Below are 90050 nucleotides of genomic sequence, written 5' to 3'. Positions count from 1 at the left end.
GCTTCGATGGCAGACAGCTTGAACTGCTTGGAATACTTGGTCATGTAAAACACCCCGGTGTTGGATGGGTGTCCAACATCCGGGGCGCAGTTCAGTTCGCTGTGGGAGCAACGGTCCAAGCCTCCCACAGGTATGTCGCCGCTTTCTATGTCGTTGTTGGCCTGTAGGAGCGGATTTATCCGCGATCCGGGGCGCAAGCCCCGGCCATGCACCGCGGTGGATCCATCGCGGATAAATCCGCTCCTACCTCCAATCGGCCACGATCCCATGCTCGAGCGCGAATGGCTGGGCAGCCAGCGTGCGCCGCTGATACTTCACCGCCTGCTCATCCTCGGCCAGCCACAGCATCACCGCCGCCGGCACTTCCGGCGGTGCGCTACCGGCGCGCAAGGCAATCACACCCTGCTCGCCAATGGTCGCCTTCAGCGCTTCGGTGGTCACCACCCCAGGGTTCAGCGTATAAGCCCGAATCCCGCGCTCACCCAGCTCCACTGAAAGCATGCCTGACAACCGCGACACCGCCGCCTTGCCAGCGCCATACGCATAACCCCAACCGCCCTGGTCAGCAGCCACTGGCGGATCGCTCTCGCCCGCGCCCGAGGTGACATTGATCACCACCCCAGCGCCCTGCCCCAACATGCGCTCCACCACCGCCCGGGTCAGCAGGAACGGGGTGAGGATGTAACCCTTGAACATCCGCTCCAGGGTGTCCGGCTGCAGGGCCATGAATGTCGCATTGAGGTCGCTGCCCTGGTAGATCGCATTGTTCACCAGCACATCGATGCGCCCGAACTCGGCCAGCACCGTCGCGCAGGCCTCCTCGGCCGTGCTGCTGTCGAGCAGGTCCATCGGCACCACCAGCACCCGCGCGCCCAGCGTGCGAATGGCCTCGGCGGTCGCCGTGAGGCTGCCCGACAGCGGCGCGCCGCTGGCCTGGCGCAAGGCATGGGGATGCTGTTCGCCTTCTTCCACGGTACGTGCACTGATCGCCACGTCATAGCCGGCCCGGGCGAACGCCAGGGCCGCCGCGCGGCCGATGCCCCGGCTGGCGCCGGTAATGAATGCCACTTTGTTCATGCCAGATCCTTGTCAGAAGCGTGGCGCACGCACCATGGCGTCCATACCACCGTCGATGAATACCACGCTGCCGTGGATGAAAGCCGCCTGTCCGGACTGCAGGAACGCCACCAGCGCGGCGATTTCCTCTGGATGGCCGGAACGCCCCAGCGGCGCGACGAAATCGCGCACCGCCTGACCGAAGCGGGCGTCGTCCAGCGAGGCCTGGTGCAGCGGCGTCTGGACCGCGCCGGGCGCCACCACGTTCAGGCGGATACCGCGCTGCGCCCAGGCCGGTGCCAGGCGCCGGGCCTGATGGGTCACCGCGTACTTGGAGCAGGCGTAGGCGATATGCGGCTGGCCCAGGTCGTTGGCCAACTGCAGTGCCTTGGCCTCGTTGCCCTCCAGCATCGCTGCCGTCATCGCCTGCTGCTCGGCACCGGGCTGGGTCGCCGCCACCGAGCCGATCACCAGGGCCGCCGGGGCCTGGCCACGGGCCAAGGCATCCTGCAGACCGTCGAGCAACTGACTGACGCCGAAGTAGTTGACCGCCAGGATCAACCCGCACGACGGCGCGGTAACGCCAACCCCGGCACAACACACCAGCCCGTCGAGCACGCCGCCACTGCGTTCGAGCACCTGGGCGATGGCCGCCTCGCGCCCGTGGGCGGTGGACAGGTCGGCGATCACCTCGGCGTCGCTGCGATCGATACCGATTACCTCATGCCCCGCCGCACGCAAGGCGGCACTGACCGCCGCGCCAATGCCCGAGGCACTGCCACTGATAGCTGTAACAGACATAGTGAATCTCCATGATGGGTCCGGCGAGTATCGGCAGGACCGGTACGCGCCGGCATCGTCCTGGCGGACTAAATCCGGCGCGCGGGGGCCGGGCTCAAGCCCGTCGGGGAATGGCCACCGCCAGTTGCGGTGGCGGCACTTTCAGCCGGTCGATGGCCTTGAGCGCCACCTTCGGCTTGCCCAACGCCACCACACTGTTGAGGAGGATGCGCACCAGCTCGGTCTGGCGCCGCACACCGGTCTTGGAGAAGATCGAGCGCAGGTGTGCCCGGGCCGTGTTGCGGCGAATGTTCAGCACCTCGGCGGCCTCTTCCAGGGACAGGCCGTTGGCCAGTTCCATGGCCAGCGCGGTTTCCGCCCGGGTCAGGTTGAACAGCTGCTTGGTCACCACTTCGCTGGCCAGCGACTTGCTGGCCGCATCGCGGATGTACACCAGCGCCGCCGGCTTGCCCTTCTCTTCGGCCCAGTCCAGTGATGGAATCGACTCCACCACCAGCCCCAGGTTGACCAGCCCCGAAGGCCGGGTCACCGACATCGCTTCGGCGCTCTTGGGCGCATCCGGCGAGAACGCGGCGCGAATCAGGCGCTGCAGTTCGCGGTTGTCGCTCGGGTAGGTCGCCTCCAGGCGCCCGCCCACCAGTTTCAGGCCGTCGCTGGTGGCGAGAATTTCCTGGGCCACCGGGTTGACCCGCAGCACGCTGCCACTTTCGTCCAGCACCAGCGTGGCCACCGAAAGCCGGCTGATCGCCTGGGAATACAACTCGCTGAGCGACTCGCTGCGGTCCAGCAGGTTGTGCACCTGCAGGGCCCGGCGCAGGTGCGGCAGGAACATGCCGCACAGGGTCCGCTCATCGGCCGAGAAGTTCGGCGCATGTTTGGGCCGGGTAATGCGAAAACGCAACTTGCCGCCATCGGGGGTGGAGATGTCGGCGCCCATCACGTGGTATACCCCTTGCGGGCCGCAGAACATCTTGAAGTAGGCGCTGTGCTCCCATTCGGTCGAGGTCATGATGTCGTCGACGGTGAACACGTGGTCGAGCGGCTGGTTGGCAAACGGCGTATTGGTCTGCGGGTAGGTCATGTAGCTGACATCGCCCGCCCCTTCGATATCGCCCGAGATGATCATCACGCCCATGTCGGGCTGGTCGGGCACGCGCAGGATCAAGGTGGCGTAGTTGGCCCCGTAGAGGGTCCGGAAGCTGGTCAGCGCCCGGGCCATCAGTTTGGGATCCAGGGCGCCCTGGTAGACCTCGCCGACCAATCGGTCATAGGCAGCCAGGTCGAGGCCGAGAGCGGCAAGTGCATCATGGGTCAAGACTGCTTTGTCCACAGTGTTCTCCTCGCTCGGGTAAGGCTGAGCCTCCCCTTGTTATTTTTATAATTTCGGCGTGGGGCCAGTGGCCCCTTCGCTGCAACACTCGCGCGCCACAGTCTCGCTGGCGGCCCCCGGTGGCGACAATAGGTGCAACCGGGTTTATTTTTTTGGTTACTGGATGCGTCAGCGCGGCTGGCCGCTCAGCACCGCTCCCGCTGCCGCCTGTCGCGCCACCAACGGCCGGCCCCGGTTGAACCAGGCCGCCAGCGCCGGCAACAGGAAGATCGCCCCCAGCACGTTGACCAGGAACATGAACGACAGCAGCACGCCCATGTCGGCCTGGAACTTCAGCGGCGCAAACGCCCAGGTGCACACCCCGATCGACATGGTCAGGGCGGTGAATACCGCAGCCGTGCCGCGCTGGCACATGGCCCGGTAGAAGGCCTCGCGCAGGTCTTTGCCTGCGGCCATCTCGTGCTGGATACGCTCGTACAGGTAAATGCCGTAGTCCACCCCCACCCCTACCCCCAGCGCCATCACCGGCAGGGTGGCGACCTTCAGGCCGATGCCCAGCATCGCCATGAGCGCGTTGCACAGGATCGCGACGATCGCCAGCGGCACCAGGATGCACAGCACCGCGCGCAGCGAAAAGAACGTCAGCCAGCAGAACAGCGCCACCGAACCGAACAACGCCGCCAGCATGATCACCTCGGCGCGCTTGACCGCTTCGTTGGAGGCGGCCATCACGCCGACGTTGCCCCCGGCCAGCAGCAGCTCGACCTTCGGCGTGCGCACCTCGTCGATGATGCGCCGCGCCTCGCCGATCGCATGGCTGACGGTGGCGCCTTCATGGTCGGTGAGAAACACCAGGATCTGCATCTGCTGACAACCCTCGGTGACCAGGCCGTCGTCGGGCATGTAGGCCCGGGCGCCCTGGCTCAGGCCGCGGGCGGAACCGGGAATGGCCGCCCAGCGTGGGTTGCCTTCGTTGTTGCCGGCGATCACCCGCTTGCCCATGCCGGCCACGCTCTGCACCGACTGCACGCCGCTGACCGCACGCATGCGAAAATCGAAGGCCTCCACCGCGCGCATCACTTCCGGTGACAGGCAGCCTTCCTCGATGCCTTTCACCTCGACGAACACCGACATCACGTCCAGGCCGATCGAGTAGCTGCCGATGATGCGCGCATTGTCCTGGTTGTAGCGCGAATCGGCGCGCAGCTCCGGTGCGCCGGCGCCAATATCGCCCACGGCCAGCTCCCGCGCCTTCCACGCACCCGCCACCAGCAGCGCCAGGCTCAGCCCGAACACCACCAGCGCAGGGCCAGGTTCCGCCAACGCCGACAGCCGCCACCAGAGGCGATGGCGCCCGCCCTGGGCGGCCTGGGCCTGGCGCAGCGCGCCCGGTTCCAGGCGCAGCCAGGACAGGATGATCGGCAGCATCAGCTTGTTGGTGACGATCATCAGCATCACCCCGATGCAGGCGGTGACCCCCAGCTCATGCACGATGGGGATGTCGATGAGCATGATCACGGCGAATCCCAGGGCGTTCATCAGCAGTGCCAGCGAGCCCGGGATGAAGATCTTGCAGAACGCCGAACGCGCGGCCTCCAGCGAACTGGCGCCGGCCACCACGTCCTGCTTCCAGGCGTTGGTCATCTGTACTGCGTGCGACACCCCAATGGAGAAGATCAGGAAAGGCACCAGGATCGACATCGGATCGATGCCCAACCCCAGCAGCGGCAGCAGCCCCAGCAACCACACCACCGGCAGCAGCGCCACCACCAGCGCGACCAGGGTCAGGCGCCACGAGCGGGCATACAGCAACAGCAGCAGCGCGGTGATGACAAAGGCAATCACAAAGAAGCCGATCACCGTGTTCAACCCTTCGACCACATCGCCGACCAGCTTGGCGAAACCGACGATGTTGATCTCGATATGTTCGTTGGCGTACTTGTGGCGGAGCGCTTCCAGGCGTTCGGCCACCTCGGCGTAGTCCACCGCCTTGCCGGTCTGTGGGTCGATGTCCTGCAGGTCAGCCCGCACCATCGCCGATTTCAGGTCGTTGGCCACCAGCCGGCCGATCTGCCCGGACGCGGCGGCATTGCTGCGCACCTGGGCCAGGTCGGCGTCGCTGCCGCTGAAGCGCGGCGGCACCACCACGTCACCATAGAAGCCCTGCTCGGTGATCTCGATGTAGCGCACGTTGGCGGTGAACAGCGAGGTGACGCTGGCGCGGTTGACCCCGGAGATGAAGAACACGTCGTCGGTGACCTTGCGCAGGGTATCGAGGAACTCCGGGTTGTACAGGTCGCCCTCGCCTTTCCAGCGCACGCTGACCAGGAAGCGGTTGGCGCCGGTGAAGTACTGGCTGAAGCGCAGGAAGTTGACCATGTACGCATGGCGCACCGGGATCTGCTTGTTGAAGCCCGGGTCCAGCTGGGTGTGCGTGGCGCTGTAGCCCAGGCCCAGGGTCAACAGCACGAACAACAGCAACCAGCCCTTGCGTCCTTTCATCAAACCGTTGGAGGTCGCTTCGACGCAACGCGCCACGCGGGTCTGTGCCTTACTCATCGTTCGTCCCTCATTTGCCCAGCGTGGCAAGGTTGCCCGCGGATTCAACGAAAACCCCTTGCTCACCGCCCAGCAACAGGCGTGAACCCACCATGGCCGCCGACGTCAGGGTGCCGTGCCCGCTGATGCGGCTGACGCTGGCCAGCTCGCCACGGGCATCCAGGCGCACCACTGAGCTGCCGGCGCCGACCAGCACCAGCCCGCCGCCCGGCAGCCGGGCATGGCCGTACAACGGCAGCGCATTGCCGACCTCGACCTGACGCCAGTGCTCGCCGAAATCGTGGCTGACGAACACATGCCCACGCATGCCGTAGGTCACCCAGTCGCTGGCGCTCAGGCGCACCACGCCGAACAGCGAACCACTGTAGAAGGCCGGCAGGGTCTGCCAGTGCTCACCGGCATCGCGGCTGCGCAGCACCAGGCCCTGCTCGCCGACCAGCATGCGCCGGCCATCGGCGCCGCCATCCATGCCGTTGAGGTGGGCACTGTCGATGTCCAACGCCAGCGCCTGCCAGGTCTGTCCGGCATCGATGGACTGGTAGAACTTGCCGAAGCTGCCGAACGCCAGCACCCGCTCGCCACCGGCGGCCCAGACGCCCAACAGGGGCTCGCCGAGGCTGTCGTCGTGGCGCACTTCGCGCCAATGCTGGCCGGCGTCTTCGGAGCGCAGGATCCAACCGTCGTGGCCGACCGCCAGCAGGCGCTGGTCGTCCAGGGCCACCAGCGCGGTCAGGGCGACCTGGCGCTGGGGTTGAACCTGGGCTTGTTGCCAGCTGGCGCCCTGGTCGTCGCTGAGCAGGATGCTGCCACGCTCGCCGACGGCCAGCACACGGCGGCCGACATCGAGCAAGGCGTTGATCTGTACCCGGTCGGCGCGCAGCGGCTCATCGTTGGGCACGGGCTCGGGGCGTGGGAGGAAGGTGTAGGTGATGGTCAGGCCGACGAACAGGCAGACCAGATAGCCAATCAGCGAGCGCATGGGCAACGCTCCTTGGGGTGACACGCGAACAAAGCAGCCATGGAGCCATTCCTCTTGTTCTTGTCAGGCGCCGGACCTGCGGGTGGAGCCGCAGGGGCAATGGGATAGTCGGCTGGGGCGCGGAACGAAACATCGTCCAAATGGCTTAAGAATCGGTGGCCGGCCGGATGGGGGATGGCAGGTCTGGCCCTATCGCCGGCAAGCCGGCTCCCACAGGTAGTGCGCCGTTCTCAAGTGCGGTGGGGTTCCTGTGGGAGCCGGCTTGCCGGCGATAGGGCCCTGAAGGATCAGCGCTGGTACAAGATCACCAGATCGTTGATCACCGAAGGTCGCTCCTGCCCGACCACATGGGTGTTGATCTCCAGGGTCAACTGAGTCCCCCGCTCACGCACCTCCACCGCCTTGACCCGTGCCCGGGCATGAATCCGCGCGCCCGCCGGCACCGGCGCCGGGAAGCGCAGGCGGTCGGAGCCATAGTTGATCTGCGTGGTGAACCCGGTGATCTCGAAGCCCAAACCCAGCTTCAGCCGCGACTGCAGCACCTGCACCAGCGCACCGTGGGCGATGGTGCCGCCAAACGGGCTGCTGCGCCGGGCACGCTCGGGGTCGGTGTGGATCCAGTAGTCGTCGCCGGACAGCTGCGCGAAGGCATCGATCAGCGCCTGGTCCACCAGCAGGCTGTTGCTCCAGGCACTGAACTGCTCGCTGACCAGCGCCTTCAAGCCCGCTTCGTCGTTGCAGTCGACCTGCACACCGGGCGCCGCCTCGGGCGCGGCCGGTGGCGTGGCGTCGGCGCTGGCCCATGCCTCCAGGCGCTCGACGTCCTGCTCCAGGCCGGTAAAGCGCAACAGCCGATTGCCCTTGCCGTCGACCTGGGCGAACACCGGCTGCAGCGGCATGCCGATGCGAATCTGCGCCTCGTCCAGCCCCACCAGGGTGGTGTTGATCCGCACCCCTTCGGCCAGTTCCACCACCGCCAGCTTCTGCGGCATCTCGTCGGCGAAGTCCGGCAAGGTCGGGATGCGGGTCAAGGTGAAGCTGTACAAGCTTGCCTGGCCTGTCACTTCGCGCCAGGCCGGGTCCTGCGCCAGGCACGCTGGGCAGTGCCGGCGCGGGTAGAACAGCCACTGCTGGCAGGCGCCGCACTGCTGGATCAGCAGGCGGCGGGCCTTCAGGCCCTCCCAGAAGGGTGCGGAAATCTCCGTGGCCACAGGCATCGGTTTGTTGTTGGACATGCTGGTTATGCTCCCTGAAGGATCAATGCGCCCTGCTCGCTCATCACGCCACCGGTCCCGGAGACGTACACGCTGTCGCAGCGTTGCAGCTGGCGCTCGCCGGCCGCCCCGGCAATCTGCGTGACCGCCTCGATGACCTGCGACATGCCGCCCGCAGAGCCGGCCTGGCCAAAGCTGAGCTGGCCGCCGTGGGTGTTCATGGGGAAATCGCCGCGCCAGGTCAGGTCGTGCTCGCGCACGAACGCCATGCCCTCGCCTTTGCCGCAGAAGCCGGCGTCTTCGAGGGTGAGCAAGGCGGTGATGGTGTAGCAGTCGTAGATTTGCGCGGCGTCGACGTCGGTCGGTTTCAGCCCGGCCATGGCGAAGGCGCGTTGCGAGGCCGGGCCGATCGGCGTGTGCAGCATGTCCTGGGCGTAGGACGGCGACTTGAAGGCCAGGTGCTCGCCGAAGCCGGTGACGAACGCCGGGCGTTTGCGGGCCTTGGCCGCCAGCTCCTTGGACGCGACGATCATCGCCGCACCGCCGGCCACCGGCATGACGATCTCCAGCACATGCAACGGGTCGGCGACCATGCGGCTATCCAGCACCTGCTCGATGCACAGCGGCTGGCCGAAGAACATCGCCTGCGGGTTGGCCTGGGCATTGGTGCGCTGGTCCACGGCGATCTTGGCCATCGCCCGGGGGTCGTAGCCATACTGCGCGGCGTAGCGCTGGGCGATCATGGCGTAGCCGGTGTTCTGGCCCATGTGCCCGTAAGGCAGGTCGAACTCCGCCTCCGGCGCACCGAACGCCGTGCTGTGGCCACCAAAACGCATGGCCCGGGCCATCCAGCCGGCGTCTTCGTCCGGCCCCAGCGGGGCCATGCGCGCCGGCAGCACGCACAGTACCGCCTGGCACAGCCCCAGCTCGATGGCGGCGGCGGCGCGCCAGACCATGCCCACCGAGGTGCAGCCGCCGAGGTCGACCACTTCGGCGAAGTTCAGCCGCAGCCCCAGGTATTCGGCGGCCATGGCCGGCACGAACACCGAGGCCTCGTGGAACTGTGGGCCATTGATCACCAGGCCGTCGAGGTCCGACGCTTGCAGGCCGGCATCGCGCAGGGCCTGGGCGGCCAGGTCGGCGACCTGTTCGAGGTGGAACATCCGAGGTGCCGTCGCGTACTTTTCCGGCTTGTACTGCGCGGTACCCACAATTGCTGCGTGGCCTTTGAGCCCCATAGTGCCTCCATGCCGGGGCCCACGGGCCTCGGCGTTGTCCAGGTGGTCGGTCAGAAGGTGTACTTCATCGAGAAGGTGGCGTAGTCGCGGTCTGCATACGGCCGCTTGATCGGGTCGGGCGAGCCCAGGTAGCCGACGTAGGTAAGGCCGACTTCCAGGTTGCCGAGGTACTTGAAGGTGGTGCCTACGCTGAGGCGGCGGTCGCCCTGCACGCCGGCGATGCTGCCGGACATGGGTGTCGAGCCGCTGAACACGTTGGAGAAGCGCACTGGCACCTCCAGATCCCAGCCTTGGAAAACCCCCGGATAACTGAACGATGCGCCCAGGGTGTAGGCGCTGGCGTCGCGGCTTCTCCAGCCCGATGCGGTCTTGTAGGTGTAGTCATCGGAAGCTCCGACCAAAGGGCGCAGGCTGGGCAGCAGGGCCACGCCTTGCAGGTTGCTGGCGGCAGAGGTGGCGTCGACGCTGTCCACCCGCACATGGATGATCTCGCCGGTCAGGGTGGTCTGGCTGGCCCATGGCCGGTCGCCCAGCACGCGCATGGCCGAGAGTTGAATCTGCTGGCCCTTGCCCTTGGCCGGGGTTGGCCCAAGGCCGGTGCTGACCAGCACGGGCGCGCCGTCGCGGTACGACCACTCGGCACCGATCTGGGTTTCGCCGAGCTTGGTCGAGGCGCTGATGCCGGTGAGCTTGATGTCTTCGAAGTACTTCACTCGGTAGCCATTGGCGACAAAGGCCGACAGGCCGCCGCCGACCGGCACCGGGTCGTAGCCGACCAGCGCGGTGGCCGGGTTCTTGTCGTGGTAGTTGACGTGAAACAGCGACAACTCCAGCGCCGGTACCGGTCGGTAGCGCACCTGTAGCCCCCACTGGCCGCTGTCGCGGGGCTCGTCGGTGCCGCGGTAGGGCACGTTGCCCGTTGGCGTGATGAGGAACTCGCGGCCTGGGCCGATCACGTCGGTGCCGGAAAAGTAACTGCCCACCGGGGCCAGTTCGGTGCCCTTCCACTCGTACTGCACGTAGCCGCCAAAGGTGAACTGCGGGTTGATCCGGTACGACGCCGACACCTGCCCCACCGGCAGCAGCACTTCCTTGACCTCGACCCCAGGCTGGTTGGCCTTGACCGCATCGGACGGGTTCTGCACGCCGTTGACGCCGGGGTAGTACAGGCTCTCGCCCCAGGACTCGATATGACGCCCGGCCTTGACGTCGAGCATCGTGTCGTTGTCGAAGCGCCAGCCACCGAACACGTAGGCATCCAGCAGGCGGGTACGGCCACCGCTGTAGTACCGCGCATCGCTGGTGAACGCGTCGTTGTCGCCGTCCTTGTTGACCGTGGCCGGCGAGTCGTTGTCGTTCTTGCGGTGGTACACGTCGTCGTAGAAGGTACTGGCGCGCACCACGGCGCCATAGTTGTCCATGCGCAGGATCATCTCGCCCAGGGCGCCGACCCGGTTGGTGGTCAGGCTGCCCTCGTTGAAGTTGCGGTTGGCATCGTCGGCGTTGACCGTGAGCAGGCGGTCGCTGGGCTTGCCCAGGCGCACGCCGATGCCGTAGCTGGTGGTCACCGACCAGTCGATGGTCGCGCCGTTGTCGAACTCCAGGGTTTCCCCGGACCAGGCCGGCGCCGGCGCCAGCACGATCGCCGCCGTCAGGCTGGCAAGCTGGACGCTGCGACAGGCAAGGGCAGTGCCGTTATTGTTGTTCTTGTCGATCACACGGGCTCTCCTGTTAGGCAACCGGCTGGCTGCCTGGAATGGTCAACGTTGCCGTCGGGCCGACCGCCGCTTCGGCGGCGGGCGCCAGCGGGGCGCGCCGGTAGCGGTAATGCGCGTGGTGCAGTTCGCGCACCAGCCGCCCTTCGGCCATGAGGTAGTTGGCATGGGCCAACGTTTCGCCAAGGGCCATCAGCTCGTCGAAACGACCGGACAGCCTGGGGAACAGCTCGGCCATCAGCTCGCACGCCGTGCGTGGCGTCTTGCAGCTGGCCAGCAAACGGTCCAGCTGGGCCTGGTGGTGGGCCTGCAACTGGTCAATGCGCGCATGCAGGTTGAAGAACGGCCGCTCGTGGGCCGGCAGCACCAGCACGCTGTCGGGCAGGCTGCGCAGGTGTTCGAGCGAGGTCAGCCATTCGCGCAGCGGGTCGGCCTCGGGCTCGGTGGCGTGCACGCCCACGGTCGGGGTGATGCGCGGCAGCACCTGGTCGCCGGCGAGCAGCAGGCTGCCGTCCTCGGCGTACAGGCAGGCATGCTCGGGCGAATGGCCACGGCCGACCACCACGCGCCATTGGCGGCTGCCGATGCGTACACGGTCAGCGTCCTGCAGGCGCCGGTAACTGTTGAAATGCAGGGGGCGGAAATGGCCGTTCTGGATCAGTTGGTACAGCTCGCCCGCCTGCGCCTCGTCCATGCCCGCCTTGCAGTGGAAGTCGAGGAAATCCCAACCCGCGGCCTGCTCGGCCGGCACGCTGACGTACAGCGAACGGTATTCGGCGGCGGTCATGTACACCGGGCAGCGAAAGCGCTCGGCCAGCCAGCCGGCCACGCCGGCATGGTCGGCGTGGTAATGGGTGCAGATCACCGCCAGCAGCGGCTGGCCGGCGAACACCTGGGTGAACACCTGCTCCCAGACCTCACGGGTCTGCGCGGTGTTCATGCCGGTGTCCACCACCACCCAGCCGTGGTCATGGCGCAGCAGGTAGAGGTTGATGTGGTCCAGGCGAAACGGCAGCGGCATGCGCAACCACCACACGCCCTCGGCCACTTCGCGCACCTGACCGCTGTCCGGCACCTGCGGCCAGGGGTAACGCAGGCCGCCGTGCAGTTCATGGCCGTTGCCGTCGAGGTCAGCCATGCCGGCTACCCTCGAATGCGGGCAGGCCGACTTGTTCGAGCAGCTGCGGCGAATAAGGCTGGTAGCTCTGGCTGCGCTCGTCGCGGATGAACAGCGGGTCGGGACAGGCGTTGGGGCAGTAGCCCTGGCGCTGCAGGTCGACCTTGCGCAGCTTGAAGGTGCTGGTCAGGTCCGCCGAGGCGCTTACCCGCACGAACATGGGCGCGGCGTAACGTGGCAGGCGCGCTTCGGTCAGGCGGTACAAGGCCTGCGGGTCGAAGGCCTGGCCCGCTTGCATCAGCACCGCCGCCATGCCTGCCCTGCCCTCGTGTTGCGGCACCTGCACGCCGTAGATGTTGATCAGCTCCAGGCCCGGCAGGTCGCTCAGGGCATCGGCCACTTCCTGGGTCGAGACGTTTTCGCTTTTCCAGCGGAAGGTGTCGCCGATGCGGTCGACGAAGTAGCAGTAGCCATCGGCGTCCTGGCGCAGCAGATCGCCCGAGCTCCACCAGGCATCGCCCTCGCGCAGCACGTTGCGGCGGATCTTGCTCTCGGTGGCCGTGGCGCAGGTGTAGCCTTCGAAGCGGCCGCCACCGATGTCCGGGTGGTCGACGATAAAGCCCATGGCTTCGCCCACTTCGCCCACCTCGCACAGCTGGTAGAAGCCGTTTTCATCGCGCGGGTGGCAGTCGTTTTCCACGTCGAAGCGCACCAGGCGCAGGTTGGTGCGGTTCCAGTCCGGCACCCGGCCGCAGGCGCCCAGGTAGTTGTCGACGTTGATCAGGTTGGTGTTGGCTTCGGTCGCGCCCCACCCCTCGAACACCTGGATCGGCCCGAACCGTTCGACCCAGCGCTGCCACGACTCGCTCGACAGGCCGGCGCCAAGCATGCAGCGCAGGGTATGTTCACGCTCCCCGGCTACGGCCGGCCGGTTGAGCAGGTAGCGGCAGATTTCGCCGATGTACTGGAACACGCTGATGCGATGGCGCGCCACATCGGCCCAGAACTCGCGCACGCTGAACTTGCGGCGCACCACGATACTCGCGCCGGCACGCAGCGCGGTGGAGGTGACCGAGGTGGCGGCCGCGCCGTGGTACAGCGGCAGGCAGCAATAGAACACATCGTCGACGCCGGCGTTGAGTGTCACCTCCATCACATCCCCCGACGACAGCCAGCGCATGTGGCTGTATCGCGCGGCCTTGGGCAGGCCGGTGGTGCCCGAGGTGAAGATCAGCAAGGTCGGCGCCTGGGCTTCGAGCCCGGCACGGTGCGCCTTGGGGAACGGCGTGTCGGGCGCAGCGGCCATGGCCGTGGCGAACTGGTGGTCGACGCCTGCCGGCAGCGCACCCGTCCAACGGTTTTCGGCATCGTCGATCAGCCACATGGGCAGGGCCGGCAACCCTTCGGTCGCCTGCAGGTTGCCCAGGCATTCTTCGCCGACCACCAGCGCCTTGGCACCGGTAGTGTCCAGGGCATGCAGCAGGGGTTTGCCGGTTACCTGGGTATTGACGAACGCCACCACCACCCCGAGCTTGACCAGACCGAACCAGCAGCTGAAGAAGGCCGGACGGTTCTCCATCATCAACGCGCAGACGTCGCCGGCACGCAGGCCGGCGGTGAAGGCGGCATGGGCTACCCGGTCGGCCTGACGGTTCACCTCGGCGTAGCTCAAGGTCTGCTCGCCGTAGATCAGGAACGGCCGTTGGCCATGGCGCGCCGCTTGTGCTTCCAGGCGGTCGGCCAGGGTGTAGTGGTCGCGCGGCTTGATTTGGCCGCTGGCTTCGGCGCGCAGGTCAAGCAGCGCCTGGGTCTGTTCGCGGCTCACGGGGGGCTGCGGCAGGTTGGGCAAGGTGTGCGGCAGGTTCATGGCGCCACCTCCAGGGTTTGCTGCCAGCTGGGGTAGTCGCTGTAGCCACGGGCACCTGGGGTGTACAGGGTCTTGCGGTCGAACGCGGCCAGCGGCCTGTGCTGGCGCAGGCGCTCGACCAGGTCGGGGTTGGCGATGAAGTGGCGGCCGAACGAAACCGCCGCGCCCTCGCCCGCCGTCAGCGCGGCGCGGGCCGAATCGGCGTCGAAACCGTCGTTGAGGATCAGGGCCTGCGGGCCGTGCTGGCGGGCCAGGGCGAAGGCATCCAGGTCGGCCAAGGGCGAGCGCATGATGTGCAGGTAGGCCAGGCCCAGTGGCGACACAGCCTGGCACAGCGCGGTGGTGGTCTGCACAGGCTCGTGGTCGTCGATGTCGTTGTACGGGTTGCCGGGGCACAGGCGCAGGCCGACCCGGCCTGCACCGATGGCAGCGGCCATGGCTTCGAGCACTTCCTTGGCGAAGCGCACCCGGTGCTGCGCGCTGCCGCCATAGGCATCGGTGCGCTGGTTGCTGCCGGCGGCCATGAATTGCATGGGCAGGTAGCCGCTGGTGCAGTGCAGTTCGACGCCGTCGAAACCGGCTTCGCGGGCGTTCAATGCGGCTTGGCGGTAGTCGCCGATCACTTCGGCGATGCCTTCCAGGGTCAGGGCCTGGGGCACATCGGCGTCGACCAGCCCGGCGGCATCGCTGAACAGCTGCACACGGGCAGGCAACGACGACGGCGCCACCGTCGCCGCGCCCTGCGGCTTGTTGTGGTGACTGGCGGCGCGCCCCACGTGCATCAGCTGCAGGACGATGCGCCCGCCTTGCTCGTGCACGGCGCGGGTCACCTGCTGCCAGGCGGCGATCTGTTCGCGGCTGTAGATGGCCGGGGTACGGCAGTAGCCCAGGCCGCTGGCCGAGGGTGCCGTGCCTTCGGCGACGATCAGCCCGGCGCTGGCGCGCTGGCGGTAGTAGTCGACCATTTCGCTGCCCGGCACGGCGCGCCCATCGGCGCGGCTGCGGGTCATCGGGGCCATGACGATGCGGTTGGCCAGTTGCAGTTCGCCCAGGCGCACAGGCTCGAACAAGATGTCCATCTCAGCTCCTTCAGCTCTTGTTGTTTCCGGCTCGCGGGGAGCACGAAACACCGGATATGGGCTGAATGATTCACCGCGGGCAGGAGCGAAACATCGTCCGTCGAGACTAGTTTCGCGCGCTTGTCCCAGGGCCCGGCGATACCTGCAGGTACAGCGCAAATTTGGTCTGAACAGACGATGAATTGACGGCAGAATGGGGCGAGCATCATGCGCACCTAAAACAAGAAGCGGAGCTGTGCAGTGAACCCATCCCCTCCTGTGACCTGGCGTACTCACTACGCCTTGCTGGTGCTGGCCAGCATCTACGTCTTCAACTACATCGACCGCCAGTTGATGGCGATCCTGATCGAGCCGGTGAAGCAAGAATTCGGCATCTCCGATACCGGCATCGGCCTGCTCTCCGGGGTGACCTTCGCCGTGTTCTACACGGTGTTCGGCCTGCCGCTGGGGCGCCTGTCGGACCGCATCGGGCGCAAGCCGGTGATTGCCTTCAGCTGCATGGCCTGGAGCCTGATGACCATGCTCTGCGGCATGGCCGGCAGCTTCTTCACCCTGGTGCTGGCGCGGATCGGCGTGGCCATTGGTGAGGCTGGCGGCACTGCGCCGTCGGTGGCGATGGTCTCCGACCTGTACCCGGCACATCGGCGCTCGACGGCGTTGGCGGTGCTGATGCTCGGCTCCAGCCTGGGGGCCATCGTCGGCCTGGGGTTAGGCGGCTGGATTGCCCAGCACCACGGCTGGCGCTATGCGTTCCTGCTGATTGGCGCGCCCGGCATCCTGCTGGGCCTGTTGCTGTTGCTCACGGTGCGGTCGCCAGCACCGTCGCGGGTTCGGCAAGCGGCCGAGGGGCCACAGGAGGGTTGGCTGCGTACACTGGCCGAGCTGCTGCGCATGCCCTCGTTCCTGTGGCTGGTGCTGACTGGCGGGGCTGCGGCCATCGCCGGGTATGCCATCGGTACCTGGAGCCCGAGCTTCCTGATTCGCTCGCACGGGCTGAACATGCAACAGGCCGGTTTTCTGGTCGGTGTGGTCGGCGGTACGGGTTCGACCATTGGCACGCTGGTGTGCGGCATGCTCACCGACCGCCTGGCCCGGCGTGACGTGGGCTGGCAGATTGGCGTGCCGTTGCTGGGCACGCTGTTGAGCATTCCGTTTGCCCTGGCCTACTTCCTCTGGCCCCAGGGCGTGGCGTTTCATATCGGCGATACGCCGGTGCCGCAGGCGTTTCTGTTCTATAGCGCGTTCGGGTTCTTTGGCGTGTGGTGGGCGACGCCTTGCCTGGGCGCGATCACTCACCTGTTCCCGGCCCATCGGCTGGCCCAGGCCACGGCGATTTTCGTCATGGCCATGACCTTGCTGGGGGTCGGCGTCGGGCCCTTGCTGATCGGCATGCTCAGTGATGTGTTCGTGCCGAGCCTGCAGGGTGAGTCGCTGCGTTATGCGTTGGCGGCATCGGTGGTGTTGCTGGTGTTGGCGGCGGGGTTCCTGGCGATGGCCTTGCCGCGCTATCGGGCGCGGATGAAGGGGGGGGCCGGTGGCGCGGCAACCGTGGGGGCTGTGGCGGTCTGATCAGACATTGGGGCCGCTTTGCGGCCCTTTCGGCGCGGTTTGTCGTACACCTCACACTTCAATCCCTGCACAGAACTCTGTGGGAGCGGGCTTGCCCCGCGAAGCTGGCAACTCGCTGTATGGCACCGGCTTCGCCGGTGTTCGCGGGACAAGCCCGCTCCCACATAGTCTGCTTTTGCCTGTGCTGGCCTCATCGCCGGCAAGCCGGCTCCCACAGAGATTGCGCAAGGCCTGAGTGGCGCGCTGTTCCTGTGGCAGCGATCTCTACTACACCTCCCACTTATAGACCTGCACAGAACCTGTGGGAGCCGGCTTGCCGGCGATGGGCTGCGCAGCAGCCCCAAACAAAAAGGGCCTGGCGGTCACCCGCCAGGCCCCTGCAAACGCCCTGCCCGCTTAGCGCCCGATCGCGCGCGCCGCATCCGCGGTGTACATGTCCGGGGTGAACTTGCTCTCGTTGAGAATCGGCCCCTTCTTCGCTTCGTTGGTCATCCCGTAGCCGGTGTACTGGCCCGAGTTCAGGTCCATGAAGAACTGCGAACCCGCCTGCCAGCCGCTCATGTCCGGGTGGTAGTAGTAGTTGACCATCGCATGCTTCCACAACTGCCCACGGGCATCGTAGTTGTCGGCCATCACCGCGTTCCAGGTGTCCTCATCGATGAACAGCACACGCTTGCCGTACACATGGCGGTAGCCTTCCTTCAGGTCCGCTTCCACCACCCACACCCGCCGCAACTCGTAGCGCATGAACTCCGGGTTGGGATGGTTGGGGGTGAGCAGCTGGGCATACTTGATGGTGCCGGCATTGGCCTTGAAGGCATTCGCCGGGCTGTAGATTTCACGCTTGCCGATCAGCTTCCAGGTGTAGCGCTCGGGCGCGCCGTTGAACAAGCGGTCCTCGTCCACCGTCATGGTGCCGTTGGTGCCGATCATCGGTTGGTCGTAGCCGTAGCCCGGCATCTGCCGCACGCGACGGGTCGAGGGGCTGTACGCCCAGGCCTGGCGCGCGGAGGTGACGAAGTTGTACGGCTCGTGGGCGATGCTGATCACGCCGTTGTCGCGGGCGGGCTTGAGCGTGGTGTTGTAGCTCATCGCCTGGATCATGTCCGAAGTCTTCGGCTCCACCGTCGGCGAGTTGGCCTGGGACAGGTTGCGGGCATGGGCGCGACCCCAGCCGATACTGCCGTTGGGCAGTACCGAGGCCAGGTCGGAAATCTTCTCTTCGGTGTAGGCGCGGGCCGGCAACTGGTGGTTCCACAGCACTTCCATGCCGTTCTTCGGAATCGGGAACGGCACCTGGCCCAGCCCCTCGACACCCAGCCCATCGTTCACCAGCTTGGCATTGAGGGCGTTGCTCATGACCCGCTGGCACACGTAGTCGGGGTAACGGAAGTCGCGGTGGCCTGGGTAGATGTTCATCTTGTAGCTGGTCGGGTACTTCTTCAGCAGCGCCTTCTGCCCCTCGGTCAGGTGCGCTGAGTACTGGTCCATGTTCTGCGCGGTGATCACCAGGATCGGCTTCTCGTCGGCATAAGGGTCCACCGGCTGGTCACCGGAGAACTTCACGTGGTTCCAGCCCGGCACCTGGCCCAGGTACTTGCCGGTGTAGGGCGGGATGGTGCCTTCGGCGTTGCCCGCCTGCTCGGCGCCGACACAGGTCAGGTCCTTGCCGAGCCTGGCGGCTTCCTCCGGGGCTACGGCGGCATAGGCGCTGGCAACCAGCCCCGTGTTCACGGTCAGAGCGGCCGCGAGCATCACACCTTTTGTTGTTTTCATGTCTTGCCTCCTTCGCTGATAAGGCTTCTGGTATGGCTTCATTGTTCTCGTTCCAGGCTCGCCGGCATCGTCCGGAGAGACTAAGAATCACTCGACGCGCAGGCTGGCCTTGAGGGCGGCCTTGAGCACCTTGCCGGTGGCATTGCGCGGCAGTGGATGGGCCACGCGAAACACCTGGGCGGGCACCTTGTAGGCCGCCAGCCGCGCGGCGATGTAGCTGCGCACCTGCTCGTCGCTTGGCAGTACGCCAGGGCTGCCGTGGATCGCCAGCGCCACCACTTCACCCAGCGCCGGGTCCTCCAGGGCAAAGGCGGCCGCCTCTTGCACGCCGACCATGTCGCTGACGCAGGTTTCGATTTCAGCCGCGGAAATCTTCTCGCCGCCGCGGTTGATCAGGTCCTTCACCCGGCCGCTGATGCACAGGAACCCTTGTTCGTCGAGGTAGCCGAGGTCGCCGGTATCGAGCCAACCTTCGCGCAGGCTTTGGGCAGTGGCGCCCGGCTGCTGCCAGTAGCCTTCCATCAGCGTCGGCGAACGCAGCCAGATCAGCCCTTCGGTACCCGGCGGATGGGGCTGCAGCGGGTCATCGCCAATGCCTACATCGACAATCGGCAACGGCCATCCGGCGCTGGCCGGGCGGTACTCGAACGGGTCACCGCCGATGGCCGCGCCAATGCCGTTGCTCTCGGTCAGGCCGTAGCCGCTGCCACCGATCACCTCAGGCTTGCGGGCCAGCATCTCGGCCAACAGGCCCGCGGACGAAGCGCCGCCACCCAGGCCCAGGCCGAACAGGCTGGCGGTGTCGTCAGTGCCATAGCGCGGGGAAGCCAGCAGTTGCTGCATCATCACCGGCGCACCGTTGAACTGCGTGCAGCACTCGTCGCGGATCAGGTCCAAGGCCTGGCTGGCGTCCCACTTGTACATCAGCAGCAGGCGCCGGCCGGGGCGAAAGGCCGAGAGAAACTGCGCATGCAGCCCACTGACATGGAACAAAGGCACTGCCATCAGCGAGGTCGGCGCGTAGCCACTGGCGAGCAGGCCGCCCACACGCTGGGGCGAACTCATGGCGCAGAACGCGCCCTGGAACTCCAGGGCGGTCAAGGCCTGGCACACGGCCCGGTGGCTGGACAACACGCCCTTGGCCCGGCTGGTGGTGCCCGAGGTATAGAGGATCAGCGCCGGGGCCTCGGGGGCGAGGTCGGGCGGCTGGTGTGCCAGCGGCGCGGCCGCCAGCAGCGCTTCGTAGCGCAGGCAGCGCTCCGCCAGCGCCGCCTCCGGGGCAAGGCCGACGACAATGCAGGTGCGGTCCCCCGCCGCGAGGTCGGCCTGCAATACCGAAAGGCGTGCCTCGTCGCAGATCAGCAGGCGTGCGCCGCTGTCCTCGACGCCATGCAGCAGCTCGTCACGCAAGCCCCAGCTGTTGAGCGGCACGCACACCGCCCCGCAGCGCTGGATGGCCGCGAACGCCACCAGCCAGGCAGGCTGATTGCGCATGGCGATCACCACTCGGTCGCCGGGGCATACACCCAAGGGCCCGGCCAGTTGCCCAGCCAATCGGTCGACCGCCTCGAAGAAGGCGGCGAAGGTCAGCCGCTGCTGCTGCCAGACGACAAACTCCTTGTCGCCATGCACGCGGCCGGCGTCGATCACCTGTACCAGGTTGCGCGCGGCGTGGCGGAAATACCGCGGGCTGCCATCGACCGGGGTCATCACTTCAAAAGGCGAGCCAGGCGCTGTCAACTGCTGCCAGGCCTGTCGCCACTGTTCAATGCTCATCAGGGCTCTCCAACGAAGGGCTCAGGCGCAGGCCTGGTCGAGTTCCGCGTAGCGCTCGCAATGAAAATCACGGTCACCCAGGCAGGCTTGCGCCACCCGCACGCGTTTCAGGTAAAGGCCGACGTCCAGCTCGTCGGTCACGCCGATGCCGCCGTGCATCTGCACCGCTTCGTTGGCTACCTTCAGCGCGGTGTCGCCGGCTTTCCACTTGGCCAGGCTGACCAGACGGCCGCGCCGGGCGGCATCCAGCTCGCCGTCATCCAGTGCGGCCAGGCCGGCCATCACCGCGCTGCGGGCCAGCGCCAGGTCCACGTACAGTTGTGCGGCGCGGTGCTGCAGGGTCTGGAACGAACCGATCGGCACGTCGAACTGCACGCGGGTCTTGAGGTAGTCGAGGGTGGTCTGGAACAACTGCTGCGCGGCGCCCAGCAGCTCCGCCGCCAGGCAGGCGCGGCCACGGTCCAGCGCGGCGTCCAGTACCGCCCAGCCTTCGCCCAGGCGGCCCAGCAATGCCTCGCGCCCAACGCGCACCTGTTCAAGGCGCAAGCGCCCGCAGTTGCGCGAATCGATCAACGGCAGCGGGCTGCAATTCACGCCGGGCGCGTCGGCCGGCACCAGGAACAGGCTGATACCCTGCACTTCGCCTGGCTGGCCGGCAGTACGCGCCGCCACCACGTAGGCATCGGCGCCGACGCCGTCGACCACCCAGAACTTTTCACCCTGCAGGCAGAAGCCCTCGCCGTCGGCCACGGCCGCCAGGGCGATGTCGCGTGGCTGATGGCGGGCCCGTTCGTCCACCGCCAGGGCCAGGCGCCGTTCGCCAGCGATCAACGCCTGCAGCCAGTCGTCCTGTTGCTGCGCCGAACCCGCCAGGTGCAGCAACGAGCCGGCCAGCACCACGCTCGACAGCAAGGGCGTCGGCGCCAGGTTGTGGCCAATGGCCTCGAACACCGGGCCCAGGCCCATGCAGCCAAAGTCCAGCCCGCCCACCTGCTCGGGGAACGGGATCGCGCTCCAGCCCAGCGCCACCGCCTGCTGCCATACCTGGGCATCGAAACCGTCCGGCGCGCCTTGATCGCGCAGGCGGCGCTGCGCCGTCACCGGGCTGCGGGCGGCCAGGAAATCCTGGGCGCTGTCGGCCAGCAGGCGCTGTTCCTCGCTGTAACGAAGGTTCATGCTTGCACTCCTTTCTTGCCGTCGGGCAGGCCAAGCACGCGCTTGGCAATGACATTGAGCTGCACTTCCGAAGCGCCGCCGGAGATGGTCAGGGCGTAGCTGTTCAGCCAGGCGCGGGTCACCGCCAGTTCGCGCTCGCCGAACGCCTCGTGCTGCCAGCCCAGGGCATGGCCGCCCAAGGCATCGAGCAGCACTTCGAACTTGTCGCGTTCCTGCTCGGTGTGCACCAGCTTCATGATCGCCATCAGGCCGCTGATGTCATCGCCACAACGCCCCTCCTCGGCCATGCGCTGCACCGTCAGGGCGTAGGCGTGCTCGTCCATGGCGCAGGCCACGGCGCGCGCCTGCAAGGCCAGCTCGCCCTGGCTGCGCGGGCGCGGCAGGTATTCACGCAGCAGGGCCAGCAGGTCGAAGTGCGAAGGCAGGCTGAATTCGCCGAACTTAGACATCGCCTTGCGCTCGTGCTGGAGCAGGTACTTGCCCAGGTTCCAGCCGCCGTTGAGCGGGCCGATCAGGTTGCTTTTCGGCACCTTCACCGCGTCGAAGAACACCTGGCAGAACGCCGACTTGCCGCTGATCAGGTCGATCGGCACGGCTTTCACGCCGGGGCTGCGCATGTCCAGCACGATCAGGCTGATGCCTTCGTGCTTCGGCGCCTGGAAGTCGGTGCGCACCAGGGCGTACATCCAGTCGGACTTGTCGCCGTAGGAGGTCCAGATCTTGCTGCCATCGACCACGAAGTGGTCACCGCCATCACGCGCCGCCATCTTCAGGCTGGCAAGGTCGGAGCCTGCATTGGGCTCGGAGAAACCCTGGCACCAGCGCACTTCGCCGCGGGCCATGGGCGGCAGCAGGCTGAGCTTCTGTTCTTCGCTGGCGTAGGCCAGCAGTACCGGCCCGAGCATCCAGATGCCCAGGTTGATCTGCGGCGGTCGGCAGCGCAGGCGGCGCATTTCGCTCTCCAGTACCGCTACCTGCTCGGCCGACAGGCCGGCACCGCCGTAGGCTTCGGGCCATTCGGGGCAGAACCAGCGCTTGTCGCGCATGCGCTCGAACCACAGGCGCGCGTCGTCGTTGGGAAACTGCGGCTGGCTGGCGCCCCACACCACATCGCCTTCGCCCATGGCCACACGCATCGACTGCGGGCAGTTGGCTTCCAGCCAGGCACGGGTCTCGTGCCTGAATTGCTCGATCGTCGTCATCAGATGCAAACCTCGACCCTGCCCCGGCATACGCCGGAGGGGCCTGTTGTTGGAATGGCTGGGCGGCGCTGGGCCGCTCAGCGCTGGGCGCGCGGCATGCCCAGGCCGAACTGGGCGATCAGCTCGCGCTGGATTTCGTTGGTGCCGCCACCGAAGGTCACGGTGACCGAGGCGCGCAGCTCGTACTCCAGGTCGCCGTGCAGGGCCGCGGCGGCCGAACCGCTGCGAACCAGGCCGTTGGCCCCGACAATAGCCGACAGCCTGCGCAGGATCTCGATGGCCGATTCCGAGCCGTAGACCTTGGTGGTCGAACTCAGGGCCACGTCCATGTGCTCGCGCTCAAGGTTGGCGGCGATGCGCAGGTTGATCAGGCGCATGGCCTCCAGACGCGCGTAGCACTCGGCCAGGGCGCTGCGCACCCAGGCCTTGTCCATCGCCCGACGGCCCTGCTCGTCACGGGCGCGCGCCCACAGGTAGACCCGGCGGAACAGCCCGACCACCTTGTCCGACCACGAGCCCAGCCCCAGGCGCTCGTGGTTCAGCTGGGCAGTGATCAGCTTCCAGCCACCGTGCAGCTCGCCGACCAGCATGTCGGTCGGCACCCTGACGTTGTCGTAGTAGGTGGCCGTGGTCGGGTTGCTGGTGGTGGGGATGACCGTGGTGGAGAACCCGGGCAGGCGGGTGTCGAGGATCAGGATCGACACGCCCTTGTGCCGGGCCTGGGTCGGGTCGGTGCGCGCCGCCAGCCAGATGAAGTCGGCCGACTCGGCGCCCGAGGTCCACAGCTTGTTGCCGTTGACCACGAAGGCATCGCCATCGAGCCGGGCGCTGGTGCGCAGCACCGCCAGGTCACTGCCGGCGTCAGGCTCGGAGTAGCCGATGGCGAACATGATTTCGCCGGCGGCGATACCCGGCAGAAAGCGCGCCTTCTGCGCGGCGCTGCCGTGCTCCATCAAGGCCGGGCCGACCGTGCTGATGGTCACGAACGGCAACGGCGCGCCGGCGATGTTGGCCTCTTCGAAGAAGATCAACTGCTCGGTGGCGGCATAGCCCTGGCCGCCATGGGCTTTCGGCCAGCCGACCGCGAGCCAGCCGTCGCGGCCCATCTGGCGCACCGTCTGGCGATACAGCTCGCCGCCTTCCTGACCGCGCAGCTGCTCGCGCAGTTCGGGGGTCATCAAGGCCTGGAAGTAGTCCCGCACTTTGTGGCGCAGGGCGTGTTGCTCGGGGGTGAGATCGACGAACATGCTGCGCTCCTCAGGCCGTGCCCAGAATCAGGCCGCTGGTGGGGACACCGGTGCCGGCGGTCACCAGCACGTTCTCCACGTCCGCCACCTGGTTGACCGCCGTGCCACGCACCTGGCGCACTGCCTCGGCGATGCCGTTCATGCCGTGGATATAGGCCTCGCCCAACTGCCCGCCATGGGTGTTGATCGGCAACTTGCCGCCCCGGGCATGGTGCCCGGCACGGATGAAGTCCTTGGCCTCGCCACGCCGGGCAAAGCCGAACTCCTCCAGCTGTGGCAGCACGAAGGGGGTGAAGTGGTCGTAGATCACCGCCGTCTGCAGGGCGTCCGGGCCCAGGCCCGACTGGCGATACAGCTCCTTGGCCACCACGCCCATCTCGGGCAGGCCGGTGATGTCGTCACGGTAGAACGAGGTCATGCTCTGCTGGCCGCTGCTGATGCCCTGGGAGCCGGCCTTGATGGTCACCGGCTTCTGCCGCAGGTCGCGGGCGCGCTCGGCCGAGGTGATGACCATGGCCACCGCGCCATCGGACTCCTGGCAGCAGTCGAGCAGGTGCAGCGGCTCGCAGATCCAGCGCGAGGCCTGGTGCTCTTCCAGGGTAATCGGCTTGCCGTGGAAGAACGCCTTGGGGTTGCTGGCGGCAAAGTCGCGCGCGGCCACGGCGACCCGGCCGAAGTCCTCGGAGGTGGCGCCATAGGTGTGCATGTAGCGCTGGGCGAACATCCCCACCCAGGCCGCCGGGGTGTGAAACCCGTGGGGCATGTACCAGCCGTAGTTGACGTTGTCGAAGATCGGCGTGGTGGCGAAGCCATAGCTGCCACTGCCGAAGCGGTACCAGGAGCGTTCGTTCATGGCCCGGTAGACCACCACCACCTTGGCCACGCCGGTGGCCACGGCCATCGCCGCATGCATCACGGGTGCGCAGGCCGCGCCGCCGCCGTGGGGCACCTGGGAGAAGAACTTCACGTCCTTGCAGCCCAGCAGGCGGGCGATTTCGTATTCCGGCACCTTGTCCACCGAATACGAACTGAAGCCCTCGACTTCGGAGGGATCGATGCCGGCGTCGCGCAGCGCCTCCAGGGTGGCTTCCAGGGCCAGGCGCAGTTCGGTGCGCCCGGAGTTCTTGGAAAATTCGGTCGCGCCCAGCCCGACAATGGCGGCGCGCCCGGAAATCGACAGGTTGCTCATGCTGCCTCCGGTAGTCATGGCAGCACCAGCGCGACCGTGCCGGTCACGTGGTTGCCCATGGAATTCTTGCCGCTCAGGGTCACTTCGACTTCGCGGGTCTCGACGTCGTGGCGGGTCACGCTGCCACTGAAGGTCATGCAGTCGCCCGGGTAGTTGGGCACGCCCAGCTTGATCTTCAGCGAGGTGAAGCGCGCCAGCGGCCCGGCCCAGGCTTCGACGAAGCGTTGCACCAGGCCATTGGTGGTGAGGATGTTCATGAACACATGGGGCGAGCCCAGTTCACGGGCGGCGTCCAGGTCGTGGTGGCCAGGGAAGTAGTCGCGGGTGGCGATCGCACCGCCGGCGATCAGCGCCACGGTAATCGGCACCTCAAGCGTCGGCAGGGTTTCGCCGGGGCGCACGTCTTCAAAGCGCTTGGTGTTCTTCGAGGTCATATTTCCATCCCAGCTTGTCGTTGTCGCTCAGCCAGTCGCCGAGCCGTTCCAGGCAGGCCGCCGCACCGCCCAAGGCAATGCCCAGGGCGCGGCTCCAGTAGAGAAAGCGGTGAATCGGGTAGCTCAGGTCGACGCCAATGCCGCCATGCACGTGTTGGGCGACGTGGCCGATCCGGTGCCCGGCCTCGCAGGCCAGGTAGGCCGTGGCCAGCGCCTCGGAAGGCGCCGGCAGGCCGGCATCGAGGCGGTAGCACAGCTGCCACAGCGTGCTGCGCAGGGTTTCCAGGGCGATATGGGCGTCGGCCATGCTCATCTGCACGGCCTGGAAACTGCCGATGCGCCGGTCGAATTGCTGGCGCTCGCCGACATAGTCCACGGTGCGGCGAATGTGCTCGGCGCTGACGCCCAGCTGCAGCGCCGCCAGGGCGGCGATGGCGCGTGGCTCCAGCCAGGCCAGGGCGGGCGCTGGCAGCACCCGGTCGGCGCTGACCCGTAGGCCTTCGACCAGCACGTCGGTGATCGCCTCGCCGTGGCTCAGCACCCCGGCCACCCGGCGTACCGCCGGGGCGTCAAGGTCAAGCAACAGCAGCCGCACCTGGTCTTCCACCCGCACCGGCACCAGTGCCGCCTGTGCCTGGCCGCCGAGGGCCAGTGCGGCCACCTGGCCATTGACCTGCCAGCCTTCGGCACAGGCAATGGCCTGCAGCTCGATGCCATGGGCGGCGCTCAGGCTGTCGAGCGACAGGCTCAGCAGCGCTTCGCCGCGGGCAGCGCGGGCCGCCAGTTGCGCCGCATCGCCCAGGGCGAAGTGGGCCAGGGTCGCGGCCGCCAGCTGGTGGCGCCACAGGGGCACCTGGGCCAGGCTGCGGCCCTGGGCCTGCAACACCAGCATCAGTTCGGTCATGCCCAGGCCGCTGCCGCCTTGGCCTTCGGGAATGGCCAGGGCGTGCAGGCCGGTTTCCAGGCACAGCGCCCAGAGGGGCGCCATCAGCGCTTCGCCGCTGTTGTCCCACTGGCGCAGGTAGTCGTCGTGGCAGTTGTCGCTGAACAGGCTGTCGGCCATCTGCTCGATGGCCCGCTGGTCTTCGCTCAATTGAAAATCCATGCTGGCGCCCTCCTACTCGACCACAGGCCGGAACAACGGCAGGGTGAGTTGTTCGTCAAAGGTTTCGAACGCCACCTGCAGGCGCTGGCCGATCTGCAACTGCTCGCGCTGCACGCCGCTGAGGCCGGCGATCAGGCGCACGCCCTCCTCCAGCTCGATCAGGCCGATGGGGTTGGGGTGGTCGAACGGTGCGACCTCGGGGTAGTGCATGACCACGAACGAATACAGGCTGCCGCGCCCGCTGGCCTGGACGGTGTCCCACTCGAAGCTGTGACACTGCATGCACACCGGCGCCGGGGGGTGGCGCAAGGTGGCGCAGGCGCTGCAGCGCTGGATCAGCAGCCGGCCTTCGGCGCAGCCTTCCCAGAAGAAGCGGGTGTCGTCGCTGACCCCGGGCATCGGCCGTTTGGCCTTGACCGGCGCGGCCTCAGGCTGCGCCGCCGGTTGCGCCTGGGCCGGACGGAACTTGAATACCCGGAACAGCAACTCGCCCACCGGTTCGTCGCCCTCGGGCTTCTCGACGAAGTGACTCATCACCAGGGTGACGAAGAAGCCGGTGCCCAGGGCGGTGGTTTTCTCCTCGCCGACCGCGTCCAGGCGGGTGGTGTAGTACAGGCGTTCGCCCAGGTGCAGCGGGCGGGTGAAGCTGAGCTCGGAGTTCACCGCCACCACCGAGGCGTAGCCGTATTCCTCGATCAGCTTGAGCACTTCGTAGGGGTTCTGGTCGGTGGAGCCTGGCGGGTAGTTGTTGGCGTGCAGCCCCTCCATGGTCCACACCTGGAGCATGGCCGGCGGGGCGACCAGCGCTTCGAACGGGCTGCCCTGGGCGAACGCGGGGTCAGTGTAGAGCGGGTTGTCGACGCCCATGATCTCGCACCACTGGCGGATCATCGGGGCGTTGACCGCGTCCCAGGCATACACCCGGCCATATTGGCGGCCCACGAGGGCGCGCACACGGGAAAGCAATTGTGGATCAGCCAAAGTCGTCTCCTGCTGCGTGAGGGCGGCGACCGGATACGGCCACCGCCGGGTGGTCGATCAAGTGGGTAGGACTTGCGCCGCGCTCAGAAACGCCGGGCGCTCGCCGCCGCCGTGCAGCAGCAGGTTGCAGCCGCTGGCGTAGCTGGCCAGGGGCGAGGCGATGTACAGGCAGGCATTGGCGATATCGCTGGCATCGGCCATGCGCCCGGCCGGGATGCCGGCGCTGACGGCGGCAATGCCCTGCTCGCTGCCGTAGTGCAGGTGAGCCTGGTCGGTCAAGACCAGCCCCGGGCTCACCGCCACCACGCGCACTTTGGGCGCCCACTCCACCGCCAGGGACTGCACCAGGGCCAGCACCCCGGCCTTGGCCGCGCCGTAGGCGGCGGTGCCTGGCGATGCACGCAGGGCGCTGATGCTGCCGATGAAGACGATGCAGCCCCCTTGCGGCTGGGCCTGCATCAGCCGGTTGGCATGCTGCGCGGCATTGAGCGGGGCGAGCAGGTTCAGCCGCAGGATGCTCTCGTGAAAGCGTGGCGAGGCCGTGGCGGCGACTGCCGAGGGGCTGCCACCGGCATTGTTGACCAGTACGTCGAGGCGGCCGAAGTCACGCTCGAGGGTGTCGAACAGCCCCTGCAGCGAATCGCCGTCACGCACGTCGCAGGGGATGAACACCGCGCTGCGCCCGTCAACGCTCGGCAGCTGTTCCGGCGCACTGCGGGCACAGACGATGACCTGCGCCCCGGCGGCCAGGAACCCTTGGGCGATGCCTGCGCCGATGCCTTTGCTGCCACCGGTGACGAGCACCACCTTGCCACTGAAATCAAGCCCCATTGCATGCTCCTTGGATTGCTGTCTGGGTCGACTCTAGAGGCTATGGGTGGGCCGTTCTTCGTCTGAACGGACGATGAATGGGCCAAGGCTGAACGGGACACTGGCCGTTACCGAGGCCCTTTTGCCCGCGAGGAATGCCATGCCTGACACCCCTGCTCCACCGGTCCTGCTCGAACGCCCGTTGCCCGGCGTGGCGCTGCTGCGGCTCAACCGCCCGCACGCCACCAATGCCTTGAGCCTGGAGCTGCAGGCCCTGCTTTCTCGCTATTTCAGCGAACTCGGTGGCGACCCTGAGGTGCGCTGCATCTTGCTGACCGGTGGCGACAAGGTGTTCGCCGCCGGGGGTGATATCAGCAGCATGGCCGGGGTCGGCCCGATCGATATCTACCAACGGCACACCGAGCGCTTGTGGGCGCCGATCCAGCATTGCCCGAAGCCGGTGATCGCCGCCGTGTGCGGCTATGCCTATGGCGGCGGCTGTGAGCTGGCGATGCTGGCCGACCTGATCGTCGCCGGCCGGGGGGCGCGCTTCTGTCAGCCGGAGATCCGCATCGGCATCATGCCGGGCATTGGCGGCACGCAACGGCTGGTGCGCGCGGTGGGCAAGGTCAAGGCCATGCGCATGGCGCTGACCGGGCAGCCGATCAGTGCCGAGCAAGCCTGGGTCGCCGGGCTGGTCAGCGATTTGGTTGAAGATGACCAGGTACAGGCCCAGGCGCTGGAGTTGGCGCGGGTGATCGCGGCGATGCCGGCGTTGGCGGCGGAGCAGATCAAGGAGGTGATCCTGGCGGGGATGGATGCACCGCTGGAGGCCGGGTTGGCGCTGGAGCGCAAGGCCAATGCGTTGCTGTTTGCCTCGAAGGATCAGAAGGAAGGGATGCAGGCGTTCATCGAGAAGCGGGCGCCGCGGTTCGAGGGGAATTAGGCTTTATGGCACGGGCTGCGCCCGTGATCGCCGGCAAGCCGGCTCCCACAGGAATCGCATCAGCTTTTAGAAGTTGAGCAAGGCAGTGGCTCCCACTGGTAAAGCACAGACCTTGAATACTGTGCTGTACCTGTGGGAGCCGGCTTGCCGGCGATGGGGCCGCGTGGCCTGGACCGTCATTACCAACAAAGAATCAGAAGGAGCTGCTGAAGTCTCTGGGTCTTACTCAAGGAAGATCTGCCGTGGCAACTGGAACCCCCGCAGTCCGAGCAAGGCCAACGGCCCTCCCCCCAGTTCAGTGCGCAGGTGCCAGGTCAGGCCAATGCCATCCGGCGCTTTCAACACCACGCGCATTTGGCTGCCGCCGTCGTTCAAGTGGGTAACCTTGGCCTGTTCGAGCAGCCGGATCAGCCCCCAGGTGCCCTGGAGGTCGGCGAACAAACGCTCCCCCGTGTGCACGCTGGTCCAGGTCAGGCTGACGCCGGGGTAGTCGTTTTGCCCAGGCCAGCGGAACTGCTGCCAGCGCTCGCGCTGATTGAAGTAATGATGCTTTTCGCCATTGAGGATGAAGGTGGTCTGCACCACATCGCGCACCGGCTTGCCGCGCAACTCGAAGCTCATGCCCATGCCGCCGTCGGTGTAGAGCACATCCGCCAACGCGCTGAGCTGGTTGATCGCGGCGAGGAAGCGAGGATTGAGGCGAAGGCCCTGGCTGTGGCGTGGGTCCGCCACCCAACGGCTGCCCTCCTTGCGCAGCAACCCGGCCAGTTGCTCACGGACGAACTGCTCGATGCGCCCCGAGTCGGCGCGGATCATCTGCCCCAGCATGGGCAGCGACGCATCACTGGACGTGGTGGCGAACGGGTAGCGGCCGGCGAAGGCGCCGTTCCATTCATTGACGATGGCACGCTCCCAGTTGCGATTCAGCCCTGCGGCCGACGGCTGCAGGACGCGTTGCCAGGCCTGGTCCAAGGGCTGCACGAACAGCGCTTGGGCCGCCCCGCCCCATTCGGCGCCCAGGCTTGCCGCGATCAGTTGGCCGTAGGACTGGGTCTCGGTCAGGTCGATACGCTTGCCCTGGAACACCGCCTGGGCCAGGGCTTGGGTCATGGCCTGCGGGTCGGGCGCCTGGGTCACTTGCTGCAGCTTCAAGCGCACGCTGGTCACGCGGGTGAGGAAGGCCTGCAGGCTCAGGTTGTCATCGAAGCGCTGCCCTTCAGGACCTTTGCCCAACAGCGCCAGCAGCGGTCCGAAGGTACTGTCCAACGGGCCGTTCAGGCCTTGGGGCAGTTGCTCGATCACCGCCGGCTTGTCCTGGCCGATCAGGTTTTTTGCCGATTTGAGCAACGAGTCAGCCAGCGCCTGGCCACGGATGCCGGCCTGGCCCTGATAGGCCAGCGTGTTCATCAGGGCGATCAAGGGCGACTGGCGGACATCACTCATCAGGGTCAGCTGGGCGATGACTTCTTCCAGGCTGTCGCCCTGCTGCCAGCGCAGGCTGTTGAGGAAGGCCAGCCAGGCGCTGCTGTAGTCCTGGAAGTAGCGCGCGGTCAGGCGCTCGCGGAGCTGATCAGGGCTTAGCGCGGCGGTGAGGTTGTCCGGGTTGTCGCTCAAGACCCAGTCGATTTCTTCGCGGCGCGCCTTGGCGGCCTCCTCGATCGCGTCGCGCATGTGGCCTTCCCAGGCCTGGCGGGTGAACACGCCAGGGACGCTGGCCTGGGTGCTGAACAAGGCGTTGGCATCGGTGTCGCCGACCAGCTGTTGCAGGCCCTGCGCGGGGTAGTGGTTGGCTGCCGTTTCCAGCGCGCGCTGGTAGAGGCTGCTTTCGGCATTGCGCTGACCGAGTTGGCCGAGCAGCACCTGACGGGCCTGGGCGATGAGCTTGGCATCGGCCTTGATGGCCCAGTCGGGGTTGGCGGGTAACTGCTCGGCGAAGAACGTCCACAGCGTGGGCTCGGTGGCGCCCAGCGTTTGCACCAGAAATGGCGCCTCGGCTTTTTCGGGGCGGGCCAGCATGAGGTAGGCCTTGAGCTGGTTGTAGGCTTCCCGGGTCCGCTTGCTGCGCTCAGGACTGTTTGGGGGCAGGTTGACCAGGGCATTGAGTTGGGCTTGCAGCACGGACGCTGCCGGATCGCGCAACAGTCGGTTGTTGGCGCCCACATAGTGCGGCCACAGGGCATCGCGTAGCGCCTCGCTGCGATCCAGGCCGAAGCGCTGGTACCAGGGGGCGCCGTGCTCGGTGCGGTAGTCCAGGCGCGATAACTCGCGGACCAGTTCAGTCAAGGCGACCCGTGAATCGGGGGCTTCAGCCGGTTGCTGCAGCGTCGCCAATGCTGCCTCTACCCGGCCGACTTCGGCGCGGTTGCTGGCAAAGGAAAGCAGCAGGCCGGCGCCCCACACTGCGGCGAAGCTCAGGGCGGCAACGTAACCCATCCGGCTAGCACTCCAGCCCAGGCGCTGCGGATTGGCCGAGCTGTCGCCCAACACGCCAAACCAGACCGGCGCGGGTAGCCAGTGGTGGGCCGCGCTTGACGGGTCCCTTGCCGCCAGCGGCAAGCTGAACCACAACCCACGCAACGAAACGCCACGTCCCCCCTGTACCGCAGACATTGCGGCTCGCCAACGCGCACCGCCCTCGGTCCCAAAATCGCGCGATAAGCGCAGCAGGAAATCATGGCCGAGGTCGTTCTGAAGCTGCGCCAAACCCTGTTCACGCAACGGTTGCTGCAACCTTTGCAGCAGCGCATCCAGTTGCGTCGCCGTAAACCGCGCCGGCAGACTGCAGCCCACCGGTTGTACCTCGCGTGCGGATTGTGGCCAGGCACTTTCGCAGACCTGCCAGAGATGTAGCGGCAATTGCCAACGCACGTCCTTGGCGAGATTTTGCAAGCGGCGAGCGCCGCTGCTCATTGCCGTGACATCGCGGCTCTGTTCCTTGTTCAGCACCCAGACCACGCCGTCGAGTTCGCGCCAACGGCTCAGCCCACGCCACGGCGCGAGCAACGCCTGGTCAGCAAGCACGCTGCCGCCCCACAACAACACCGTATCGTGCCCCTCCAGCCAGCGCTGGTCGGCCAGGCCGGGAGCAATTGCCTCAATCTGTGCGGGCTCGCCCACGACCAACAGCAGGCGCACCTTCCGACGCCAAAAAAAACCGTGATCCGCTGTGAGATGCTCGATCAGCTCGGGGACATCGCGTGCCTGACGGCGAGGCACAGCTATATGTTCTTCTACCGGAGGAAAGACCTTATCGATCAGCCCTTGTTTCTGCTGGTGATGCCGTTTGAGTTGCACCAACATCTGCGCGGATAACCATACGACTGCACAACTGGCGCTTATCAGTACTAGCGCAAACAGCTTCTGGTGATTCTCCACTAGCCCGATGTTATCGCCATACCTCCACAGCGCCCAACCCAATGCAGCAACCAGGGCAAGTATCCAGATAGCCAAACCTGCACGGCGCCATGAGCGACTCGGTGTTCTCATGCTGACTCCCCTGCGGTGACGGTGCCAATCCAGCCTCGCGTCCCCTCTTGGGCCAGCACTAGCAGAGGTTGCCGCTGATGCCGAACCACTTCAACGCCGAGCGCCGCTACCAGCCAATGGCTGAAAGGCCCCGACAAACCGCACCAGCGCTCTTGAATCCACAGCGGTGGATTCAACGAGGCGCCATGAGCACGCCCTGCGGCGAACAGTTCTCCCGCCACTGGCTGCCAGGCCGCGCTATCCGCCAATAGGCCTGTCGCCTGGCAAGCATCCGTTTGGGTTTGAAAGAACAGTGACAACTCGCTCTCCAGCCTGTCGGTCTCCAACGGCATCGGGCGTAGCAAGCGCCCCTGCACTGGCAGACCGCGTGCCAACTGATCTGGGCACAACAGCAAAGCGGCCAAGCCGTCGGAATACGCAGTCCCGCCCTGTGTCTGCAGCACTAGGACCAACTCAATGGCAGCACTCGCGGTCTTCTGTATTTCATCTATCCACTTAAACGACAATTCAGCAGCTACAGTGAACGACGAAGGCGGCGGCCGGCCTATCGCGCTTGCCCAGTGCTGCTGCCAGGTACCACGAAGTGCTGCGTGCCGTTCGGGCTTTGCATCGCTCAATAGAGTGACCCTCAGCGCTTGTTCTGCAGGCAATGCCTTAAGGGACGGCACCAACGCCGATAGCAGTAGCTCCAACCCTGCCAGCGCCGGCTCCTGCTGTTGCGCCAAAGCTGCGATGCGCCGGGCCTCCCCAGCACGGCTTGGCAAGTCGACGGGACCTTCTGCCAACACCCTGGCGGACACCTGGTCAGGTAGCAGTACACAACAGGCCTGTACCGCGAGATGACGATGTGCCCACTGCTGCCAGGCATGCTGTGCGATCTGCCCTTGCTCTTCGAGGAACTGGTGATGGTTCACGGCACCGCCATATACATAGGCACGGGCAGCGAAGGCCAAGAGCCAAACGACCAGCGGAAAGCCAGCCAGCACCCAAACATTTGATGCCTGCAGCAACGGCAAGCGACCCGAGGCGTACAGCAAGAACAGCAGTACACCAGTCACCAGCGCCAAGCCTGCAGCCAGTAGCCAACGGCCCAGGGCTATCGGCGCTGGCGCTGGCGCGATTTCAGGTGTGTGTCGGTCCCAACCCATGGCTTATCCCACCCCACATTCAGAGGTGCTGGATAACACCCGGCAACCGCATTCGCTGCGGCAGCCGTCGACCACTAGCGCGCGACCGTTCTCGGACCAATGCTCGCTGCCCTCGACGATGGGATTATTTCCGTGGCCGGGTATGGGGCAACTGACCTCATCGCCCACCAACGCGACTGGTTTGCCATTCACTATCATCGTGGACGAAGCCGAGATTACGCTTCCGTCATGGGTCGTGCGGTCACCCAATAGAACAAATGCTTGGAACATTTCATGCGGCTCCAATATTCAAATTTTTGGCCAATACGGACTGACAGCGTAAACATCAGAAAGCAACAAACTCATTTTTGCGACTCAGCAGCCAGGCGAATGGCTTGCAGCTTGCGAAAGCTTGGCTCGGATTGAATTTCTGGTGAACTGCTACCATCGGGATAGTAGAAAATAGTTTGATTACCCTCACGCTTTTCTCTCGACCCTATAGACCGGGCCACGAAACGGGAATACACAATAGGTTCAAAATAAACACGCCGCGCCTGCAAAGCCTGATACTTTACATACATAAAACCCTCCCCCTTCAAATTGACGCTTTTTTCATACCCCCCTATAAATTTTTCATGAATCCAAGGGTAAAATTCTTGCCTCAGAATCAAATCGCCTTCAACTTTTCTATCAGCTCCGCCTCGACCTGAGTCATTGCCATCGAAAATAACTACCACTCCACCGCCTACGCCGTAAACCACTCCATCGCCAAACTTTGTTGGGTTTTTATACATGACACCAAAGGTGACGTTGCTCAAGCGCCATTGGCAATCCCCACCACCGTCCACCGCTAACTTGGCTTCATACAGGTCGGTTTGCCCCTGACGCACCGGTTGTATATCAGTACGCTGGTACCCATCACGCTGGTAAGGCACTCCACTCGCTGTGTGATCAGTGAATGTGCACAACTTCGACCGATACATGACTTTCATCTCTTCTGCGATCAGCTCTTCAGGCACCTTAACGGTTACCACAATCTGATCCCCGCTCAGATCCGGCGCAAGCCTCCTATCGGTGGCACAGCCAGCAAGACTGAAGAACAGCACAAATAAACCAATAGCAGATGTGAGTTTCATTCTTGCGCCTCGGCAGCAAGACGAATGGCCTGTAGTTTGCGAAAGCTAGGCTGAATCTGACGCTCTGGCGAACTACTACCGTCGGGATAGTAGTAAATAGTTCGATGGCCTTCGCTCTTTACCTTTGGCCCCACAGAACGCGCCACAAATCCAGAATGAAGAACGGGTTCGAAATATACACTCCGCGCCATCAAAGCCTGGTACCTAACATATATATGACCATCCCCAGTCAAATTTACACTCTTTTTATGACCTCCAATAAAACGCTCGTGCACCCAAGGATAATAATCCTTTTTCAAGATCAAATCGCCCTCAACCTTTTTATACACACCAGCGCGACCTGGATTATTTTCATCAAACATAACAATTATACCTCCTCCCGCGCCGTAGACCACTCCATCACCAAACTGGGCAGGATCTTTATACATGACACCAAAGGTGACGTTGCTCAAGCGCCATTGACAAGCCCCGCCGCCGTCCACCGCCAAGTTGGCTTCATATAAATCAGTCTGCCCCATACGCACAGGCTGTATATCAGTTCGTTTGTACCCATCACGTAGATAAGGCACGCCACTCGCCGTATAGTCAGTAAACGTGCATAGTTTAGAGCGGTACATAACCTGCATTTCTTCTGCGATCAGCTCTTCAGGCACCTTAATGGTCACCGAAATCTGATCCCCGTTCAGATCCGGCGCAAGACCCCTATCGGTGGCACAGCCAGCAAGACTGAAAAACAGCACTAATAAACCAATAACAGGTGTGATTTTCATTCTTGCGCCTCGGCAGCAAGACGAATGACCTGTAACTTTCGAAAGTCTGGCTTGTCTTGAATCTCCGTGGAACTACTACCATCGGGGTAATAGAAAATAGTTTGATTTCCTTCGCGCTTTTCTTTCGGCTCGATAGAGCGGGTCATGAACCGGGAGTGGAGAATAGGCTCAAAATATATCCGACTCGCCTGGAGAGCTTGATACTTTTCATATATAGGCCCCTCCCCCGTCAAATTCACACTCTGCTTGTGACCCCCGATAAATCTTTCATTAACCCAAGGATAATAATCCCTCCTCAAGACCAAATCGCCTTCAACCTTTTTATACATACCAGCGCGCCCTGGATTATTTCCATCAAACATAACAACCACCCCTCCTCCGGCGCCATAATATATTCCATCACCAAAACTAGCAGGGTCTTTATAAATGACGCCAAAGGTGACATTACTCAGACGCCACTGACAAGCACCTCCGCCATCCAGCGCCAATATGGTTTCGTATAGATCGGTCTGCCCCCTACGCATAGGCTTTATATCAGTACGTTTGTACCCATCACGTTGATAAGGCACGCCACTCGCCGTGTGGTCAGTAAACGTGCATAGTTTAGAGCGGTACATGACCTGCATTTCTTCTGCGATCAGCTCTTCAGGCACCTTAACGATTACCGAAATCTGACCCCCAGCCAGATTCGGTACAAGGCTTCGATCGGCAGTGCAGCCATATATACTGAAAGATATGCATAAAAGCATAAAACTCTGTTTATTTAGCATTCCCTCCCCCTTTCGCGCTTATCTTTTAAGAGTACATTTTTTCATAGTAAATTTCGGGATTCGTGACAAGATCGAAACGTTGCAGAGCATCTTCCCCACCCTCAGCACTGCGTGTGACCTGCAAAGCCCGCTCTATACGATTGTGCATATCGAGGAATCTGCGATTACGGGATAACTCATCCGCAGGAATTCGCCCGCTGTTATCCTCCATTTGCTTTTCGAATTTTTTTCGCTGTAGCTGCCGCATTTGTACCCGATGCGGGTTGATCGACTCCAACAATTGGTTATGGAGATAGGGTTGATACTCTGACATGAAGTGATTGGTGATACTTATCCGCGCCCCCATCCGTGGGTTGCCATAGGGTTTGAAAAATCTATCCTTGCCGTCCCTATCCAGCGAGTTGATCAACCGTTTCTGGGCTTCCTCAGCCTGGGAACTGTCCGCCTCATCCAGGCTAGGCACCAGATAAAGCTTGGCTTTTTCTTGGAGCCGGTGGGAAATGGTCGTGTGGTAGGGCGCGCCCAGCCCTTCCTTGTTGAGATAGGCCGGATACTGCGAACCTCTGCGCTGGACATGCTGATCAGCCACATAAAACAACGCAATCTCACCGTGATGGCTAAAAGGATCACCGTGGCTGACCAACGCGCTGGCAGATAACTTCATTATCGACCAGGCAAACCCCAAGCTGGTGCCCAACGGCCCGTACAATTTATACAAGTGACTATCCAGATCGGCTTCCGGGGGGACGCGTGGAACAACGTCAGAGTCATTGACGTGGCGAAAATGAAGTAGCCCACTTAAGCTCTGAGCCGCTTTGAGTGTAAAAGTACGCGGCATCCCGTAAGTATGAAGTACAGGTTTTAGTTCTTTCAGCGAAGCCGCGTGAATCAACCCCAATGCACCACCCAAACTATGACCGCATATAAATAAGCTTCTATCTTTCGCACCTTCAGGAATAACCCCCCATAACTCCCTTGAATATATTTTCCTGGCCACCTCAAAACCATTGCGAAACCCCAGATGCACACGACCCTGCGTGGCCAAATCAGGGCAAGGCACGCTTGGTTCGCAGCTAGCAGCTGTCTGCGGTGGAACTGGCCGAAAGGCCAAGTCTGTAATTAAGTCGTCAACCCCATCTGTTTCCGTACCACGCCAAGCCACCAGTAACTGAGCTGCACTAATCGCGTAAAACAGCTGTGTGTGACCTTCCGGCGGTTCAGCTTGGCTAGTATCCAATAACTCAGACACGGTATAGCGATCACTGAAAGGAACGTCCGTCACCAAACATGGCCACGCCTGACCGTTGTCCCATACCCGTGGCGTACGTGATAAATCCGTACATTGCAGCTCAAAAAACTCCGCCACGGACCCTAATTCCAAAGCGGGTAACTTGCTATAAGACAAAATACTCATCAACCCTAAGTTGTAAGCATTCGCCAAGCTGTAATCACGCTGATGGTGAAGCACGAGAGACCAGGCACGTAACGGGCAAACCTCCAGCACATGACGGCGATTCAATCCCTCGTAATCGACGCTGAAGCCACCATAACTCGTATCCGGGAAGTGGTACGCAGGCGGCGAACTTGGATCCGTGAGCGGTGGGTCGAAGCTGGGCAGCTGATCGCACAGTTGCCCGATGCGCAGGTAGTGGTAGGCATGACCTGCAGCGTGCGCTTGCCGCTCGATCGGCGAAAACCCTGCGCGCTGCGGGCCATGCAGCGGTGTGCGGTCGCCAAATCCAGGTCGTGCTGGCTCGGGCCGTTCAGCACGAAGGCGGCGCGTCGACAGTTGCTCGGCCAACGGATCGGCTGCCAACTTCAGGCTGATGCGAATTGGGTGCAGTCCCTCCAGGCGAATCACACCCTGTGCATCGCTCGACCCGGTGTATAGCGGTGCGCATGCCGCGCGTGTGGCGTCGTTTTCGGCGCGATAGGGAATGTTCGCGAGCGGTTCACCCCGCTCGTCGAGCAACTGGAACTCAAGCCAGTGCGTTTTTTGCTTACCACAAATAACCACTTTGCTCGAACCGAGCGTATCCGTGCGATGGAGGAATTCATTCATCAGCTTGTCCCTATTCAGATGCGTTATTGTTTTTAAAGGCCTTACAAGGCCGGGCTGCTTGCTCGCGACTCATTGACGGTGACCTTTTATAAAACTCGAACTGCCCTCCCCTGCCCTCGCCAACACAAAACACAACGTTGTAAACATCATTTGACAGCGACGCGCTGTGCAACCTGAATGAATATGTTTTATCGACCTCTAGTATCAGGGGAGGCTTGTTCGATCCGTGCTTCATGAACTCATAGGCTTCTGGTACAACGCCATAGGCAAAGCATTCACCCCTTTTCAAAATCATTGGTGTAGCACCTCCCTTCAGTTTCAGGCTCCATACGCCTCCCTTTTCGGCGAAGCCTTCAGCCAATATCGCCCATCCCACCGCAAATGGCGCCTTCGCCTCCCTAGGCAAACAGATAGCTGGATAACCATTGACCGAAGTTAAATCGGCATATTCCACACGTCCCAAGGGGGTCGCATTTGCCACAGCCCCGAGAACGCCACAGCCAATGATCAACATTAAGAAATTTTTCATACGCATTCAGCACTCTCGAAGTTTCGATTTATCGACAAAACTCAGTAAAAGCTTTCAACCGTCGATGAAACAATGCGTTCACCTCCCTATTCGGGAGCGCTATTGCTTTCAGAGGCCTTACAAGGCATGCCAGCTTGCTCGCGGCTCGATGACGGTGACCTTTTATAAAACTCGAACTGCCCGGCCCTCCCCTCGCCAACACAAAACGCAACGGTGTAGACATCAGTAGACTGCAACGCACTATGCAACCTGAATGAATACGCTTTATTCACTTCCAACCTCAATGGACGCTCGTTCGCCCCATGCTTCATGAACTCATAGGCTTCCGGTGCAACGCCATAGGTAAAACAATCACCCGGTTTCAAAACCAATGGCGTAGCACCCTTCTTCAGTTTCAGGCTCCATACGCCTCCCTTTTCGGCGAAGCTTTCAGCCAATATCACCCATCCCACCGCGATTGGCGCCTCCGCCCGTCTAGGTAAACAGATGGCTGGCTGGCTATTGATAGAAGTTAAATCAGCGTGCTCCAGACGCCCCAAAGGGGTCGCATTTGCCACAGACCCGAGAACGCCACTGAAAATGATCAACGCTAAGAAACTCTGAATACGCACTAGGCCATCCTCCAAGCTTCGATTTATCGACAAATTTCAGGAAGCCTTTCAACCGCCTATGCATAATCCGCTCATAAAAGTGCCCCCTATTCAGACGCGCTATTGCTTCCAGAGGCCTTACAAGGCAGGGCTGCTTGCTCGCGACTCGATGACGGTGACCTTTTATAAAACTCGAACTGCCCGCTCCTACCCTCACCAATACAAAACACAACGTTGTAAACGTCCTTTGATTGCGACGCACTTTGCAACAAGAATGAATAGGTTTTGTTCGTTTCCAATACCACGGGATGCTCATTTCTTCCTAGCCTCACCAATTCATAGGCTGCTGGTACATCACCATAGGAAAAACATTCACCCGGATTCAAAACTACGGGCGTGGCCCCCTCCTTCAGTGACACCCCCCAAATGCCTGTATTTCGCGCGAAGCTTTCAGCCAATATTACCCATCCCACCGCGAAGGGCGCCTTCGCATGCCCTGGCAAACAGATGGCTGGCTGGCCATTGATCGAAGTTAAATCGGCATACTCCAAACGCCCCAAAGGGGTCGCATTAGCGATCGATCCGAGCATGCCACAACAGATGATAAATACTAAAAAGTTCTTCATATGCATACAGTCACCCAGGTAGATTTGATTTGTCGGCAGGATTCATCAAAAACTTTTCAACCGTCACCGCAAGTAGCTCCGGACTTTTTTTAGTATTATCCAAAGACCACACACCATTAGGCTCACCCAGCACGCAAATCATGTAGTAGTCAGATATTATTTCACCTTGCTGCTCCATGTTGTAATCAGACAAACTGCCACTCTCAGACAACTCATACTGATACGCCTTGGCGCCTTGGCTGGATACGGTTAGCCCATGCCGCTTTACCGCATACCCTAATTGGTACTGCCACACATGCGTCATTTCGTGAATGAACAGTGCCTTGTCTCGTAGTTTCGTCGTTGTAGAGAAATCATCCCTGTACAACTTAGTGCTTTCCGGAAAATACATTTTCCCATTGGGCGTCACGGCCGTGTTCTGCTGCCCCGCGAACACCCACCAGCCAGCGTGATAAACCCAGACCTTGGCGTAATCCACTGCATCTTTGAACAGCGTTCTGGCCATGGCGATTTCACCAGGTGTCAGTGGCCGCCTTTTACCTTTTGGCAGCGTAATATCCTGCGTGGAGTTGCCGACCTCCAGGTCATTGGTGACGATATCGCTATCGGTCAGGTCAACTACCGTCGGAACATCAATTTTTTGTGCCGCACAACAAATACCTTCAGCAAACGCTGGCGCAAACAGGGTCAACGCCTTGATCTGAGTCGGCTTATGGGTCGCGAAACGCTGGGTACGCCCTTGCGCATCCGTGGTACCGGAAAAGTCCCGTCCATCCGCCAGCGCAATCGAGTACTTGAGGTTGCTGGCCAACTCTCCATCCGGGCCAAGCAAACGCAACTGTTCGTCGTAGGCGAGAATCGCCTCGGGCAGTTCGATCTTCAGGTCACCCGGCACCAGCGTATTGATGCTCATGGTCCGGCCATCCTTGTCGGTTTGCCCCTCGAATACCTCACCCTCTACCGTAGTGATCTGGTAGCGGGTGAAGGGTAAAGGCGCCTGGGCTTCATCATTCAGGACGTACCTGCCCGCGTATCCAGACGGCAACGGTGTGACCGGGGTACTGAGACTGGCTGCCCCCTGTTTTTGCACATGAGCCGACTTGAGGTAGATATTGCCGGGGGCGCCCAGCTCGATTTCACCGTCCTTCAGTCGTATGTACGCACCGCCGCAGCTGAGCACCAACTCTTGCGGGGCACTGATTTCCACACGCCCTTCAACACTTTCTATTTTGATATCGGTCTTGGCCAGCGCATGAAGGTTGCTGCTCTGAGCCTGTAATTGCACCGGGCCTCGGGCGGACTTCAATTGCAGGGCACCCTTCTGTGCTAGCACGCTGACCCGGCCCTCTGCAGTTGCCGTGATATCGCCTCCTGCACTGATATCGGTATTGTGCGCAGCCATGATGCCGACGCTTTCGCTCCCCGATGACACACAGATGGCCGCAGAGCTGAGCAGACCGATGCCCGCAGGGGCATGAAGCATCACGCCTGACTGCGCCAGGCCATTCAATGCCTCGCGCAGACGTACCTGGCTGTCGGTATCGCTGGGCGTCGCCTCAGCAATCCGTGCCGCTTGGGCCAGGGAGCGGGCCAGGGACAGTGCGGCTTCGAGCTGATCGATCGCAGCGGCCATATCCAGTTGGCCACCCTGAGCCTTTACTTGCTCATCAGCGCTGATGAACAGCCCTTTCCCGCCTCGAATCGCGCCCCAGGCGTCTGTACGCAGCTCGAAGCCTTCACCGCGTTTTTGCTTAAGGTCATTAACCAAATGCCCCAAATTGAGCTGACTCTTGCCGCCATGCTCGGTACTGAGCTTGATGTGCTCCTGCCCACGGGTATCGTCCATGCGCAGCTTGTTGTTGGCCGGGGTGCGCAGCACGTTGCGCTTGTAGTTGCGCAGGTTGACGTGGTCCGGGTGCTGGCTGTCGTGCAGTGCATGGGCGATGTAGGGTCGGTCGGGGTCGCCCTGCTCGAACGCCACCGCCACTTCGGTGCCGCAGATCAGCGGCAGGTGCAGGCCGTGGGTGTCACCGGCATAGGGCCGGGCCAGGCGCAGCCAGGCACTCTCTTCGCCGGTATTCCAGTGGTCACGGTCGAAGAGGAAGTTGACCCGGTAACGGCCTTGCAGGTCGATGTGCCCGTAAGGATCGTTCTTGCGCGAACTGGTGACTCTGGCCGGCACGGTGCCGGCGATGTTCGGCTTAGGGGCAAGCTTGGGGCGAAAGCACACCGTCTCCGAATACGGGATGGCTTCGAAGGTGACTTCCAGGCTGCGATCACGTGCGGCTTCGATGACCAGGCCGGTAATCACCGCGCCTGTCTCGAAGGCCTGCGGTGCTCCCCCGGAGATATTCAGCACCTGCCCCGGCGCCAACGAGGGGCTGCTGCTGGCACCACTGAGCCGGGTCTGATCATTGAGGTACAGCTCGTGCCGCAAGCGGGCGTAGAAGTAACCGCTCTCACTGAGCAGGTCTTCGTGCTGATCGAGAGCGTCCCCCAGCGCCGCGTAGGGCTCGGCGTAGCGGTAGCTTTCACCGTAGGTGGTGGTGGCGCCTCGGCTATGGTCGACATCGGCATCCAGATAGGCCGCTGCATCACGGTGCTGATAAGCGCGGATATTGATGTGCTTTTCCACCACCTGGTGCCGGGTCTGCAATGCCCATACCGCATCCTTGCCGGTGCTGCTCAGGCCTGACTGTGGGCGGCAAGGCAACTCGAAGCCGAACTGGTACTTGCGCTGATCATCATGGAATTCGACCACCTCGATACCCAGCCGGTCATCGCTGGTGAAGCGGTACCAGATGCCGACCTCGGCGAGCAGGCGCGTGATGAACGCCAGGTCGCTCTCGCCGTACTGCATGACTTGCTCGCGCCGAGGGTATTCCCGTACCAGGTCGAAGAAGAAGTGCTGGCCTTCGAACTCATGGCGGCTGCGCAGGATGTGCTCGACGATTTCCGGTACCGACTGGTGCAGGTAGAGGCGGTACTGCTGGCCGCGATCGAGCAGGGCCAAACGCGGCTGCAGGGTGAGCTGATAACGGGCTTCATCCGGGGAGTCTGACAGTCGCCTGAAGCCGGTGATCGTCCCATACAGCGTACGCAAGGGTTTGACCGGAGGGAGGTTGAAGCCAGGCAGGTGCAGTGTCTGCGCTCGTTCATGCAGGCTGAAACTCGCGCGCCGGCCGAGCAGGCGTTCGGCGGCGATATCCTGCTCCGCAGACGTGAACTCCACGCTGTAGACAAAGGGTTCGCTCAACCACTCTTCACCTTTGAAGGTCAGGACGTCGAGTTTGGCGCCAACGCCCTCAACGTCCAGTTTGTGCCGGCTGTGATCAAAGAAGGGCTGCACCATTTTTGGAACTCCACTGCAGTGAAGTTCCGAACCTTGGCGCACAATTTCTGAGGGGGCCACCCTTCCGGGGGAATATAGACGCGTCCTACATTTGGCTGGAATTTATCCTACAAAACGCGCATTGCAGATGAGGCAAAACCCTGCACGGCCTACCATACAAGCTGACTTGCCAGCGATGACGCCGGTCAATCCCACAGATAGGCTCATCGCGAGCAAGCCCGCTCCTCGCGACTCATCCCTGGCCATGTACAGCGCTCTGCCTGCCACATCCTCCGACTGGCACATTCAGTTCATGGGAAGGAATGGATGCAGGCGTTTATCGAGAAGCGGGCGCCGCGGTTTGAGGGGAATTAGGCTGGGATCGGCGTTTTATGGCACGGGCTGCGCCCGTGATCGCCGGCAAGCCGGCTCCCACAGGAATCGCATCAGCTTTTAGAAGTTGAGCAAGGCAGTGGCTCCCACTGGTAAAGCACAGACCTTGAATACTGTGCTGTACCTGTGGGAGCCGGCTTGCCGGCGATGGGGCCGGAAGGGCTAGATCGACATCACCAGTTGCCCACTGTCGATGCGCAATTCCACCCCATTCACCGCCCGCGACTCGTCACTGGCCAGGTACAACACACTGCCCGCCACATCCTCCGGCAGGCACATGCGGTTCATCGGGTCACTGTCGATGGTCAGCCGCGCCGGGTCCAGACCTGCGGGGAAACCGCCACGGGTCATGTCGGTCAGCACCCCGTCCGGGTGCAGCGAGTTGCAGCGGATGCGGTACTTGCGGCGCCTGCAGAACGCCGCCACCGAGCGGGTCAGCGCCGCCACCGCGCCTTTCGAGGCGCTGTAGGCCAGGTAATCGTCCCGCCCGGCCAGCGCGGCCACCGAGGAGACGTTGATGATCGACCCGCCATGGCCCTTCATCAGGGCGATACCGGCGCGGCAACCGAGGAACACACTGGCGGCATTGACCCGCATGATCCGTTCCCAGTCCTGCAACTCGGTGTCTTCGATCGAGCCGGTCTGCAGCATCCCGGCATTGTTGAGCAGGATGTCCAGCCGGCCATGACGCTCGCCGAGGCTGTCCATCACCCGTTGCCAATCGGCCTCGCTGGAAGCGTCGTGGCGGATGAACCGGGCGGCGGCGCCCAGCTCTTGCGCCAGCGCCTCGCCGGCCTGGGTGTCGATATCGCTGATCAGCACCTGCGCCCCTTGCGCCACCAGCAACCGCGCACTCGCCGCGCCGATGCCCCGGGCCCCGCCAGTGACCAGGGCGACCTTGCCCTGGACACGTCCGTTCGCTTCACTCATGACGCCACCTCGCAGTCCACCGCCACACCTGCACCCTGCGCCACCGCAGCCCCGGCACGACGCCCGGAGAACACACAGTCGGCCAGGGACAGGCCGCTGATATAAAGATGTGAAGGAATGCCCACCGCCGTGCGACCTGCGGCGTACAGCCCGGCAATGGGCTGGCCGTTGCCCGTCAGCACCGCGCCCGTGCGTTCATCCACGCGCACGCCACCCAGGGTCAACGCGCCCAACGGGAAGATCGGGTTGCCCACGGAGATGTCACAGGCGTAGAAAGGCCCCTGCTCCAGCACCTGACGGCCATCCACCGATTTGCCGAACGGTTCCGGCGCCTGCCCGCTGGCCGCAGCGTTGTTCGCCAGTACCGCCTGACGCAGGGTTTCGGCCTGCATGCCAGTGGCCTGGGCAAGCTGCCCAAGGTGCCTGGCCTTGCGCGCGCCAAACAGCATCAACACCAGAGCAGGCAGCGCCTGGAACCACCAGTAGCCGCCGAACAGCGCCTCGCGCAGGGCTTTCTTGCGCAAGGGTGCATCGAGCACCAGCCAGGCCTTGCCGCCCTGCTCTTCCATCAACGGTTGGCCCAGGGTGGCGCCGTACACCTCCTCGTTGCAGAAGCGTGCGCCGTCACGGTTGACCACGATGCCCCGGTGCCAGCTGTACGGTGGGTTGATGAAGCGCCAGGCCGAGACCCGCGCCAACCGGTCGCTCGCCGCGCCCACGCTCAGTCCCAGGCGCAAGCCGCTGCCATCGCAGCCGGTGGCGCCGACCTTGAAATTGCGGCGGAACGCCGGGGCATGGTCCTTGACCAGTTCGCGGTTAAAGATGAACCCACCGGTGCTCAGGACCACGCCGTTGTTCGCCCGCACCAGGCATGGCCTGGCGTGCGCCTGTTCCAGCGCGCTCACGCGCAGGCGCAGGCGGTCGCAATAGCCTGGGGCGAAGTTCTGCAGGCGTTCGGCGCGTGCCGCCAGCCGTGCATGCTCGCGGGCGACCTTGCTGCCGGCCGGCAAGCGCCACAGTTCGGCGCCGAGTACGCGCCCGTCGCGGTCCATGACCAGGCGCCTGGCTGCCGCCTGCAGCAGCGGCCGCACACCGGCGCGCAAGCAGGCCGCCTGCAGGTGGCCATACAGCACCGCGCCGCACTGGCCCTTGCCGACCGTGCGGTGGCCACGTGGCGCCGGGGCCTGCTCGCCGGCATACGCAGGCACCAGCTCATTGCCTGAGTAATAAAGGAAGGCGCCATCCGGTGGATAGGACGTCTTGCCACCGGCGGGCATCTGGTGGGCGTAGGGCGCGCCGTGGCTTTCCAGCCATTGCAGGTTGGCGACGCTGTCGTTGCAAAAGCGCCGCAGCGTCTCGTCGCTGACCACGCCATGGGTTTCGTGCCTGAGGTAATCGAACATGGCTTGGGGGGTATCGTCGAAGCCGGCCGCGCGCTGCTGCCGGGTGCCGCCGCCGGCGTACACCACCCCGCCGCTCTTGGCGCTGGCGCCGCCCCCGGTAAAGCGGTCGGCGATCAGCACATCGGCACCGTCGGCGCGGGCCTGCAGGGCGGCACAGGCACCGGCGGCGCCCCAACCGATGACCAGCACATCGCAGCGATCCTGCCATTGCACGGCATCGACGTCGTCTACCCGCAGGGGCGCGAGGATGGGCGTGATACTGGTGTTCATCGGGCCTCCTGGCGCTGGGCGGCGAGGTGGTTGGCGGCAATGTAGGCAAAGGTCATCGCCGGGCCCAGGGTGCCGCCCGCGCCGGGGTAGCTGGTGCCCATCACCGAGGCGGAGCAGTTGCCGATGGCGTACAGGCCGGCGATGGCCGAGCCGTCCTCGCGCAGCACCTGGGCCTGGGCGTTGGTCAGCAGCCCGCCCTTGGTGCCGATGTCGCCGGCGTCCAGGCGCATGGCGTAGTACGGGCCTTTGCGCAGCGGTGCCAGGCACGGGTTGGGCTTGATGTTGCTGTCGCCGTAGTAGCGGTCGAAGACATTGCCGCCACGCCCGAAGTCCTTGTCGACGCCAGTGCGGGCGTACTCGTTGACCTTGGCCACGGTGCTGGCCAGGCCCTGCGGGTCGACGCCGATCTTCGTCGCCAACCCTTCAAGGGTCTCGGCCTTCCAGTACAGGGTGTCGCGCCAGGCTTCGCGCAGGCGGCTGTCGGGCATGACCTGGGCCGGCATCAAGGGGCCCATCGCATAGTTGAAGCGGAAATGCCCGTCGAAGATCACCCAGGCCGGCACCGAGCGCCCGCCACTGTGCGCGTTGTCGCGGTGCATGGCATCGACGAATTCCAGGTACGGCGCGGCTTCGTTGACGAAACGCAGGCCCTGGCCATTGACCACGATGGCGCCGGGGAAGGCGCGCTCGGCGAAGATGCCGCGGGGCTTTTCTTCACCCGGCACGGCAATGGTCGGCGCCCACCAGGCCCAGTCCATCAGCGCCGTTGCCGCCCCCTGGGCCAGGCCGGCCTGCAGGGCCGCGCCGGTGTTGTTGCCCGGTGGCGTGGCGCTCCAGGCCATCTGGGTCGGTTTCGGCAGGTACTGCTCGCGCAGGGCCTGGTTCTGTTCGAAGCCACCCGAGGCGAGGATCACCCCATGGCGGGCGCGCAGTTCCAGCTCACGCCCTTCGCGGCAGATGCGCACGCCGCCTACCCGCCCCTGCTCGACCAGCAATTCTCGAAAATCGCTGTTCAGCCACAGCGGCACGTTGCGGTCCATCAGCGAGCGGCGCAGCGAGCACACCAGCGAACTGCCCAGCGCCGCACGGCGGTCCACGCGGCTCTTGCGGCGCCATTTGAAGTCGAGCTTGTAGCGCAGCATCAGGCGCAGGATCAGCAGCCGCCAGCCAAAACCACGGGCCATGGCCTTGTGCGCATCACGGGCAGTCCAGGCGATGCGGCCCATGAGCAGGGTCGAGGGCGACGGTTTGCGCAGGTTGTCCAGCTCGGCACCGAGCAGGCTGCTGTCGAACAGTTCGGGGTCGAGGGTACGGCCACCCGCCAGGGCGCCAGGCAAGTGCGGGTAATAGTCGGGGTATTTCGCCGCCACCGCGTAACGTACCCGACTGGTGCGGGTCAGCGCCTCGATCATCTTCGGCGCGTGGTCCAGGTAGGCCTGCAGGCGGGCCGGCTCGACGTGCTCGCCGGCGGCGGCGGTCAGGTAGCGCTGGGCCTGCTCGGGGCTGTCGTTGCCGCCCTGGCGGGCGAAGTAGTGGTTGTTGGGGATCCAGATACCGCCGCCGGAAATCGCCGAAGTGCCGCCGAACTTGTCGCTTTTTTCCAGCACCAGCACGCTGAACCCCTGGTCGGCAAGGAACACCGCCGAGGTCATCGCACCGGCCCCCGAACCGACCACTATCACGTCGTACTGGGTTTGAGACTGATCTTGAGCCGTCATTGTTGTTGTGCCATCCGCTAAGGTCAGGGAGAGGCCGCCAACGCCGTTGCGGGGCCGTTGGCGGCGTGCATCCCATGATCGGCGCTGGCTGGCGCACACTCATCGTCAAAGCGGACTAGGCGCCCGTCCTGCTAAACCCTCGCGCGGCGCGCAGCCCAGGGCTGCGCCTGCTCCAGCTGGCTGGCCAGGCGCAACAGCACATCCTCGGCGCCGAGCCGGGCGGTGAACAGCATGCCCACCGGCAGGCCGTTGTCGCTCTGGCCCAACGGCAGGGAGATCGCCGGCTGACCACTGACGTTGGCCAGCACGGTGAACCCGGCGCTGCCCATGGCCCGCTGGGCGTAGGTGTCCCAGTGCTGGTCGAGGCTGAGCTGGCCGAGCGCCGGGGTGAGGTTGGCGGTGACTGGCGAGAGGATCACGTCGAAACGCTCGAACGGTCGCTCCATGGTCGCGCCGATGCGCTCGAAGCTCTGCCGTGCCTGGTACATGCTGACGCCGTTGGTGCCCTTGGCCCGCTCCAGCACCACCTGGGTGATCTGCTCCAGGTCCTGGGCCGTGGCGGCGCGCCCCAGGGCCTGCTCGCGTTCGTGCACCAGGTTGAGCAAGGCGGTGCCGATCACCGTGCCGTGGGCGCCGAACAGCTCACGCGGGTCAATGGCCAGTTGCAGCTCGTCGAGCTCATGGCCCAGGCCGACCAACTGCTTGATGGTCTGCTCCAGGGTCGCGGCCACGGCGGGATCCAGCGGCGCGCCGGTCAGCGACTGACGCACCACGGCGATGCGCAGCTTGCCCGGGTCGCGGCGCAGCTCTTCGCTGTAGGGGCGCGCCAGCGGCGCGCTCCAGTAGGCGCTGCCGGCCTCGTGGCCCTGGCCTGCATCGAGGAACAGCGCGGTATCGCGCACACTGCGCGACACCACGTTGCCGACGCTGGCGCCGAACCAGCCTTCGTAATGCGCCGGCCCGCTGGACGTGCGATAGCGGCTGGGCTTGAGCCCGACCAGGCCGCAGTAGGAGGCCGGGATACGGATCGAACCGCCGCCATCGGTGGCATGTGCCACCGGCACGATGCCGGCCGCCACCGCCGCTGCCGCGCCACCCGAAGAGCCGCCGGCGCTCATGGCCAGGTTCCAGGGGTTGCGGGTCTGGCCCCAGAGTAGCGACTCGGTGGTGGTGGTCAGGCCGAACTCCGGGCAGGTGGTCTTGCCGAACGGTACGGCGCCGGCCTGTTCATAGCGGCTGATCAGGGTGCTGGTGAAGCTGGCCGGCGGCGCATCGCGGAACAGCCGGCAGCCGTTGCTGGTGGACGTGCCCTGCAGGTAGGTGTTGAGGTCCTTGAGCAGGATCGGCACCCCGGCCAGTGCGCCCTGGGCGCCGGTGCCAGCGCTGCGGCGGCGGCCGAGCAAGGCCCGCGCATAGTCCTCGTGCAGCATGTTCACCGCTGCAACCTTGGGGTTGACCAGGGCGCAGCGGGCCAAGGCCGCGGCCAGCAGTTCCTCGCCACTGAGGCTGCCGGCGCGCACCGCCTCGGCCATGGCCCAGGCGTCCAGGTTTTGATAGTCGGCCGCCGACAGGCCGCTGTCGGCGGCGGTGGCGAAGCGTCCCAGCAGGCCTGCGCCGACGGCAACCGCGCCGGCCTTGAGGACGCTGCGTCGTGGCCAGGTGGCCGGGGCATCGTATGGAGTGGCTTGAGGATCGATCGGCATGAGGGTCTTGGCGTCCTGTTCGTTGTTGTTCTTGAGGCTCATCAGTCGGAGGTGACCTGGGCCAGCATGGCGGCGAGGTAGTGCTCGCCATAGGGCGGCAACAGGCCCCACTCGCGGCGCGGGTCATGGCCTGGGGCCTGGCACACCGTGCGCAGGTGGCTGAATTCGAGGAAGCCCTCGCGCCCGTGATAATGCCCCATGCCCGAGGCGCCGACACCCCCGAACGGGGCATCGTGCAGCGCAGCATGCAGCATCACGTCATTGAGCGTCACGCCCCCCGACAAGGTGCGGTCGAGGACCTGTTGCTGCTCCTGGCTGTCATCGCCGAAGTAGTACAGCGCCAGCGGTCGTGGGCGCGCGTTGATCTGCGTGATGACCGCTTCCACGGCGTCATAGGTGAGCACCACCACGGCGGGGCCGAAGATCTCGTCGTGCAGGATCTGCGCGTGCGCGGGTGGGTCGATCACCACCCGCAGCGGCCGGCGCCGGTCTTGGCCCTCGCTGGCCTCGGGCAGCGACTCGATGCGCGCACCCTGCTCCTGTGCGTCCTGCACCAGGGCTTCGACCCGCGCCAGGTGCTGCGCGTTGACCACCGCCACCACGTCCGGGTTGCCGCTGACCGTCGGGTTGAGCGCGCAGTACGCCGAGCGCAAGGCATCGAGGAAGCTTTCCAGCGAGGCCCGGGGCACATAGACCAGGTCGGGGTTGATGCAGATCTGCCCGCCATTGGTGGCCTTGGCCACGGCAATGCTGAACGCTGCCTTGTCCAGGTCAGCGCTGCGCGACAGCACGACCGGTGACTTGCCGCCCAGCTCCAGGGTCACCGGCACCAGGTTGCTGGCGGCATTGCGCATCACCGAGCGGCCGATGGCCGTGCCGCCGGTGAACACCAGGTGATCGAACGGCTGGGCGGTGAAGGCTTCGGCCAGGTCGGCGCCACCGGTGACCACCGCCACTTCCAGCGGGTCGAGGTGCTCGGCGCACAGCGCAGCGATCAGCGCTGCCGTGCGCGGCAGCACTTCGGACGGCTTGAGAATGGCCCGGTTGCCGGCGGCCAGGGCCGACGCCAGCGGGCTGAACAGGGTGTACAGCGGCGCATTCCAGGTGCCGATGATGCCGACCGAACCCTTGGGCTGGTAGCGGATCCAGGCTTTGGCGCCCAGCTGGTCGTAGGGAGCGAACACCGGCCGCGGCTCATCCGCCATCCACCCCTGCAGGTGGTCCCTGGCGTGCTTGAGGCTGGCCAGCGCGCCGAGGATGTCGTTCATCAGGGTAAAGCCGGCAGGTCGGCCGCCGAAGTCCTGGTCGATGGCGTCGGTCAGGCTTTCGTGGTGGCGCACCAGCAGATCGATCACCTGCTGGAGACGCTGGCGGCGGCGTTCGGCGGTGACGGCACCTGCCTTGTTGAAGGCGTCCTGCTGGCGTGACAGCAGGTCGCCGAGTGCCTGGATCGATGACAGAGCGGGTTGCATGCGTGTCTCCTCTGGCTGTTGGCTGCGCTCGCGGCGCTAGGCCCCACACTAGCCAGAGCAGCAGGGCCGGCGCCTCGTCCGATCGGACCAGAATCGAGCAAAAGCGTTAGTCCGTTGAGACGATGCCTGGGCAGGCGGGCCATCCAATACTGGCGGCAGGCAATCCAACCCATGAGGCCAGCCATGGCAACACAACATATCGGTTTCGACCCCCAGGCCTTCCGTGCGGCGCTCGGCACCTTCACCACCGGCGTCACCATCATCACCTCGCAAGCCGAAGACGGCTCGCCGGTCGGCATTACCGCCAACAGCTTCAACTCGGTGTCGCTCAATCCGCCGCTGGTGTTGTGGAGCCTGTCCAAGCAGGCGCGCAGCTTGCCGGCGTTCAGCAGCGGCAAGCACTGGAACGTGCACGTGCTGTCGATCGAGCAGGAGAAGTTGTCCGGGCGCTTCGCCACCCAGGGCGAAGACAAGTTCGCCGAAATCGCCCTGGACAACGGCATCAGCAATGCGCCGTTGCTGCAGGACTGCACGGCCCGTTTCCAGTGCCGCACGGCGTTCCAGTACGAAGGTGGCGACCATGTGATCTTCGTCGGCGAAGTGCTCGCCTTCGACCACAGCGACCGCGCGCCGCTGGCGTTCCAGAGCGGCCAGTACGCCCTGGCCACGCGCAAGCCGCGCAGCGAGCTGCGCCTGGCCACCACCCCGCCGCCACCGGAATGCAGCTACACCGAGGACCTGCTCGGCTACCTGCTTGGCCGTGGCCACTACCAGGTGCTGAACCTGCTGCGCCACCTGCTGTGCAACCAGCAGCTGGACGAACAGGCGTTCTTCGTGCTGGCGGTGCTGTCGATCCGCGACAACCTGAGCCTGCAAGAGATCAACACCTTCGTCAGCTACACCGGCCACGTGGTGACCCTGGCAGGCATGCGTTTCCTTGAACGGCAGGACTTGGTGGCCATCGAAGGCGAGGCCGCGCACCTGCGCTTCGTGCTCACCGCCAAAGGGCGCGAGATCTCGTTGCAACAGGTGGCCCTGGCCAAGGTGGTGGAAGAAGAACTTACCGCCAAGCTCGGCGAAGCCGATGCCCAGGCGCTCAAGGTGCTGCTCAAGCGCCTGATCGTGGTCAGCGACCCCGGCTTGCCGGACCTCTGGGCGCCGCGGTGAGCAGCGCCGTGCCCACCTTGCCGGCGGCAGCCGTCGGCTGGCGCGGCCATGGTCTGCTGATGCTGTTGGCGGCGGTGTTCGCCGACAACTTCGTCGGGCGGCAGATCCTGGCGGTGATGATCGAGCCGATCAAGGCCGAGTTCGGCGTGGGCGATACGGCGCTCGGGCTGATCTCGGGCCTGGCCTTCGCGGTGGTCTACGCGGTGCTCGGCCTGCCCGCTGGCAGGCTGGTGGACCGCCTGCCGCGCACCCGTGTGCTGGCCGTGGCCTGCCTGCTGTGGGCGCTGGCGACCATGGCTTGCGGGCTGGCCGGCAGTTTCCTGGTGTTGGCCCTGGCGCGCATGCTGGTGGCGGTGAGCGAGTCGCCGACCACCTCGGCGTCGCTGTCGCTGATCGCCGACCTCTACCCGCCGCAACGGCGCTCGTTCGCCATCAGTTGCTTCACGGCTGCGCCGACCTTTTCCTCGATCATCGGCCTGAGCATCGGCGCCTGGGTGGTCGAGCAGTACGGCTGGCGCACCGGCTTCATCGCCCTGGGCCTGCCGGCCCTGGTCTTCGCCGCGATCCTGGCGCTGCTGGTACGCGAGCCGCCGCGCGGGCGCTGGGACCTGGCACCCCACCCGGCCCCTGCAGCACGCCTCGGCCTTGGCGCCGAGGCTCGCCAATTGTGGGCCTTCGTGCCCTATCGGCAGCTGATCCTGGCCGGCGGCCTGACAACGCTGGGTTCCTATGCCGTGGCCATGTGGAACACCAGCTTCCTGGTGCGCTCCCATGGCCTGTCGCTGCAGGAGGCAGGGATGCTGGCGGGCGTGGTGTGCGGCACCTGCGCCGGCGTCGGCGGGCTGTTCAGCGGCTGGTTGAGCGACCGACTGGCGCGCAGGGGAGCCCACTGGCAGCTGTCGCTGCCGATCTTCGGTCACCTGGCGGCGATGTCGGCGCTGGCCACTTACCTGCTGTGGCCCAGCGACCTGCTGATGCACCTGGGGGCGCTGCCGGTGCCGGTGGCGATGCTCTGGTGCGCGCTGTACAGCTTCTTCGCGGTGTGGTGGGTGGCACCGTCGTACAACCTGGTCACGCAACTGGTTGCCTCCCAACGCCGCGGCACCGCGATGGCCCTGCAGACCATCGTCAGTACCCTGCTCGGAGTGGGCGTGGGGCCGCTGCTGACCGGCGTGCTCAGTGACCTGCTGCAGCCCTGGTACGGCCAACAGTCGCTGCGTTATGCGCTATTGCTGGTCAGCCTGCCGGTGCTGGGCGCCGTGCTGTTGCTGCTGCGCACCTCGCTGTACGACCGCAGGCACCGCCACCTCCAAGCCCTGCCAGCGGAGTGAAACGGGGTTAGCGCGGGCCGCCGCTTTCACTCACAAACGCCAGCATGCTCTGCGCGTCGCTGACCTCGAGCTTGCCGGGCGCATCCACGACGATGCGCTTGACCAGCCAGTCGTCGGCGAACAGGGCATAACGCTGGGAGCGTTTGCCCATGCCGCGGGCCGAGGCGTCCTGGGCAAGCCCCAGGGCGTCGGTCAGTTCGGCATTACCGTCCGATATCATGCTGACCGCACCTTGCTCGGCAAAGGTCTTGCCCCAGGCGTGCATGACGAAGGCATCGTTCACCGCCACGCAGATGATTTCATCGATACCGGCACCCGACAGCGCCTGCGCCGATGCCAGATAGCCCGGCACATGGCGCTCCGAGCAGGTCGGTGTGAAGGCCCCGGGCAGGCCGAAGATCACCACCTTTTTACCTGCACAGCGCTCGCGCAGTGAGAACGCCTGCGGGCCCAGCGGGCAACTGCCTTGGCCGTCGCTGTATTCATAGAGGGTTACGTCGGGCAACAGCTCACCGGTCTTGATCATTGCGGTCTCCTTGAAGTCGGGTCTGTAGGTACGCTCGCGGGATAGTACAACGTCTCTGGTATTCCGCACGTTACGTTGCGTATCGCTGCCAGATGCTATTCCACATACCATTGGTAACACTCCCCGATGATTGACGCCCGGCCCCCCTGTGAGAGCAACTGTCTTGCTCAGTTTCTAAAAGCTGGCGCGCTCCCACATGAATCATGCTGAGCCCTGCAATTGGGCTGTATTCTCGGGCGCTAGCAAGGCTAAATCCCGCCATGGTGTGCCCGTCCTGAGCATCGCATTGAGCCTTACGATGAAGATCCTCATGCAGGCCACGATAGCGACTTTGGCAAACTTTCCTCAGTCCACGCTCGCCGCGCCCTGCGAGCGTGGGCCTCAGGTGACGAAGACCAACGCGCCAGCTAGACTCGGAAGCTGAACATGACTTAACCACTTCGTTTGCCTGAAATGTTCGGCGGTCAACTTAGGCAACCGGTCTTTGGGAAACCGGCAGGAACCTATGACTGTGCAACCTCAGGTCAACTTGACCAACTGTGACCGCGAACCCATCCAGATTCCCGGCAGCATCCAGCCGCATGGCTGCCTGCTGGCCTGCAACGCATCCGTCAGTGTCGTCCTGCGCCACTCATTGAACGCCCCGGCCATGCTCGGCGTCACCGCCGAGCTCAACGGGCAGCGGCTCGAAGCGGTCCTCGGCGCCGAAGCCGCGCATACCCTGCGCAACGCCCTGGCACGCGTCAAAGAGGCGTCGCGCCCGGCACTGTCGTTCGGCGTGGTGATCGCCTCGGGGCAGGCGTTCGATGTGTCCGCGCACCTGTTCAAGGGCACGGTCATCCTCGAATTCGAACCTTCCGGCGCCAGCATCGCCGAGCCTGTGGAGCTGGTGCGCACGGTGATCGCCCAGCTGCGCGACATCGAGCGCTCCGACAAGCTGATCCTCGACACCGCCCGGCGCGTGCGCGCGCTGCTCGGCTACGACCGGGTGATGATCTACCAGCTCGGTGCCGACGGCGCCGGCAAGGTGGTGGCCGAGGCCAAGCGCAGCGGCCTTGAGAGCTTCCTCGGGCAATACTTCCCAGCCTCGGACATCCCGCAGCAAGCCCGTGCGCTGTACCTGCGCAACCCGGTGCGGATCATTTCCGATGCCAACTTCAAGAGCGTGCCCATTGAGCCGGTGCTGGATTTGTCTGGCGAGCCGCTGGACCTGTCGTACGCGCACCTGCGCAGCGTGTCGCCGATTCACTGCGAGTACCTGAGCAACATGGGCGTCGGTGCGTCCATGTCCATTTCGGTGATCGTCGACGGCGCCCTGTGGGGCCTGATTGCCTGCCACCATTACGCACCGCGCACCTTGGCCATGGGCCAACGGGTGGCAGCGGAAATGTTCGGCGAGTTCTTTTCCCTGCACCTGCAGACCCTGCGCGCCAAGCACACCCTGGAAGCCGCCGAACAGGCGCGACAGGTGCTGGACAACCTGCTGCTCGACGCGCACCGCACCGATGACCTTGAAGCGCTGCTGCGTTCGCGATTGTCGGTGTTCAAGGGCCTGATCCCTTGCGATGGCATCGGCATGGCGCTGCAAGGCCGCTGGTCCGCGGATGGCCTGACCCCGCCCAAGGCGGCGATTCCCGGCCTGCTCAGCTTCGCCGAGGGGGTCGCCGAGGGCCGCACCTGGGCGTCGAACTGCCTGTCGATGGCCCACCCGCCGGCCGAGGACTATGCCGTCGACGTCTCCGGCGTACTGATCGTGCCGATGTCGCAGCACCCCAGGGACTACCTGATGCTGTTTCGCAAGGAGGTGGTGGAAACCCTGGACTGGGCAGGCGACCCCAACAAGACTTACGAAAGCGGCCCGCTGGGCGAGCGCCTTACCCCGCGCAAGAGCTTCGCGGTGTGGAAGCAGACCGTGCACCAGCACGCCTTGCCGTGGAGCGAGCAGGACCGCCAGTTTGGCGAAGCGATCCGCGCCGCGATCGTCGAAGTCGCCCTGCACAACAGCGAGCTGCTGGCCGACGAGCGCTCCAAGGCCGACGTGCGCCAGCGCATGCTCAACGAAGAACTCAACCACCGGGTGAAGAACATTCTGTCGCTGATCGGTGCGCTGGTGGCCCACCCCACCTCGGAAAACCAGACCCTCAACGACTATGTGGCCACCCTCAAAGGCCGTATCCAGGCACTGTCTCTGGCCCATGATCAGGTCGTGCGCGGTGACGGTGGCGGGCGTTTCGCGGCGCTGCTGGAAGCCGAGCTGTCGCCCTACCGGACCTCGGCCGATGCCCTGGAACTGCGCGGTCCCGGCCTGCTCCTCGATGCCCGCGCCTTTTCGGTGCTGGCCCTGGTGCTGCACGAGCTGGCCACCAATGCGGCCAAGTACGGCGCGCTGTCGCGGGCCGGCGGCAGGCTGTCGGTCACCTGGACCGTGGATGCCGGCGGCGCCTGCGAGATCATCTGGTGCGAACGCGGCGGCCCCACCGTGCGCCCGCCGACCCGCACGGGGTTCGGCTCGGTGCTGATCGAGCGCAGCCTTCCGTTCGACCTTGGCGGCAGCAGTAACCTTGAATACCGGCCAGAAGGCCTGTATGGCGTGTTCAGGATCCCGGCCAGGCACCTGACCCTGGTCGATGACTCCAGCCACGACAGCCCATCGGCCCCAGCGCCTGTGGTGCTGCCAGACTGCGCAGCCCTGGTCGATGCCTGCGTGCTGATCCTCGAGGACCAACTGGTGATTGCCGTCGGCCTCGAGCAGATCCTTGCCGATGCGCAGGTCCAGGACGTCATCACCGCCAGCTCCGAAGCCGAGGCGCTCGAGCTCCTGGCCACGCAAAGGCCGGATGTGGCGGTACTGGACATCAACCTCGGCAGCGGTACCTCCATTGCCGTCGCCGAAGCGCTCATCCGTCTTGGCATTCCGTTCCTGTTCGCCACCGGCTACGGCGACAGCGTCAGCATTCCGACCCACCTGAAGCAGGCGCCCGTGGTGCGCAAGCCCTATGACGCGGCGTCGATTCTGTCGAACCTGGAGATCCTGCTGGGCTAGGCAGTCCCTATGGGAGCCGGCTGGCCGGCTCCCATAGGAATTGCGTCAACTTTTAGGCATTGCGTAAGGCAGTTGCTCCCACAGCTACCGCGCAGCATGCGAAACCGGGCTCCCCCCAAAGGGTGATTTCGAGCGCCCCTGGAGTGTGGGAGCATTCCCCAGCCCCACCCCGACCCTGTCCCTGATCGAACTCCCAAGACCAGTAGCGAGCCCGCTCGCCTACTGCGGCGTCCTGCATTCCATTTCAGGAGTTAGCAATGCATACAACAACAAATACAGACTCTGCCCCTGCCCACCATCCTGCGTCGCAACCTACCGCTTCCGGCCGTTTCAGAAAGTCCATGAGCATGACCGCGCTGGTGTTGTTCGGCCTCGCCTACATGGTGCCCCTTGCAGTCTTCACCACCTACGGGCTGGTCACCCAGATGACCAAGGGCCACCTGCCCACAGCCTACATGCTGACCCTCGCCGCGATGCTCCTGACCGCCTACAGCTATGGCCGCATGGTCCAGGCCCACCCCTACTCCGGCTCCGTCTACACCTATACCCGCAAGGCCTTTGGCAGTCACTTCGGCTTTATCGCCGGCTGGACCCTGCTGCTCGACTACATCTTCCTGCCGCTGCTCAGCTACCTGCTGATCGGCATCTACATGTCCGAATACTTCCCGGCGATACACGCCTGGGTGTGGGTACTGGGCTCGATAGCCCTGGTCACCTTCCTCAACCTGATCGGCATCGAATCGATTACCCGAGTCAACTGGATCCTGGTGGTCGCCCAACTGGTGTTCATCGTCGTGTTCGTGGCGTTGTCGGTGCGCAACCTGGGCGAACAGGCGGCGCCGGTGTCGTTGCTGGCGCCGTTCCACCACGAGGGCTTCAGCGTGCCGCTGGTCATGGCCGGCGCGGCTGTCTTGTGCCTGTCGTTCCTGGGCTTCGACGCGGTGTCGACCATGGCCGAAGAAACCAGTAATCCGACCAAGCGCATTCCCCAGGCAATCATGGCGGTGTCGGTGATCGGTGGCCTGCTGTTCCTGCTGGTGTCGTACTTCGCCCAGCAGGTGTTCCCCGACTGGGCCAGCTTCGCCGACCCGGACTCGGCCTCGGTGGACGTGATGCGTCGGGTCGGCGGCGAGCTGCTGGTGACCGGCTTTACCGCCACCTACGTGGCCGGCTGCTTCGCCTCGGCCATGGTGTCCCAGGCCAGCGTTTCGCGGGTGCTGTTCGCCATGGGGCGCGACGGTGCGCTGCCACGGGTGTTTGGCCGTCTGGTCACGAAAAAGCGCGTGCCGGCCACGGCGATCATGCTGGTCAGCACGATGTCGTTGGTCGCCCTGTTCATCACCCTGGACACGGTCGCCAACATGATCAGCTTTGGCGCGCTGTTCGCGTTTTCTGCGGTCAACCTGGCGGTGGTCAAGCATTACCTGCTCGACCAGAAGCTGAGCGGCCCACGCAACTACCTGCTGTTCGGCGCCATACCGGCGCTCGGTTTCCTCAGCACGCTGTGGCTGTGGACCAGCCTGTCGAGCATGTCGTTCACCATCGGCCTGTGCTGGCTGGGCGTCGGTTTCCTCTGCCTGCTCGGGTTGACCCGGGCGTTCCGGGTGAGCCTGCCCGAACTGCAAATGGCGGATTGATCCGCTAGCCGCATCAATCGATGCGAACAATGCAATTCTCTAATCAATGACCCTGTCGCACCATTCCCGCCAATAAGAACCGTGCGCCGTTCCCAGCGGCGCACGTCACAAAAGCGGTATGGAGTACAGGCAATGACAGCAACAACCGCCTCCGGGCACTCCCGCGCCGGCGCGATCTTCCGGGTCACGTCGGGCAACTTCCTCGAGCAGTTCGACTTTTTCCTCTTCGGTTTCTACGCCACGCAGATCGCGGCGGTGTTCTTCCCTGCCAGCAGTGAATTCGCCTCCTTGATGATGACCTTCGCCGTGTTCGGGGCGGGCTTCCTCATGCGCCCGCTGGGTGCCGTGGTGCTCGGCGCTTATATCGACGAAGTGGGCAGGCGCAAAGGGCTGATCGTCACCCTGTCGATCATGGCCAGCGGCACGATCCTGATCGTGCTGGTGCCCGGCTACGAATCCATCGGCCTGCTCGCGCCCGCCCTGGTGCTGGTCGGGCGCCTGCTGCAAGGCTTCTCGGCGGGTGCCGAACTGGGCGGTGTGTCGGTGTACCTGGCCGAGATCGCCACGCCCGGCAACAAAGGGTTCTTCACCAGTTGGCAGTCTGCCAGCCAGCAAGTGGCGATCATCGTCGCGGCCGCCCTGGGCTATGCCCTGAACCAATGGATGGCACCGGCGATGATCGCCGATTGGGGCTGGCGCATCCCCTTCTTCGTCGGCTGCCTGATCGTACCGTTCATCTTCCTGCTGCGCCGTAACCTTGAGGAGTCCGAGGAATACGCCGCACGCAAGCACCGCCCGGCCCGGGCCGAGGTGCTGCGCACCCTGCTGCAGCACTGGGCCACGGTGCTCGCCGGCATGCTCATGGTGGCGCTGACCACCACGGCGTTCTACCTGATCACCGTGTACGCGCCAACGTTCGGCAAGACGGTGTTGCACCTGAGCACCGCCGATGCCTTGCTGGTGACGTTGCTGGTAGGCGTGTCGAACTTCATCTGGCTGCCGCTCGGTGGCGCGCTGTCCGATCGCATCGGGCGCCGCCCGGTGTTGGTGGCCATGACCCTGCTGACCCTGGCCAGCGCGCATCCTGCGCTGACTTTCCTGGTCAACGCGCCAAGCTTCCTGCACATGCTGGTGGTGCTGTTGTGGCTGTCGTTCCTTTATGGCCTGTACAACGGTGCGATGATCCCCGCGCTGACCGAAATCATGCCGGTCGAGGTGCGGGTGGCGGGCTTCTCCCTGGCCTATAGCCTGGCCACGGCCGTGTTCGGCGGTTTCACCCCGGCCATTTCGACCTTCCTGATCCAGTACACCGCCGACAAGGCCGCCCCCGGCTACTGGATGAGCTTCGCCGCACTCTGCGCCCTGGGCGCGACGCTGTTCCTCTACCGCCGTTCACGCGGTCAACTGCAACCGGCACTGTCTTGAGGGCGCTCGATCATGCGTAAAGTACTCCACGCCTTTGCCCTGCTCGCCTGTGCAAGCCTGGGCAGCGTCGCCCACGCCGAGCAGCTGCGGGTGATGACCTCCGGTGGCTTCACCGCCGCCTACCAGATACTCGGCCCGAAATTCGCCGCAGCCACCGGCAACACCCTCGATACCGCCCTGGGGCCGTCGATGGGGCAGGCGCCCGAGGCGATCCCCAATCGCCTGGCCCGTGGCGAGAAGGCCGACGTGGTGATCATGGTCGGCTACGCGCTTGATGCGCTGATCCGCCAAGGCAAGGTCGACCCGGCGTCACGGGTGGAACTGGCCGATTCGCGCATCGGCATGGTGGTGCGGGCCGGCGCGCCGATACCCGATATCAGCAGTGTGGAGGGGCTGAAGAAAACCCTGCTGGGCGCCCGGTCGGTGGCCTACTCGGACAGCGCGAGCGGCGTGTATGTGCACAAGCAGCTGTTCAAACGGCTGGGCATCGAGCAGCAACTTGCGCCCAAGGCCAGCATGATCGCGAAGATCCCAGTGGCCACGGTGGTCGCCAAAGGCGATTACCAGGTCGGCTTCCAGCAGGTCAGCGAGCTGTTGCCGGTGCCGGGCGCAAGCTTCGTCGGCAAGCTGCCGGAGGCGGTGCAATCGGTCACGCGCTTTGCCGCGGGCATTCCTACCCATGCCGAACACCCGCGCCAGGCCAAGGCACTGCTCGCCTACCTGGCCGCGCCCGCTGCCCAACAGACCGTGCAGGCTACCGGGCTGGATTCGGTCAGCCGCTGACCTCGACCTTCATGTCCACCACCAGGCGCTCCAGCGCCAACGCCGCCGGGGTCAGGGTTCGACCCCGGCGTTTGATCAGCCCGACACTGCGCATGACCTTTGGCTCGGTCAGGGCGACCCGGGTCAGGATCGGGTGATCACCCGCCGGCATCGCCATCGACGGCACCGCCGCCACCCCCAGCCCCGCCTCCACCAGGCCAATCATGGTGGTGACGTGGCGGGTTTCGCAGATGCTTTGACGTTGCGGCACGATGCCGCTCAACGCCTGGTCGAGCAGGAAGCGATTGCCGGAGGTCTTGCCCAGCGAAATGTAAGACTGCTGGTAGAACTCGTCCCAGGTGACACTGCTGCGCGCCGCCAGCGGGTGATCTCGCCGGCACGCCAACACATAGCTTTCCTGCACCAGCGGTTCGAACTCCACATCGGACTCCAGCGTGCCCATGAAGCTCAGACCGAAATCCGCCTCGCCATCGACCACCGCGCCCAGCACCTCGTGGGCGCTGGCGTCCAGCACCTTGACCTTGATCCGTGGAAACTGCTGGTGGTAATGCGCGATGACCCGGGGCATGAAGTAATACGCCGCCGACGGTACGCAGGCGACTGTGACCTGGCCAAGCCGTGTCGAGGCCACTTCGCTGATGCCCAGCAGGGCGTTGTCCAGGTCGTCGAGCAAGCGCTCGACGCTGGGCATGAAACCCCGCCCGGCCTGGGTCAGGCTGACCTTGCGGGTGGTGCGCTCGAACAGCCGCACGCCCAAGGCATCCTCCAGCTTGTCGATGCGCCGGCTAAGCGCCGGCTGCGAGATACGCACCGCCTCCGCCGCCTTGCGGAAGCTGCCTTGCTCGACCACTGCGCGAAAGGCTTGCAGGTCGTTGAGGTCGAAATTGATGGCCATGGCGCGCACTCGGGAGCTGCGGATTGATGCAACCATTTTATGAGTGCCGGCAATTAATGCAAAATATTACAGAGCCCGACGATGTCGTCTATCATCGCGCGTTGAACGTTTCAGCCAGTTTCAGTAAGGATCCCGATGTCTGTTCAGGAATTACCCCCGCTCGCCATCAGCAAAGGCGAAGTGGGCAAGATGGAAGCTGCCATGGCCTTGGGCAGCTTTGCCATTGGCACCGGCGAGTTCGCGATCATGGGGCTGATGCCCGATATCGCCGCCAACCTGCAGTTGAGCGAGCCGCAAGTGGGACATGCCATCAGCGCCTACGCCCTGGGCGTGGTAGTCGGTGCACCGGCGCTGGCGATACTCGGTGCCAAGCTTCTGCGTAAACACCTGCTGTTGCTGCTGATGGCCCTCTACGCCATTGGCAACCTGGCCACAGCCTTCGCCCCTTCCTTCGCCGGCCTGGTGGCCTTCCGCTTCGTCAGCGGCCTGCCCCACGGTGCGTATTTCGGCATCGCTGCCGTGGTGGCTTCGAGCATGGTGCCGAGCAACCAGCGTGCAGGCGCGGTGGCGCGGGTGATGATGGGCCTGACGCTGGCAATGCTGCTGGGCAATCCGATTGCGACCTTCCTTGGGCAATTCTTTGGCTGGCGCTCGGCGTTCGTGCTGGTCGGGGTGATCGCCCTGTGCACCATCGCCCTGGTCTGGCGCTATGTACCGCAACCCCGCAACGAGGCGCGCAGCGACCCGCGCAAGGAGCTGCAGGCCTTCCGCCTGCCCCAGGTGTGGATGGCGCTGGGCATCGCTGCCATCGGCTTTGCCGGCATGTTCTGCGTGTTCAGCTACCTGGCACCGACCATGCTGCAGGTGACGCAAGTATCGCCGCAGTGGATTCCCTTTGGCCTGGCGGCGTTCGGGGTTGGCGGCATCATCGGCAACATTGCCGGGGGCAAGCTGTTCGACCGCCTGCAGTTCCGCGCCGTGGGCCTGGTGCTGGTGTGGTCGACGGCGGTGCTGCTGTTCTTTACCTTCGCGGCGCATGCACTGTGGAGCCTGCTGCTGGGGATCGGCCTGGTGGGGACCATGATTGCCCTGGCGGCGCCGTTGCAGATTCGCCTGATGGATATCGCCCATGAGGCACCGAGCCTGGCGGCGGCTTCCAACCATGCGGCGTTCAATTTGGCCAATGCGCTGGGGCCCTGGTTTGGGGGCATGGCGATCAGTGCTGGGTTGGGGTGGACCAGTACCGGTTATATCGGCGCGGGTGCGGCGTTGGTGGGGCTGGGGATTTACCTGGTGGCGCGGCGGATGAAAGGCGGGGAGTGAGGCAGACCCACAGCTATCAAAGCCTTTGGTTTACTTGTGGGAGCCCGCTCCCACAGGAATCGCGCCAGCTTTTAGAAATTGAGCAAGGCAGTTGCTCTCACAGGCCGCAGCAGCTCAGTAGCCGGTCATTTCCAGATAGCCTTTGCCACCACCACTGCCCGTCACTCGCACGGGCCCTTCCCAGTATGCAAACCGCGTGTTCATCCAGGCCTTCGGCTCGAATGCCTCGACTTGCACATCCACTTGCTCCGAAGCCACCTGCACCCGCCAGCGCGTTGGCACGGACTTGCCATTGTCCTGCCGCGCCCACGCCAGCGGCGTTAACTCGATCTCCTTGCCCTGCAACGCCCGCGACCGCCCCTGGGCATCGACCCAGGTGCCGGCTCGGTAAGGCGGGCCCTGGTCTTCACGCACCTGGAACAACATCAGCTTCGCCCCGCTTTCCAAATGCAGCGAGAACCAGTCCCAGCCCCGCTGCCCGGCCGCCAATGGCTGGCTGCTCCACTCCCGGTCCAGCCAGGCCTGGCCCTTCACGGCAATGCATAGCCCGGCGCGCTCGACCTCGCCGGTTACCTGATAGAACGGCTGGCTGTAGTAGTACGACGCCTGGCCCTTGCCAGACTTCTCGCTGTAGCCCTGCAGGCCATGCAGCACCACAGGTTTGTCGGTGGCCAGGTTCAGGTCGTAGCGAAAGCCCGGCCCGCCCGCGCGCATGCGCAAGTGCTCGATACCGGGATCACCCTGCAGTGACCAATCATCGATCCACGCCTGAAAAGGCTCGGCCACCACGCCGGCCTGCCCCACCCCACCACGGGCCAGCGCTTCACCGACCTGGTGGCCACCGGGCCCGGTCAATGCGGCGTGGCCCATCCACAGGTTCGGGCTGTTCCAGTCGTGGGTCTCCGGCCCCGGGCGCAGCGCCGAGCGGAACAGGGTCCATTGCGCCCCCCAGGCGCGGCCCTGAACATCCTCAAGGTTGGCGGTGATGTACCACCACTCGATGCGATAGCCGTCATGGGCGCCGTGGTCGCGGGGGAACTGCAGTGCCACGCCGGGCGTGACCTGCCTGAACGCCCCGGCCTCGTTGCCGAGCCCGGCAAAGCCCTTGGGCGCCGGTGCCGGCGCATCGCACCCGGCCAGCAACAGGCCGGCCAGCAGCAGCCAGGCTTCAGGCTTCATCGGCAAACCGCCGCAACAACACGCCGGGTTGGCTGCGCGCCAGCTGCCACAGCGGCCAGGCACAGGCCAGCAGGCTGGTCAGCACGCCCAGTGCCCCCAGTTGCAGCAGCTGCCCGGGAAACACCTGCCACGGCAAGCGCCAGCCAAATGCCTGGACGTTCACCACCGCCACCAGGCACCAGGCCAACAGCAGGCCCAGGGGAATCGCCAGGAGCACGGTGAAGCCACAGAGCATCAGGGCCTGGCCCAGGCACAGCCAGCCCAGCCAGCGACGCGGCACGCCCAGTGCCCACAAGGGCGCCAGTTGACCTAGCCGACGTTGGCCGAGGGTCAGCTGGCTGATGAACAAGGCCACCCCGGCCACGCCCAGGGTCAGGCTGTTCAGGGCCGCGGTGACGGCGAAGGTGCGGTTGAAAATCGCCGTCGACCAGGCCTTCAGGCGGGCCTGTTCGACTAGCTGGTCGTCATCCAGGGCAAAGCGTTGCTGCAACTGCTGCTGGAGCGCGGCCACCTGGCCGGGCTTTACCAGCAGGCTCAGGCCGGACAGGTTGGCGGCCGGTGCATGGGCACGGAGCCAGTCGGCGTTGACCAGCGCATGCCCCTTGGAGTTGCCGTAATCGGCATGAATGCCGACCACGGTCAAGGCCTGCGGCGGCTCGCCGGGCAGCGTCACGCGGTCGCCCAGCGCCAACCCCAGGCGCCGGGCCAGTTGCTCGCTGAGCATGACGCCCCGGCCCGCTGCCAGTTGCGCCCAGGCATCCGCGTTTTGTGCCAGCAACGGCCAGTGGCTGCGGTAGAACGGATGATCGACCACCCCTTGCACCTGTACCGGCCAGTGCTGCAGGCGCCACTCCACCCGCCAGCTCGGCAGCACGGCGTTGACGGCCGGCTCGCGCGGCAACTGGGCATACAGCTGCAGTGCCTGCGCGCTGTCGCGAGGCGTGACATACAGGTCGGCCGCCAGGCGCAGGTCAAGCCAACCGATGAAGGTGCGGCGAAACCCTTCGGTCATCCCGCCCACTCCGACACTGGCAGTCAACGCCAGCAGCAGCGCCATCAACGCAAGACTCAGGGCCGGCAGCTGTTGCCGGCTGTCGGCGAAGAACCACTGGGCCAACGGCCGCCGCGCGTAGCGGGCAAGGCCGCCGAGCAGCAGCGCCAGCAGCCCTGGCAGCAACAGCGCCGCTGCCAGCAGCAACGCCGCCAGCAGGCCGAACGCGCTGGGCAGGCTGTTGCCCAGGTAGCCACAGCCCAGGGCCAGCAGTAGCAGCACAGCCGCCGCCAGGGCCTGACGCCGCAACCAGGGCACCTGGGCCAAGCGCCAGGCCTGCGGTTGGCCCAGTCCCAACAACGGCAGGCGCGCGGCGCGCAGCAGGCTGTCGAAGCCAGCAAGCAACGCCCCCAGCAGGCTGACGGCCATCCCCGCCAGCCACCACTGCCACGGCAAGTGCAGCTGCCCGGCCACCTCGGCACCGTACAGCCCCCGCAGGCTGGAGGCGAAATCGGGCAGTAACGCGGCAGCGATCAGGTAGCCGGCAAGCACGCCCACCAGGCCTCCCAGCAGCGCGAACAACCCCAACTCCAGCGCCAGGGCCGCGAGCAGGGTGCGCAGGCTGACGCCACAGGCCCGCAGGGTACGCATCAAGCTGCGGCGCTGCTCCAATGCCAGGCCAATGGCCGCGTGGGCGATGAACAAGCCGACCACGAAGGCCAGCAGGCCCAACGCGGTGAGGTTGAGGTGAAAACTCTCGGTCAGGCGCAGCAGGTCGGTGTCGTCACTGGCCGGCTGCAGCTTGAGGTCGGCGGCAAGCGCCGCCGGTAGGGGCTGGTCGCTGTTGCTGATCAACCGCGACAGCTGTCCCGGGGCCTTGAGCAAGGCCTGGGCCTGGCCGATATCGACCACCACCACACCCGGCGCGAGATGGGCGCTCAGGGCCAGGGGTGGCAGGCTCTGGCCTTCCACCGTGCGGATCTGCTCCCCGGCCTTGCGGCCCAGTTGGCGCAACGTGTCCGGGCCGACCCAGGTTTGCCCGGGCGCGACGACGAACGCCTGCAGGTCGAACCCCTGCGGGTCGGCGCCGGCAACCGCCATGCCCGGCAACAGGCTGAGCGGCTCGATGCCCACCAGCTTGACCGTCACTGAGGGTTCGCCTGCCAGCTGCAAACGCCCCTCCAGCACCGGCGTCACCTGCCAGCCTTGCCTGCGCAATTGCACATACAACGCCTGGTCGAAGCGCTGCCCCTTGTGCGCGACCAGCTGCGGGTACGCCGGCCCGGCCAGCACCGCGCGGGCCTGGGCGTAGTCGCTGCGTGCCTGGCTGTTGAGCGCCTGTACCCCGGCCCACAATGCCGTGGCCAGGCAGAGGCCGGTGAAGATGCTGATGCCCTGCAGGCGGTGGCGCCGCCAATGGCTGCACAGCGCCTGCAAGGCCAGCGCGAGGCTGTTCATGCGGTTTGCACCCGGCCCTGGTGCAACACGCAGCGCTGCTGCAGGCGGGCGGCCAGCCGTTGGCTGTGGGTGACCATCAACAAGGTGCTGGCGGCTTCGTTCACCAGTTGCAGCAGCAGGGCCAGCACCTCGTCGCCGTTGTGTTCATCGAGGCTGCCGGTAGGCTCGTCGGCGAGCAGCAGCGCGGGCCGGCCGGCCAGTGCACGGCCGATGGCCAGCCGTTGCTGCTGGCCGCCGGAGAGTTGCTCGGGGTAGCGCTGCAGCAAGGGCGTCAGCCCCAGCCTTGCGGCCAGGTGCGCCACCCAGGCCGGGTCGTGGCGGTTTGCCAGGCGCGCCTGGAAGGACAGGTTGGCGGCTACGTCCAGGCTGCTGATCAGGTTGTATTGCTGGAACACCAGGCCGATGCCCTCGCGTCGCCAGCGGGCCAGGGCGGATTCGTCGCGGTGATTCAGGGGGTGGCCGTCGATCAGGATGCGGCCACTGTCGGCACGGTCGAGGCCGGCCAGCAGGTGCAGCAAGGTGCTCTTGCCGCTGCCGGATTCGCCCATCAGGGCCAGGCTGCTGCCGCGCGGGAGGGACAGGTCGACACCACGCAGGACGTGCAGGGTGCCTTGGGCGGTGGTGAATGACTTGTGGAGTTGTTCGACGGCCAGCATGGGTGGGGCCTTTGAGATCGAGCGCCGCCCGCGCGGCGCATCGCGGATGAATCCGCTCCTACATTTGTTGCAACGAGCCTATGTCTGAAAGGCCACGGTTGCCAGCCTCGTTAGCACGACACGTTTTTTTGGGTTGGTGCCGATGCCACCCCAATTTTGTGTGAGGCGCCAAAGGCGGACAACCATGGCCTGACAGACCGTGGCACGTTGCGACAAATGTAGGAGCGGATTCATCCGCGATGCGCCGCGCGGGCGGCGCTCGATCTCAAGAGCGCAAAAAGACCAAAGCCATGCGCCCCTACCCCACCAACGCCTGCTGCACCTCCCCCACCGCATCCGCCAAGCTGTTCAAATGCAAACTCAACACCCGCTCCACCGGCGCCTGGTCCAGCGGCCAATGCAACGCAATACTCCCCGCCAACCGCCCCTGCGCCCGCACCGGCAAGGCAATCGCCCGAATCAGGAACGGCAACCGCACCGGATACTCCCAAAACCCCTCGGTCCGCTGCCCGAACCCCTTGTGCGCATCCGCCTCGATATCGCGCAACAACGCCTCGTCTCCCACCCGCTCATGGGCCGCCAGCCGCTGCACCTCATCCGTGGCCAGCTCCTTCAGACACGCCCGCCCCATGGCCGAATGAAACAAGCTGGCATGGTGCCCGACGATCTGGCAGTTGTTCGGGTAGCGCTTGCGCAGTACCTGGGGAATCGCGCTCTCCATCACCTCCAGCCGCTCCCCGTCGAAACAGGACAAGTCGGCCACTAGGCCCGTGCGTTCGCTCAGCTCCAGCAACAGTGGCGCAGCACGTTCCACCAGCTGGCGCTTGAAGCGCTGCTGGCGGTCGCCGAACAGCCGACGGGCGCACAGGCGGTAGCGCCGGTCGCTCAAGCCGCGGTAGACCCAGCCCTGCTCCTGCAAGGTGGCGAGCATGCGCGACACCGTGGCCTTGGGCAGGGCTGTCAGGTAATGCAGCTCTTCCAGCCCCAGTGCCTGGTGCTCGCCCAGCAGTTCGACGATGGCCAGCGCCCGCTCCACCGAGCGCACGCCACCGCCGTCGGTTGCCGTACTGATTTGAGTGCCCATGGGGTTGACCTCCCTGTCTGTGCGTGGATGGTCATCATGCCCAGCAAGATACGGGCCTGGCCAGGGCCTTCAGCGTGCTTGCAGGCAGCTCGGCGGGCAGCGCGACACCCACCGGGTCAGCTGTTCATGGGCAAAGGCCAGCTGCAGCACGGCCTGGTCGGCCTGGGCCGGGCCGATGATCTGCAGGCCCATCGGCAGCCCGGCAGCATTGAAGCCCACCGGCACGCTCATGCTCGGCAAACCGGCCAGGGTCGGGCCGATCACCACCTCCATCCAGCGGTGGTAGGTGTCCATCGCCCGCCCGCCGACCACCTGCGGCCACGGCAACGCTGCGTCGAAAGGAAACACTTGCGCGGCCGGCAACAGCAGGAAATCGTAACGCTCGAACACTGTGTTCAGCGCCTGGTACCAGGCGCTGCGGTCCAGCGAGGCCTGGTACAGGTCCTGTGCGCTCAGGCGCAGGCCGCCTTCCACTTCCCATTGCGCTTCGGGCTTGAGCAAGGCCCGCTTGGCGGGGTCGGCATAGGCCGCGCCGAGGTTGCCGTGCACCAGGAAGTGGCGATGGGTCAGCCAGCACTGCCACAGGCGCGCCAAGTCGAAGCCTGGCTGGCAGGCCTCGACCTCGCAGCCCAGCTCGGCGAAATCGGCCAGCGCCGTTTCACACAGCGCCATGACCCCTTCTTCCATCGGCAGGTAGCCGTCATAGTCGCCCAGCCAGCCAACCCGCACACCCTTGAAGCTGCGCGCCAATCCAGCGGCGAAATCGACCGGGCCTGCGTTGATCGACAACGGCACGCGCGGATCATGCCCGGCCTGCACCGACAGCAACCGCGCCACGTCCTCCACGCTGCGCCCCATCGGCCCCTCGGTGGCCAGCTGCTGGACGAACAGCTCCGGCGTCGGCCCGAACGGCACCCGTCCCTGTGAGGGGCGCAGGCCGTAGACGTTGTTGAACGCCGCCGGGTTGCGCAGCGAGCCCATCATGTCGCTGCCATCGGCCACCGGCAGCAGGCGCATGGCCAGCGCCGCCGCCGCGCCCCCGCTGCTGCCGCCGGCGACGCGACCGTGGTCATAGGCGTTGGTCGTGGTGCCGAACAGCGTGTTGTAGCTCTGCGAACCGAGGCCGAACTCCGGCACATTGCTCTTGCCGACAATGATTGCCCCGCTCGCCCGCATCCGCGCCACGCTGATCGCATCGATCGTCGGCACGTGTTCAGCGAACAACGGCGAACCCAACGTGGTACGCAGCCCGGCGGTGGCGGCCAGGTCCTTGATCGCCTGGGGCATGCCATGCATCCAGCCGCGCGACTGGCCACGCGCAAGTTCCAGGTCGCGCTCGTCGGCCTCGGCCAGCACGGCCCCCGCATCGCGCAACGATACCAGCGCATTGACCTGCGGGTTGAACCGCTCGATGTGCGCCAGGTAGGCCTGCATCACTTCACGGCAGGAATACTGGCGGGCATGGATCGCCTGGGACAGCGCCTCGGCGTCGAGGCTGACGATCGGGTCGATGGCTAACGCGTTCACGGTTTCACTCCAAGGTTGTAGGCAACGGATTTGCCGGCGCGCGGCGCCTCTTTCAGGCAGTAGGTGCCGAGCAGGGTCAGCAGGCAGGCGAACAGCACGTAGAACGACGGCGCCACCGGGGTGCCGAGCACTTTGCTCAGCCAGGTGACGATCAGCGGCGCGAAACCGCCGAACACCATCACCGCCACGTTGTAGGCCACCGACACGCCGGTGGAACGTACCTCGACCGGGAACTGCTCGGCCAGGGCGGTCGGCGCCGGGCCGAAGAAGCCGCCGATGACCGTGCACAACAGCAGCTGCATCACCAGCAGGCGCTCGATGGACGGCGCCGCCGCCACCCACACGTACAACGGGTAGACCATCACGAAGAACGCCAGGGTAAAGGCCATCAGCACCGGCCGCCGGCCCAGCCGGTCCGACAGCGCCCCGGCCAGCGGGATGACCACGGCCATCAGGCCCACGGCGAGCATCTGCACCAGCAGCACCTGATCCAGCGGCAGGCCGAGGTTCTTGTGGGCGAAGGTCGGCATGTTCACCAGCACTACGTAGAACGACACCGTCCCGCCACAGGCCAGGCCCATCGATACCAGCAGGCTGCGCCGATGCTCGCGCAGCACCTGCAGCAGCCCCGGCGCCTGGCCCTTGGCCTGCTTGCGCGCCTCGAGGAACTCTTCCGGCTCCTCCATGTGCTTGCGAATCCACAGCCCCACCGGCCCGATCAGCAAGCCCAGCACGAACGGAATCCGCCAGCCCCAGCTGTCCAGCGCCTCGGGCGTGCACAGGTGGGTCACCAGCGCGACCATCGCAGCACCGCAGAACACCGCAAGGCACTGTCCCACCAGCTGCCACGAGCCATACAACCCCTTGCGGTTGGCCGGCGCACTCTCCACCAGAAACGCCGTGGCACTGGCGTACTCGCCACCGGTGGCGAAGCCCTGCAGCATGCGCGCCACCACGATCAGCAGCGGCGCGCCCATGCCGATGGCCAGGTAGCTGGGGGCGAAGGCGATCATCGCGATGGACACCGTCATCAGCCGGATGATCAGCTGCATCGCCGCCTTGCGCCCCTTGCGGTCGGAATAGATGCCCAGCAGCACACCGCCCACCGGGCGCATGAAAAAGCCCACGCCGAAAGTCGCCAGGGCCATCAGCAGCGAGGCGTATTCGTCGTCGGAGGGGAAGAACTGGTGGGCGATGATGCTCGCCAGAAAGCCGTACACGATAAAGTCATACCACTCCAGCGCATTGCCGATGACCGCCGCGACCACTTGCCGGGTACGCGACGCGCCTGTATTGGAAATCTGCATGCGGAACACTCCATCTTCAGTTGGCCAGCAACGTTCAAGTGATCGCCCAGGCGCGGTCGCGCCCAGGTTCCAGCGGCAGTCGTCAATACAGGCAGGTCAGGCGGGCTTGAGCCAGCTCTCCGCCAGCGCGCCCCAGTAGGCGGCGCCGGTCAGCAGGATGTCGTCGTTGAAGTCATAGGCGGGGTTGTGCACCATCGGCCGCTGCACACCGTTGCCGATGAACAGGTAGGCGCCCGGGCAGCGCTGCAGCATCCAGGCGAAGTCCTCGCTGCCCATCAGCTTGCGGGTGTTGCCATCCACCGCCTCGGCACCGACAAGCTCGACGCCGACCTGGGTGGCAAAGGCGTTTTCCGCGGCATGGTTGACCAGCACCGGGTACGCCGGGCGATGCTCGATGGTGCTGGTGCAGCCAAAGCTCTCGGCCTGCTGGGTGATGATCGCCCGCACCCGCTCCAGCGTCTGCGCCCGCACCTTGGCATCCAGCGCGCGCAGGCTCAGGCGCAGCAGCGCCTGCTGGGGAATGACGTTGGCCGCCTCCCCCGCCTGCAGCGCCCCGACCGTCACCACCGCCGCCTCCTGGGCATCGATGTTGCGCGCCACCACCGTCTGCAGCGCCATCACCACACTGGCCGCCGCCACCAGCGGGTCGACCGTCAGGTGCGGCATCGAGCCATGCCCGCCGACCCCGTCGATGGTCACCGTGAGCAAGTCCTGCGACGCCATCATCGGCCCCTCGCGAAAGCCCAGGTGCCCCGCCGGCAGCCCCGGCATGTTGTGCATGCCGAACAGCGCATCGCAGGGGAAGCGCTCCAGCAAGCCATCGGCCAGCATCGCTTCTGCCCCGCCCTGGCCCTCCTCGGCCGGCTGGAAGATCAGCGTCAGCGTGCCATCGAACTGCCGCGTCGCCGCCAGGTAGCGCGCCGCGCCCAGCAGCATGGTGGTGTGACCGTCATGGCCGCAGGCATGCATGCAGCCCTGGTGGCGGCTGCTGTACTCGGCGCCGGTGGCCTCGATGATCGGCAGCGCGTCCATGTCGGCGCGCAGGCCCAGCTTGCGGGGGCTGCTGCCATTGCGCAGCACACCGACCACGCCGGTCTTGCCGATGCCGGTGTGCACTTCATAGCCCCACTGCTCCAGCAGTGTGGCGACCAGGGCCGAGGTGCGGCTTTCTTCGAAACCGAGTTCTGGGTGGGCATGGATATCGTGGCGAATGGCGTGCAGGTCGCTGGCCACGTCATTGAGCCAGGCCAGGATGTGCTGATGCTGCGACATGGTGAATCTCCTCGCGCGGGTGGGTCCCGTTTTTTGTTGTTCGCTTGAGATCACGACGGGGAAGGCAGGTCGTGGTTGGCGACAGATAAGCGCGAGTGGGGGTGGGAGCACAATTGAATGTGGTTCCATGCAGTGGAACCGGTTGCCTGTCAAAGAGCGTCCCGGCTCTTGTAGGAGCGGATTTATCCGCGATCACGGGCAAACCCCGTGCATGCCCAAGCCCCTAAAACTCCACCTTCCCCCGCCCCGCCTTGACCGTGCTGCGCCTGGCTTTTCCTTCAAGACGGCGGGTCTTCGAGCCGAGGGTCGGCTTGGTAGGACGGCGTTTCTTCTCGGTCTTGCCGGCAGTGATGATCAACTCGGCAAGACGCGCCAGTGCGTCAGCACGGTTCTGCTCCTGGGTGCGGTACTGTTGGGCCTTGATGATCAACACGCCGTCGGCGGTGATGCGACTGTCACGCAGCGCCAGCAGCCGCTCCTTGTAAAACTCGGGCAGCATTGAGGCGGGAATGTCGAAGCGCAGGTGCACGGCGCTGGACACCTTGTTGACATTCTGCCCACCTGCGCCTTGCGCGCGGATGTAGGTCAGTTCGATGTCGGCATCTGGCAGATGCACGGTATTGGAGATGGTCAGCATGGCATGGCCCTTGGGATTGCTCTTCATTATCACAGCCTTCGCCGTTTGCTCACAGGACGAATTACGTTTGACCTCAAGCACACGGATCGAGATGCCCTACTTCGCCATTGCCAATACTGCGGCCTAGAGCGTGATCAGCGGGCTCGTCAGGCCCCTTTTTTCAGAGCGCCAGATGAGGCCCGGGTTGCACGTACCGCGGTTGGGTCGATCTTCCAGGTTTGTAGTTCTATCAAGCCTTGCTCATTCAGTCTCAGGTGCAAGCGTTTGCCCTCGGCGTAGCTGAAGCTGCGAACGGTATCGCTGTTGCGGTTGATCACCGCATTGAGGTGTCCCACTCGATGGCCATCAGCCCCAGCAGGCTGAAGCCAATTTAATTGGGACTATCTCGTAGCCTGTCAAATTATGCTTACTAGGCTCTGTACGAAAAGAGATGTCGCAAACACCGCATGGAACAAGTCAGCGAGACCATGGCGGCATAGCTTTTCGCGAGCTTGTCGAAGCGTGTCACGATGCGGCGGTTCTCTTTCAGCCAGCCAAACATGCGCTCGATGATGTTGCGCTGTCGGTACTTGGGCCGATCAAACAGCCTGGGTAAGCCAGGCTTGGGTTTGCGCTTCATCGAGCGCATCGGGATGACGGGCTGCATTCGATATTGGTCGCAATAGCGGCGTAGCGCTTCGGCGTCGTAGCCCTTGTCAGCAAGCAACCATTTGCAGCGTTTACGCGGGCGGCCAGGTTGGCTTGATGGAATGCTGACGTCGTCCAGCAATGGCTGGGCATAGCTGATGTCACTGGCTTGACCGCCAGAGAGGAGGAAGCGCAACGGTGTCCCGTTGGCATCGCAGAGCATGTGGATTTTGGTTGTCAGGCCACCGCGACTGCGACCTAAAGCGTGATCGGCAGGCTCGTCAGGCCCCCTTTTTTCCGAGCGCCAGATGAGGCTCGGGTTGCGCGTACAGCGGTTGAGTCGATCATCCAGGTTTGCAGATCGATCAAGCCTTGCTCATTCAATCTCAGGTGCAAGCGTTTGAGCATCTGATCGAATGTCCCCTGATTTCGCCAGCCGCGAAACCGTTGATACACCGTTGACCAAGGGCCGAAGCGCTCCGGCATATCTCGCCACGCAGCGCCCGAGCAGAGCACCCAGAGCACGCCATCGAGCATCAGGCGGTCGCTTAGACGCGGTCGCCCCCGACCATGAGTTTCGATGAAGAGATCAGAGACCACATCCCAGGCCTCGTCCGAGAGTTCGTAACGTTTTGCCATCACAGAATTCCTTTCCGTAGATGGTCGGGAACCCTACAGAACTTCAGCTTCCGAAGGGCGCCAATTGGGTTTCTCGGGATTTCGTACAGAGCCTAGCCTAACGAAGTTTTTCGTCACTTGGGCGGTGACAAAAAACATCATCACTCCGACGACAAAATCAGATTAGGGCTTAGGCATAGCTGGTTGCCCACTAAGTAACTGGGAAACCCTTTGGCCTTTCTAAAGCCGGGTATATGAATTTTTTTTGCTCATCCCAATTAATGCCAGTTTCATAGAAAAACTTCAACCTATGCTTGAGCTTATCTGGCTCACCCAAAACGCCACACATTTCATGCGACTGTATAACATCCAAATCGGATTCGATAGACAAATTTGGCTTAACTACCCGCCCACCCACACTTGAATAACCCTCACTTAATTCAATGAGATTAGCGGTATATGTGTCCTCAGCAACCCACTCAAACGACAGCATTTTCTTCGTGATAGGGCGGCAATTCGCTACTACCTCGTCTTTCCCAAGGACTCTTACAAATAATGGCTTTAGCCGTTTCTCTGCTACAAAAATGCAAAATAATAGCTCAGCCTCATTAAGATTTCGGCCGCCCCAATCATCATCAGAGTTAAAAACATTAAAGAACTCCATTAAACCATTAACTCTCATCTGAGCCAATGTAAACAGAGAGTCTTCCAGCTTTATAACCAGTACAGAATTCTCAACCCACTTCACACTTTTCAACATCCAGAAGCTCCTGTTTTCATCGTTTCAACTGTGCTGGCCTTAGCTCTATATTCGTCTGCAGCTGCAAGATACGTTGCCGCATTGGGGTTTTTTGCGCCAACTGGATTTTGCAGGTTTGAAGTTTTCACAAGCCCTCCGCGATCCTCAAAAACACGCTGCTCTAGACCTCTAGCAATATTTTTACCAGCTTGACCATCACCCACAAATATGGGTTTAGGAGCTTGATTAAAGCCCGCTGTATTGGGATACCTGTAACGTAACACATCTTCCGCAGAGTGACCTAGCCCCGGTTTGCTAGCATATCCGATGTATGGTTTACCGTTCTTAATCCCTTCATAGGTAATATGAGTTGCATTTGCAGGATTACCCGCCCAACCAAGAGGGTCCAGCCACCCAATTGGGCTCACCCCATATTGATAGAGATTAACCCCTCCCAGAAGACCTATTGGGTCAGGAGTAATAAACCGGCCTATTTCACATTCATAGTATCTGAAAGTGTTGTAATGCAATCCCGTTTCAGAATCAAAATACTGACCTTGAAAACGCAGACTCTGCTCTACCTCATTGACGGCAAGCTGCTCAATCGAACCCCATGAACGATACGTCGCCTGCCAGACAATTTCCCCCTCGCTGTCCGTCAGTTCCAGCGGCGTACCGATCTGATCGGTATGGAAATAGTAGACCTTCTGCGCTTCACCCTCAGCCTGATCCACCCGCGCCAACGGCGCATAGCTTCCCGGTTCATACAGATACACGATGCTCTGCCCCGGCATTTCCTCACGCAGCATCCGCAACCCTTGCCAAAGGAAGCGCTTCTGCTCGACCTCGCCATTGATTTCAGCCTGCTTGGCAATCCGGCGTCCGAGACTGTCGTAGCGATATGCCCCGATACTCTCCAGCTTGCCATTGACCAGCGTCTCGGCGCGTACCAGCCGGTTCTCGCAGTCATAGCTAAAGCTCTGCAGCTTGCTATGCCCCGATCGCTTCTCGATCAGGTTGCCCCACGGGTCATAGCGGTACTCCTGATCCCGCCACTGCTGGATGCGGTTGTCCTTGACCTTGTCGAACTGCCGCGCATTGAAATTCAGCCGGTTGGCCGCCGGGTCATAACGGAATTCTTCACTGCCAATCAGTGAACCGGTGTCGCGGCTGTGCAACTGGCCGTTGGCTTCGTACTGGTACTTGATCTCGCCCCGCAGCTTGTCCAGGGTCCGCACCAGCTCACCGGCCGGGTCGTACTGATAACGGCGGTGAATCGGGTTGTAGGCATGCTCGACCAGCAGCGAGGTGTGAATACCCGCGTTGTGCACTTGGGAGAGTTTGTCGGCGGGTAACGTCGAGGCGAACTGCCACGCCTTGCGCCCCATCGCGTCATAGCCAAAGCAACTGGTGAGCTTGCCCTGGGTCCGATACACCTCGCGGTGCAGGTCATCGCGTTCCATGTCGCTGATCACCTGGCCGTCCAGGTTCAACTGGTGCAGATGCCCACTGCCGTAGTACAGGTGGTTGACCTTGCGCCCGTCTGGCAGGGTCAGCGTGGTCAGGTTGCTGAGCGGGTCGTACTCGTAGGCCAGTGTTCCAGCGGAGGTGATTTCTTTCGTGAGACGGCCCAGCAGGTCGTAGGCGTACTCCAGCTTTTCTGCGGTGACGCCCAGTTGCTTGCCGATACCGCTCGGTTGCCGCTCGATGCTCAGCAACCGATCACCGTCGTCGTAGACGAAGTCCTGTCGGGCATCGCGGTTGAGCTTGGCGACCAACCGGCCGATGGGATCGCGCTCGAATAAGGTATGCCGCTCCGGGCGCTCTCCCCGTTCGCCATAACCGATTTCATCCAGTCGCGTGAGGTGGCCACCGACGTTATAGGTGAAGCGTCGCGTCAGGTTGTCCACCCGCACTTCTTCCGTCAGGCGGTCAGACGCGTCGTAGGCAAAGCTGTAGGTCGCGTTGTTCTCGTTCACCAGCGCGGTCAGGCGGATGGCCTTGTCGTACTCGTAGCGAATGCGCTGCCCTTTCGCATCCTGGCGACTGCTCGGCAACCCGCGGGCGGTGCGCAGCAAACGCGTGGTCTGGCCTTTGCCGTCGCTGTGGCTGAGCACTTGGCCGTAGACGTTGTAGGTGAAGGATTCCGAAGTGCCATCCGGGTGATGAATGCGCAGCACCTCGCCATCCGGCTTGCGCTCCAGCGTGGTGGTCTGGTTCAGCGCATCGGTCACCGCCACCAGCTGATGGCGCTCGTCATAGCGGTAGTAGGTGCTCTTGCCCGAGCAATCTTGATAGCGCTCGACCTGGGCCAGGGTGTTCCACCACAGGTACTTGGATTTGTAGGTCGCATCGATGATGGTATGCGGCAAGCCATCGTCGCCATTCAGGTACTCAGTCAGGTGACCCAAGGCATCGGTTTCGGCGAGCAGGTTGCCCTTGTCGTCGTAGCGTGCCTGCCAAGTGGCGCCGTCCGGGTAGCTGACCTTGGTCACCAACGTGGTCAGATGGTGGTACTCGTAGGCGATGGTGCGCCCCAGCGGGTCGGTTTCTTCAAGCAGACGGGCGAAGTCGTCGTACTTGAAGTGCAGCTGATTTCCGTCCGGCAGGGCCAGACCGGTCATGTTGCCGTTGTCGTCGAGTTCGATGGCGTAACGCTCGCCGCCGTAGTCGCGGCTGGCAATCACACGGTGGTCGGCGTTGTACTGGACCTCCAGCTCGCGGCCAAGGACATCGGTGGCCCAGCTGGTGCGCGCTGGCAGGTCATAGCGGAAGTGGAAATGTTCACCGTCGCTGGTCCAGTGCTCGACCACGCGCGGCTGGCCGTCGAGGGTTTCCCAGCGGTAGTGACAGCCCAGGCCCAGCGCATTGCCCAGTCACTATTTATTTGGTCTTCCACGTTTAATTGATGCAGGCCTGCTGAGCGATACAGATGGCTGATCTTGCAGCCGTCCAGCAACGTAAAATACATTGAATTAATGAGGGCGGCGCACTCAATAGTCCAGTACGCCGCTCAGGTTATAACTAATTTTCACAGCAAGCGGCTACCTCCAGTAATATCTGACAGACAAAAATCCTTTAGCCTACACGAAGTGAACTTATAAAATCATCAAAGCTCGAACAAACCTTCTCTAAACGCATTTCACCTTGAATCCACAAATACACCACCCCGGCATCTTCTTTTTTCAAAGAAAGCATAAAACTGTTTCCGCCATCATCATATGCAAAAGGAACATAGCCTTCAAGATCGCCATCTTGATCCATATACTCCTGCATTAATTTTTCTATCGGCAGCTTACCAAACTTTATGGAGTTGAAACCATTTATACTAAACACATACTCATCACCTTCGACCTCCGTCGCCTCAGGGAAACCGCCATTATTCTTAAGATAAATCCTCTTAAATAGAGGCGGAAGATTTCCTCCAGCCAGAAGCTCAATTTGGGAGAAATCCCCCATGTCAATACTCAACTCAGACTCTTCTAGATCTAACATGTAGTCCCTCCTATCTTTTTTGCTGCCGCCGGTTTCCTAGCAGGGAATGTATAAGACTTCCCTGTTGCTGCCTTGTACTGGGCCACTCCCCCTTTATGAGGAACGCCTTGGTGAGCTCTCTGCTCCACTAGCTGCATAGTACCTTTATTAGTCTTAGGATCATAGTCATCCAGATGGTGCCAAACATAGCCACGCGGGGTCGTTTTTTGATTCAACTCAGCAACCTTATTCGCCGCCTCAAAATCCTTAATATAGTCCCCCGTGTATTCGATTGTAACTATAGGATTGACATTAGGCTTTTTCGCATAAAGCGCATTACTACCAGAATAATCTAACCCACCACCCAGTGTTTTCGTTACACCAGAATACCCTCGTTCCGCGAGAGTGCTTAATGCATCAAGCCCAAGTGGATCCACCCAAGCGATTGGGTTGGCTACATATTTGTAAAGATTCCAGCCACCCCCCAAACCAATTGGGTCTTGGCTAATAAATCGGCCTATTTCAGGATCATAGTATCTAAATGTGTTGTAGTGCAGGCCTGTATCTAAATCAAAGTACTGCCCCTTAAAGCGCAAGTTCTGCTCAATTTCGTTGACAGCGAAACGCTCAACCGCCCCCCATGAACGATACGTCGCCTGCCAGACAATCTCCCCTTGGCTGTCCGTCAGTTCCAGCGGCGTACCAATCTGGTCGGTATGGAAGTAGTAGACCTTCTGCGCTTCACCCTCAGCCTGATCCACCCGCGCCAACGGCGCATAGCTTCCCGGCTCATACAGATACACGATGCTCTGCCCCGGAGTTTCTTCACGCAGCATTCGCAGTCCTTGCCAGAGGAATCGCTTCTGCTCGACCTCGCCATTGATTTCCGCGTGCTTGGCCACTCGGCGCCCGAGGCTGTCGTATCGATATGCCCCGGTACTCTCCAGCTTGCCATTGACCAGCGTCTCGGCGCGTACCAGCCGGTTCTCGCAGTCATAGCTAAAGTTCTGCAACTTGCTATGCCCCGAGCGCTTCTCGATCAGATTGCCCCACGGATCGTAGCGGTATTCCTGATCCCGCCACTGCTGGATCCGGTTGTCCTTGACCTTGTCGAACTGCCGCGCATTGAAGTCCAGCCGGTTCGCCGCCGGGTCATAACGGAATTCTTCACTGCCAATCAGCGAGCCGGTGTCGCGGTGCTGAGTAGTTGACCGTTGGCTTCGTACTCGTACTTGATTTCCCCACGCAGTTTATCGAGGGTGCGCACCAGTTCACCGGCCGGGTCGTACTGATAACGGCGGTGAATCGGGTTGTAGGCATGCTCCACCAGCAACGAGGCGTGGATGCCAGCGTTGTGCACCTGGGAGAGTTTGTCGGCAGGTAACGTCGAAGCGAACTGCCAGGCCTTGCGCCCCATCGCGTCATAGCCAAAGCAACTGGTGAGCTTGCCCTGCGTCCGATACACCTCTCGGTGCAGGTCATCGCGTTCCATGTCGCTGATCACCTGGCCGTCCAGGTTCAACTGGTGCAGATGCCCACTGCCGTAGTACAGGTGGTTGACCTTGCGGCCATCCGGCAGGGTCAGCGTGGTCAGGTTGCTGAGCGGGTCGTACTCATAGGCCAGTGTGCCGCTGGCGGTGATTTCTTGAGTCAGACGGCCCAGCAGGTCGTAGGCGTATTCCAGCTTTTCTGCGGTGACTCCGAGTTGCTTGCCGATACCGCTGGGTTGCCGCTCAATGCTCAGCAACCGGTCGCCGTCGTCGTACACGAAGTCTTGCCGGGCATCGCGGTTGAGCTTGGCAACCAAACGGCCAATGGGATCGCGCTCGAACAGGGTGTGCCGCTCCGGGCGCTCTCCCCGCTCGCCATAGCCGATCTCATCCAGTCGAGTCAGGTGGCCACCAACGTTGTAGGTGAAGCGCCGGGTCAGGTTGTCCACCCGCACTTCTTCCGTCAGCCGGTCCGACGCATCGTACGCGAAGCTGTAGGTCGCGTTGTTCTCGTTCACCAAGGCGGTCAGGCGGGTCGCCTTGTCGTACTCGTAGCGAATCCGCTGGCCTTTTGCGTCTTGCCGGCTGCTCGGCAGCCCGCGCGCCGTGCGCAGCAAACGCGTGGTCTGGCCCTTGCCGTCGCTGTGGCTGAGGACCTGGCCGTAGACGTTGTAGGTGAAGCTTTCCGAGCTGCCATCCGGGTGATGGATGCGCAGCACTTCCCCGTCGGGCTTGCGCTCCAGCGTGGTGGTCTGGTTAAGCGCATCGGTCACGGCCACCAGCTGATGGCGATCGTCGTAGCGGTAATAGGTGCTCTTGCCCGAGCAGTCCTGGTAGCGCTCGACCTGGGCCAGGGTGTTCCACCACAGGTATTTGGACTTGTAGGTCGCGTCGATGATGGTGTGCGGCAGGCCATCGTCGCCGTTCAGGTACTCGGTCAGGTGACCCAAGGCATCGGTTTCGGCGAGCAGGTTGCCCTTGTCGTCGTAGCGTGCCTGCCAAGTGGCGCCGTCCGGGTAGCTGACCTTGGTCACCAACGTGGTCAGGTGGTGATACTCGTAGGCGATCTTGCGCCCCAGCGGGTCGATTTCTTCGAGCAGACGGGCGTATTCGTCGTACTGGAACTGCAGGCGATTATCGTCCGCCAATGTCAGGCCGACCATATTGCCGTTGTCGTCCAGCTCGATGGCGTAGCGCTCACCGCCGTAGTCGCGACTGGCGATCACGCGGTGATCGGCGTTGTACTGCACTTCCAGCTCGCGGCCCAATACATCGGTGGCCCAACTGCTGCGGGCTTGCAGGTCGTAGCGGAACTGGAAGTGTTCGCCGTCACTGGTCCAGTGCTCCACTACGCGCGGTTGGCCGTCGAGGGTTTCCCAGCGGTAGTGGCAGCCCAGGCCCAGCGCGTTGCTGTGGCTGACCATCAGGCCTTCGGCGTAGCTGAAGCTGCGCACGGTGTCGCCGTTGCGGTTGATCACCGCGCTGAGTTGGCCGTGTTCGTCGTAGCGATACTGGGTGAGCGTTTCGACCGCTTCATTGTTCACTACCCGCTTGATGTCGGTCAGGCGACCCAGCGGATTGTCGTAGTGCAGGTGCACGCGAGTGCCGCCGGTGGCGCTGATGTCGGTCAGCGTGCCGTCCGGCGTGCGGGTGAAATGCAGGAAGTGACCGAGGGCGTTCTCGAGGCGTTGCAACGGCACGTGGGTATTGGTGTCCGGCACTTCGCCGAAGTAGAAGAACAGGTTGTCAAGGGTCTGCAGGAGGTAATGGCCACCCTCGGTACAGACCAGGTACACCTGCTCGTGCGGGTTGTAGATCCGCTCGCCAGGCTGCAAGGTCACGAACGGCACTTCGCGGCCCTGGTTGTCGGTGAGGTAGATGAAGCTGCCGTTGCGGCGCAGGCTTTGTTCCCACGGCAACACCCAGCCACGGCCGAGCACGCTGTCCACGCTGAGGTCGCTGGCGTAGAAGCGCGACCACTCGATGGGCATCAGGCCCGGCAGGCTGAAGTCGATTTCATCGGAAAGCAGTTCGCGATCGATGACCGACTACCTCACTATTTCGACCATATTGTCTGCCGGCTGATTGGCCAATCTGCATCGAGAATGTACTTGTCGGGCTAAGAATTCCCGCATTAGCCCTCCAACCATATTTTTAAAAATCAATACTTAGATGCTTGCGTTGCCCTACCCGTGAAAGGACTCAAAATAACTTAGCAATAACTTCACCCCGCCTTAGTCACTCAACTCTACGCGCGAGCCATTCGCCCGATGGCTTATCGATATGACAGCGTTAAAACATCAAAGAAACGTCATTCGATAGCCACAAACCTGGCATTAAGTTTTTCACTTTCAACTTTTCGCACAAAGAATTCTGACACAATCGGATCAATCCAAATAACCCCATCTAAAAAAAAGAAATCCAGGCCATTCGTTTTCAACTCATCAACAATTAACTTCTTAACACCTCTAACCTTGTAGTTAGCGCCCAATTCATTTGCCACTAACTTACCTACAACCATTGACTTACCGGAATATTCCGAGCGATTATAATCAAAACATGAAACCCTTGCATTCGCATGAATAAAAAAATACTGTTTTTCTGTATTCTTTCCGCCAGAATATTTTATGCACGCAGAAACAAATTGCAATTCAACGCTGACCTCTTCAAGAGCTTTTTTCATATTTTCCGATACAAAAAAAGCACCACAGGTCGTCAAGAAAAAGTCAGAGGTCAGTCTGCGCACTTTTTTGTCTAGCACAACATCCACTGAAAGACCTTTTAAAGAAAGAGGCATACCAACTTGATAATAGTCACCAAGCGAAGGAGAAAAAACAACATCACCATCGGTGTAACCGCCTTCAACGGCTTCATGGCACATTGAGTAATATTTCATACTATATCTCCTAAGATCCTAACATGTCGATCGAGTGCCTTTAGGCCTGGGATCCGTGTTCTGTAGACGTAAAGTATCTGAGCCAAGACTCATCCTCATACTACGCTCAACTGCTCCAATTTTTTTGAGGAGCTCTTTATCGGACGCTGTTGCTAGGTTGCCAATTTTCTGCTCAGCGATCAACAAACGGTTTCGGGCTGCATCATAGTAAGATCCCAAATGTCCGCCGCTGTGTAACGGCTTCCCAGAAGCTAAAGATTCAGCGGAGGTGATAGGGAGCGGCGATCCATTGCTGGCACCATTAGGGTTATATATTCCTCGCCTCATTGCCTCTTGGATGAGATTGGATTTACTTACCACATTAGTCGGAATTAGGTGGTGGGCCGCATACCCTGGTGGAACTGTATTTCCGGCTTTGGCCATCGCTGCTGCAAGAAGTTTACTCGGTGATAAGCCAGCCGGATCCACCCACGAGATAGGATTGGGAGCATAAGCATATAGATTATCACCTCCAACGATACCCGCCGGATCTTGTGTTACAAATCGGCCTACTTCAGGATCGTAATACCTGAATAAATTATAATGAAGAGAGGTTTCTTCATCGAAATACTGACCTTGGAATCGCAAATTCTGCACAATATTGCCGACTGGAAGACTATCGATCACGCCCCAAGATCGATAGCACACCTGCCAGAGAATCTCACCATTGCTGTCAGTCAGCTCTATCGGCGTTCCCATTTGATCCGTATGGAAGTAGTAGACATTTTTCTCGTGACCTTCTACATCATCAATGCGTGCTAACGGAACGTATCCCCCGGGCTCATAGAGGTAAAGGCTACGACGTCCTGGCACCGCTTCTTGGAGCAGCTTAAATGCCTGCCATTGGAAGTGTGTCCGCTCGAATTCGCCATTGAGGTCAACATATTTGGCAACCCGTCGCCCGAGGCTGTCATACCGATACTCCCCGGTGCTCTCCAGCTTGCCGTTAACCAGCGTTTCGGCGCGCACCAGCCGGTTCTCGCAGTCATAGCTAAAGCTCTGCAGCTTGCTATGCCCCGAGCGCTTCTCGATCAGGTTGCCCCACGGGTCATAGCGGTACTCCTGATCCCGCCACTGCTGGATGCGGTTGTCCTTGACCTTGTCAAACTGCCGCGCATTGAAGTCCAGCCGGTTCGCCGCCGGGTCATAACGGAATTCTTCACTGCCAATCAGCGAGCCGGTGTCGCGGCTGTGCAACTGGCCGTTGGCTTCGTACTGGTACTTGATCTCGCCCCGCAGCTTGTCCAGGGTCCGCACCAGCTCACCGGCCGGGTCGTACTGATAACGGCGGTGAATCGGGTTGTAGGCATGCTCGACCAGCAGCGAGGTGTGAATACCCGCGTTGTGCACTTGGGAGAGTTTGTCGGCAGGTAACGTCGAGGCGAACTGCCACGCCTTGCGCCCCATGGCGTCGTAGCCGAAGCAACTGGTGAGCTTGCCTTGGGTGCGGTACACCTCGCGGTGCAGGTCATCGCGTTCCATGTCGCTGATCACCTGGCCGTCCAGGTTCAACTGGTGCAGATGCCCACTGCCGTAGTACAGGTGGTTGACCTTGCGCCCGTCCGGCAGGGTCAGCGTGGTCAGGTTGCTGAGCGGGTCGTACTCGTAGGCCAGTGTTCCAGCGGAGGTGATTTCCTGGGTCAGACGGCCCAGCAGGTCGTAGGCGTATTCCAGCTTTTCTGCGGTCACCCCGAGTTGCTTGCCGATACCGGTGGGTTGCCGCTCGATGCTCAGTAACCGGTCGCCGTCGTCATACACGAAGTCCTGCCGGGCATCGCGGTTGAGCTTGGCGACCAATCGCCCGATGGGATCACGCTCGAACAGGGTGTGCCGCTCCGGGCGCTCTCCCCGCTCGCCATAGCCGATTTCATCCAGTCGCGTCAGGTGGCCACCAACGTTGTAGGTGAAGCGCCGGGTCAGGTTGTCCACCCGCACTTCTTCCGTCAGCCGGTCCGACGCATCGTAGGCAAAGCTGTAGGTCGCGTTGTTCTCGTTCACCAACGCCGTCAGGCGGATCGCCTTGTCGTACTCGTAGCGAATGCGCTGGCCTTTCGCGTCTTGCCGACTGCTCGGCAACCCGCGGGCGGTGCGCAGCAAACGCGTGGTCTGGCCCTTGCCGTCGCTGTGGCTGAGGACCTGGCCGTAGACGTTGTAGGTGAAGGATTCCGAAGTGCCATCGGGGTGATGGATGCGCAGCACCTCGCCATCCGGCTTGCGCTCCAGCGTGGTGGTCTGGTTAAGCGCATCGGTCACTGCCACCAGGTGCTGGCGATCGTCATAGCGGTAATAGGTGCTCTTGCCCGAGCAATCCTGGTAGCGCTCGACCTGGGCCAGGGTGTTCCACCACAGGTACTTGGACTTGTAGGTCGCGTCGATGATGGTATGCGGAAGGCCATCGTCGCCGTTGAGGTACTCGGTCAGGTGACCCAAGGCATCGGTTTCGGCGAGCAGGTTGCCCTTGTCGTCGTAACGCGCCGTCCATGTGCTGCCATCCGGGTAGGTGACTTTGGTCACCAGCGTCGTCAGGTGGTGATACTCGTAGGCGATCTTGCGGCCCAGCGGGTCGATTTCTTCGAGCAGACGGGCGTATTCGTCGTACTTGAATTGCAGACGATTACCGTCCGCCAATGTCAGGCCGACCATATTGCCGTTGTCGTCCAGCTCGATGGCGTAGCGCTCGCCGCCGTAGTCGCGGCTGGCGATCACACGGTGGTCGGCGTTGTACAGCACTTCCAGCTCGCGGCCGAGGACATCGGTCGCCCAGCTGGTGCGGTTATCCAAGTCGTAACGGAACTGAAAGTGCTCGCCGTCGCTGGTCCAGTGCTCGACCACCCGTGGCTTGCCGTCGAGGGTTTCCCAGCGGTAGTGGCAGCCCAGGCCCAGTGCGTTGCTGTGGCTGACCATCAGGCCTTCGGCGTAGCTGAAGCTGCGCACGGTATCGCCGTTGCGGTTGATCACCGCGCTGAGCTGGCCGTGTTCGTCGTAGCGATACTGGGTGAGCGTTTCGACCGCTTCATTGTTCACTACCCGCTTGATGTCGGTCAGGCGACCCAGCGGATTGTCGTAGTGCAGGTGCACGCGAGTGCCGCCGGTGGCGCTGATGTCGGTCAGCGTGCCGTCCGGGGTGCGGGTGAAATGCAGGAAGTGACCGAGGGCGTTCTCGAGGCGTTGCAGTGGCACATGGATGTTGGTGTCCGGCACTTCGCCGAAGGCAGCAGTCAGCAAGCTGCCTCCGATGCCTACCGCAAGACCAGCGAACAAGGCCACGATTCTCACCGGACCTACAGACACTCGAGTAAAATAAATCCAACACAAATTACAAAAAGGGGAGCTTAGCCCCCTAATTAACACGTCTGCTTGTTAAAGACCTTAACTCACTAAAATTAAAAATGCCATCTCTTAAAAATAATCAGCCACACAAGCTGCTTCACAATAACCCTTAATGCAATCTACAAATCACACTTGACCTCTAACAACCAAAAAACTTAATGCAAGACACATCAAATCCGCCTAAAGTCATTACATATCAACTTGCAAATCTAACAACAAACCACCAAAAACAAGTTATGCAATCGCAGCTAGAAGTGGAAGATCGTAAGATTTATCCTTAACAATTTTATTGGAGTTAATCGCCTCATCGAGCAGGCTCTTATTCACAATAGCTCCATCCAATTTCGCTGCACAATGTATGAATACCGCAGGATAAGCATATTCATCAGGAGCAGCGATAACATCACTAATTGTCCGCTCCGTTGGTACAATGCACCCCAGAATCTTAGGGATATAAAACTCTTCCAGCACGCGCCTAATGTGACCACACACCTCCCTTACTAAATCAGGCCTGGGTATTTTTATCGCGCCACTGAGGTCAAGGCTAAACCGCTTATTCTGCTCCCCCGAGGAAATAAAAGAAAAACAACCATCATTAAATAGATTGCTCTTATATGGAGGAGCAAAGGCAGAGCTACACTCCCAAATATCCCCACCATTAACCAAGCCAATTAAAACATAAGAATCAACACGAGCCAAATAATCAAAAGTTAACTCGGCAACATTTTTTTTATTGCGCTTAAACTTTAGTTTATTTTTGCTTGCCGAAACACCATCGAACTGCGAAGCAACAACCTTAAGCTCATTTAACAGCTCAACCTCAAAATGTGCTCGATATTCAGAACTCATAACTCACCGATATTTAAGTACATTGAACACCGCATCATGCACGGCACCTTTGCCACCAAGTAATTTTCCGCGCGCACTTTTAGTGTCAACCTTCAACTTCGCCGCTGTTCCGCTAGATGGTTTAATCACCCCACCCCCCAGATGCTGCGTAGTATTTGCAGGACTACTCGTATCAAAAACCCCTGCCGCTTTTTGATTTTTAGTAAGCGAACCAGTGCCATGCTTAACTTCAAACACGTGCAGATTCCCTTGAGCATCCCTGGCGACAAAGTCAGCTCGAACTCTACTCCCATTGACTTTCATCGTAACTTCTTCAGCTACAATTTTGAAACCATTACGTTCCAAATCGTGCATAGCCTTGGCTCTTCCTTTATCACCACTCGCCGAACTTTTACATAAGCCGAATGGATCTATCCAAGTCAGTGCATTTGGAGCATACTCATAAAGATTATACCCACCTTGAAGCCCTATAGGATCCTGCGTGATAAATCTCCCAACTTCAGGGTCGAAATATCTAAACAAATTATAGTGTAAGCCGCTCTCCGAATCGAGATACTGGCCTTGAAAACGAAAATTTTGTTCAATGCAATTTACAGCTAGCTGTTCTACGGTTCCCCATGAGCGATAGGTCGCCTGCCAAACAATCTCCCCCTGGCTGTCCGTCAGCTCCAGCGGCGTACCGATCTGATCGGTATGGAAGTAATAGACCTTCTGCTCTTCACCTTCAGCCTGATCCATACGCGCCAGAGGCGCATAGCTACCCGGCTCGTACAGGTACACGGTGCTCTGCCCGGGCGTCTCCTCACGCAGCATCCGCAACCCTTGCCAAAGAAAGCGCTTCTGCTCAACAGCTCCATTGATTTCTGCGTGCTTGGCAATCCGTCGCCCTAGGCTGTCGTACCGATACGCCCCCGTGCTCTCCAGCTTCCCATTGACCAGCGTTTCGGCGCGCACCAGCCGGTTTTCGCAGTCATAGCTAAAGTTCTGCAACTTACTATGCCCCGAGCGCTTCTCGATCAGGTTGCCCCACGGGTCATAGCGATACTCCTGATCCCGCCACTGCTGGATGCGGTTGTCCTTGACCTTGTCAAACTGCCGCGCATTGAAGTCCAGCCGGTTCGCCGCCGGGTCATAACGGAATTCTTCACTGCCAATTAGCGAGCCGGTGTCGCGGCTGTGCAACTGGCCGTTGGCTTCGTACTGGTACTTGATCTCGCCCCGCAGCTTGTCCAGGGTCCGCACCAGCTCACCGGCCGGGTCGTACTGATAACGGCGGTGAATCGGGTTGTAGGCATGCTCGACCAGCAGCGAGGTGTGAATACCCGCGTTGTGCACCTGGGAGAGTTTGTCGGCAGGTAACGTCGAGGCGAACTGCCACGCCTTGCGCCCCATGGCGTCGTAGCCGAAGCAACTGGTGAGCTTGCCTTGGGTGCGGTACACCTCGCGGTGCAGGTCATCGCGTTCCATGTCGCTGATCACCTGGCCGTCCAGGTTCAACTGGTGCAGATGCCCACTGCCGTAATACAGATGGTTGACCTTGCGCCCATCCGGCAGAGTCAGCGTGGTCAGGTTGCTGAGCGGGTCGTACTCATAGGCCAGTGTGCCGCTGGAGGTGATTTCTTGGGTCAGACGGCCCAGCAGGTCGTAGGCGTATTCCAGCTTTTCTGCGGTCACCCCGAGTTGCTTGCCGATACCGGTGGGTTGCCGCTCGATGCTCAGCAACCGGTCACCGTCGTCGTAGACGAAGTCCTGTCGGGCATCGCGGTTGAGCTTGGCGACCAACCGGCCAATCGGGTCGCGCTCAAATAGGGTATGCCGCTCCGGGCGCTCTCCCCGTTCGCCATAGCCGATTTCATCCAGTCGCGTCAGGTGGCCACCAACGTTGTAGGTGAAGCGCCGGGTCAGGTTGTCCACCCGCACTTCTTCCGTCAGCCGGTCCGACGCATCGTACGCGAAGCTGTAGGTGGCGTTGTTCTCATTCACCAGCGCCGTCAGGCGGATCGCCTTGTCGTACTCGTAGCGAATGCGCTGCCCTTTTGCGTCTTGCCGACTGCTCGGCAGCCCGCGCGCCGTGCGCAGCAAACGCGTGGTCTGGCCCTTGCCGTCGCTGTGGCTGAGCACCTGGCCGTAGACGTTGTAGGTGAAGCTCTCCGAGCTGCCATCCGGGTGATGGATGCGCAGCACTTCCCCGTCGGGCTTGCGCTCCAGCGTGGTGGTCTGGTTCAGCGCATCGGTCACGGCCACCAGCTGATGGCGTTCGTCGTA

General features: G+C 63.1%; 62 protein-coding genes and 5 pseudogenes. 9 read left to right on the top strand and 58 right to left on the bottom strand.

What is annotated here, in order from left to right:
• Window positions 1-243: 243 nt before the first annotated feature.
• The 11 genes from ACIPZG_RS24460 to ACIPZG_RS24410 all read right to left on the bottom strand — a co-directional run bounded on the left by ACIPZG_RS24460 (window position 244) and on the right by ACIPZG_RS24410 (window position 14955).
• Window positions 244-1077 (bottom strand): SDR family NAD(P)-dependent oxidoreductase, encoded by an 834-nt coding sequence (locus ACIPZG_RS24460; protein ID WP_400717661.1) that lies wholly within the window; start codon window positions 1075-1077, stop codon window positions 244-246.
• Between the two features lie 12 nt (window positions 1078-1089).
• A complete protein-coding gene (locus ACIPZG_RS24455) occupies window positions 1090-1857 on the bottom strand; it encodes an SDR family oxidoreductase (protein ID WP_400717659.1) in 768 nt (255 codons plus the stop codon).
• A gap of 94 nt (window positions 1858-1951) precedes the next feature.
• Window positions 1952-3187 carry a helix-turn-helix transcriptional regulator gene (locus tag ACIPZG_RS24450; RefSeq protein ID WP_400717657.1) on the bottom strand — a complete coding sequence of 412 codons (1236 nt, stop codon included), beginning with the start codon at window positions 3185-3187 and terminating at the stop codon, window positions 1952-1954.
• Window positions 3188-3355: 168 nt separating this feature from the next.
• Window positions 3356-5746, bottom strand: a complete 2391-nt coding sequence (locus tag ACIPZG_RS24445; RefSeq protein WP_400717655.1) for an RND family transporter — start codon at window positions 5744-5746, stop codon at window positions 3356-3358.
• Window positions 5747-5756: 10 nt separating this feature from the next.
• Window positions 5757-6725 carry a WD40/YVTN/BNR-like repeat-containing protein gene (locus tag ACIPZG_RS24440; RefSeq protein ID WP_400717652.1) on the bottom strand — a complete coding sequence of 323 codons (969 nt, stop codon included), beginning with the start codon at window positions 6723-6725 and terminating at the stop codon, window positions 5757-5759.
• A 287-nt stretch (window positions 6726-7012) separates the two neighbouring features.
• Window positions 7013-7960, bottom strand: coding sequence for an OB-fold domain-containing protein (locus ACIPZG_RS24435; protein ID WP_400717650.1), 948 nt, complete (start codon window positions 7958-7960; stop codon window positions 7013-7015).
• 5 nt (window positions 7961-7965) lie between these two features.
• Window positions 7966-9177, bottom strand: coding sequence for a thiolase family protein (locus ACIPZG_RS24430; protein WP_400717648.1), 1212 nt, complete (start codon window positions 9175-9177; stop codon window positions 7966-7968).
• Window positions 9178-9227: 50 nt separating this feature from the next.
• Entirely contained in the window at window positions 9228-10895 is a 1668-nt protein-coding gene (locus tag ACIPZG_RS24425; protein WP_400717645.1) for a DUF1302 domain-containing protein, read from the bottom strand.
• Window positions 10896-10908: 13 nt separating this feature from the next.
• A complete protein-coding gene (locus ACIPZG_RS24420; protein WP_400717642.1) occupies window positions 10909-12030 on the bottom strand; it encodes an MBL fold metallo-hydrolase in 1122 nt (373 codons plus the stop codon).
• The gene (locus tag ACIPZG_RS24415; protein ID WP_400717639.1) at window positions 12023-13876 is read right to left on the bottom strand and encodes a long-chain-acyl-CoA synthetase; all 1854 of its coding nucleotides are present in this window, start codon (window positions 13874-13876) and stop codon (window positions 12023-12025) included. The genes ACIPZG_RS24420 and ACIPZG_RS24415 overlap by 8 nt, the downstream gene beginning before the upstream one ends.
• Window positions 13873-14955, bottom strand: a complete 1083-nt coding sequence (locus ACIPZG_RS24410) for an alkene reductase (RefSeq protein ID WP_400717637.1) — start codon at window positions 14953-14955, stop codon at window positions 13873-13875. The genes ACIPZG_RS24415 and ACIPZG_RS24410 overlap by 4 nt, the downstream gene beginning before the upstream one ends.
• A gap of 240 nt (window positions 14956-15195) precedes the next feature.
• Between ACIPZG_RS24410 and ACIPZG_RS24405 the strand changes: the two genes are divergently transcribed.
• Window positions 15196-16524 carry a spinster family MFS transporter gene (locus ACIPZG_RS24405; protein ID WP_400717636.1) on the top strand — a complete coding sequence of 443 codons (1329 nt, stop codon included), beginning with the start codon at window positions 15196-15198 and terminating at the stop codon, window positions 16522-16524.
• 396 nt (window positions 16525-16920) lie between these two features.
• On the opposite strand, the gene ACIPZG_RS24400 is transcribed toward ACIPZG_RS24405, so the two are convergent.
• From ACIPZG_RS24400 to ACIPZG_RS24355, 10 genes are all read right to left on the bottom strand, one after another.
• Window positions 16921-18300 (bottom strand): DUF1329 domain-containing protein, encoded by a 1380-nt coding sequence (locus ACIPZG_RS24400; RefSeq protein WP_400717635.1) that lies wholly within the window; start codon window positions 18298-18300, stop codon window positions 16921-16923.
• Between the two features lie 87 nt (window positions 18301-18387).
• Window positions 18388-20076: a class I adenylate-forming enzyme family protein gene (locus ACIPZG_RS24395; protein WP_400717634.1), complete on the bottom strand. Its 1689-nt coding sequence runs from the start codon at window positions 20074-20076 to the stop codon at window positions 18388-18390.
• A 21-nt stretch (window positions 20077-20097) separates the two neighbouring features.
• Window positions 20098-21252, bottom strand: a complete 1155-nt coding sequence (locus ACIPZG_RS24390) for an acyl-CoA dehydrogenase family protein (RefSeq protein WP_400717632.1) — start codon at window positions 21250-21252, stop codon at window positions 20098-20100.
• Complete coding sequence (locus tag ACIPZG_RS24385) at window positions 21249-22454, bottom strand: acyl-CoA dehydrogenase family protein (RefSeq protein WP_400717629.1); 1206 nt, start codon at window positions 22452-22454, stop codon at window positions 21249-21251. The genes ACIPZG_RS24390 and ACIPZG_RS24385 overlap by 4 nt, the downstream gene beginning before the upstream one ends.
• A gap of 77 nt (window positions 22455-22531) precedes the next feature.
• Window positions 22532-23701 carry an acyl-CoA dehydrogenase family protein gene (locus ACIPZG_RS24380; RefSeq protein ID WP_400717627.1) on the bottom strand — a complete coding sequence of 390 codons (1170 nt, stop codon included), beginning with the start codon at window positions 23699-23701 and terminating at the stop codon, window positions 22532-22534.
• Between the two features lie 10 nt (window positions 23702-23711).
• Complete coding sequence (locus ACIPZG_RS24375) at window positions 23712-24890, bottom strand: lipid-transfer protein (RefSeq protein WP_400717625.1); 1179 nt, start codon at window positions 24888-24890, stop codon at window positions 23712-23714.
• Window positions 24891-24904: 14 nt separating this feature from the next.
• Window positions 24905-25324 carry a MaoC family dehydratase gene (locus tag ACIPZG_RS24370; protein ID WP_008097317.1) on the bottom strand — a complete coding sequence of 140 codons (420 nt, stop codon included), beginning with the start codon at window positions 25322-25324 and terminating at the stop codon, window positions 24905-24907.
• The gene (locus ACIPZG_RS24365) at window positions 25296-26429 is read right to left on the bottom strand and encodes an acyl-CoA dehydrogenase family protein (RefSeq protein WP_400717622.1); all 1134 of its coding nucleotides are present in this window, start codon (window positions 26427-26429) and stop codon (window positions 25296-25298) included. Before ACIPZG_RS24365 ends, ACIPZG_RS24370 begins: the two co-directional genes overlap by 29 nt.
• 12 nt (window positions 26430-26441) lie before the next feature.
• Window positions 26442-27410 carry an OB-fold domain-containing protein gene (locus tag ACIPZG_RS24360; protein WP_400717619.1) on the bottom strand — a complete coding sequence of 323 codons (969 nt, stop codon included), beginning with the start codon at window positions 27408-27410 and terminating at the stop codon, window positions 26442-26444.
• A gap of 57 nt (window positions 27411-27467) precedes the next feature.
• Entirely contained in the window at window positions 27468-28241 is a 774-nt protein-coding gene (locus ACIPZG_RS24355; protein WP_400717616.1) for an SDR family oxidoreductase, read from the bottom strand.
• 139 nt (window positions 28242-28380) lie between these two features.
• Between ACIPZG_RS24355 and ACIPZG_RS24350 the strand changes: the two genes are divergently transcribed.
• A complete protein-coding gene (locus ACIPZG_RS24350) occupies window positions 28381-29166 on the top strand; it encodes an enoyl-CoA hydratase (protein WP_400717614.1) in 786 nt (261 codons plus the stop codon).
• A gap of 222 nt (window positions 29167-29388) precedes the next feature.
• Here the strand turns inward: ACIPZG_RS24350 and ACIPZG_RS24345 are convergent, their stop codons facing one another.
• The 16 genes and pseudogenes from ACIPZG_RS24345 to ACIPZG_RS24270 all read right to left on the bottom strand — a co-directional run bounded on the left by ACIPZG_RS24345 (window position 29389) and on the right by ACIPZG_RS24270 (window position 51482).
• Entirely contained in the window at window positions 29389-32652 is a 3264-nt protein-coding gene (locus ACIPZG_RS24345) for an ImcF-related family protein (protein ID WP_400717611.1), read from the bottom strand.
• The gene (locus ACIPZG_RS24340; RefSeq protein ID WP_400717671.1) at window positions 32649-33710 is read right to left on the bottom strand and encodes a hypothetical protein; all 1062 of its coding nucleotides are present in this window, start codon (window positions 33708-33710) and stop codon (window positions 32649-32651) included. The genes ACIPZG_RS24345 and ACIPZG_RS24340 overlap by 4 nt, the downstream gene beginning before the upstream one ends.
• A gap of 93 nt (window positions 33711-33803) precedes the next feature.
• Window positions 33804-34070 (bottom strand): PAAR domain-containing protein, encoded by a 267-nt coding sequence (locus ACIPZG_RS24335; RefSeq protein ID WP_400717609.1) that lies wholly within the window; start codon window positions 34068-34070, stop codon window positions 33804-33806.
• A 71-nt stretch (window positions 34071-34141) separates the two neighbouring features.
• Window positions 34142-34915 carry a hypothetical protein gene (locus ACIPZG_RS24330; RefSeq protein WP_400717607.1) on the bottom strand — a complete coding sequence of 258 codons (774 nt, stop codon included), beginning with the start codon at window positions 34913-34915 and terminating at the stop codon, window positions 34142-34144.
• A complete protein-coding gene (locus tag ACIPZG_RS24325; RefSeq protein WP_400717604.1) occupies window positions 34912-35685 on the bottom strand; it encodes a hypothetical protein in 774 nt (257 codons plus the stop codon). The genes ACIPZG_RS24330 and ACIPZG_RS24325 overlap by 4 nt, the downstream gene beginning before the upstream one ends.
• Window positions 35682-36338: a hypothetical protein gene (locus ACIPZG_RS24320; RefSeq protein WP_400717602.1), complete on the bottom strand. Its 657-nt coding sequence runs from the start codon at window positions 36336-36338 to the stop codon at window positions 35682-35684. Before ACIPZG_RS24320 ends, ACIPZG_RS24325 begins: the two co-directional genes overlap by 4 nt.
• Before the next feature lie 142 nt (window positions 36339-36480).
• Window positions 36481-38517, bottom strand: a complete 2037-nt coding sequence (locus ACIPZG_RS24315; RefSeq protein ID WP_400717600.1) for a lipase family protein — start codon at window positions 38515-38517, stop codon at window positions 36481-36483.
• Between the two features lie 10 nt (window positions 38518-38527).
• Complete coding sequence (locus tag ACIPZG_RS24310) at window positions 38528-39052, bottom strand: hypothetical protein (protein WP_400717597.1); 525 nt, start codon at window positions 39050-39052, stop codon at window positions 38528-38530.
• Between the two features lie 80 nt (window positions 39053-39132).
• Window positions 39133-39657, bottom strand: coding sequence for a hypothetical protein (locus ACIPZG_RS24305; protein ID WP_400717595.1), 525 nt, complete (start codon window positions 39655-39657; stop codon window positions 39133-39135).
• 86 nt (window positions 39658-39743) lie between these two features.
• Window positions 39744-40268: a hypothetical protein gene (locus ACIPZG_RS24300; RefSeq protein WP_400717592.1), complete on the bottom strand. Its 525-nt coding sequence runs from the start codon at window positions 40266-40268 to the stop codon at window positions 39744-39746.
• 1033 nt (window positions 40269-41301) lie between these two features.
• Window positions 41302-43614: pseudogene (locus ACIPZG_RS24295) on the bottom strand (type VI secretion system Vgr family protein); the annotation flags it as partial.
• Between the two features lie 534 nt (window positions 43615-44148).
• The gene (locus ACIPZG_RS24290; RefSeq protein WP_400717589.1) at window positions 44149-44916 is read right to left on the bottom strand and encodes an SDR family oxidoreductase; all 768 of its coding nucleotides are present in this window, start codon (window positions 44914-44916) and stop codon (window positions 44149-44151) included.
• On the bottom strand, window positions 44913-46589 hold the full coding sequence (locus tag ACIPZG_RS24285) for an FAD-binding protein (RefSeq protein ID WP_400717587.1): 1677 nt from the start codon (window positions 46587-46589) through the stop codon (window positions 44913-44915). The genes ACIPZG_RS24290 and ACIPZG_RS24285 overlap by 4 nt, the downstream gene beginning before the upstream one ends.
• Window positions 46586-48307, bottom strand: a complete 1722-nt coding sequence (locus ACIPZG_RS24280; RefSeq protein ID WP_008095286.1) for an FAD-binding protein — start codon at window positions 48305-48307, stop codon at window positions 46586-46588. Before ACIPZG_RS24280 ends, ACIPZG_RS24285 begins: the two co-directional genes overlap by 4 nt.
• A gap of 131 nt (window positions 48308-48438) precedes the next feature.
• Entirely contained in the window at window positions 48439-50010 is a 1572-nt protein-coding gene (locus tag ACIPZG_RS24275) for an amidase (RefSeq protein WP_400717669.1), read from the bottom strand.
• A 41-nt stretch (window positions 50011-50051) separates the two neighbouring features.
• Window positions 50052-51482, bottom strand: a complete 1431-nt coding sequence (locus tag ACIPZG_RS24270) for a coniferyl aldehyde dehydrogenase (RefSeq protein ID WP_400717584.1) — start codon at window positions 51480-51482, stop codon at window positions 50052-50054.
• A gap of 183 nt (window positions 51483-51665) precedes the next feature.
• On the opposite strand from ACIPZG_RS24270, the gene ACIPZG_RS24265 reads away from it, so the two are divergent.
• The gene (locus ACIPZG_RS24265; protein WP_400717582.1) at window positions 51666-52649 is read left to right on the top strand and encodes a flavin reductase; all 984 of its coding nucleotides are present in this window, start codon (window positions 51666-51668) and stop codon (window positions 52647-52649) included.
• Window positions 52650-52708: 59 nt separating this feature from the next.
• Window positions 52709-53980 carry a spinster family MFS transporter gene (locus ACIPZG_RS24260; protein ID WP_400717667.1) on the top strand — a complete coding sequence of 424 codons (1272 nt, stop codon included), beginning with the start codon at window positions 52709-52711 and terminating at the stop codon, window positions 53978-53980.
• A gap of 7 nt (window positions 53981-53987) precedes the next feature.
• Here the strand turns inward: ACIPZG_RS24260 and ACIPZG_RS24255 are convergent, their stop codons facing one another.
• Both ACIPZG_RS24255 and ACIPZG_RS24250 read right to left on the bottom strand, forming a co-directional pair.
• The gene (locus tag ACIPZG_RS24255) at window positions 53988-54506 is read right to left on the bottom strand and encodes a peroxiredoxin (protein ID WP_400717580.1); all 519 of its coding nucleotides are present in this window, start codon (window positions 54504-54506) and stop codon (window positions 53988-53990) included.
• 201 nt (window positions 54507-54707) lie between these two features.
• Window positions 54708-54851, bottom strand: a pseudogene (locus tag ACIPZG_RS24250) (IS110 family transposase); the annotation flags it as partial.
• Between the two features lie 160 nt (window positions 54852-55011).
• Between ACIPZG_RS24250 and ACIPZG_RS24245 the strand changes: the two are divergent.
• From ACIPZG_RS24245 to ACIPZG_RS24230, 4 genes are all read left to right on the top strand, one after another.
• On the top strand, window positions 55012-57549 hold the full coding sequence (locus ACIPZG_RS24245; protein ID WP_400717578.1) for an HWE histidine kinase domain-containing protein: 2538 nt from the start codon (window positions 55012-55014) through the stop codon (window positions 57547-57549).
• A 257-nt stretch (window positions 57550-57806) separates the two neighbouring features.
• Complete coding sequence (locus ACIPZG_RS24240) at window positions 57807-59186, top strand: APC family permease (RefSeq protein WP_400717576.1); 1380 nt, start codon at window positions 57807-57809, stop codon at window positions 59184-59186.
• A gap of 132 nt (window positions 59187-59318) precedes the next feature.
• The gene (locus tag ACIPZG_RS24235) at window positions 59319-60611 is read left to right on the top strand and encodes an MFS transporter (RefSeq protein ID WP_400717574.1); all 1293 of its coding nucleotides are present in this window, start codon (window positions 59319-59321) and stop codon (window positions 60609-60611) included.
• Window positions 60612-60623: 12 nt separating this feature from the next.
• Window positions 60624-61394: a substrate-binding domain-containing protein gene (locus tag ACIPZG_RS24230; RefSeq protein WP_400717572.1), complete on the top strand. Its 771-nt coding sequence runs from the start codon at window positions 60624-60626 to the stop codon at window positions 61392-61394.
• On the opposite strand, the gene ACIPZG_RS24225 is transcribed toward ACIPZG_RS24230, so the two are convergent.
• Window positions 61384-62289, bottom strand: coding sequence for a LysR family transcriptional regulator (locus tag ACIPZG_RS24225; protein WP_400717570.1), 906 nt, complete (start codon window positions 62287-62289; stop codon window positions 61384-61386). The two genes, ACIPZG_RS24230 and ACIPZG_RS24225, sit on opposite strands and share 11 nt — an antisense overlap.
• Window positions 62290-62424: 135 nt before the next feature.
• On the opposite strand from ACIPZG_RS24225, the gene ACIPZG_RS24220 reads away from it, so the two are divergent.
• Complete coding sequence (locus tag ACIPZG_RS24220; protein WP_400717568.1) at window positions 62425-63612, top strand: MFS transporter; 1188 nt, start codon at window positions 62425-62427, stop codon at window positions 63610-63612.
• 114 nt (window positions 63613-63726) lie between these two features.
• On the opposite strand, the gene ACIPZG_RS24215 is transcribed toward ACIPZG_RS24220, so the two are convergent.
• The 18 genes and pseudogenes from ACIPZG_RS24215 to ACIPZG_RS24130 form a co-directional block, all read right to left on the bottom strand.
• Window positions 63727-64791, bottom strand: a complete 1065-nt coding sequence (locus ACIPZG_RS24215) for a lipocalin-like domain-containing protein (RefSeq protein ID WP_400717566.1) — start codon at window positions 64789-64791, stop codon at window positions 63727-63729.
• On the bottom strand, window positions 64781-67240 hold the full coding sequence (locus ACIPZG_RS24210) for an FtsX-like permease family protein (protein ID WP_400717563.1): 2460 nt from the start codon (window positions 67238-67240) through the stop codon (window positions 64781-64783). Before ACIPZG_RS24210 ends, ACIPZG_RS24215 begins: the two co-directional genes overlap by 11 nt.
• On the bottom strand, window positions 67237-67896 hold the full coding sequence (locus ACIPZG_RS24205; RefSeq protein WP_400717561.1) for an ABC transporter ATP-binding protein: 660 nt from the start codon (window positions 67894-67896) through the stop codon (window positions 67237-67239). Before ACIPZG_RS24205 ends, ACIPZG_RS24210 begins: the two co-directional genes overlap by 4 nt.
• Window positions 67897-68194: 298 nt before the next feature.
• Window positions 68195-68980 carry an IclR family transcriptional regulator gene (locus tag ACIPZG_RS24200; RefSeq protein WP_400717558.1) on the bottom strand — a complete coding sequence of 262 codons (786 nt, stop codon included), beginning with the start codon at window positions 68978-68980 and terminating at the stop codon, window positions 68195-68197.
• A 69-nt stretch (window positions 68981-69049) separates the two neighbouring features.
• Window positions 69050-70507, bottom strand: a complete 1458-nt coding sequence (locus tag ACIPZG_RS24195; protein ID WP_400717556.1) for an amidase — start codon at window positions 70505-70507, stop codon at window positions 69050-69052.
• Complete coding sequence (locus tag ACIPZG_RS24190) at window positions 70504-71814, bottom strand: citrate-proton symporter (RefSeq protein ID WP_400717553.1); 1311 nt, start codon at window positions 71812-71814, stop codon at window positions 70504-70506. The genes ACIPZG_RS24195 and ACIPZG_RS24190 overlap by 4 nt, the downstream gene beginning before the upstream one ends.
• A gap of 96 nt (window positions 71815-71910) precedes the next feature.
• Window positions 71911-73086 (bottom strand): M20 aminoacylase family protein, encoded by a 1176-nt coding sequence (locus ACIPZG_RS24185; protein WP_400717552.1) that lies wholly within the window; start codon window positions 73084-73086, stop codon window positions 71911-71913.
• 223 nt (window positions 73087-73309) lie between these two features.
• Window positions 73310-73723: an alternative ribosome rescue aminoacyl-tRNA hydrolase ArfB gene (gene arfB / locus ACIPZG_RS24180; RefSeq protein WP_400717664.1), complete on the bottom strand. Its 414-nt coding sequence runs from the start codon at window positions 73721-73723 to the stop codon at window positions 73310-73312.
• Between the two features lie 409 nt (window positions 73724-74132).
• A protein-coding gene (locus ACIPZG_RS24175) for an IS5 family transposase (RefSeq protein WP_400639632.1) occupies window positions 74133-74989 on the bottom strand; the annotation gives its coding sequence in 2 pieces (ribosomal slippage) (window positions 74133-74648 and window positions 74651-74989; 855 coding nt in all).
• A 190-nt stretch (window positions 74990-75179) separates the two neighbouring features.
• Entirely contained in the window at window positions 75180-75728 is a 549-nt protein-coding gene (locus tag ACIPZG_RS24170) for a hypothetical protein (protein WP_400717549.1), read from the bottom strand.
• Between the two features lie 362 nt (window positions 75729-76090).
• Window positions 76091-78577, bottom strand: a pseudogene (locus ACIPZG_RS24165) (RHS repeat-associated core domain-containing protein); the annotation flags it as partial.
• A 208-nt stretch (window positions 78578-78785) separates the two neighbouring features.
• Entirely contained in the window at window positions 78786-79202 is a 417-nt protein-coding gene (locus ACIPZG_RS24160) for an SMI1/KNR4 family protein (RefSeq protein WP_400639635.1), read from the bottom strand.
• Window positions 79196-79447, bottom strand: a pseudogene (locus tag ACIPZG_RS24155) (HNH endonuclease); the annotation flags it as partial. The gene ACIPZG_RS24160 and the pseudogene ACIPZG_RS24155, both read right to left, overlap by 7 nt.
• A gap of 147 nt (window positions 79448-79594) precedes the next feature.
• Window positions 79595-82707: pseudogene (locus ACIPZG_RS24150) on the bottom strand (RHS repeat-associated core domain-containing protein); the annotation flags it as partial.
• Window positions 82708-82982: 275 nt separating this feature from the next.
• Window positions 82983-83567 carry an imm11 family protein gene (locus tag ACIPZG_RS24145; protein WP_400639634.1) on the bottom strand — a complete coding sequence of 195 codons (585 nt, stop codon included), beginning with the start codon at window positions 83565-83567 and terminating at the stop codon, window positions 82983-82985.
• 18 nt (window positions 83568-83585) lie between these two features.
• A complete protein-coding gene (locus ACIPZG_RS24140; protein WP_400717547.1) occupies window positions 83586-86873 on the bottom strand; it encodes an RHS repeat-associated core domain-containing protein in 3288 nt (1095 codons plus the stop codon).
• A 297-nt stretch (window positions 86874-87170) separates the two neighbouring features.
• A complete protein-coding gene (locus ACIPZG_RS24135) occupies window positions 87171-87785 on the bottom strand; it encodes a hypothetical protein (protein ID WP_400717545.1) in 615 nt (204 codons plus the stop codon).
• 3 nt (window positions 87786-87788) lie between these two features.
• A partial coding sequence (locus ACIPZG_RS24130; RefSeq protein ID WP_400717542.1) for an RHS repeat-associated core domain-containing protein occupies window positions 87789-90050 on the bottom strand: 2262 nt, incomplete at its 5' end.

This window comes from Pseudomonas sp. NPDC089395 (genome assembly GCF_044749525.1).
Classification (GTDB): domain Bacteria; phylum Pseudomonadota; class Gammaproteobacteria; order Pseudomonadales; family Pseudomonadaceae; genus Aquipseudomonas.
Note: the sequence above shows the minus strand (reverse complement) of the source record. Positions and strands in the feature narration are given on the sequence as shown.

Excerpts from the sequence above, each read along its gene's own strand:
- ACIPZG_RS24160 (WP_400639635.1), bottom strand. The coding sequence starts at position 79,202 with ATGTTAGATCTAGAAGAGTCTGAGTTGAGTATTGACATGGGGGATTTC.
- ACIPZG_RS24215 (WP_400717566.1), bottom strand. The coding sequence starts at position 64,791 with ATGAAGCCTGAAGCCTGGCTGCTGCTGGCCGGCCTGTTGCTGGCCGGG.
- ACIPZG_RS24290 (WP_400717589.1), bottom strand. The coding sequence starts at position 44,916 with ATGAGTGAAGCGAACGGACGTGTCCAGGGCAAGGTCGCCCTGGTCACT.
- ACIPZG_RS24420 (WP_400717642.1), bottom strand. The coding sequence starts at position 12,030 with ATGGCTGACCTCGACGGCAACGGCCATGAACTGCACGGCGGCCTGCGT.
- ACIPZG_RS24380 (WP_400717627.1), bottom strand. The coding sequence starts at position 23,701 with ATGTTCGTCGATCTCACCCCCGAGCAACACGCCCTGCGCCACAAAGTG.
- ACIPZG_RS24260 (WP_400717667.1), top strand. The coding sequence starts at position 52,709 with ATGCTGTTGGCGGCGGTGTTCGCCGACAACTTCGTCGGGCGGCAGATC.
- ACIPZG_RS24385 (WP_400717629.1), bottom strand. The coding sequence starts at position 22,454 with ATGACGACGATCGAGCAATTCAGGCACGAGACCCGTGCCTGGCTGGAA.
- ACIPZG_RS24185 (WP_400717552.1), bottom strand. The coding sequence starts at position 73,086 with ATGTCGCAGCATCAGCACATCCTGGCCTGGCTCAATGACGTGGCCAGC.
- ACIPZG_RS24135 (WP_400717545.1), bottom strand. The coding sequence starts at position 87,785 with ATGAGTTCTGAATATCGAGCACATTTTGAGGTTGAGCTGTTAAATGAG.
- ACIPZG_RS24460 (WP_400717661.1), bottom strand. The coding sequence starts at position 1,077 with ATGAACAAAGTGGCATTCATTACCGGCGCCAGCCGGGGCATCGGCCGC.
- ACIPZG_RS24365 (WP_400717622.1), bottom strand. The coding sequence starts at position 26,429 with ATGGATTTTCAATTGAGCGAAGACCAGCGGGCCATCGAGCAGATGGCC.
- ACIPZG_RS24275 (WP_400717669.1), bottom strand. The coding sequence starts at position 50,010 with ATGCCGATCGATCCTCAAGCCACTCCATACGATGCCCCGGCCACCTGG.
- ACIPZG_RS24335 (WP_400717609.1), bottom strand. The coding sequence starts at position 34,070 with ATGTTCCAAGCATTTGTTCTATTGGGTGACCGCACGACCCATGACGGA.
- ACIPZG_RS24445 (WP_400717655.1), bottom strand. The coding sequence starts at position 5,746 with ATGAGTAAGGCACAGACCCGCGTGGCGCGTTGCGTCGAAGCGACCTCC.
- ACIPZG_RS24200 (WP_400717558.1), bottom strand. The coding sequence starts at position 68,980 with ATGGGCACTCAAATCAGTACGGCAACCGACGGCGGTGGCGTGCGCTCG.
- ACIPZG_RS24255 (WP_400717580.1), bottom strand. The coding sequence starts at position 54,506 with ATGATCAAGACCGGTGAGCTGTTGCCCGACGTAACCCTCTATGAATAC.
- ACIPZG_RS24205 (WP_400717561.1), bottom strand. The coding sequence starts at position 67,896 with ATGCTGGCCGTCGAACAACTCCACAAGTCATTCACCACCGCCCAAGGC.
- ACIPZG_RS24415 (WP_400717639.1), bottom strand. The coding sequence starts at position 13,876 with ATGAACCTGCCGCACACCTTGCCCAACCTGCCGCAGCCCCCCGTGAGC.
- ACIPZG_RS24170 (WP_400717549.1), bottom strand. The coding sequence starts at position 75,728 with ATGTTGAAAAGTGTGAAGTGGGTTGAGAATTCTGTACTGGTTATAAAG.
- ACIPZG_RS24230 (WP_400717572.1), top strand. The coding sequence starts at position 60,624 with ATGCGTAAAGTACTCCACGCCTTTGCCCTGCTCGCCTGTGCAAGCCTG.
- ACIPZG_RS24315 (WP_400717600.1), bottom strand. The coding sequence starts at position 38,517 with ATGAATGAATTCCTCCATCGCACGGATACGCTCGGTTCGAGCAAAGTG.
- ACIPZG_RS24245 (WP_400717578.1), top strand. The coding sequence starts at position 55,012 with ATGACTGTGCAACCTCAGGTCAACTTGACCAACTGTGACCGCGAACCC.
- ACIPZG_RS24210 (WP_400717563.1), bottom strand. The coding sequence starts at position 67,240 with ATGAACAGCCTCGCGCTGGCCTTGCAGGCGCTGTGCAGCCATTGGCGG.
- ACIPZG_RS24440 (WP_400717652.1), bottom strand. The coding sequence starts at position 6,725 with ATGCGCTCGCTGATTGGCTATCTGGTCTGCCTGTTCGTCGGCCTGACC.
- ACIPZG_RS24395 (WP_400717634.1), bottom strand. The coding sequence starts at position 20,076 with ATGAGCATTGAACAGTGGCGACAGGCCTGGCAGCAGTTGACAGCGCCT.
- ACIPZG_RS24430 (WP_400717648.1), bottom strand. The coding sequence starts at position 9,177 with ATGGGGCTCAAAGGCCACGCAGCAATTGTGGGTACCGCGCAGTACAAG.
- ACIPZG_RS24330 (WP_400717607.1), bottom strand. The coding sequence starts at position 34,915 with ATGAAACTCACATCTGCTATTGGTTTATTTGTGCTGTTCTTCAGTCTT.
- ACIPZG_RS24280 (WP_008095286.1), bottom strand. The coding sequence starts at position 48,307 with ATGACGGCTCAAGATCAGTCTCAAACCCAGTACGACGTGATAGTGGTC.
- ACIPZG_RS24190 (WP_400717553.1), bottom strand. The coding sequence starts at position 71,814 with ATGCAGATTTCCAATACAGGCGCGTCGCGTACCCGGCAAGTGGTCGCG.
- ACIPZG_RS24370 (WP_008097317.1), bottom strand. The coding sequence starts at position 25,324 with ATGACCTCGAAGAACACCAAGCGCTTTGAAGACGTGCGCCCCGGCGAA.
- ACIPZG_RS24410 (WP_400717637.1), bottom strand. The coding sequence starts at position 14,955 with ATGGACATCTTGTTCGAGCCTGTGCGCCTGGGCGAACTGCAACTGGCC.
- ACIPZG_RS24285 (WP_400717587.1), bottom strand. The coding sequence starts at position 46,589 with ATGAACACCAGTATCACGCCCATCCTCGCGCCCCTGCGGGTAGACGAC.
- ACIPZG_RS24345 (WP_400717611.1), bottom strand. The coding sequence starts at position 32,652 with ATGAGAACACCGAGTCGCTCATGGCGCCGTGCAGGTTTGGCTATCTGG.
- ACIPZG_RS24240 (WP_400717576.1), top strand. The coding sequence starts at position 57,807 with ATGCATACAACAACAAATACAGACTCTGCCCCTGCCCACCATCCTGCG.
- ACIPZG_RS24300 (WP_400717592.1), bottom strand. The coding sequence starts at position 40,268 with ATGCATATGAAGAACTTTTTAGTATTTATCATCTGTTGTGGCATGCTC.
- ACIPZG_RS24235 (WP_400717574.1), top strand. The coding sequence starts at position 59,319 with ATGACAGCAACAACCGCCTCCGGGCACTCCCGCGCCGGCGCGATCTTC.
- ACIPZG_RS24355 (WP_400717616.1), bottom strand. The coding sequence starts at position 28,241 with ATGGGGCTTGATTTCAGTGGCAAGGTGGTGCTCGTCACCGGTGGCAGC.
- ACIPZG_RS24225 (WP_400717570.1), bottom strand. The coding sequence starts at position 62,289 with ATGGCCATCAATTTCGACCTCAACGACCTGCAAGCCTTTCGCGCAGTG.
- arfB (WP_400717664.1), bottom strand. The coding sequence starts at position 73,723 with ATGCTGACCATCTCCAATACCGTGCATCTGCCAGATGCCGACATCGAA.
- ACIPZG_RS24145 (WP_400639634.1), bottom strand. The coding sequence starts at position 83,567 with ATGAAATATTACTCAATGTGCCATGAAGCCGTTGAAGGCGGTTACACC.
- ACIPZG_RS24390 (WP_400717632.1), bottom strand. The coding sequence starts at position 21,252 with ATGAACCTTCGTTACAGCGAGGAACAGCGCCTGCTGGCCGACAGCGCC.
- ACIPZG_RS24400 (WP_400717635.1), bottom strand. The coding sequence starts at position 18,300 with ATGAAAACAACAAAAGGTGTGATGCTCGCGGCCGCTCTGACCGTGAAC.
- ACIPZG_RS24325 (WP_400717604.1), bottom strand. The coding sequence starts at position 35,685 with ATGAAAATCACACCTGTTATTGGTTTATTAGTGCTGTTTTTCAGTCTT.
- ACIPZG_RS24270 (WP_400717584.1), bottom strand. The coding sequence starts at position 51,482 with ATGCAACCCGCTCTGTCATCGATCCAGGCACTCGGCGACCTGCTGTCA.
- ACIPZG_RS24375 (WP_400717625.1), bottom strand. The coding sequence starts at position 24,890 with ATGAGCAACCTGTCGATTTCCGGGCGCGCCGCCATTGTCGGGCTGGGC.
- ACIPZG_RS24220 (WP_400717568.1), top strand. The coding sequence starts at position 62,425 with ATGTCTGTTCAGGAATTACCCCCGCTCGCCATCAGCAAAGGCGAAGTG.
- ACIPZG_RS24265 (WP_400717582.1), top strand. The coding sequence starts at position 51,666 with ATGGCAACACAACATATCGGTTTCGACCCCCAGGCCTTCCGTGCGGCG.
- ACIPZG_RS24310 (WP_400717597.1), bottom strand. The coding sequence starts at position 39,052 with ATGCGTATGAAAAATTTCTTAATGTTGATCATTGGCTGTGGCGTTCTC.
- ACIPZG_RS24455 (WP_400717659.1), bottom strand. The coding sequence starts at position 1,857 with ATGTCTGTTACAGCTATCAGTGGCAGTGCCTCGGGCATTGGCGCGGCG.
- ACIPZG_RS24435 (WP_400717650.1), bottom strand. The coding sequence starts at position 7,960 with ATGTCCAACAACAAACCGATGCCTGTGGCCACGGAGATTTCCGCACCC.
- ACIPZG_RS24350 (WP_400717614.1), top strand. The coding sequence starts at position 28,381 with ATGCCTGACACCCCTGCTCCACCGGTCCTGCTCGAACGCCCGTTGCCC.